This is a genomic window from Halobellus rarus (assembly GCF_024494595.1).
Lineage (GTDB): Archaea > Halobacteriota > Halobacteria > Halobacteriales > Haloferacaceae > Haloquadratum > Haloquadratum rarum.
The window spans coordinates 332,663-443,959 of the sequence record NZ_JANHDI010000001.1; the positions used below are offsets into that span (position 1 = coordinate 332,663).

The 111,297-nt window shown below is 67.4% G+C and carries 112 protein-coding genes and 4 tRNA genes (2 of these 116 only partly in view); 58 read left to right on the top strand and 58 right to left on the bottom strand.

Annotation, left to right across the window (positions count from 1 at the left end):
- Positions 1-129, top strand: partial view of a DUF7562 family protein gene (locus NO876_RS17990; protein ID WP_345780723.1) — the 3' portion only. Its footprint begins 276 nt before the window's first position; only the last 129 of its 405 coding nucleotides appear in the window; the start codon falls outside the window, past its left edge; the stop codon is at positions 127-129.
- 69 nt (positions 130-198) lie between these two features.
- Here NO876_RS17990 and NO876_RS01735 read toward each other — a convergent pair whose 3' ends face one another.
- The 6 genes from NO876_RS01735 to arcS all read right to left on the bottom strand — a co-directional run bounded on the left by NO876_RS01735 (position 199) and on the right by arcS (position 4,471).
- On the bottom strand, positions 199-624 hold the full coding sequence (locus NO876_RS01735) for a DUF8048 family protein (protein WP_256419945.1): 426 nt from the start codon (positions 622-624) through the stop codon (positions 199-201).
- A 1-nt stretch (position 625) separates the two neighbouring features.
- A complete protein-coding gene (locus NO876_RS01740; protein WP_256419946.1) occupies positions 626-895 on the bottom strand; it encodes a MoaD-like domain-containing protein in 270 nt (89 codons plus the stop codon).
- Positions 892-1,185, bottom strand: a complete 294-nt coding sequence (locus NO876_RS01745; RefSeq protein WP_256419947.1) for a ubiquitin-like small modifier protein 1 — start codon at positions 1,183-1,185, stop codon at positions 892-894. Before NO876_RS01745 ends, NO876_RS01740 begins: the two co-directional genes overlap by 4 nt.
- A gap of 92 nt (positions 1,186-1,277) precedes the next feature.
- The gene (locus tag NO876_RS01750) at positions 1,278-1,688 is read right to left on the bottom strand and encodes a DUF7971 family protein (RefSeq protein WP_256419948.1); all 411 of its coding nucleotides are present in this window, start codon (positions 1,686-1,688) and stop codon (positions 1,278-1,280) included.
- A gap of 67 nt (positions 1,689-1,755) precedes the next feature.
- Positions 1,756-2,577, bottom strand: a complete 822-nt coding sequence (locus NO876_RS01755; RefSeq protein ID WP_256419949.1) for a carbon-nitrogen hydrolase family protein — start codon at positions 2,575-2,577, stop codon at positions 1,756-1,758.
- A gap of 67 nt (positions 2,578-2,644) precedes the next feature.
- A complete protein-coding gene (gene arcS, locus NO876_RS01760; protein WP_256419950.1) occupies positions 2,645-4,471 on the bottom strand; it encodes an archaeosine synthase subunit alpha in 1,827 nt (608 codons plus the stop codon).
- 121 nt (positions 4,472-4,592) lie between these two features.
- Between arcS and NO876_RS01765 the strand changes: the two genes are divergently transcribed.
- The gene (locus NO876_RS01765) at positions 4,593-5,177 is read left to right on the top strand and encodes a pyridoxamine 5'-phosphate oxidase family protein (RefSeq protein ID WP_256419951.1); all 585 of its coding nucleotides are present in this window, start codon (positions 4,593-4,595) and stop codon (positions 5,175-5,177) included.
- Between the two features lie 35 nt (positions 5,178-5,212).
- Here NO876_RS01765 and tgtA read toward each other — a convergent pair whose 3' ends face one another.
- On the bottom strand, positions 5,213-6,700 hold the full coding sequence (tgtA, locus tag NO876_RS01770) for a tRNA guanosine(15) transglycosylase TgtA (RefSeq protein ID WP_256419952.1): 1,488 nt from the start codon (positions 6,698-6,700) through the stop codon (positions 5,213-5,215).
- A 152-nt stretch (positions 6,701-6,852) separates the two neighbouring features.
- Here tgtA and NO876_RS01775 point away from each other — a divergent pair, with 152 nt between their 5' ends.
- Both NO876_RS01775 and NO876_RS01780 read left to right on the top strand, forming a co-directional pair.
- The gene (locus NO876_RS01775; RefSeq protein WP_425601463.1) at positions 6,853-7,680 is read left to right on the top strand and encodes a M48 family metallopeptidase; all 828 of its coding nucleotides are present in this window, start codon (positions 6,853-6,855) and stop codon (positions 7,678-7,680) included.
- A gap of 42 nt (positions 7,681-7,722) precedes the next feature.
- Positions 7,723-8,001 (top strand): hypothetical protein, encoded by a 279-nt coding sequence (locus NO876_RS01780; protein ID WP_256419953.1) that lies wholly within the window; start codon positions 7,723-7,725, stop codon positions 7,999-8,001.
- A 39-nt stretch (positions 8,002-8,040) separates the two neighbouring features.
- On the opposite strand, the gene NO876_RS01785 is transcribed toward NO876_RS01780, so the two are convergent.
- The 4 genes from NO876_RS01785 to NO876_RS01800 all read right to left on the bottom strand — a co-directional run bounded on the left by NO876_RS01785 (position 8,041) and on the right by NO876_RS01800 (position 11,627).
- Positions 8,041-8,823, bottom strand: coding sequence for a CPBP family intramembrane glutamic endopeptidase (locus NO876_RS01785; protein ID WP_256420239.1), 783 nt, complete (start codon positions 8,821-8,823; stop codon positions 8,041-8,043).
- 166 nt (positions 8,824-8,989) lie between these two features.
- Positions 8,990-9,556 carry an NUDIX hydrolase gene (locus tag NO876_RS01790; RefSeq protein ID WP_256419954.1) on the bottom strand — a complete coding sequence of 189 codons (567 nt, stop codon included), beginning with the start codon at positions 9,554-9,556 and terminating at the stop codon, positions 8,990-8,992.
- Between the two features lie 288 nt (positions 9,557-9,844).
- Positions 9,845-11,140, bottom strand: a complete 1,296-nt coding sequence (locus tag NO876_RS01795) for an arylsulfotransferase family protein (protein ID WP_256419955.1) — start codon at positions 11,138-11,140, stop codon at positions 9,845-9,847.
- A gap of 85 nt (positions 11,141-11,225) precedes the next feature.
- On the bottom strand, positions 11,226-11,627 hold the full coding sequence (locus tag NO876_RS01800) for a VOC family protein (protein WP_256419956.1): 402 nt from the start codon (positions 11,625-11,627) through the stop codon (positions 11,226-11,228).
- A 166-nt stretch (positions 11,628-11,793) separates the two neighbouring features.
- On the opposite strand from NO876_RS01800, the gene NO876_RS01805 reads away from it, so the two are divergent.
- Both NO876_RS01805 and NO876_RS01810 read left to right on the top strand, forming a co-directional pair.
- Complete coding sequence (locus NO876_RS01805) at positions 11,794-12,891, top strand: metal-dependent hydrolase (protein ID WP_256419957.1); 1,098 nt, start codon at positions 11,794-11,796, stop codon at positions 12,889-12,891.
- Between the two features lie 140 nt (positions 12,892-13,031).
- The gene (locus NO876_RS01810; protein WP_256419958.1) at positions 13,032-13,373 is read left to right on the top strand and encodes a DUF5658 family protein; all 342 of its coding nucleotides are present in this window, start codon (positions 13,032-13,034) and stop codon (positions 13,371-13,373) included.
- A 215-nt stretch (positions 13,374-13,588) separates the two neighbouring features.
- Here the strand turns inward: NO876_RS01810 and NO876_RS01815 are convergent.
- The 7 genes from NO876_RS01815 to NO876_RS01845 form a co-directional block, all read right to left on the bottom strand.
- Positions 13,589-13,661, bottom strand: a tRNA-Pro gene (locus NO876_RS01815).
- Between the two features lie 90 nt (positions 13,662-13,751).
- Positions 13,752-14,183: a CHY zinc finger protein gene (locus NO876_RS01820; RefSeq protein ID WP_256419959.1), complete on the bottom strand. Its 432-nt coding sequence runs from the start codon at positions 14,181-14,183 to the stop codon at positions 13,752-13,754.
- A gap of 4 nt (positions 14,184-14,187) precedes the next feature.
- Positions 14,188-14,784: a tRNA (pseudouridine(54)-N(1))-methyltransferase TrmY gene (gene trmY / locus NO876_RS01825; protein ID WP_256419960.1), complete on the bottom strand. Its 597-nt coding sequence runs from the start codon at positions 14,782-14,784 to the stop codon at positions 14,188-14,190.
- 122 nt (positions 14,785-14,906) lie between these two features.
- A complete protein-coding gene (locus NO876_RS01830) occupies positions 14,907-15,905 on the bottom strand; it encodes a GldG family protein (RefSeq protein ID WP_256419961.1) in 999 nt (332 codons plus the stop codon).
- Entirely contained in the window at positions 15,892-16,797 is a 906-nt protein-coding gene (locus NO876_RS01835) for a S49 family peptidase (RefSeq protein ID WP_256419962.1), read from the bottom strand. The genes NO876_RS01830 and NO876_RS01835 overlap by 14 nt, the downstream gene beginning before the upstream one ends.
- Positions 16,798-16,929: 132 nt before the next feature.
- The gene (locus NO876_RS01840) at positions 16,930-17,697 is read right to left on the bottom strand and encodes an ABC transporter permease (protein WP_256419963.1); all 768 of its coding nucleotides are present in this window, start codon (positions 17,695-17,697) and stop codon (positions 16,930-16,932) included.
- The gene (locus NO876_RS01845) at positions 17,694-18,650 is read right to left on the bottom strand and encodes an ABC transporter ATP-binding protein (RefSeq protein WP_256419964.1); all 957 of its coding nucleotides are present in this window, start codon (positions 18,648-18,650) and stop codon (positions 17,694-17,696) included. Before NO876_RS01845 ends, NO876_RS01840 begins: the two co-directional genes overlap by 4 nt.
- Positions 18,651-18,810: 160 nt before the next feature.
- Between NO876_RS01845 and NO876_RS01850 the strand changes: the two genes are divergently transcribed.
- The 3 genes from NO876_RS01850 to rnhB all read left to right on the top strand — a co-directional run bounded on the left by NO876_RS01850 (position 18,811) and on the right by rnhB (position 21,571).
- On the top strand, positions 18,811-19,380 hold the full coding sequence (locus tag NO876_RS01850) for a DUF4112 domain-containing protein (protein ID WP_256419965.1): 570 nt from the start codon (positions 18,811-18,813) through the stop codon (positions 19,378-19,380).
- Between the two features lie 80 nt (positions 19,381-19,460).
- Positions 19,461-20,876 carry a tRNA pseudouridine(54/55) synthase Pus10 gene (locus NO876_RS01855; protein WP_390277092.1) on the top strand — a complete coding sequence of 472 codons (1,416 nt, stop codon included), beginning with the start codon at positions 19,461-19,463 and terminating at the stop codon, positions 20,874-20,876.
- A complete protein-coding gene (gene rnhB, locus NO876_RS01860) occupies positions 20,876-21,571 on the top strand; it encodes a ribonuclease HII (RefSeq protein ID WP_256419966.1) in 696 nt (231 codons plus the stop codon). The genes NO876_RS01855 and rnhB overlap by 1 nt, the downstream gene beginning before the upstream one ends.
- Before the next feature lie 33 nt (positions 21,572-21,604).
- Here the strand turns inward: rnhB and NO876_RS01865 are convergent, their stop codons facing one another.
- From NO876_RS01865 to NO876_RS01885, 5 genes are all read right to left on the bottom strand, one after another.
- Positions 21,605-21,847, bottom strand: coding sequence for a DUF7511 domain-containing protein (locus tag NO876_RS01865; protein ID WP_256419967.1), 243 nt, complete (start codon positions 21,845-21,847; stop codon positions 21,605-21,607).
- Between the two features lie 149 nt (positions 21,848-21,996).
- Positions 21,997-23,610: a preprotein translocase subunit SecD gene (locus NO876_RS01870; protein WP_256419968.1), complete on the bottom strand. Its 1,614-nt coding sequence runs from the start codon at positions 23,608-23,610 to the stop codon at positions 21,997-21,999.
- Positions 23,610-24,497, bottom strand: a complete 888-nt coding sequence (secF, locus tag NO876_RS01875; RefSeq protein ID WP_256419969.1) for a protein translocase subunit SecF — start codon at positions 24,495-24,497, stop codon at positions 23,610-23,612. The genes NO876_RS01870 and secF overlap by 1 nt, the downstream gene beginning before the upstream one ends.
- A 101-nt stretch (positions 24,498-24,598) precedes the next feature.
- Positions 24,599-25,126 carry a DUF5812 family protein gene (locus NO876_RS01880; RefSeq protein WP_256419970.1) on the bottom strand — a complete coding sequence of 176 codons (528 nt, stop codon included), beginning with the start codon at positions 25,124-25,126 and terminating at the stop codon, positions 24,599-24,601.
- A 111-nt stretch (positions 25,127-25,237) separates the two neighbouring features.
- Positions 25,238-25,771 (bottom strand): DUF8056 family protein, encoded by a 534-nt coding sequence (locus tag NO876_RS01885; protein WP_256419971.1) that lies wholly within the window; start codon positions 25,769-25,771, stop codon positions 25,238-25,240.
- Positions 25,772-25,903: 132 nt separating this feature from the next.
- On the opposite strand from NO876_RS01885, the gene NO876_RS01890 reads away from it, so the two are divergent.
- The 10 genes from NO876_RS01890 to NO876_RS01935 all read left to right on the top strand — a co-directional run bounded on the left by NO876_RS01890 (position 25,904) and on the right by NO876_RS01935 (position 38,156).
- Positions 25,904-27,196, top strand: coding sequence for a glucose-6-phosphate isomerase (locus NO876_RS01890; protein WP_256419972.1), 1,293 nt, complete (start codon positions 25,904-25,906; stop codon positions 27,194-27,196).
- 409 nt (positions 27,197-27,605) lie between these two features.
- A complete protein-coding gene (locus tag NO876_RS01895) occupies positions 27,606-27,833 on the top strand; it encodes a DNA-directed RNA polymerase subunit H (RefSeq protein ID WP_256419973.1) in 228 nt (75 codons plus the stop codon).
- On the top strand, positions 27,830-29,398 hold the full coding sequence (locus NO876_RS01900) for a DNA-directed RNA polymerase subunit B'' (protein ID WP_256419974.1): 1,569 nt from the start codon (positions 27,830-27,832) through the stop codon (positions 29,396-29,398). The genes NO876_RS01895 and NO876_RS01900 overlap by 4 nt, the downstream gene beginning before the upstream one ends.
- A 3-nt stretch (positions 29,399-29,401) precedes the next feature.
- Entirely contained in the window at positions 29,402-31,231 is a 1,830-nt protein-coding gene (gene rpoB, locus NO876_RS01905; RefSeq protein WP_256419975.1) for a DNA-directed RNA polymerase subunit B, read from the top strand.
- 29 nt (positions 31,232-31,260) lie between these two features.
- Positions 31,261-34,188, top strand: coding sequence for a DNA-directed RNA polymerase subunit A' (locus tag NO876_RS01910; RefSeq protein WP_256420240.1), 2,928 nt, complete (start codon positions 31,261-31,263; stop codon positions 34,186-34,188).
- Positions 34,181-35,416, top strand: a complete 1,236-nt coding sequence (rpoA2, locus tag NO876_RS01915; RefSeq protein ID WP_256419976.1) for a DNA-directed RNA polymerase subunit A'' — start codon at positions 34,181-34,183, stop codon at positions 35,414-35,416. The genes NO876_RS01910 and rpoA2 overlap by 8 nt, the downstream gene beginning before the upstream one ends.
- A gap of 3 nt (positions 35,417-35,419) precedes the next feature.
- The gene (locus NO876_RS01920; protein WP_256419977.1) at positions 35,420-35,842 is read left to right on the top strand and encodes a NusA-like transcription termination signal-binding factor; all 423 of its coding nucleotides are present in this window, start codon (positions 35,420-35,422) and stop codon (positions 35,840-35,842) included.
- Positions 35,843-35,995: 153 nt separating this feature from the next.
- On the top strand, positions 35,996-36,925 hold the full coding sequence (locus NO876_RS01925) for a mechanosensitive ion channel family protein (protein ID WP_390277103.1): 930 nt from the start codon (positions 35,996-35,998) through the stop codon (positions 36,923-36,925).
- Positions 36,926-37,111: 186 nt separating this feature from the next.
- Positions 37,112-37,540, top strand: a complete 429-nt coding sequence (locus tag NO876_RS01930; protein ID WP_089768796.1) for a 30S ribosomal protein S12 — start codon at positions 37,112-37,114, stop codon at positions 37,538-37,540.
- A gap of 1 nt (position 37,541) precedes the next feature.
- Complete coding sequence (locus NO876_RS01935) at positions 37,542-38,156, top strand: 30S ribosomal protein S7 (protein ID WP_256419978.1); 615 nt, start codon at positions 37,542-37,544, stop codon at positions 38,154-38,156.
- 106 nt (positions 38,157-38,262) lie between these two features.
- Here NO876_RS01935 and NO876_RS01940 read toward each other — a convergent pair whose 3' ends face one another.
- Positions 38,263-39,027, bottom strand: coding sequence for a DUF5781 family protein (locus NO876_RS01940; RefSeq protein ID WP_256419979.1), 765 nt, complete (start codon positions 39,025-39,027; stop codon positions 38,263-38,265).
- 195 nt (positions 39,028-39,222) lie between these two features.
- On the opposite strand from NO876_RS01940, the gene NO876_RS01945 reads away from it, so the two are divergent.
- From NO876_RS01945 to NO876_RS01985, 9 genes are all read left to right on the top strand, one after another.
- Positions 39,223-41,412, top strand: coding sequence for an elongation factor EF-2 (locus NO876_RS01945; RefSeq protein WP_256419980.1), 2,190 nt, complete (start codon positions 39,223-39,225; stop codon positions 41,410-41,412).
- A gap of 157 nt (positions 41,413-41,569) precedes the next feature.
- Complete coding sequence (locus tag NO876_RS01950; RefSeq protein ID WP_256419981.1) at positions 41,570-42,694, top strand: sensor histidine kinase; 1,125 nt, start codon at positions 41,570-41,572, stop codon at positions 42,692-42,694.
- 240 nt (positions 42,695-42,934) lie between these two features.
- Positions 42,935-43,555, top strand: coding sequence for an amino acid-binding protein (locus NO876_RS01955; RefSeq protein WP_390277107.1), 621 nt, complete (start codon positions 42,935-42,937; stop codon positions 43,553-43,555).
- On the top strand, positions 43,552-44,511 hold the full coding sequence (locus NO876_RS01960; RefSeq protein ID WP_256419982.1) for a homoserine dehydrogenase: 960 nt from the start codon (positions 43,552-43,554) through the stop codon (positions 44,509-44,511). The genes NO876_RS01955 and NO876_RS01960 overlap by 4 nt, the downstream gene beginning before the upstream one ends.
- 162 nt (positions 44,512-44,673) lie before the next feature.
- Positions 44,674-45,939: a translation elongation factor EF-1 subunit alpha gene (gene tuf, locus NO876_RS01965; protein WP_256419983.1), complete on the top strand. Its 1,266-nt coding sequence runs from the start codon at positions 44,674-44,676 to the stop codon at positions 45,937-45,939.
- The gene (gene rpsJ / locus NO876_RS01970) at positions 45,940-46,248 is read left to right on the top strand and encodes a 30S ribosomal protein S10 (protein WP_144904418.1); all 309 of its coding nucleotides are present in this window, start codon (positions 45,940-45,942) and stop codon (positions 46,246-46,248) included. It abuts the gene before it with no gap.
- Between the two features lie 185 nt (positions 46,249-46,433).
- Positions 46,434-46,505, top strand: a tRNA-Ala gene (locus NO876_RS01975).
- 698 nt (positions 46,506-47,203) lie between these two features.
- Entirely contained in the window at positions 47,204-48,361 is a 1,158-nt protein-coding gene (locus NO876_RS17995; protein ID WP_256419984.1) for a right-handed parallel beta-helix repeat-containing protein, read from the top strand.
- A 158-nt stretch (positions 48,362-48,519) separates the two neighbouring features.
- Positions 48,520-48,984, top strand: coding sequence for a hypothetical protein (locus NO876_RS01985; RefSeq protein ID WP_256419985.1), 465 nt, complete (start codon positions 48,520-48,522; stop codon positions 48,982-48,984).
- A 5-nt stretch (positions 48,985-48,989) separates the two neighbouring features.
- Here the strand turns inward: NO876_RS01985 and NO876_RS01990 are convergent, their stop codons facing one another.
- From NO876_RS01990 to NO876_RS02010, 5 genes are all read right to left on the bottom strand, one after another.
- Positions 48,990-49,853: a hypothetical protein gene (locus NO876_RS01990; protein WP_256419986.1), complete on the bottom strand. Its 864-nt coding sequence runs from the start codon at positions 49,851-49,853 to the stop codon at positions 48,990-48,992.
- 147 nt (positions 49,854-50,000) lie between these two features.
- On the bottom strand, positions 50,001-50,294 hold the full coding sequence (gene yciH, locus NO876_RS01995; protein WP_049985144.1) for a stress response translation initiation inhibitor YciH: 294 nt from the start codon (positions 50,292-50,294) through the stop codon (positions 50,001-50,003).
- A gap of 141 nt (positions 50,295-50,435) precedes the next feature.
- Positions 50,436-52,643: a transglutaminase TgpA family protein gene (locus NO876_RS02000; protein WP_256419987.1), complete on the bottom strand. Its 2,208-nt coding sequence runs from the start codon at positions 52,641-52,643 to the stop codon at positions 50,436-50,438.
- Complete coding sequence (locus tag NO876_RS02005) at positions 52,640-53,899, bottom strand: DUF58 domain-containing protein (RefSeq protein ID WP_256419988.1); 1,260 nt, start codon at positions 53,897-53,899, stop codon at positions 52,640-52,642. The genes NO876_RS02000 and NO876_RS02005 overlap by 4 nt, the downstream gene beginning before the upstream one ends.
- A gap of 51 nt (positions 53,900-53,950) precedes the next feature.
- Positions 53,951-54,925, bottom strand: coding sequence for an AAA family ATPase (locus NO876_RS02010; RefSeq protein WP_256419989.1), 975 nt, complete (start codon positions 54,923-54,925; stop codon positions 53,951-53,953).
- Positions 54,926-55,342: 417 nt separating this feature from the next.
- Here NO876_RS02010 and mutS point away from each other — a divergent pair, with 417 nt between their 5' ends.
- Both mutS and mutL read left to right on the top strand, forming a co-directional pair.
- The gene (mutS, locus tag NO876_RS02015; protein WP_256420243.1) at positions 55,343-58,144 is read left to right on the top strand and encodes a DNA mismatch repair protein MutS; all 2,802 of its coding nucleotides are present in this window, start codon (positions 55,343-55,345) and stop codon (positions 58,142-58,144) included.
- Positions 58,137-59,849: a DNA mismatch repair endonuclease MutL gene (mutL, locus tag NO876_RS02020; protein WP_256419990.1), complete on the top strand. Its 1,713-nt coding sequence runs from the start codon at positions 58,137-58,139 to the stop codon at positions 59,847-59,849. The genes mutS and mutL overlap by 8 nt, the downstream gene beginning before the upstream one ends.
- A 36-nt stretch (positions 59,850-59,885) precedes the next feature.
- Here the strand turns inward: mutL and NO876_RS02025 are convergent, their stop codons facing one another.
- Positions 59,886-60,257, bottom strand: coding sequence for a DUF7573 domain-containing protein (locus tag NO876_RS02025; protein ID WP_256419991.1), 372 nt, complete (start codon positions 60,255-60,257; stop codon positions 59,886-59,888).
- A 91-nt stretch (positions 60,258-60,348) separates the two neighbouring features.
- Between NO876_RS02025 and NO876_RS02030 the strand changes: the two genes are divergently transcribed.
- Positions 60,349-60,594, top strand: a complete 246-nt coding sequence (locus tag NO876_RS02030; RefSeq protein ID WP_256419992.1) for a DUF8024 family protein — start codon at positions 60,349-60,351, stop codon at positions 60,592-60,594.
- Between the two features lie 34 nt (positions 60,595-60,628).
- On the opposite strand, the gene NO876_RS02035 is transcribed toward NO876_RS02030, so the two are convergent.
- Positions 60,629-61,381 (bottom strand): coenzyme F420-0:L-glutamate ligase, encoded by a 753-nt coding sequence (locus NO876_RS02035; RefSeq protein ID WP_256419993.1) that lies wholly within the window; start codon positions 61,379-61,381, stop codon positions 60,629-60,631.
- Between the two features lie 213 nt (positions 61,382-61,594).
- Here NO876_RS02035 and NO876_RS02040 point away from each other — a divergent pair, with 213 nt between their 5' ends.
- The gene (locus NO876_RS02040) at positions 61,595-62,101 is read left to right on the top strand and encodes a metal-dependent hydrolase (protein ID WP_256419994.1); all 507 of its coding nucleotides are present in this window, start codon (positions 61,595-61,597) and stop codon (positions 62,099-62,101) included.
- Positions 62,102-62,193: 92 nt separating this feature from the next.
- On the opposite strand, the gene NO876_RS02045 is transcribed toward NO876_RS02040, so the two are convergent.
- Positions 62,194-62,709: a metallophosphoesterase family protein gene (locus NO876_RS02045; RefSeq protein ID WP_256419995.1), complete on the bottom strand. Its 516-nt coding sequence runs from the start codon at positions 62,707-62,709 to the stop codon at positions 62,194-62,196.
- A gap of 58 nt (positions 62,710-62,767) precedes the next feature.
- Between NO876_RS02045 and NO876_RS02050 the strand changes: the two genes are divergently transcribed.
- Positions 62,768-64,093: an eIF2B alpha/beta/delta subunit family protein gene (locus NO876_RS02050; RefSeq protein WP_256419996.1), complete on the top strand. Its 1,326-nt coding sequence runs from the start codon at positions 62,768-62,770 to the stop codon at positions 64,091-64,093.
- A gap of 179 nt (positions 64,094-64,272) precedes the next feature.
- On the opposite strand, the gene engB is transcribed toward NO876_RS02050, so the two are convergent.
- The 6 genes from engB to NO876_RS02080 all read right to left on the bottom strand — a co-directional run bounded on the left by engB (position 64,273) and on the right by NO876_RS02080 (position 69,559).
- The gene (engB, locus tag NO876_RS02055; protein ID WP_256419997.1) at positions 64,273-64,893 is read right to left on the bottom strand and encodes a GTP-binding protein EngB; all 621 of its coding nucleotides are present in this window, start codon (positions 64,891-64,893) and stop codon (positions 64,273-64,275) included.
- Between the two features lie 72 nt (positions 64,894-64,965).
- Positions 64,966-65,529, bottom strand: a complete 564-nt coding sequence (locus NO876_RS02060; RefSeq protein ID WP_256419998.1) for an NUDIX hydrolase — start codon at positions 65,527-65,529, stop codon at positions 64,966-64,968.
- Between the two features lie 36 nt (positions 65,530-65,565).
- Positions 65,566-66,090: a DUF5809 family protein gene (locus NO876_RS02065; protein ID WP_256419999.1), complete on the bottom strand. Its 525-nt coding sequence runs from the start codon at positions 66,088-66,090 to the stop codon at positions 65,566-65,568.
- Positions 66,091-66,351: 261 nt separating this feature from the next.
- Positions 66,352-66,831: a DUF5810 domain-containing protein gene (locus NO876_RS02070; RefSeq protein WP_256420000.1), complete on the bottom strand. Its 480-nt coding sequence runs from the start codon at positions 66,829-66,831 to the stop codon at positions 66,352-66,354.
- A gap of 70 nt (positions 66,832-66,901) precedes the next feature.
- Positions 66,902-67,429 (bottom strand): GNAT family N-acetyltransferase, encoded by a 528-nt coding sequence (locus NO876_RS02075; protein ID WP_256420244.1) that lies wholly within the window; start codon positions 67,427-67,429, stop codon positions 66,902-66,904.
- A 150-nt stretch (positions 67,430-67,579) separates the two neighbouring features.
- Complete coding sequence (locus NO876_RS02080; RefSeq protein WP_256420001.1) at positions 67,580-69,559, bottom strand: aconitate hydratase; 1,980 nt, start codon at positions 69,557-69,559, stop codon at positions 67,580-67,582.
- Positions 69,560-69,840: 281 nt separating this feature from the next.
- On the opposite strand from NO876_RS02080, the gene NO876_RS02085 reads away from it, so the two are divergent.
- The 5 genes from NO876_RS02085 to NO876_RS02105 all read left to right on the top strand — a co-directional run bounded on the left by NO876_RS02085 (position 69,841) and on the right by NO876_RS02105 (position 73,729).
- Complete coding sequence (locus NO876_RS02085; RefSeq protein ID WP_256420002.1) at positions 69,841-70,308, top strand: deoxyuridine 5'-triphosphate nucleotidohydrolase; 468 nt, start codon at positions 69,841-69,843, stop codon at positions 70,306-70,308.
- Between the two features lie 111 nt (positions 70,309-70,419).
- Positions 70,420-71,649, top strand: a complete 1,230-nt coding sequence (gene pan2, locus NO876_RS02090; RefSeq protein WP_256420003.1) for a proteasome-activating nucleotidase Pan2 — start codon at positions 70,420-70,422, stop codon at positions 71,647-71,649.
- A gap of 79 nt (positions 71,650-71,728) precedes the next feature.
- Positions 71,729-72,199, top strand: a complete 471-nt coding sequence (locus NO876_RS02095) for a pyruvoyl-dependent arginine decarboxylase (RefSeq protein WP_256420004.1) — start codon at positions 71,729-71,731, stop codon at positions 72,197-72,199.
- Positions 72,200-72,302: 103 nt separating this feature from the next.
- Complete coding sequence (locus NO876_RS02100; RefSeq protein WP_256420005.1) at positions 72,303-72,683, top strand: DUF5811 family protein; 381 nt, start codon at positions 72,303-72,305, stop codon at positions 72,681-72,683.
- Between the two features lie 149 nt (positions 72,684-72,832).
- Entirely contained in the window at positions 72,833-73,729 is an 897-nt protein-coding gene (locus tag NO876_RS02105) for an alpha/beta fold hydrolase (protein WP_256420006.1), read from the top strand.
- Between the two features lie 40 nt (positions 73,730-73,769).
- Here the strand turns inward: NO876_RS02105 and infB are convergent, their stop codons facing one another.
- The gene (gene infB, locus NO876_RS02110; RefSeq protein WP_256420007.1) at positions 73,770-75,584 is read right to left on the bottom strand and encodes a translation initiation factor IF-2; all 1,815 of its coding nucleotides are present in this window, start codon (positions 75,582-75,584) and stop codon (positions 73,770-73,772) included.
- A 345-nt stretch (positions 75,585-75,929) separates the two neighbouring features.
- Between infB and NO876_RS02115 the strand changes: the two genes are divergently transcribed.
- Positions 75,930-76,187 (top strand): PRC-barrel domain-containing protein, encoded by a 258-nt coding sequence (locus NO876_RS02115; RefSeq protein ID WP_256420008.1) that lies wholly within the window; start codon positions 75,930-75,932, stop codon positions 76,185-76,187.
- Positions 76,188-76,203: 16 nt separating this feature from the next.
- On the top strand, positions 76,204-76,662 hold the full coding sequence (locus NO876_RS02120; RefSeq protein ID WP_256420009.1) for an NOB1 family endonuclease: 459 nt from the start codon (positions 76,204-76,206) through the stop codon (positions 76,660-76,662).
- 39 nt (positions 76,663-76,701) lie between these two features.
- Here the strand turns inward: NO876_RS02120 and NO876_RS02125 are convergent, their stop codons facing one another.
- Positions 76,702-77,448, bottom strand: coding sequence for a CPBP family intramembrane glutamic endopeptidase (locus NO876_RS02125; protein ID WP_256420010.1), 747 nt, complete (start codon positions 77,446-77,448; stop codon positions 76,702-76,704).
- Between the two features lie 125 nt (positions 77,449-77,573).
- Between NO876_RS02125 and NO876_RS02130 the strand changes: the two genes are divergently transcribed.
- On the top strand, positions 77,574-77,975 hold the full coding sequence (locus tag NO876_RS02130) for a DUF6276 family protein (protein WP_256420011.1): 402 nt from the start codon (positions 77,574-77,576) through the stop codon (positions 77,973-77,975).
- Positions 77,976-78,003: 28 nt separating this feature from the next.
- Here the strand turns inward: NO876_RS02130 and prf1 are convergent, their stop codons facing one another.
- Positions 78,004-79,254 (bottom strand): peptide chain release factor aRF-1, encoded by a 1,251-nt coding sequence (prf1, locus tag NO876_RS02135; RefSeq protein WP_256420012.1) that lies wholly within the window; start codon positions 79,252-79,254, stop codon positions 78,004-78,006.
- Between the two features lie 120 nt (positions 79,255-79,374).
- On the opposite strand from prf1, the gene NO876_RS02140 reads away from it, so the two are divergent.
- Complete coding sequence (locus tag NO876_RS02140; RefSeq protein ID WP_256420013.1) at positions 79,375-80,922, top strand: nucleotide-binding protein; 1,548 nt, start codon at positions 79,375-79,377, stop codon at positions 80,920-80,922.
- 53 nt (positions 80,923-80,975) lie between these two features.
- Positions 80,976-81,119 (top strand): hypothetical protein, encoded by a 144-nt coding sequence (locus NO876_RS02145; RefSeq protein WP_256420014.1) that lies wholly within the window; start codon positions 80,976-80,978, stop codon positions 81,117-81,119.
- Positions 81,120-81,157: 38 nt separating this feature from the next.
- On the opposite strand, the gene argS is transcribed toward NO876_RS02145, so the two are convergent.
- A complete protein-coding gene (gene argS / locus NO876_RS02150) occupies positions 81,158-82,912 on the bottom strand; it encodes an arginine--tRNA ligase (RefSeq protein WP_256420015.1) in 1,755 nt (584 codons plus the stop codon).
- A 231-nt stretch (positions 82,913-83,143) separates the two neighbouring features.
- Between argS and NO876_RS02155 the strand changes: the two genes are divergently transcribed.
- Together NO876_RS02155 and ribB are read left to right on the top strand one after the other, a co-directional pair.
- The gene (locus NO876_RS02155; protein WP_256420016.1) at positions 83,144-83,854 is read left to right on the top strand and encodes a CTP-dependent riboflavin kinase; all 711 of its coding nucleotides are present in this window, start codon (positions 83,144-83,146) and stop codon (positions 83,852-83,854) included.
- Positions 83,851-84,600 carry a 3,4-dihydroxy-2-butanone-4-phosphate synthase gene (ribB, locus tag NO876_RS02160; RefSeq protein ID WP_256420017.1) on the top strand — a complete coding sequence of 250 codons (750 nt, stop codon included), beginning with the start codon at positions 83,851-83,853 and terminating at the stop codon, positions 84,598-84,600. Before NO876_RS02155 ends, ribB begins: the two co-directional genes overlap by 4 nt.
- On the opposite strand, the gene NO876_RS02165 is transcribed toward ribB, so the two are convergent.
- Positions 84,601-85,491, bottom strand: coding sequence for an NAD-dependent epimerase/dehydratase family protein (locus tag NO876_RS02165; protein WP_256420018.1), 891 nt, complete (start codon positions 85,489-85,491; stop codon positions 84,601-84,603).
- Between the two features lie 87 nt (positions 85,492-85,578).
- Between NO876_RS02165 and NO876_RS02170 the strand changes: the two genes are divergently transcribed.
- Positions 85,579-86,508 carry a branched-chain amino acid transaminase gene (locus NO876_RS02170; protein ID WP_256420019.1) on the top strand — a complete coding sequence of 310 codons (930 nt, stop codon included), beginning with the start codon at positions 85,579-85,581 and terminating at the stop codon, positions 86,506-86,508.
- 480 nt (positions 86,509-86,988) lie between these two features.
- On the opposite strand, the gene NO876_RS02175 is transcribed toward NO876_RS02170, so the two are convergent.
- Positions 86,989-87,576, bottom strand: coding sequence for a DUF502 domain-containing protein (locus tag NO876_RS02175; protein ID WP_256420020.1), 588 nt, complete (start codon positions 87,574-87,576; stop codon positions 86,989-86,991).
- Between the two features lie 129 nt (positions 87,577-87,705).
- Between NO876_RS02175 and NO876_RS02180 the strand changes: the two genes are divergently transcribed.
- The 7 genes from NO876_RS02180 to NO876_RS02210 all read left to right on the top strand — a co-directional run bounded on the left by NO876_RS02180 (position 87,706) and on the right by NO876_RS02210 (position 93,873).
- Positions 87,706-88,245 (top strand): CDP-2,3-bis-(O-geranylgeranyl)-sn-glycerol synthase, encoded by a 540-nt coding sequence (locus NO876_RS02180; RefSeq protein ID WP_256420021.1) that lies wholly within the window; start codon positions 87,706-87,708, stop codon positions 88,243-88,245.
- 259 nt (positions 88,246-88,504) lie between these two features.
- Positions 88,505-88,810 (top strand): DUF5789 family protein, encoded by a 306-nt coding sequence (locus NO876_RS02185; protein ID WP_256420022.1) that lies wholly within the window; start codon positions 88,505-88,507, stop codon positions 88,808-88,810.
- A 280-nt stretch (positions 88,811-89,090) separates the two neighbouring features.
- Positions 89,091-89,621: an orotate phosphoribosyltransferase gene (pyrE, locus tag NO876_RS02190; RefSeq protein WP_256420023.1), complete on the top strand. Its 531-nt coding sequence runs from the start codon at positions 89,091-89,093 to the stop codon at positions 89,619-89,621.
- A gap of 158 nt (positions 89,622-89,779) precedes the next feature.
- On the top strand, positions 89,780-90,499 hold the full coding sequence (locus tag NO876_RS02195) for a phosphoribosyltransferase family protein (RefSeq protein ID WP_256420024.1): 720 nt from the start codon (positions 89,780-89,782) through the stop codon (positions 90,497-90,499).
- Positions 90,500-90,596: 97 nt separating this feature from the next.
- The gene (locus NO876_RS02200) at positions 90,597-92,009 is read left to right on the top strand and encodes an NCS2 family permease (RefSeq protein WP_256420025.1); all 1,413 of its coding nucleotides are present in this window, start codon (positions 90,597-90,599) and stop codon (positions 92,007-92,009) included.
- A gap of 98 nt (positions 92,010-92,107) precedes the next feature.
- Positions 92,108-93,523, top strand: coding sequence for an aryl-sulfate sulfotransferase (locus NO876_RS02205; RefSeq protein WP_256420026.1), 1,416 nt, complete (start codon positions 92,108-92,110; stop codon positions 93,521-93,523).
- A 92-nt stretch (positions 93,524-93,615) separates the two neighbouring features.
- Positions 93,616-93,873: a glutathione S-transferase N-terminal domain-containing protein gene (locus tag NO876_RS02210; protein ID WP_256420027.1), complete on the top strand. Its 258-nt coding sequence runs from the start codon at positions 93,616-93,618 to the stop codon at positions 93,871-93,873.
- A 127-nt stretch (positions 93,874-94,000) separates the two neighbouring features.
- Here the strand turns inward: NO876_RS02210 and NO876_RS02215 are convergent, their stop codons facing one another.
- On the bottom strand, positions 94,001-94,978 hold the full coding sequence (locus NO876_RS02215; RefSeq protein WP_256420028.1) for a transcriptional regulator: 978 nt from the start codon (positions 94,976-94,978) through the stop codon (positions 94,001-94,003).
- 125 nt (positions 94,979-95,103) lie between these two features.
- Here NO876_RS02215 and NO876_RS02220 point away from each other — a divergent pair, with 125 nt between their 5' ends.
- Positions 95,104-96,381 (top strand): tRNA(Ile)(2)-agmatinylcytidine synthase, encoded by a 1,278-nt coding sequence (locus NO876_RS02220; protein ID WP_256420245.1) that lies wholly within the window; start codon positions 95,104-95,106, stop codon positions 96,379-96,381.
- Positions 96,382-96,489: 108 nt separating this feature from the next.
- On the opposite strand, the gene NO876_RS02225 is transcribed toward NO876_RS02220, so the two are convergent.
- A complete protein-coding gene (locus NO876_RS02225) occupies positions 96,490-96,942 on the bottom strand; it encodes a DUF7382 domain-containing protein (RefSeq protein ID WP_256420029.1) in 453 nt (150 codons plus the stop codon).
- A gap of 75 nt (positions 96,943-97,017) precedes the next feature.
- Here NO876_RS02225 and NO876_RS02230 point away from each other — a divergent pair, with 75 nt between their 5' ends.
- The 3 genes from NO876_RS02230 to NO876_RS02240 are packed head-to-tail and all read left to right on the top strand — an operon-like array spanning position 97,018 to position 98,903.
- Positions 97,018-98,166: an ATP-binding protein gene (locus NO876_RS02230; protein ID WP_256420030.1), complete on the top strand. Its 1,149-nt coding sequence runs from the start codon at positions 97,018-97,020 to the stop codon at positions 98,164-98,166.
- Between the two features lie 21 nt (positions 98,167-98,187).
- On the top strand, positions 98,188-98,529 hold the full coding sequence (locus NO876_RS02235) for a fluoride efflux transporter FluC (protein ID WP_256420031.1): 342 nt from the start codon (positions 98,188-98,190) through the stop codon (positions 98,527-98,529).
- Positions 98,526-98,903 (top strand): fluoride efflux transporter FluC, encoded by a 378-nt coding sequence (locus tag NO876_RS02240; RefSeq protein ID WP_256420032.1) that lies wholly within the window; start codon positions 98,526-98,528, stop codon positions 98,901-98,903. Before NO876_RS02235 ends, NO876_RS02240 begins: the two co-directional genes overlap by 4 nt.
- A gap of 510 nt (positions 98,904-99,413) precedes the next feature.
- Here the strand turns inward: NO876_RS02240 and NO876_RS02245 are convergent.
- The 8 genes from NO876_RS02245 to NO876_RS02280 form a co-directional block, all read right to left on the bottom strand.
- A tRNA-Asp gene (locus NO876_RS02245) sits at positions 99,414-99,486 on the bottom strand.
- A 20-nt stretch (positions 99,487-99,506) separates the two neighbouring features.
- A tRNA-Asp gene (locus tag NO876_RS02250) sits at positions 99,507-99,579 on the bottom strand.
- Positions 99,580-99,816: 237 nt separating this feature from the next.
- A complete protein-coding gene (locus NO876_RS02255; RefSeq protein ID WP_256420033.1) occupies positions 99,817-100,500 on the bottom strand; it encodes a V-type ATP synthase subunit D in 684 nt (227 codons plus the stop codon).
- A 36-nt stretch (positions 100,501-100,536) separates the two neighbouring features.
- Complete coding sequence (locus NO876_RS02260; RefSeq protein ID WP_256420034.1) at positions 100,537-101,709, bottom strand: Brp/Blh family beta-carotene 15,15'-dioxygenase; 1,173 nt, start codon at positions 101,707-101,709, stop codon at positions 100,537-100,539.
- 4 nt (positions 101,710-101,713) lie between these two features.
- A complete protein-coding gene (locus NO876_RS02265; protein ID WP_256420035.1) occupies positions 101,714-102,532 on the bottom strand; it encodes a lycopene cyclase domain-containing protein in 819 nt (272 codons plus the stop codon).
- Positions 102,533-102,673: 141 nt separating this feature from the next.
- Complete coding sequence (locus NO876_RS02270) at positions 102,674-102,805, bottom strand: hypothetical protein (protein WP_256420036.1); 132 nt, start codon at positions 102,803-102,805, stop codon at positions 102,674-102,676.
- 42 nt (positions 102,806-102,847) lie between these two features.
- Positions 102,848-103,546, bottom strand: coding sequence for a DUF7345 domain-containing protein (locus tag NO876_RS02275; protein WP_256420037.1), 699 nt, complete (start codon positions 103,544-103,546; stop codon positions 102,848-102,850).
- Entirely contained in the window at positions 103,543-105,600 is a 2,058-nt protein-coding gene (locus NO876_RS02280) for a DUF4198 domain-containing protein (protein ID WP_256420038.1), read from the bottom strand. The genes NO876_RS02275 and NO876_RS02280 overlap by 4 nt, the downstream gene beginning before the upstream one ends.
- 159 nt (positions 105,601-105,759) lie before the next feature.
- Here NO876_RS02280 and NO876_RS02285 point away from each other — a divergent pair, with 159 nt between their 5' ends.
- Complete coding sequence (locus NO876_RS02285; protein WP_256420039.1) at positions 105,760-107,001, top strand: helix-turn-helix transcriptional regulator; 1,242 nt, start codon at positions 105,760-105,762, stop codon at positions 106,999-107,001.
- Between the two features lie 148 nt (positions 107,002-107,149).
- Here NO876_RS02285 and NO876_RS02290 read toward each other — a convergent pair whose 3' ends face one another.
- The 4 genes in view from NO876_RS02290 to NO876_RS02305 are tightly spaced (at most 3 nt apart) and all read right to left on the bottom strand, a layout consistent with a single transcriptional unit that may run on beyond the window.
- A complete protein-coding gene (locus tag NO876_RS02290; RefSeq protein ID WP_256420040.1) occupies positions 107,150-108,583 on the bottom strand; it encodes an ATP synthase subunit B in 1,434 nt (477 codons plus the stop codon).
- Between the two features lies 1 nt (position 108,584).
- Positions 108,585-110,354 (bottom strand): ATP synthase subunit A, encoded by a 1,770-nt coding sequence (locus NO876_RS02295; RefSeq protein ID WP_256420041.1) that lies wholly within the window; start codon positions 110,352-110,354, stop codon positions 108,585-108,587.
- 3 nt (positions 110,355-110,357) lie between these two features.
- Entirely contained in the window at positions 110,358-110,684 is a 327-nt protein-coding gene (locus NO876_RS02300; RefSeq protein ID WP_256420042.1) for a V-type ATP synthase subunit F, read from the bottom strand.
- Positions 110,681-111,297 carry the 3' portion of a V-type ATP synthase subunit C gene (locus tag NO876_RS02305; protein WP_256420043.1) on the bottom strand. It continues 430 nt past the right edge of the window, so 617 of the gene's 1,047 nt are visible here — the last part of the coding sequence; the start codon falls outside the window, past its right edge; its stop codon occupies positions 110,681-110,683. The genes NO876_RS02300 and NO876_RS02305 overlap by 4 nt, the downstream gene beginning before the upstream one ends.

Genomic DNA, 111,297 nt, shown 5'->3' on the forward strand with positions numbered 1-111,297 from the left:
GCGCCGACGGGTGACTCCGAGACCGGGACCGACCGGGATCTGGAATCACAGGCGGCGTTCCTCTCGCAGTACGCCCGGATGGTCGAGGAGCGCTACGGACCGGCGGACGAATCCGATCGGGACCCCTGACTCACGGGACTCGGAACCGTCGCGGCCGCCGGCGACCACCGCGCTCGGTATTCCGCTTCGCCGACGGTCTCAGTGCCCGACGACGACCGCCTCGCGGATCTCCAGGGCGGTCTCCAGTTCCTCGCGCCTGTCTGTCCGCGTGCCGATCCGTCTGAGCTGCTGGGCGTGCGCCCGTCGTGAGGCGTCCACCTCGCGCTCTGGAAGACCGAGTTCGGCACCGAGATCGTCCCAGTGATCGTCCGGCACCAGAAAGACGTCGCGCTCCTCGTCGGCATAGACGCGTTCGTAGGCGCGGCGGTACGTCTCGGACTGCGGCCCCAGAAACGCCTGCACCTCACGCAGCAACGGCGCGAGCCGGTCCGGCGCGACGCTGGCGGTCGCGCCCGTGTACATGAGCACGTCGCCGTCGAGCGGGAGCGCGGGAGCGTCCCGCGACTCGTCGACGGTTTCGCTTTCGTTCCCGTTCTCGCCGACCGTCTCGCGTCCGTCGCTCACGTCACCCACCGGCGCGCATCGCCTTCTGTGAGAACCGATCGACCAGCGCATCGAGGGTGTTCGGATCGCCCTCGAAGACCACGGTCACCTCCGTGAGCTTCAGCGTCGGACCGATCGACACCTTCTCCGCCGACAGCGAGACCGTCCAGCCGTCGCCCTCGACGCGCTCGTCGTCGACGGCGTCCCCGCCGAGCTTTTCGAGGTAGTGGCGGGCCAGTCTGAGCGAGATCCCGCGGAACGACTTCTCTCTGGTCACCCACGTGTCGCTCACGACTCCCCACCCAGTGCCCCGCCAGCGACCGGCGGAAAGATGCTCAGCGTGTCGTCGGGTTCGATCGGGGTCTCGATCCCCTGCTCGTGTTCGACGTCGCGGCCGTTCAGGAGGACGTTCACCTGCGGTCGCACCGCGCCATCTTCGAGAATCTCGCCGGTCAGCCCCTCGAACTCGTCTTCGAGGGCGACGAGGACGTCACCGACGGTCTCGGCGTCGTACTCGCGGGTGATCGTCTTCGTCCCCACCGCCTCCCGGAAGGTGGCGAAGAACCGCAGTTGCACAGACATACTCGACCCTGGGGCGCAGCGGGCAAAAAAGGTGCGCGCCCGTGCGGCGCGACTACCGTCCGCCAAAACGCTTCTTTCGCCGCTGGATCGACTCAGCGATCCCCGAACCGGATTCCGTCCTCGACCAGGCGGTAGTTCCGCTCGCGGTCGATGTGGGCGGCGAGCCACTCGTGCTCGTAGATCTGTGCGATCAGCTCCGCGTAGAGGTTCCGCCAGGCGATGGCGTAGATCGGCGACTGCCCCCACGCCCGGAGCTCGGGCACGAACCCGTCGTAGGTCTCCATCCGGTCCTCGAGGTGTTCGACGACGTCGACCGCGTAACTCGCCGCCTCCGACTCGGAGTCGGCGGATTCGATCGCGTCTTCGAGGCTGCCTTCCAGCCCCGCGACGGCCTGCTTCATATCCGCGGCGGCGTTGTCGCCGTCTTCGGGCAGCGATTCGAGGACGCCCCTGGGGACGCCGAGCGAGAGTTCGCGGTCGGTCTCCGACGCGTCGTCTGTCATACCTCGACCGAAGAGACCCGGCGTAAAAAAGTCGCCGTCGGCGGGCCGTCGTCCCGGCGGTCGCGGCTCACTCATCGTCCGGCCGTCGAGACGGCGTCCGAGACTCACCGTCGTAGATGCCGACGAGGTCCCGCTGTGCGGCGAGGGTCTCCGAATCCAGTTCGGCGACGAGGTCGTCCTCCCGGCGGTCGAGCGCGGCGTGAACCCCGCCGTCCGGTCGCGCGACGAGCGAGCGCCCGGCGTAGGTGACGGACCTGGCTCCGGGGAGATCGCGACGCCCCGTCCGCCCCGCGCCGACGACCCAGCGGACGCCGTCCAGCGCCCGCGCGCGGAGGAGCAGGGTCCAGTTCTCGCTGTAGGCACCGGGCCACGCGCCGACCACGAACAGCGCGTCCACCCCCTCGCGGGTGAACGCGGCGCTCTCTTCGACGAAGTTGAGGTCGTAACAGGTGAGTATCCCCGCGCTCCCGACGGGCGTGTCGACGACGACCCGTTCGGTCCCTGCTTCGAGTAGCTCGCGCTCGCCCTCCCACAGGTGTCGCTTTCGGTAGAACGCCCGCGTCCCGCCGGGGGCGACGTAGGCCGTCGCGTTGTAGAGGGTCTCCTCTTCGGCGTCGCCGTCGGCCGCGCGCTCGACGAACCCGACGACCAGCGCCGTCCCCGAGTCGCGTGCGAGCCGCGCGACGCGGTCGATCTCGGGGCCATCGCGGGCGAGCGCGACGTCTGCCGCGCGCCCGTCGGCGACGAACCCGGTGAGCGCGTACTCGGGAAACAGCGCGACCGCGACGTCCTCGGAGAGCTCCCGGACCCGCGACTCGACGGCCGAGAGGTTCGCCTCGACGTCGAGGTCGGCGAGCGCGAGCTGGCAGGCGGCGACGGTCCTCGACATACCCGGATGGATCGGCGACAGCACAAAAATCGTCCGCCGTCGTCCGTGGCCTCGCGGTCGAACGGGGCTACAGTTCCTCGACGTGCCGCACCTGCACCGCCTCGCCGCGGGTCGACCCGACCATCTCCGAGCCGAACATCTGCGCGCGGCCGACGGCGAAGGCCTTCGGCCCCTCGACGACGACCTCGTCGCCGACGCGGATGTCCTCGTCGGCGTCGACGACGCCGGGGGCGAGCACGCTGCCGTGCGGGACGAACTCGTCGATCTCGACGCGCTTCGTCGGCGCGTCCGACTCCGCCCAGACGCGCGCGCCGGCGAGCGTGAAGGAGAGCACGCCGTACTGCGGGACCATCGTCGCGAGCTGTTCGCCGGGGCCGCCGTCGTCGCCCTCGCCGTCGCCGTCTCTCACTTGCAGCTTGGGGTAGCGGCTCGTCGTCTGCAGGTCGACGTCCGCGAAGAGCGCGTCGCCGGCGTCGGGGCCGAACTGGTAGTCCGCGAGCGCCTTGATCGTGTTGTGCTGGCGCTTGCGTTTCCCGTACTTCAGCTCGCCGTCGAGCGTCGACATCAGGTTCGCGATCGACTCCGTCGCCGTCGGGTGGTCGGCCACGGTGTACTCGAAGTCGAGCTCGACGTCGCGCTCGACGCGCTCGACGATGTCGCGGTACCCGCCGTCGGGGACGTGCGCGATCACCCGCGGGTACTCGTTGCGTTCGAGGTAGCGCCGGAGCACGTCCGCGACGAAGGCCTTCTCGTCCTCGGACCACCGTCCCGTCACGACCGAGTCGTAGTGCTGGGCGGGGTAGGTGAGCTCCAGCTCCATCGGGACGACGCCGATGGGCGAGGTCATCGAGACCTGGTGGCCGCGGTACTGGATCGCGTCGTGGAACTGCGCGTGGCTCTGGGACTCGCTGTAGGGCTTCGTCGCCGAGCACGGCACGAGCACGAGCGGGTTCTCGAACCGGTTGCGGTAGCGCCCAGTCACCCGCTCGGCGAAGCGCTGGATCTCGACGCGCCGCAGCGTGTCCTCCGTCGCCGCGGCGAGTTCGGCGTCGCGGACGACTGGCGTCCGCTCCTCGACGTAGCCGTACTGCTGGTCGAACTCCCGGAACGCCGCGGTGAGCCACTGGTCGTGTCGCGCCTGCCCCTCGACGTAGTCGCGCAGACGACCGTCGCGGATCCGCCGGCGGACGGTCGCCAGTTCGGACTCGAGCGCGTACTCGTTGTGGTCGGCGCAGTCCTCGCGGTCGAACGCGGCGGCGCGTGCGGCGTTCGAGTCGGCCTTCTCCGGGTCGACGTCGAGGCGCTTGCCCTGACACGCCGGGCAGGAACACGGCAGCTCGTCTAAGTCTTCGAGGAAGTACTCGCCCTCAGAGGTGAGGTAGAACCCCTGGTGGCCGCGGACCCGAGCCCGTTTCGCGTCGAGGAGGTCGACCCCGGCGTAGACGAGCGTCGCGGCGTTTCTCGGCGTCGCGACGCCCGAGAGATACAGCGCCGTGTCGGCCGGGAGCGCCTCTCTCGCGGCGATGATCTCCTCGCGGAACGCCGAGGCGTGGCCGACGAAGCCCTGCGCGTCCGAGAGGATGTAGGCGTCTGCGCCGTAGTCGGCGGCGGTTTCGGCGGTCACGACCGCCGCGCTCGGGTAGTCGACGTCGGGATAGTCGACCGCGAACGTCTCCTGAACGCGCTCGTCGGTCCCGGCCGGGAACGACCGGTGGGGCAGCACCGTCAGGATCTCCCGATACCCCTTGGGGACCTCCCGCTCTCCCGTCCAGAGGCTGCCCGCGTCGTCGACGCTATCGTCGACGAGCGCGGGCGTCGTCAGCGGGTCCGAGAGGCGGAGTTCCCCGAGCCGGGCGGCCCCGTCGCGCCCGTGGATCTCGAAGTAGTCGGTCATACACCCGTATGTGCCGTCGACCGTGAATTATCTGTCTGTTCGCGCGCCCGCTCTCGGTGCCCACCGCGATCCTGACTGCTTCGGCCCGCGCGCTTTTGCCCTCGGCCTCCGGAGCGGGAGTATGCACGTCACCGGTCCGTGGTCCGCCGAGGAGGCGGGCGCGTTCCTCGACGAGACCCGCGTTCCCGTTCGGCTCGGGTGTCACACGCCCAGCGGCCACCTCTGGATGCTCTCGCTGTGGTTCGCGTGGGTCGAGGCCGAGCAGGGAGGGGACGCGGAACCGGCTCCGACGGCCACGGGAGCGGCCTCGGCGGACGCGGGGGCGACCCCGGCGGACGCGGAGAGCGGAGCGAGCGCGGGCGACGCCACTTCGACGCCCGAACTCCGCTGTGCGACGAGCGCGGACGCGGCGGTCGTCGAGTACCTCCGGCACGACTCGGAAGTCGCGTTCGAGGTCTCGACGAACCACCCGCCGTACAAGGGCGTCCGCGGCCGCGGGACCGCGTCGATCGAACCCGACACCGACAAGCGGCTCTTACGGTCGCTCTTCGAGCGCTATCTCGGCGGCACCGACAACGACCTCGGCGACTTCCTCCTCGACCCCGACCGCGAGGAGGTCCGGATCCGTATCACACCGGAGCGACTACACTCCTGGGACTTCACCGAGCGGATGGCGGACGTGTCGGCGGTCGACGACGACGAGTGACGGGTAGCGCGGTCGCGACCCACCTCACCGACGCGTCACTCGAACTGCTCGTCGCTCCGGAGGTTCTCCAGTTCGATGCCGGCCGACAGGCGCTCCAGCGCCGATTCCGGCCAGTCCTCGTGGGCGAGGACGAACCACGAGTCGGGGTTCGCGTCGACGACCCGCGAGACGCCGTCGGCGGCCGCCTCGTAGGCCGCGCGGTCGAGCCGATCCGGCACCTCAGCGGTGAGCGGATACGTCTCCGAGAGCGCCCGCGGGAACGGCCCGAACGGCGGCACCACGCGCCAGGCCGCGTCGTAGGCGTCGCCGGAAGGTTTGCCGCCCTCCGTGAGTAGGACTCGCTCGCCGGCGTCGACCCGCCCGATGCGCTCGTGGTGTCTGAGGACTTCCGGCCGCCGCGCGGCGTCCTCGGAGAGGTAGAAGAACGAGCCCTTCGAGACGGGGTCCTCGCGTTCGAGTTGGTCGGCGTGGTCCAGCAGCGCGCGGTAGCCGTCGAGCATCGCCGGGTGCGAGCGCGCCCGCGACTCCACCAGTTCGAGGAGGTTCCCCGAGCGGATCGCCTGCTTGATCCGCCGGATCTCCGCGAAGGAGACGTGGAGGTTGTGCTCGGCGAGGAGGCGCTCGCGCTCCTCGTCCTCCCGTTCCCGGAGGCCGTCGGGACCGTGCGCCGAACAGACCGCGCACGAGCAGGGGAAGTACTCGAGGTCTTCGAGGTGCTCCGTCCCGCGGACGGTCAGATAGCGGTCGTCGCGGGCGTAGATGGCGTACGCCGCCGAGTCGAAGAGGTCGCAGCCGGCGGCGACCGCCAGCGCGAACATCATCGGGTGCCCCGCGCCGAACAGGTGGACCGGGGCGTCGCGGCCGAGACCGCGCTTCGCGCCGGCGACGGCGTCGATCATCTCCGCGTAGCGGTAGCTGTTCATCAGCGGGACGACCGCGCCGACGGGGAAGACGTCGAGGTCGGTGGCGTAGGCGCGTCGTCCGGCCGCCTCGCGGAGGTCCGGGTACGTCGATCCCTGGACCGGCGCGTTCACGAGCATCTCGCCGGTGTCGACGGCTTCGGCGTCCGCCAGTGCCGCTTCGGTCGTGGCGAGTTCCTTCTCGGCCCGCGCTCTGGAGACGTCCGGCGGCGTCGGGATGTCGACCGGCGTGCCGACGTCTGATCCGATGTCGCGCTGGAACTGAAGGATCTCGCGGGTCGTCACCTCGATGTCGCCGTACTCGGCGAGCTGAAACGACCCCGAGTCGGTGACGATCGCTCCGTCGAAATCGAGCATCTCGTGGAGGCCGACGTCGAGGGCCGCCTCTCGGAGGTCCTCGTTCGTGTGGATGATGTAGGAGTTCGTGATCAGGATCTCCGCGCCGAACTCCGATTCGAGACGGGCGGGAGCGACCGTGCGGATGTTGGGATTGATCACCGGCATCAACGCCGGCGTCTCGACTGTCACCCCCGCACGGGGGACCGAGAGCTCGCCGATGCGGCCGGCGACGTCCCCGTCGCGGAGTTCGAAGTGATCGCGCATACCGATGGTTTCGGGGCCTTGTTGGTAAGTACCGTCGGATCTCCGGCGGCTTCGGGGGAAGAGACGCGGTGACGCTGCCGCCCGCGGAGCGGTCCACCGGAGTCGTTCCAACCCGCCGAGTATTTGTGTCCGAACGGACAACGGATTCGCGTATGCGACACCTCGGACTGAAAGCGCGAATGGCGATCGTCGGATCGATCCTGTTCGCATTCTACGCCGTCGCGGCCGTCGTCCTGATGGCGATGTTCGGCGAGGGGCTGCTGCCGCTCATCCTCGTCGGGAGCGTCGCCTTCGTCGGCGTCCAGTACAAGGTCGGCAAGTGGATGGCGCTGCGGAGCGTCGGCGCGGAAGACCTCCCGGAGGACCGGTACGCCGACATCCACCGCCGCGTCGAATCGCTCTCGCGCTCGATGGGCATCGACAAACCGCGGCTGATGATCGCGCGGATGGGCGTCCCCAACGCCTTCGCCGTCGGTCGGAAGGGCGCGGGGACGGTCGTGGTGAGCGAGGAGCTGCTCGCTCGCCTCGACCCCGACGAGGTCGAGGGCGTGCTCGCGCACGAACTCGCGCACATCCGCAACCGCGACGTGGTGATGATGGTCCTCGGTCAGGGCGTCGCCTCGATCGTCGCCATCGTCGCCCAGTGGGCCGTGCTCCTCACCGGCGACAACGACATCGCGGATTTCTTCCTCGCGATCGTCGTCGGCCAGATCACCCAGATGCTCGTGATGCTCTTCGTCTTCGCCATCTCCAGATATAGGGAATACGTCGCCGACGGCGACGCCGCCGAGGCGATCGGCGGCGGCGAACCGCTGGCGCGCGCCCTCGAAAAGATCAGCCGCGGGAACGAGCGCAGCCAGGACTCCGCGGTCGACTCGCAGGTGAACGCGCTCTGCATCTTCGGCGAGGAGCGCGGCCTCGCACGGCTGTTCGCGACGCACCCGCCGATGGAGAAGCGCATCGAGCGGCTCCGGAACTGAGGCGCGGACGTTCCAACCGATGACTGAACCACGTCACGCCCGATGATCGACGTTCGAACCCTCGCGGCCGCCGTCCTCGGCGTCGCGCTCGGAATCCTGTTCGTCGCCGCACCCGAAACGATCGTCCAGGTGCAGACGGCCGGTCGGCTCCCCCAGGACCGGCGGGGTCGATACGGCGAGGACGGGGTCTCCGGCGGTGACTCCGACGCCGAAAGCGGGGGAGCGGATTCGACAACTCCCTCGAAGTGGCGGCGACTCGTGCAGGCCGTCGGCGTCGCGCTGATTTTCGGCGGCCTGTACTTCGCGTGGACGCTTTTCTGAGACTCAGAAGGGAACACGGTTCAAACGGGCAACAGCGGTTCAGAACGGCAGCGCCGCGCTCGCGACGAACTGCGGCAACTCCTCCATCCCGGCGAACCGGATCGTGAGATACAGCAGCGAGAACAGCGTCGCGTTGTACGCCCCGTGGATCAGCGCCGGCACGACGATGTTCTCCGTGAGTTCGTACATCGTCCCGAACACGAGCGTCGGCAGGACGAGCACCGAGATACTGATCAGCCGCGCCTGGGGCGCGCCCGACAGCGAGAAGAAGTGGATCGACGCGAAGATGAGGCTCGCGAGGAAGATGGCCACGGCCGCGGGCAGCGTCTCACCCAGCCGGTTCTGGACTACGCCGCGGTACAGCAGTTCCTCGCCCGGGCCGATCAGAAGGAACGACGCCGGAATCAAGAGGAGGAGGATTTCGGGGTTCTCCATCCCCATTTCGGCGGTGGTGTTCGGAGCGGGCTCCGCGCCGACGGTCGAGATGACGACCGACGCCAGCACGAGCAGCGCGAGCGACGCGACGTAGCCGCCGACGACGAACGCGATATCGCGCAGCGACGGCACGGCGATGCCGACGTAGTCGATCCCGAGGTCGCGGTAGCGGAGGTATCCCAGCGCGACGCCGCCGAAGCCCACGCCGGTCGCGAGCGCCAGCGAGATGACGATGCTCAAAAGCGGGGTGATCCCCACGCCGGTGAAGAGCAACGTGAGGACGACCGCGCCGACGAGGATCCCACCGACGCCGATACCGACGACGGCGAGGAGGATCGCGACGACGAGCGCGCGGAGGACGTCGACGAGCGGGCCCGACGAGGAGATCGGGCCGTCGGTCCCGTCGGTGAGTTCTGATTCGGAGGACACAGCGCACGTACGTGCTCGGGAGTCAAAGTCCTTCGTCTCTCTCGCCGGTCCTCTCGTGATCCGACTCGCTCGCCGTCTGTCGGGGTTCAACCCCGCTGTCGCCTGCCGAATCCGGGCGCCACCGTCAGCGCCACCGGTCGGCGAGCTCGTACCGGGTGATCCCCGTGACGGTCCGACCGTCGCGGACGTCGCCGTCGAGGACGGCGTCGAGCAGGTCGTCGTAGTCGGCGACGTCGACGCTGATGCTCTCGTTGAAATCGAGGTTCTGTTCGCCGGACGGCTCGCAGTCGCGTGCGACGAAGTAGTGGTGGACGCTGTTCAACAACCCGTTGGCGGGTTCGGCGGCGAACAGGTGTTCGACCGCCTCCGCCTCGTATCCCGTCTCCTCCCCCAGCTCCCGGCGGGCGACCGCGGCGAGGTCGTCGTCGTCGGGTTCGGCGCTCCCGGCCGGTAGTCCACGGTTGACCCGCCCGACGGCCTGTCGCCACTCCTCGATGACGACGACGTCGCCGTCCGGCGTGAACGGGAGGACGACGACCGCCGGCGGCTCGTCGACGTAGTGGAAGCCCGTCTCGGTGCCGTCCGGGAGGACCACGTCGTCGCGGCGGACGTCGAACCCCGGACAGGCGTAGTCGAGCTCGCTATCGGTCGTCCGCCACCGCAACTCCGCTTCGGACGCGTCGTCGGTCATATCGGATCATCCGTCCGGACCGGCAAGAAATCGGGGGGTATCCCGGTCGCGGAGTTTTATATACCATCGAGCGGCCAGGACCCGCGTGACGTAGATACTGTCCCGCGTCGGGCACGGGTTGTTCGGCACGTCGACGCGGGATTGAGGCGACGAATCGGCTGTCGACCGCCGCGAGGGGACGGCGACGTCGCGGCCGCGGTCGTCGCGAGCGGGTGCCGACTGTTCGCCACGGGACGGGAGCGTCGCTTTCGGGTCGGGGGCGTCCCCCCGAACTCCGGCAAGCGACGGCTATCGCCGGCGAAGCCGGTCGCGGACGACGAGACCGCCGCCGCCGAGGACGGAGAGCAGCGAGACGATCGTCACGGCGACGTGCACCTCGGTGAACCAGAACGGCGTCTGCAGCCCGGTCTGGAAGAGCACGAGGAGGAACGACAGCACCGGGACGCTCTGGCCGTCGCCGATCGACGTCGGCTCGTCGCTGCCGTCTGCGTAGGAGACGCCGCCGACGGTCTCGCCCGCGGGCAGTCGCTCGGCCTCGTAGGGGACCTGCGGCGTCCCGTAGCTCCAGACGGTCGAACCGTTCCGATCCACCTCGACGACTCGCTGGTTCAGCGAGTCGGTGATCAGCGTGTTGCCGTTGGGGAGCCGATCGGCGTCGCGCGGCCAATTGAAATTGACGCCCTCGGCCGCGTAGATCTCCCAGGCGACCTCCCAGTCGCCGTCCTCGGCCCGTTCGAGTTCGACGATCCGGTCGTTGTGGCTGTCGGCGACGAGGACGTTGCCGTCGCCGAGCCACTGCGGGTTGTGCTGCTGGCGGAGCAGCGTCGGGTCGCCCTCGGTGGTCGCCTCGTCGCCGTTGATCACCTCGACGACGCCCTCGCCGCGCTCGACGATCACCAACTGGTGGGCGTTGCGGACGGAGACGAGGTAGCGATCCTCGCCGATGACGTCGACGTCGTTGATGTGGAGCCAGTCGGTCCGCGTGGGGTCGTCGGGGGCGTCGTAGCGCGAACTGGCGTTCCACTGCCAGGTGATCTCGCCGTTCTTCACCGTGAATATCCGCTCGTGCTCCATATCGCTCACGAGGAACTCGCCGGAGTCGAGCAGTTCGACGTCGTGTACCTCGCTGTTGGCGCGGGACCGGACCGGGAACGAGTACTCGTGCTCGATCTCGGGAGCGGCCGCGCTGTCGGCGTTCGGATCGATGATCCGGAATCCGGTGTGGGTACACGGCGACTCGTAGGGCCCGCAGTCCTCGTAGCCGTCGTCCATGAAGCCGGCCATCACGCTGCCGTTGTCCAGCATCGTGACGTCGAAGTAGCTGTCAGTGTCGCCCGCACGCCACGCCGTCTCGCGACCGTCGAGCAGGTAGACGGATCCGTGGTCGTGGAGCCCGGGTCCACCGCCCTGTGACCCGACGAGCGTCTGCCGGGTCTCGCCGTCTTCGGCGGATCCGACCTCCGGCGCGAGCGCGGCACCGAGGAGGAGCGAAGTGACGAGGAGGAACACGCCGAACGCGACGAGTGCGGCCCCCGTCCGTCGTCCGGAGCGGGAGCCGTCACCCGAGGGAATCAGGGCACGCATCGATTGGGTAGGTCAAGCACGACCGACGAGAAAAACGGTTCGATGTCGGGGTTGCGGAGGCGTCGAACACTCGATCCTGCCACGCTCACTCGCGTTCGGCCTTCAGTTCGAGTCGATAACCGAACGGATCGGTGACGTACACTGCCGGGGCGACACCGGTCGCTCCGAGGGGATCGAGCCGCCGGTCGACGTCGACGCCGGCGTCGTCTAGCGTCGATTCGATTCCATCGATAGTGTCGTCGACGCGGACGGCGACGTGATCGTATCCGGAGCGGTCCGACCCCGGTCGCTCGCTCGTCGTCTCCGGTTGGAGATGGATCACGGCACCAGGAGCGAACCGCACCGAAAAGAACGGCTTCTCGTCCGCTTCGTACAGATCCATTCCATCGATGCCGAAACCGAGCGCGTCGCGGTAGAACGCGATTGCGGTCTCGACGCCGTCTTCAGGTATCCGGAGTTTGATATGGTCGATCGCGGTTCCGTTCACAGCCGTCGTTCGAACCGAGAGGACAAAAATACGCGTGGCGGGGGTCGGCTCCTCTGTGGATCTCGGGACGGGCCGTCGTTGGATTCCTCCCTGTACACGCCTCGGACCGCCGGACGCGCTATATCCGAAGACCTATTCTTTTCGACGGGCAGGTCCGACGTGATCGATGTTCGTCGGCCACGAGTTCCTCGCGTTCGCCCTCGCCGGGTGGGGGGCTCGATTGACTGGTGCCGACCGGGGGACCGCGTTGCGTCTCGGCGGGATCGCCGCGCTCGCTGCGCTGCTACCGGATCTCGACGTTGTCTACGCTTCGGCGACGTACGCAGTTGCCGTCTGGGCCGGCGCTCCCTTCGGATGGGAGGCGTTCTGGGGCGTCGCCAACGGCGTCCACCGTGTGGTGACGCATCCGCTCCCCGTCGGTGTCGTCGCCGCGCTGGTCTTCACCGCTGCCGCTGCGCTCGTCAGGGGTGACGCGCAGGCCGTTCGAGGACACGCGGCGTCCTCGCGCCTCCCCCGGGTCCACGCGCGAAACGCCCTCGGAACGGTGTTCGTCGCCCTGATCGCTGCGGTCGGCATCGCGGCTCTGCTCCTGGTCTTCTGGGGAGGTGTCAGCCAGACTGCTGCGACGGTGGCCGCCGCGTACCTCTCGGTCGTCGGTGTCGCCGGCGCTCTGGTCAGCCGTCGGGCGAACGCTACGGCCGCGTCGCTGGCCGCAGCGGCCGGTGTCGGGTTTCTCACGCACCCGTTCGGCGATATCTTCCTGGCGGCCCCCCCGCCGCTGCTCTCGCCATTCGGCCCGCCGTTGCTCACCGAACGCATCAGCCTCGCAACTGATCCGACGGTCGAGATCCTCGCGATTCTGTTCGTCGAACTCGCGACCGTTTGGCTCGGCATCGCCGTCGCGTCACGAGTGGGCGCGGGAGAATTCGTCGGCATTGATCAGGGACTGAGTGGCCTGCGGGACGTGATCGGCATCCGATCAGCGGCGGGTGTCGCCTACGGGGCTGCGGTGTTCGTCCTCCCGAGACCGACGATCACCGACGCTCACCTGCTTGGATTCACGATCGTGCCGTTGGCGGTCGCTGTCGGTCTCTGGGCTGGACGTTCAAACGACCGGCCTCCCTCCGCGCCGGGACCCTCGTCTCCGGCCCCGCTGGGTGTCGGTCGACGCCGTGCCGGAGCCACCATCGGGGCTCTGACCGGCCTGACGGCGCTCACCCTCGCCGCCCTCGCGTACCTCGTGGTGTATCTCCTCTCGTCGTAGCCGCCCTCGATTCTCAGCTCCGGTAACCAATCCAAATGCTTAGTATACGTCGCTGAGAATACACTTCCACCGCCGGGTGGTAGTGACCGCTTTCACCCGGACCCAGACCGACAGCCCCCGAAAGACGACTCTCCTGGACTATGCTCTCGGACTTTGATTCGTCCGTCGAAATTCTCGAAGCACACACTCGGCTGTGGTGGTACGGTGCCATCGCGTTCTTTCTCGTTGGTGATACTGTTACGACGCTCGTCGGACTCCAACTACAGACGATCGTAGAGGCCAGTCCGGTCGCTGCCTGGCTCATCAACGCTCACGGACTCGTGTTGATTGTCCCCCTCAAGCTGGCGGTCGTCTGTGGGTTCTACGGGTTCTATCGGATCGTTCCCGAACCCCACAACATCGGGATCCCGCTCGGATTGTGTTCGCTCGGATTCGTGATCACGGTCTGGAACGGGGCCGTGATCGTCGCCGCGCTGCTCTGATCGCCGTCGGGTTCTGGATGCGGCCGATCCGCTGCTTGACGGTGAATTGTGCAAAAGTGGGGCTGGTATCGACGTCGAACGACGCCCAAGACGAAGTACGCCCGAGAACCTCCCCTTCGCGCGGAATCGCGATCCGATTCGAATCCGCTTGACGACATCCGCCCGCGTTTCAGACTGCTCGCTTCGCTCGCAGTAGCGTGAAGTGCGGGAGAAAGTGGGCCGGCGCAGATTCGAACTGCGGTTACGGCCACCCGAAGGCCGAAGGATACCAAGCTACCCCACCGGCCCGCATCTCGACAGTCGCCGTTCGTTCTTTTAACGCTTCCGAACCGAATTTGGCCGCTGTCGTCGCGGCTCCGGTGACTCGCACGAGCGCCTCTACTCTTCGAAGTACCGATCTCGGTGTCGCCGACAACCCGGATTGAACGCCGCCCCGCACTCCGGACACGCGTCGCTGCTGTCGAGGTACGTCCGCGCCGGCAGTGTCGCACCGCAGACGCCGCACAGGACCGCAGCTTCGTCGAATCTCGTTCGGGGCCACGGCTCGGGGTCGTGATCGACCGTTTCGGCGTGACAGACACGACACGGCGAGAAGTGCCCACAGCAGCCGAATCGAAGCGCGACGACGTCAACGTCGTCGTCCCAGTGGGCACATCGCGTCTCGGGATCGACAGCGACGCCGCGAAGCGGGACCGAAAAGCGGTCGTCGACAGCGGGGGCGTGCGTCGTTCGACGGAGACGGGTCTCGTTTTCCTCCGTTCGTCGGCGCTCTCCGGAGTCTCTCGCTTTGCCCGGCTGCTCTCCGTCCATCGTCTCAGTACGCGGTGAAGCCCTCGGTGTCGAGGTAGTTGTGAGCGACGGTGATCGTGTGGTCAGCGTGGAGAACCTCCGGGCCGACCCTGACCCGTTCGTCGGCCTCTGCCCCGAGGAGCGCACGCTCGTGCTCGGCGAACTCGTGGTGGTCCGACAGCACGAACAGCGGATCGCTCGGCGGCTCGACGTCCGCGATCGGCTCGCCGTCCTCGTGGAGTTCGACGACGGTCGTCTCTCCGGCGACGTCGTCGAACGTCGCCTCGAAGCCCATCCGACGGATCGAGACGCCGGGCGTGCTCTCGGCCGGTATGTGTCCGATCGCGTCCTCACGGTGTTCTAAGGCCTGCCGGACGAGCGCCGCGGTGCTCCGCTCGTCGGGGTTGAGCCGACGGAGTTCGGACCCCTCGAATCGAACGGTGAACTCGTCGCCGAGCACGAGGTGGACACGCACGTCCTCTCGGATCGAGTGGGAGAGGAAGAACGCGCTGTTGACGCACCGGCAGAGAACGTCGAGCCGTCCCGCGCCCCCGGCGAGGTCGTCGAGCGAGAACTCGGGCGTCGTCGGGACGTCGTGGCCGACGATCAGGAACTGTCGCATACACCGTCTCGCGGCTCGATCACTATGAGTCGACCGTTCGCAGTCGGATCACTACGAGTCGACCGTTCACAGTCAGTGCGGACCGCAGTCAAAAATGAGTTTTCGAGGGGATCCGAGTCGAGCTACGCGGTCGGTACCGGTCGCGACGGTGCCGACGGTGCGCTCTCGCCCTGTGCGGGCGACGGCGGCGACGGCGCGTTCGACGTCTTCTGTCCGCTCACGAGGAAGTCCGCGAGGTTGCCGACGAACGCCTCGTTGTCGGCGACGTACGCGTTCGTCGGCGCGAGGAAGTCGGTGTCGCCGACGATGGCGGCGTCACCGGACTGCGCCGCGACGGCGTAGGTGTCGGCGCGGCGCGTCGTCGACAGGCGGGTCCGTTCGATCGCCGAGAGCGCGGTCTGTCCGCGATCGCTCGTGACGGCGCGCGCGTCGTGGAAGACGACCCGGTCGACGCCCTGCGAGAGCGAGCCGCTGCCGCTCGTCGCGTAGACGCTCTCGAAGTTGTGCTGGTACTCGTGCATGTTGAACAGGTAGCCCGAGCGTGCCGCGACGCCGAGCGAGGAACTCAGCCCGGGACCGCCGCTGGCGGGCTGTTGGACGCTCAGTCCCAGCAGGCTCGTCACCGCGCTCGCACCAGACGAGGACGCCGGGTCCGAGAGCAGCACGACGCGTCCGCCGGCCTCGTTGAACTCGCGGACGCCGGCGAGTTGCTCGGGGGTGTACGGCTGTCCCGGGTTCGCGACGAGGAGCGCGTCGGCGTTCCGGAGCGACTGGTTCCACGCCCCACCGCGGGCCTGCTCCTGCGTCACGAACCGGACCTCGTGACCGTTCTCGACCAGCGTCGCCGTGAGCGTCGAGAGCTTCTCTTCGGAGAGCTGGTTTCCGTGCGCCCGATCGACGAGGATCGTCTTGCTCGACGCGTCGCTGTCCATCGAGATTTCGCCGCTCTCCTCGGCGGGATCGACGCGGACCGCGTCGAGGTCGGTCTGCCGCTCGGCGAGGTTCGTCACCTCTGGTGTGTCGCCGCCAGTGACGAGTGGCATCACCGCTGCACCGCCGACGACGACGGCGACGATCACGACGAACGCGATCGCGGGGCCGGTCAGATCACGCGCTTGCATTGGCGGTCACCCCCGGGTCGTGGTGGGCGATTTCGTCCACCATCAGCGGTTCCGTGACGGGGACGAGGCCGTTCGTCTGAGCGCTCTGCTTGTAGATCTTCGTTCCATTGTCGGTCTGGCTGGCCAAGAAGATGAGGCCGAGCGAACTCGGCGGCTCCTGTCTGGCAACGTCGTAATTCTCCATCCCGGCCAGCTCCGCGGCGTGATCGATCGCCGTCGGGAGCGCGCCGATCCGGTCGGCGTAGCCGTTCTGGACGGCCTCCGGCCCGAGGTAGGTCCTCGCGTAGGCGACCTCCTCGCGCGAGAGGGTGATGTTCTCGCCGCGGTGCTCCATCACGCGGCCGACGAACTGCCGCTTGAGCGACTCGACCGTCCGCTCCCGCTGATCCGTCGTCGGCTGTGCCTTGTCGGGGCCGGTTCGGATCACCGAATCCGGATAGGGTACGCTGCCGCCGGAGCCGATCACGCCGACGCTGCCGATCTGCGTCGAGGAGAGAACGAATATCTCGTCGGCCGGGAGCATTCCGTAGTACGCGCCCGACGCGCCGGTGCCCTGCACCGAGGCGACGACGGGCATCTGTTCTGCCGTTCGCAACACTTCGAGGTACAATCGCTCGCTGGGAGCGACGGCACCGCCACCGCTGTCGACCTTCAGGACGACCGCCTTCACGGACTCGTTGGTCCGGGCTTCGCGGAGGTCCTCGGAGATACCGTCCACCGTCGTCGCGGAGACGGTGCCGGAGATCGTGATCACCGACACCGTCCCGTCGGACTGCGCGGAGGAACCGTAGTCGTAGGCAACGGGGGCGAGCACCGCACTCACCAGGACGGCCGCGGCGAGAGCGACGACGAACAGCGCCTTCGCCGACGCCGCGGATGGTTTGCGTTTCATACTGCATCACGGCGGTGTCGGTCGATTCCTAAAGACGTTCCTGTGACGAAAATTCGGATTTCACTCACGGACGATAGTTACATCTCTGCTGACTACTCCGGACCGCTCGCGACACGCCGAATGATCACGCGATCACTCGGAGAGGCCGTACCCCCGCCGAAAGAGGACAATGTCGAGGCCGACCACCGCGATGGCGAGCCCCGAGAGCACCGCGAGCGACGCGTTGGGATCGACCTCGCTGACGCCGAGGAAGCCGTACCGGACGCCGTTGACCATGTATATCATCGGATTCAGAAGCGACACCTGCTGGACCGTCCCCGGCAACTCGTTCAGCGAGTAGAAGACGCCGCCGAAGAAGACCAGCGGTCGGAGGATGAACTGATTGAGCATCGTCAGGTCGTCGAAGTCGTCGGCCCACAGGCCGGCGACGACGCCCAGTCCCGCGAACAGGACCGTGATGACGGCGCCGAAGACGACGAGATACAGCGGCCGGACGACGCCGACCGAGGTGAAGAACGCGCCGATGAGCGCGATGAGGGTGCCGACGATCGCGCCGCGGATCGCCGCCGCGAGGACGTACGCGCCGACCATCGTCCGGTACGACAGCGGCGAGGTGAGCACCTCCTCGATGTAGCGGTTCCAGCGGCCGTGGAAGATGTTGAACGAGGTGTTCTCGAAGGCGTTCGAGATGGCGCCGAGCACGACGAGTCCGGGGAGGATGAACAGGATGTACGGCACGCCGGCGATCTGGTCGATGCGCTCGCCGAGGATGACGCCGAAGACCGAGAAGTACAGGACGTTGGTGATGAACGGCGGCAGGAAGGTGTTCCGCGGCCGACGGAGGAAGCGGAGGATCTCCCGACGCAACAGCGAGCGAAAGCCCGTGGTGTCGAAGCTCACGGCGAGGACACCTCCGGCGTCGCTCGTCCCTCGCCGGCTCTCGTCATCTCGACGAACACTTCCTCCAGGGAGGTGCGCTGGATCTCCAGATCGACGATCTCGTGACCCGCCTCGTCGAGTCGAGTTACGATGTCCGGCGTGATGAGCCCACCCTGTCGCGCGGTGACGACGAGCCGCGTCCCGTCCAGTTCGACCGACTCCACCCGGTCGTCGAGCGCCGCGAAGTCCGGGACGGCAGTCGGCTCCTCTCGCAGTTGGACGACGACGTCGTCGGTGCCGCGGTCCATCAGCTCCTCGGGGCTCGCGACGTCGAGGACGCGGCCCGAATCGAGGATCGCGACCTCGTCGCAGAGCCGTTCGGCCTCCTCGATGTAGTGGGTCGTGAGCAGGATCGTCGTCCCCCGCTGGTTCAGGTCGATGATGGTCTCCCACAGTTCGTGACGGAGCTGCACGTCGACGCCGGCGGTCGGTTCGTCGAGAATCAGGAGGTCCGGCTCCGTGATGAGCGCCCGCGCGAGCATGAATCGGCGCTTCATCCCGCCGGAGAGCCAGTCGAATCGCGTGTCGCGCTTGTCGTAGATGCCGACGCGCTTGAGGACCTCCTCGGTCCGCTCGCGGGCGCGCTCTCTCGGGATCCCGTGGTAGCCGGCCTTGTGTTCGAGCACCTCGTGGATCGGGAAGAAACGGTCGACGTTGAATTCCTGGGGAGCGAGACCGATCCGGTCGCGGACCTCGCGGTAGTCGTCCTCGACGTCGTAGCCGAACACCCGCGCGTCGCCGTCGGTCTTGCGGACGAGACCGACGAGGATGTTGATGAACGTGGTCTTGCCCGCGCCGTTCGGCCCCAGAAGACCGAAGAACGAACCCTCCGGAACCGTGAGATCAACGCCGTCGAGCGCCTGTACGTCGCCGTAGGACTTCCGCAGATCGCGTATCTCGATCGCAGACTCCATTCACTCGTCGTCGGTTCCGCGTGGACCTAAGGACCACGAAGTCGGACGCTGTCTCCTCTTTCGGTTCCGTCTCCCGTCCGTTCGATCCGCGCCCGCTCCGCACGGGTGCCGTCGCCCGCGACGGCGAAACACCGATACCCGCCGGCCGCGACGATCCACCGTGGACCCGTCGAACCGCCCCGATACGGAGGACGCGTCGGATCGCCACGAGACGGCGGTACCGACGACTCGGCCAGACGCCGCGGAACCGTCGAATCGCCCCGACGCCGTGGACTCGGAGCGACTGGCTCGACTCCGGCGGGTGAGCAGCCTGCTCGACAGCGCGGTCGAGATTCCCGTGATCAACGTCAGAATCGGCCTCGACCCACTCCTGGGGCTTCTTCCGGGAGTCGGGGACGCGACCACGACCGCCGCCTCGGCGTACGTCGTCGCGGAGGCGGCCGCGCTCGGCGCGCCGCGGGCGACGATCGCGCGGATGTGTCTGAACCTCCTCGTCGACGCGCTCTTCGGGTCGATCCCGCTCGTCGGCGACGCGTTCGACGTCGTCTGGCGGGCGAACGACCGGAACGTCCGCCTGCTGGAAGCGCGACTGTCGGATCCGAGCGCCGAGCGGCGGGACAGGCGCGTCGTGGTCGTGCTGGGAATCGCCGTGTTCGTCGGCGTCCTCGCCGTCAGCGCGATCGTATTGGCGACGCTGTGGTGGCTTCTCGGCGTCGCGGGCGTCGTGTAATCGCCGCTGCTCCTCTCCTCGATTCGCCGCCCTCAACCTGAAAGGACAAGACAGAAGCGAGCGCCGTCTCTGGTACTCGTATGAGCATTCTCGCCGACGCCCGCGCGCTCGACGCGCAGGACCCCGTCTGTGACGCCTGTCTCGGGCGGGCCTTCGCGGATCGGAGTCACGGACTGACGAACGACGAACGCGGCCGGAGCCTCCGCATCGCGGCCGCGCTGGACGACGACGAGCCGTACGAGCAGGTAGAAACCGGCGACTGCTGGGTGTGTGAGGGCCTCTGTGACACGTTCGACGAGTGGGCCGAGCGCTGCGCGGCCGAAGTCGAGGACGTCGAGTTCGAGACCTACCAGGTCGGCACGCGCACGCCGCCGCTGATCGAGGAGAACGAGATTATGCTGCGGGAGGGTGCCGGACTCGACGAGGAAGCGGGCGAACTGTTCAAATCGGAGTTCAACCGCGAGGTGGGCAAGCGTGTCGGTCGACTCACCGACACGGCCGTCGACTTCGGGCGGCCGGACGTCCAGTTCACGCTCGATCTCGAAGCCGACACGGTCGAGGTCGACGTCCACTCGGCGTTCGTCTACGGCCGCTACCGAAAGCTCGAACGCGACATCCCGCAGACCGAGTGGCCCTGCAACGACTGCCAGGGATCCGGGTACATCGGCAAACAGCCCTGCGAGAAGTGCGACGGGACGGGCTACCTCTATCGGGACAGCGTCGAGGGGCTGACTGCGCCGGTCGTCCGAGACGTGATGGACGGGACCGACACGAAGTTCCACGGCGCAGGCAGAGAGGACGTCGACGCGCGGATGCTCGGGACGGGTCGACCGTTCGTCATCGAGGTGATGGAGCCGCGTCGCCGCCGCGTCGACGTCGAGCGCTTGGAGGGCGACATCAACGCCTTCGCCGAGGGCCGCGTCGAGGTCGAGGGCCTCCGCCTCGCCGACTACGAGATGGTCGAGCGCGTCAAAGGTCTCGACGCCTCCAAGCGCTACCGCGCGGCGGTCGAGTTCGGCGACGCCGTCGACACCGCCGCGCTCGCCGCCGCGCTCGACGAACTCGAAGGCGCGACGATCGAGCAGTACACGCCCCACCGCGTCGACCATCGCCGGGCGAGCCTGACTCGGACCCGTGAGGTCTACGCGGCCGACGGCGAACTCGACGACGACACCCACGCCACCGTCGAGATTCACGGCGCGGGCGGCCTCTACATCAAGGAACTGATCTCCGGCGACGAGGGACGGACGAACCCGAGCCTCGCGGGCCTGCTCGACGTCGACGCCGAAGTGACCGCCCTGGACGTCGTCGGCGTCTACGGCGAGGCGGAGTCCTTCGAGGACGAGTCGTTCTTCCGCGACGAGAGGGGCGAGTCCGCGAGCGACGTCGGGGCGTCCGAGTCGTCGGGCGCTACCGACACCGTCGACGACGCCTCGATGGACGACTCTGACCCCGTCGACGACGCCTCGATGAACGACGGCGTCGATACCGAGTGATGGCGGACGATCCCGTCGTCGGCAGCGACGAGGCCGGCAAAGGTCCCGTCCTCGGGCCGATGGTCGCCGCCGCGGTGCGCGCACCGTCGGAATCCATTCCCGACGGCGTCGACGACTCCAAACGGCTTTCGCCCGCCAAACGGGAATCGATCGCGGAGGTGCTCAGAGAGCACGAGGCGGTCGCCGTCGGCGTCGCGGTCGTCTCGACCGACCGGATCGACGACCCCGAGACGGATATGAACACGCTGACTGTCGAGGCGCACGCCGAAGCCGTCGCCGGGGTCGCCCGCAGGGACGACGCGGTCGTCGCCGACGCCGGCGACGTCAGCGAGTCGCGGTTCGCGCGTCGCGTTCGCGAGGGCGTCGAGCGACGCGTCGGGGCGGACGACTCGCCGTCTGCGTCCCCGACGCTCGACGTCCACGCCGAACACGGCGCTGACGGATCGTATCCGCTCGTCGCCGCGGCCTCGGTCGTCGCGAAGGTAGAGCGGGACGCCCGGATCGACGCGCTCGCGGACGACTACGCCGAGTACGCTCCGCTCGGGAGCGGCTATCCGAGCGACCGGACGACGCGGGACTTCCTCCGCAAGTACGTCGAACGGACGGGGGAACTCCCCGACTGCGCGCGGGCGTCGTGGTCGACGTCGGCGGACGTGCTCGCCGCCGCCGAGCAGTCCGGGCTCTCGGAGTTCTGACCGGGAGATGACGGAACCGGGGTCGAACGTCGATCAGCGCATCTCGTCCAGCGAGACGAACGACCCCTCCTCGGCGGAGACCCACGTCGTCGGGAGTTCCGTCGCCGTCGCGTTCGCCGGGTAGATCGTGCACTCGTCGGGGTCGTCGTCGTACTCTTCGACCCGCGCGAGGAGGACCTGCTCGCGGTGGGTCGGCTGGGTGTCGCCGACGTGAGGCGAATCGGTACGCTCGTCGGCGTGCGGGGCGTCGGTGGGGAGGTCAGTGTCAGTGGCCATCGTGAGTCTCGTCGTCCGCCGTTTTCCGACGGCGGTGCGGCGTCAGTCGTCTCCCAGTACACCTCGACGTTGTCCCGGTTCCGCATTTAAACAATCGCCTATTCTTGTCGGCTGGGATTCGACTGCGAGGAGAGTTCGTCGCCGAGCTTTCAGCGATCGACCGTCGTCAGCGCTCGGAGGATGTCGCCGTACGCCGGGCGGGTGATGAGCACGCCGACCAGGACGCCGAGGATGGTGAAGATGGCGAAGCCCTGTAGATCCCCGAGCGAGAGGATCGCCAGCGGCGACATCGCGATGATCGTCGTCGCCGCCGCCGCACCGATCACCCAGAACGCCTTCCGGAAGCGCGACTGGAAGACGCGTCTGGAGTCGATCTGCCCCTCGGCCATCACCTCGTCGGCGATGATGATGAGGTCGTCCACGCCGGTCCCGATGACGGCGATGAAGCCGGCGATGACCGATAGATCGAGCGGGTAGCCGATCCCGGCCGCGAACCCGAGGAGGATGATGACCTCCGAGAGCGCGGTCACGATCATCGGCGCGGCGACGCGGACGTCCCTGTAGCGCGCGAAGACCGTCCCGCTGACCGCGAGGACGGCGATGATGCCGGTGAGAAGCGAGTTGACTCGGAAGTCAGCTCCCTGCGTGGGAGAGATGTAGGAGGTCGTCCCGCCGCTGTCCTGCGAGAAGTCCAGTTGCGCCGGGAGCGCACCGGCGCGGAGGTTGATCGAGACCTCCTGAGCCTCGGAGACGTTCGTCGTCTGCAGTTGGAAGACGGGGTTGCCCGCCCACTCGCCGCTCCGCATACTGTCTGCCAGTCCGGGGCTCATCCCGAAGGCGTTCGTCACCTCGCCGTTGACGACGAGGAGGAGACACGCTTCGGTGCTGCTAGCGTCGGCCTGGTACGTACACCGCGTCCCGCCGGATTGTGCGAGCCCGGTGTCCTGCATCGCCGTCTGGAACTCCGGCGCGACGGACTCCGAGACCGTCACGGGGACGTACGCACCGCCACCGTCGCCCTCCTGTGCGGTCCCGATACTCTGGAAGTCATCCTGCTGGAGGACGACGTCGCGGGCGTAGTCGCTCCCGTTTTCCGTGGGGTAGTACGCCTCGATCACGACGGTCCCGCGTTCGCTGACGATATCACGGACCGAAGAGGCGTCTTGGTTCGGCACTTCGACGAGGACGTAGTTGTCGCCCTGGGCGGTCGTCACCTGCTGGACCGTCCCGCCGGAGAGCCCGGCCTCGTTGATCTTGTTCTGGAGGATCCGGACGACCTCCTGTCGCGTCGTCTCCGTGACGCCCTCACGTAGGCCGTCAGCCTCGTACGCGTATCCCGCGGCGTCGAGGCCGGCAGCGAGGTCGTCGGTCGTTACCCCTTCGGCGGTCACCTCGACGGTGTTACTGGGTTCCGACTGAGGCTGTGCGGTCGACTGTTGTTCGGGTTGTCCCCCCGAGCGGGCGATGACATCCGCTGGACTGGCGTTTTCGAGTTCGGCAGCGACGTTCTGCTCGACCGTGCGCGTGTCGTCGCCGCCGAAGTCGACCCCCTCGGCCGTGACGCCGACGAGCGGTGCTCTGACGCGCGTCCCGCCGGAGAGCTCCAGCCCGTACTGGAGGTTCGTCACGTTGCTACCGCCTGCGACGTTGCCGCCCTCGCCGCCGTCGTCCGCCGCTAACGTCGGCGAGAAGAGCGCGAACGCCGATATCAGGAGGAAGACAACGAGCAGGGCCACCCGCCAGTTGTCGCGAATATCGATCATCAGCGGTTCACCCCCTCGAACTTGTACCAGCGAAGCAGACTCAGGTTCAGCATGTACGTGTTCATCAGGTCAGTCGCGAGTCCGAAGACCAGCACCGTCCCGATCGCCGCCAGCAACTGAATGCCGAACAGCGTCGCCGTGATCGTCATCACGACCATCGCGACGATCGACGTCAGCGTCATCGTCACGCCGGTCCGCATCGCCCGGTACGTCGACTCGTAGAAGTCACCCGAACGTCGGAGGATGTGATTGTTCAGGAGGATGTCCGAGTCGACGGAGTACCCGATGAGCATCAGGAGTGCCGCGACGGTCCCGAGCGAGAGTTCGATCCCGAGGACGTTCATCAGCGCCAGCGGGATCATAATGTCGGAGAACGCCGAGATGACGACGGCGATAGAGGGGACGAACACGCGGAACATCGCGAAGACGAGCACGCTCATCCCGAGGAACGCGACCGCGAGACCGCCGAGCGCGAGCGTCTGTGTGTCACCCCCGAAGCTCGCCGAGACGGTGGATATCGACCGGACGTCGAGCCCGGCGTCGTCAGCCTGCCGCTCTAACTCGGTCGCCCCGACCGATTCCGACCCCGGTTCGGACTGGAACGTCACCACGTAGACGCTCTGTGCCGGCACCGACCTGATAGATTCGGGTTCAGCGGAGAACGCCGATCTGATCTGTTGTTCGGCTTCCGACTGGGGTCCGTCGATAGCGACCTGTACCTCCGTCCCGCCGGTGAACGCGATGCCCTGGTTCACTGGTGAACCAGTCATCACGTACCAGCCCGCGATGATGAGGAGCGCAACCACCAGCACGGCGAGCGGGATCGCCGCCAACTGGCGGTTCGTGTACCGGGTGTAGTCGATCTCCGGTACCGTAAACTCGACCATAGATTCCGGTGGAGAGCCGCGCCGAATAAGCCTTCTTATGCTCGGCTACGCGTGATGCGCCCACGAGAAGGACCCACACGTACGGTCGTCACCCATCCGTGCTAGGGCATATATCGAACCGAGAGCACGCCCGGTGACGAGCGAACCTCCACCCGGTCGACGCCGAGTCGTGCGGCCCGCGAGCGCAACTGCTCTTCGTCCTCGAGGACGTCGTCGACGGCCGCCTCGGTGTCGTCTTCGGGGACCGTGATCACGTGGATTTCGCCCGTCCCGGCGCGTTCCTCGCGGGTGAGGTCTCCCACGTCCTGCTCCGCAGCGAGCTCCTTCGAGTGGGCCGTCGGCGGCTCGTCGCTCCGCTCGACCGGCAGCGTACGGCGCGACGACGTCTCTACTAGCTGGTACGAGACGTCCAGCGGCGGGTCGAGAGAGACGACGCCTTCGATAACGTCGTCGCACTCGACGCCGGGATTCGACGAAAGCGCGTGTACCTGACCGCTCTCGACGTCTTTGAGGACCGCCGAATCCGCTTCGGCGGCGGTCACGAGGAACGTTCCCTCGATTCGCTCTCCCCCGTCGGTCGCAGCGCTCGACTCGCTCGATCCGTCGACGTCGTGATCGGCGTCGGTCATTGGGGCGATATAGTCGGCCAGCGCACTTGCGGGTTTCGTCGTCGAACGCGTCGCTCACGAACCCATCGGTTCACCGGTTCGGGACTCTCGGTTCGCCGGCTCGCGAATCCGTCAGCGGAAGAGGCGGTGCGCGAGGCCGACCAGCAGCGCTCCGGCTAACGGCACGGTCCACGAGAATACGGACGGAATCGCGTACAGCCCCGCGATCAGCGGCGCGAAGAGGCCGCTCGGCTGCGGGCGCGTCACCGTCTCGCCGTCGAGCGCGAACGTCTCCGGCATCGAGGCGACGAGGCCGAGATACAGCGAGAGGAGAAAGACGAAGCCAGTCGCCGCGAGCGCCGCCTCGTGACGCGGCGAGGACGTCTCCGTTTTCCGTCGGCGACGCGCCACGATCAGGACCGGTGCGATCGCCGGCAGGACGACGAGCAGTCCGACGACGACGTAGAACGATCGAGAAAGCGTGAGCTGACCTCCCTGCACTGCGGCCGTCTGTCCGATCAGCACGACGACCGCGATGCCGACGAACAGGGTGATGAGCCCGATGACGAGCGCGCTCGCGATCACGTACAGTTTGAACAGTCGCGACTCGCTGGAGCGGAACGCGTAGGGGAACGCGCCGAAGACGCCGTCGTAGCCGGATGCCATCGCTCGGTGTTGGGAGCGAGACGGTTTGAACGGACCGGTCGGTCGTCGACGTCCGTTCCCCGGCCGCTCGGTTCTCCGAACCGCCGTCTCCAGACCGACCGCTTTTTCGTCTGCGGCGGTCCTTGGCGAGGTATGCACGTCGATCTCGGCAGTTCTCTCGACGCGACGCCAGGCGTCTCACGGGAGTCGCTGGAACGACTGGACGGACAGGTGGCGACGGCTCACGAACGGATCGAGACCGGGCGCGACAATCACGAACACGGGTACGAGGCTTTGAACCTCCCCTCGACGGTGGACCTGGATGCGATCCGAACAGCGGTCGCGCCGTTCGACGACGCAGCGGCGGTCCTCACCGTCGGAATCGGTGGGAGCGCCCTCGGCGCGGCGACCTTCGCGGACGCGCTTGCCGGCCCGAACGATCCGGACGCGTACTTCCTCGACAACGTCGACCCCGAGCACGTCTCGCGACTGCTCGACGCGCTCCCGCTCGACCGGACGGTCGTCAACGTCGTCTCCCGGTCGGGGACGACGGCGGAGACGCTCGCGAACTTCCTCGTCGTCCGCGACGCGATGGCCGACGCTGACGTCGACTGGACCGATCGGACGTTCGTGACGACCGGCGAGTCCGGGAACCTCCGGTCGCTCGCCGAAAAGCACGACCTCCCCTCGCTGTCGGTCCCCGACGGCGTTCCCGGTCGGTTTTCGGCGCTCTCGACGGTCGGCCTCGCCGTCGCGGCAATCCAGGGCCACGACTTGGAGGCGATCCGGGCGGGCGCGGCGGACGCCGCCGACGGCCTCTCCGGGTCGCTGTTCGAGACGCCCGCGTACGCCTACGGCGCGACGACGTACGCGCTCGCGGGCCGCGGCGCGGTGACGAACGCGGTGATGCCGTACGCCGAGCGCCTGGAGACCTTCGCCGAGTGGTTCGCACAGCTCTGGGCCGAGAGCCTCGGGAAGGACGGCCTCGGACAGACGCCGGCGCGGGCGCTCGGCGCGACCGATCAGCACTCGCAGCTCCAACTGTACCGCGCCGGCCCCCGCGACAAGCTCGTGACCCTCGTCCGGCCGCGTGACTACGCGGATCGGACGATTCCCGAGACCGACCTCGACGGGCTGTCGTACCTCGGCGGCTCCTCGCTCGGGGACCTGCTCGACGCCGAGTTCGAGGCGACGGAGGCGAGCCTCGTCGAGTCGGGCGTTCCGGCGGTCCGCGTCGAGATCGACGCCGTCGACGAGCGGAGCCTCGGCTCGCTGCTCTACGAGATGGAGGCGGCGTGCGTCCTCTACGGCGAGCTCGCGGCGGTATCGACGTTCACGCAGCCGGCCGTCGAGTGGGGGAAGAACGCGGCTCGCGGCCTGCTGGGCGGCGGCGACTTCGAGGAGGCGGACGCGGTCGACGAGCGGACGAGCCTCGTCGTCGAATAGCGGGCAGACGGCGAACGAGCGGACGACGTCGGCACTGGTGTCCCGCGATTTGGCGAACAGTCGGCACCCGCGTTGACGACGCCCCCGTCGCAGCGTCGTCGCTCTCGACCTCGCGCCGCTGTGCCGAACAACCGCGACACGACGCGGGGCGACTCTCAGATCACGGGGGTGCTGGCCCCGTCCTGGATTGTAAACCCTCGTCGAAATCGGGGGCCGATCGCCCCGACCGCCGCAACACCTTTATCTGGGACTCGCGTGTGTCAACGCAACACGAGTGCTGGGGGTACTCGTGATGGTGAGCCGCGCTTATCCGACCCGGAGTTGGCAAGGGTTAAATGGCTTCCATCCGAACGGGCCTGTAGTATCCCGTGACAACTTCTTCCCTACTCAACACCCAGCACACCCAGACATGGTAGACGTAAGCCAACACGAACTCGTCCCAGAGCACACGCTCGTCGACGAGGATGAGGTCGAATCGATGCTGACGGAGTACGAGGTCAAGCGCGCGGAGCTTCCGAAGATCAAGCGGAAAGATCCCGCGCTCCCCGACGACGCCGAGGTCGGCGACGTCGTCAAGATCGTCCGCGACTCCCGAACCACAGACAAAGCGGTATCGTACCGACTGGTGATCGAATGAACCGACAGGACCGACGCGCCGTCTCGCGAGAGTACTTTTCGGAGGAACGGCTCGCAGAGCACCACTTCCGCTCGTTCAACAACTTCCTCGAGCGGGGGATGCAGGACGTCGTCACCGAGAAGGAACGGATCGAGACCGACATCGGCGACAAGGAGGGCGAAGAGCCCGTCTTCGTCGAACTCGGCGACGTCCGCATCGAGACTCCCCGAGTCCGCGAGGCCGACGGCTCCGAGGAACTGCTGTTCCCGCAGGAGGCCCGCCTCCGGAACATCACCTACGCCGCGCCGGTGTTCATGGAGATGTCCATCGTCCGCGGCGGCGAGGAGGAAGAGGAGATGGTCGTCGACACGACCGAGACGAAAGTGGGCCGGATGCCCATCATGGTCGGTTCCTCGAAGTGTAACATCGACGGCCTCTCCGAGGAGGACCTCGTCGAGATCGGCGAGGACCCCGTCGACCCCGGCGGCTACTTCATCGTCAACGGCTCCGAGCGGGTGCTGATGACGAGCGAGGACCTCGCGCCGAACAAGATCCTCGCGGAGTACGACTCGAAGTACGGCGACGAGATCCAGGTCGCGAAGACGTTCTCCCAGCGGCGTGGCTACCGCGCGCTCGTCCTCTGTGAGCGCAACCGCGAGGGGCTGTTAGAAGTCTCGTTCCCCTCGGTCTCCGGCAGCGTCAACTTCGTGACGCTCGTCCGCGCGCTCGGGCTCGAATCCGACGAGGAGATCGTCCACCGAGTGAGCGACGACCCCGAGATCGTGAAATTCATGCTCGAAAATCTGGAGGAGGCCGACGTCCAGACCGAGCAGGAGGCGATCGAGACGCTCGGCGAGCGCGTCGCCGGCGGCCAGGGTAAGAACTACCAGCTGAAACGGGCGAACTACGTCATCGACCGCTACCTGCTGCCGCACCTCCACGAGGACGGCGTCGAGGACGAGGACGTCCGCATCAACAAGGCGTACTACCTCTGCCGGATGGCCGAGGCGTGCTTCGAGCTCGCCCTGAACCGCCGCGAGTCCGACGACAAGGACCACTACGCCAACAAGCGGCTGAAGGTCTCCGGCGACCTGATGAAGGACCTGTTCCGGACCGCGCTGAACAAGCTCGCGCGCGACGTGAAGTACCAGCTCGAACGGGCGAATATGCGGAACCGCGACCTCACCGTCAGCACCGTGGTCCGCTCCGACGTCCTCACCGAGCGGCTCGAACACCCGATCGCGACGGGGAACTGGGTCGGCGGCCGGTCCGGCGTCTCACAGCTCGTCGACCGGACCGACTACATGGGCGTGCTCTCGCACCTGCGGCGACTCCGCAGTCCGCTCTCGCGGAGTCAGCCACACTTCGAGGCGCGCGACCTGCACGCGACCCAGTGGGGTCGCATCTGTCCCTCCGAGACCCCCGAGGGACCGAACTGCGGACTCGTGAAGAACTTCGCGCAGGCGATGGAGCTCTCACAGAACGTCGAGGACGAACAGTCGCTCAAGCGCGAACTGGCGTCGATGGGCGTGGAAGGAATCCCCGGTATCGAGGGACCGACAGCCGGTACACCCGCGGACGACTAAACGATGGCTCAGGCACAACGAGAGGCGAAAGTCTACGTCAACGGCAGTCTGGTCGGCACGCACCCCGACCCCGAACAGCTCGCAGAACAGATCCGAGAGGCCCGCCGCCGCGGCGACGTCAGCGAGATGGTCAACGTCTCGGTGAAAGAGCGCACCCGCGAGGTCATCGTCAACGCGGATTCGGGTCGCGCTCGCCGACCGCTCATCGTCGTCGAGGACGGCGAACCGCTCCTCGGCGACGACGAGATCGAGGCGGTCAAGGAGGGCAGCGTCGAGTTCGAGGACCTCGTCGAACGCGGCTACGTCGAGTTCATCGACGCCGAGGAGGAAGAGGACATCTACGTCGCCGTCGACGAGGACGAGATCGACGAGGATCACACGCACCTCGAGATCGACCCGCAGCTCATCTTCGGCATCGGCGCGGGGATGATTCCGTACCCCGAGCACAACGCGTCACCGCGCATCACGTTGGGCGCGGGGATGATGAAGCAGTCGCTGGGGCTCCCTGCGGCGAACTACCGCATCCGCCCCGACACGCGACAGCACCTCCTGCACTACCCGCAGCTGTCGATGGTCAAGACCCAGACCACAGAACAGATCGGGTTCGACGAGCGGCCGGCGGCGCAGAACTTCGTCGTCGCCGTGATGTCGTATGAGGGGTTCAACATCGAGGACGCGCTCGTGATGAACCAGGGGTCGGTCGACCGGGCGATGGCCCGCTCGCACTTCTTCCGGACCTACGAGGGCGAGGAACGACGCTACCCCGGCGGTCAGGAGGACCGCTTCGAGGTCCCGAGCCAGGACGTCCGCGGTGCGCGCGGGGAAGACGCGTACACGCACCTGGACGAGGACGGCCTCGTCAATCCCGAAACTCGAGTCGACGAGAACTCCGTGCTCCTCGGGAAGACGTCGCCGCCGCGGTTCCTCGAAGAGCCCGACGATATGGGCGGGCTCTCCCCGCAGAAACGACGCGAGACCTCGGTCACGATGCGCTCGGGCGAATCGGGCGTCGTCGACACGGTCACGCTGATGGAGGGCGAAGACGGCTCGAAACTCGCGAAGGTCTCCGTCCGCGACCAGCGGATCCCCGAACTCGGCGACAAGTTCGCGTCCCGACACGGACAGAAGGGCGTCGTCGGCCACCTCGCGCCCCAGGAGGACATGCCCTTCACCGAGGAGGGCGTCGTCCCCGACCTCGTGTTGAACCCGCACGCGCTGCCGTCGCGGATGACGGTCGGCCACGTGCTGGAGATGCTCGGTGGAAAGGTCGGCTCGCTCGAAGGACGGCGCGTCGACGGGACCGCCTTCCAGGGCGAGTCCGAGGACGAACTCCGCGGCGCACTCGAAGATCACGGCTTCAAATCCTCCGGGAAGGAGGTCATGTACTCCGGCGTCACCGGCGAACAGATCGAGGCCGATATCTTCGTGGGGACGATCTTCTACCACAAGCTCTACCACATGGTGAGTAACAAACTGCACGCCCGCTCGCGCGGGCCGGTGCAGGTGCTCACCCGCCAGCCCACCGAGGGGCGCGCCCGCGAGGGCGGCCTCCGACTGGGCGAGATGGAGCGCGACACCGTCATCGGCCACGGCGCGGCGATGGTGTTGCAGGAGCGGCTTCTCGACTCCTCCGACAAGGAGACGGTGTACATCTCCGCCGACACCGGGATGGTCGCCGTCGAGGACCGCGGCCAGCGCCGCATCTACGACCCCGTCACCGGCGACGAGGACGACATCCACGAGATCGAGATCAGCTACGCGTTCAAGCTGCTCCTCGACGAGATGATCGCGCTCGGCATCCGACCACGCCTGGACCTCGAAGACGCGGTCTGACCACTCACACACCCACCCACACAATGTCAATGCAGACACCCAAAGAGATCGGTGCCATCCAGTTCGGGCTGATGGACCCGGAGACGTACCGAGACATGTCCGCGACGAAGATCATCACCGCGGACACGTACGACGACGACGGTTACCCAATCGACATGGGGCTGATGGACCCCCGCCTCGGGGTCATCGACCCCGGCCTCGAGTGTCGGACCTGCGGCTCGCACTCGGGCTCCTGTAACGGGCACTTCGGCCACATCGAACTGGCCGCGCCCGTCATCCACGTCGGCTTCACCAAACTGATCCGACGCCTGCTCCGCTCGACCTGCCGGGACTGCGGTCGCCTCTCGCTGACGGCCGAGGAGCAAGACGAGTTCCGCGAGGGCCTCCAGCGCAACGAGGAACTCGGCGAGGACTGGACGGACGTCCTCAAGGCCGCGGTTCGGCAGGCCCGGAAGGCCAGCCGTTGCCCGCACTGCGGCGCGCCGCAGCACGACATCAAACACGAGAAGCCGACCACCTACTACGAGGTCCAGGACGTCCTCGCGGGCGACTACTCCGAGCGCATCGCCTCGGCGATGCAGCCCGACCCCGACGAGGACGAGGGCGGAATGTCGCCCAGCGAACTCGCCGAGGCGTCGGGACTCGACCTCAGTCGAGTCAACGACATTCTCTCCGGCGAGTTCCGCCCCGTCGGCGAAGATAGGAAAAAACTCGAGAAGGCCCTCGACGTCGACCTCACCGAGGAGGACATGAACAAGCTCATGCCCTCGGACATCCGCGACTGGTTCGAGGACATCCCCGACGAGGACATCGAAACCCTGGGAATCGACCCCTCGCGGTCGCGACCCGAGTGGATGATCCTCACCGTGCTTCCGGTACCGCCGGTCACCGCGCGGCCGTCGATCACGCTGGACAACGGCCAGCGATCGGAGGACGACCTGACGCACAAGCTCGTCGACATCATCCGCATCAACCAGCGGTTCATGGAGAACCGCGAGGCGGGCGCGCCGCAGCTGATCATCGAGGACCTCTGGGAACTGCTGCAGTACCACGTCACCACGTTCGTCGACAACGAGATCTCCGGCACGCCGCCGGCGCGACACCGCTCCGGTCGCCCGCTGAAGACGCTCTCTCAGCGTCTGAAGGGCAAAGAGGGTCGATTCCGTGGTTCCCTCTCCGGCAAGCGCGTGAACTTCTCCGCGCGGACCGTCATCTCGCCGGACCCGACGCTCTCGCTCAACGAGGTCGGCGTCCCCGAGCGCGTCGCCCGCGAGATGACCCAGACGATGAACGTCTCCGAGCGGAACCTCGACCGGGCCAGGCAGTACGTCCAGAACGGTCCCGAGGGCCACCCCGGCGCGAACTACGTCAAGCGCCCCGACGGGCGTCGGCTGAAGGTGACCGAGAAGAACTGCGAGGAGCTCGCAGAGAAGATCGACGCCGGTTGGGAGGTCAACCGACACCTCATCGACGGCGACATCGTGATCTTCAACCGCCAGCCGTCGCTGCACCGGATGTCGATTATGGCCCACGAGGTCGTCGTGATGCCGTACAAGACGTTCCGGCTGAACACCGTCGTCTGTCCGCCGTACAACGCCGACTTCGACGGCGACGAGATGAACATGCACGCGCTGCAGACCGAGGAGTCGCGGGCGGAGGCCCGCGTGCTGATGCGCGTGCAGGAGCAGATGCTGAGCCCCCGCTTCGGCGAGAACATCATCGGCGCGATCCAGGACCACATCTCGGGGACCTACCTCCTCACGAACGGCAACCCCGAGTTCTCCGAGACGCAGGCGCTGGACCTGCTCCGGGCGACGAGCATCGACACCCTGCCCGACCCTGCCGGTGAAGACGACACCGGCCAGCCCTACTGGACCGGCCGACAGCTCTTCAGCGAACTCCTGCCGGACGATCTGAACCTCGACTTCACGTCGTCTGCAGGCGACAACGTCGTCATCGAGAACGGACAGCTCATCTCGGGTACCATCGACGAGGACGCCGTCGGGGCGTTCGGCGGCGAGGTCGTCGACACGCTGGCGAAGAAGCACTCGAAGACGCGAGCGCGCGTGTTCGTCAACGAGGTCGCGTCGCTGGCGATGCGCGCGATCATGCACTTCGGGTTCTCGATCGGGATCGACGACGAGTCGATCCCCCCCGAGGCCAACGAGCAGGTCGACGAGGCGATCGACAACGCCTACGACCGCGTCCAGGAGCTCATCGAGATCTACGAGGCCGGCGAGCTCGAGTCGCTGCCGGGTCGGACGGTCGACGAGACCCTGGAGATGAAGATCATGCAGCAGCTCGGGAAGGCCCGTGACTCCGCCGGCGAGATCGCGGAGGACCACTTCCGCGACGACAACCCGGCGGTCGTGATGGCCCGATCCGGCGCGCGTGGGTCGATGCTGAACCTCACGCAGATGGCCGGCTCCGTCGGCCAACAGGCGGTTCGCGGCGAGCGGATCAACCGCGGCTACGAGGGGCGAACCCTCAGCCACTACCAGAAGGGCGACCTCTCGGCGGACGCGCACGGTTTCGTCGAGAACAGCTACCGCGGCGGGCTCACCCCGCGGGAGTTCTTCTTCCACGCGATGGGCGGCCGCGAGGGCCTGGTCGACACCGCCGTCCGGACGTCGAAGTCCGGGTACCTGCAGCGTCGCCTGATCAACGCCCTCTCCGAACTGGAGGCGCAGTACGACGGCACCGTCCGCGACACCTCGGGGACGGTCGTTCAGTTCGAGTTCGGCGAGGACGGCACCTCGCCCGTGAAGGTCTCCTCCTCGGAGGACAACCCGATCGACGTCGAGAACGTCGCCGACCGAATCATCGAGGCCGAGTTCGATTCGGCCGAAGAGAAAGAGCTGTTCCTCGGCCGACAGGAACAGCCGACGAACATCTCCGAGTACGCCGGTCCCGGCCTGGACAAGGCGCGGAACCTGGGGGTGGAATCAGATGACTGACGAGTACGAGTACGTCGACGACGACATCGAGGCCATCGTGCGGGACCACAACCTGCCCGAGAGCCTCCGGCACCGGATTTACGAGACGATCGAGGACCGCGGCGGCGTCGAGCTCGAACAGGCCGAGGAGATCGCACAGGCGATCTCGTCGCGCTACGAGGACAACCGCGTCGAGGCGCACGACCCCGTCGGGACCGTCTCCGCGCAGTCGATCGGCGAACCCGGAACGCAGATGACGATGAACACGTTCCACTACGCGGGCGTCGCCGAAATCGACGTCACGCAGGGGCTGCCGCGCCTCATCGAACTTGTCGACGCGCGAAAGACGCCCGACACGCCGATGATGACGGTCCACCTCGAAGACGAGTACGCCGAGAACCGCGAGCGCGCCCACGAGGTCGTCTGGCAAATGGAGGCGACGAAGATCCTCGCGCTCGGCGACATCTCGACGAACGTGGCGGACATGGTCGTGCAGGTCGACCTCAACGAGGAGACGCTCGAGGAGCGGTGGCCGACCGTCGACAGCATCGACACCGTCGCCCAGGAGATCGCCGAGACCATCGAGGACTCCCTCGGCGTCAGCACGCGGCGCTCGGAGACGCTCATCGAGTTCGGCCCCGACGAGCCGAGCTACCGCCGGCTGCTCCAGCTCGTCGAGGAACTGCGAGAGATCGTGTTCAAGGGACTGGAGGACATCTCCCGGGTCGTCATCCGCAAGGAGGACAACGAGCGGACCGACGGCGAGGAGTTCGTCCTCTACACCGAGGGATCGGCCTTCGGCGACGTCCTCACGATCGAGGGCGTCGACGCGACCCGGTCGACGAGTAACAACATCCACGAGGTCTACCGTAACCTCGGCGTCGAGGCCGCCCGCGAGACCATCATCAACGAGACGATGGAGACGCTGCGCGAACAGGGTCTCGACGACGTGAACATCCGGCACCTGATGCTCGTCGCGGACATCATGACGAACCGCGGCGAGATCGAATCGATCGGCCGCCACGGCATCTCGGGCTCGAAGGACTCCGTCCTCGCCCGCGCCGCCTTCGAGGTGACCGTCAACCACCTGCTCGACGCGGCGGTCCACGGCGAAGAGGACGACCTCGACGGCGTCATCGAGAACGTCATCGTCGGCAAGCCGGTCTCGATCGGGACCGGCGACGTCGACCTCCGGATGGGGTCGATCGAGGCCGACGGCGGCGTCGAACTCGATCCCGCGGACGACTGACCGATGCGGGTCACGCTGTCGGACGACGCGCGCCAGTTCATCGCCCGCTTCGAGGACGAGACGGGGGCGACCGCCCGCGACTGCTTAGTCTACGACGATCGGGTCGTCATCCTCGTCGCGGCCGGCGAGATGGGCACGGCGATCGGCCCCGGCGGCGAGCACGTCCGCGCGGTCGAGGAATCGATCGGCCGCGACGTCGAACTCGTCGAGGACGCCGACACGCCGGTCGCGTTCGTCGAGAGCGCGCTCGCGCCCGCGGCCGTCCGACACGTGACGCTCTCCGAACAGGGCGGCGAGCGCGTCGCCTACGCCGAAGTCCCCGACGCCGACCGCGGCGTCGCTATCGGCGCGGAGGGAAAGAACATCGAGACGGCGCGGACGCTCGCAGAGCGGCACCACGAGATCGACGACATCCAGTTGACGTAGTCGGCGATATCCCGTTGACGTAGTCGACGACATCCAGTTGACGTAGTCGGCGATATCCCGTTGACGTAGCCGCGTTCGACCGCTGCCGCCGACCGGGATCCGGCTACCCGATTTCACCCCACACTTTTTGTCTCGGTCTCCGTCTGTCCGGCCGTGCTCTCCGAACTGTTCGGGCCGGCGCTCGCGGGGCCGACCCAGATCGTCCCGCCCGGACTGTTCGACGGGATCGTCACCGAGTCGTACGCCGACCTGGCTCGCGGGATGCTCGGATTCGCCGTCGCCGCGACGGTGGCGTACTCGCTCGGCCGCCTCGTCGTCATCCCGATCGCCGTCCGCGTCGTCGTCGCGCGGAACCGGAACAACCCCACGATCGCGACGGCGACGCGGACGTACGCCCACGCTCTCATCGTCGCGATCGCAACGCTCGTCGGCATCGCGGGTGCGGGTCTGTGGTCGCTCCTCACGAACCTCTCGATCGTCGTCGCCGCCCTGACCCTCGTCGTCGGCGCGGCGAGCCAGCACGTCGTCGGCTCGCTCACGAGCGGGCTCTTTCTGGTCGCCGATCCCGACTTCAACGTCGGTGACTGGATCGCCTGGCCGGGCGGCGAGGGCTTCGTCGAGGAGATCGACTTCCGCGTGACGAGAGTCCGAACGCTGAACAACGAGACGATCACCGTGCCGAACACCGAACTGACGGCGAACGCGCTCACGCGACCGTACGGGCGCGATCGGTACCGCGTCGTCGAGTCCTTCGAGATCGGGTACGGCGACGACGTCGAACTGGCGCTGCGCGAGTTGGTCGAGGTCGCCCGCGGCGACGACCGCGTGCTCGAGGGACCGGACCCGACCGCGACGCTCGCCGAGTTGGGTCCGGGCTCGGTTCGGATTCGCGCGGAGTTTTGGGTCGACGACCCGATGGACGTGAACCTCGTGACGCTCAGGTCCGATTTCCGACGAAGAGTGAAATCCAGATTCGACGAGGTCGACGTGACGCTCGGGCCGCCCTCGTCCCGCGAACTCACCGGCTCGGTGTCCGTCGACGTCGAGAAGCGGGATGCGACCGACGAACCCGACGATCCGTGAGTTCGGGGTGTCGAAACGACCCGCTCTCAGCGCCGTTCGGGGGCTCTCCTCCGCGGAGTGACCGTAACCTGCGACCGAAGAGACGCCCTCAGATTCGTCCTTAGGGGTCGCTAATCCGACCTGCGTCCGTTTCGTGGAATCCGAAAAGGGAGGCTTAAGTAGCTCCGCCGGGAACTCAGGGTCACTATGGCGAACGGCAAATACGCCGCGCGGAAACTCAAGCAGGACCGGCAGAAGCGACGCTGGTCCGACTCGGAGTACGCGCGACGCGAACGCGGTCTCGGTGCAAAGTCCGACCCCCTCGAGGGGGCCCCGCAGGGACGCGGGATCGTCCTCGAGAAGGTCGGGATCGAAGCGAAACAGCCCAACTCGGCCATCCGAAAGTGCGTCCGAGTGCAGCTCATCAAGAACGGGAAGCAGGTCACCGCATTCTGTCCCGGTGACGGCGCGATCTCCTTCATCGACGAGCACGACGAGGTCACGATCGCCGGGATCGGCGGCGCGAAGGGTCGCGCGATGGGCGACCTCTCCGGCGTGAACTACAAGGTCGAGAAGGTCAACGGCGTCTCGATGATCGAACTGGTCCGCGGCAACGCCGAAAAGCCGGTGCGCTAAGATGTCCGAAAGCGAAGCCCCCGAGCCGGACTCCCCGGCCGACAGCGAGGAAGCGGAGACGAACGCGCAGCTATTCGGCGTCTGGGACGTCACCGAGATCGAGTACTCGGACCCCTCGACGGAGCGTTACATCAACGTCACGCCCATCGCGCACACGATGGGTCGTCACGCCGGAAAGCAGTTCCAGAAGTCCGAGATCAGCGTCGTCGAGCGCCTCGTCAACCGCCTGATGCAGACCGAGGAGAACACGGGCCACAAGCAGAAGACGATGAACATCGTCAAGGACGCCTTCGAGACCGTCCACGAGCGCACCGAGGAGAACCCGGTGCAGGTGCTCGTCCGCGCGGTCGAGAACGCCGCCCCCCGAGAGGAGACCGTCCGCCTGAAGTACGGCGGCATCTCGGTCCCGCAGGCCGTCGACGTCGCGCCCCAGCGCCGCGTCGACCAGGCGCTGAAGTTCATCGCCGAGGGCACCCAGCGCGGTTCCTACAAGAGCCCCCAGAGCGCCGACGAGGCGCTCGCGCAGGTCCTCATCGGCGCGGCCGACTACGACGTCCAGTCGTACGCCATCGGCCAGAAAGAGGAGTCCGAGCGCGTCGCCGAAGCGGCACGGTAGACCGTTCGCACCCGACGTTCGGTTTCTTTTCCGGTCTTCTTCCCGTTTTTCGCACACCGCTTCTCAGCCCGCAGCGACGCCGTCCTCGGTTTTTTACGCGCCCCGCTCAGTCGGCGGCGACGTCCCCGGTGGCGTCGCCGACGACGTACGCCCGCGTGGCGTCGACCAGCGCTTTCCGGTAGTCGCTCGCGGAGGGATCCTCGCCGAGCGAGCGGAACCGCCGCTTGAACGCGTCGAGGTCGACGCCCGGTGCGTCGTCGGCGGCGGCGTGTGCCAGGTCGTAGATGCGGTGGTCGCGATCGACGACATCGTGTCGCTCGACGAGGCCGAGCGCGAACGCGGCGTTGACGGCCGTGATCTCGGGGTCCGATCCGGCCGTGACGCGGCGGGAGTCGGGCCACGGCGAGGGGTCCGGGCGCGTCGCGACCGCACGCGCGAGTTCGGATTCGAGAAAGGAGACCAGTTTCGCCGGCGGCATCACCGAGAGCGTGATGTCGTCGGCGTAGATGTCCTTCATGTGGTTCGCGATCTGATAGCAGTGGGCGACTTTCCGGCGTTCGACCGACTCCCCCGACAGCGCCAGAAAGAGCGCCTCCTCGGTCTTCATGTGGTGAGAGGCGTGCCCCTCCTCGTTGCGGGCCATGTGCGCGAGCTCGTGGACCACCAGTTCGCGGGCCATCGCGCTCGTCGCCGCCTGCCGCGAGATGTTCAGCACGTGATGATCGTCGTAGTGCGCCGCCCAGGTCCGCTCGTCGGGGTCCGTCCGGACGTCGACGTACACCGGCAGTTCGAGGTCGTACTCGGTCTCGAACAGGTCGCCCGCGCCGAGAAACGGGTCGGCCGGGACGTCGCCGCGTACTCGAAGGTCCATGTGTATCTCTCTCAGGGGGTGATCGAACAAGACTCTTGCCCCGACGTCGTGACCGCGTCGGTCGGCGCTCGGATCGGCCGAACGCCGAACGTGTGTCAAAACGAGTCATACCTCCGCAGCGACGGTCGTATCCGTCGATTTGGCGGCCGACAAAACACTACCCTTTTGACCCTCCTGCCGGTACTGGGTCGTATAATGGGCCGACGAAAGAAGATCGTACAAGAGTGTGAGCAGTTGATGGATCAACCGGAGCATATCCGGAACATCGCCATCGCGGCTCACGTCGACCACGGGAAGACTACGCTGACGGACAACCTCCTCGCCGGGGCGGGGATGATCGCCGACGAGGGCGAGGCGACCCGGTTGATGATGGACACGGAGGAGGACGAGCAGGAACGCGGGATCACTATCGACGCGGCGAACGTCTCGATGACCCACGAGTACCAGGAGGACAACCACCTGATCAACCTCATCGACACGCCCGGCCACGTCGACTTCGGTGGCGACGTCACGCGGGCGATGCGCGCGGTCGACGGGGCGCTCGTCGTCGTCGACGCCGTCGAGGGCGCGATGCCGCAGACCGAGACGGTCGTCCGGCAGGCGCTGCGCGAGGGCGTCAAGCCCGCGCTGTTCATCAACAAGGTCGATCGCCTCATAAGCGAGCTCCAGGAGGGTCCCGAGGAGATGCAGGAGCGGCTGATGGACGTCATCGGCGACGTCAACGAACTCATCCGCGGGATGACCGAGAACCGAGACGACATCGACGACTGGACCGTCTCCGTCGAGGGCGGCACCGTCGCGTTCGGATCGGCGCTCTACAAGTGGGGCGTCTCCGCGCCGTCGATGGCCCGGACCGGGATCGGCTTCCCCGAGATCATCGAGATGGAGCGCGACGACAAGCGGCTCGAACTGCACGAGCAGTCGCCGCTGTCGGACGTCGTGCTCGACATGGTCGCCGAGCACTTCCCCAACCCGCTCGACGCCCAGCCCCGTCGTATCCCGCGCGTCTGGCGCGGCGACGACGAGTCCGAACTCGCACGGCAGATGCGCGAGGTCGACGACGACGGCGAGGTCGTCTTCATGGTGACGGACATCTCGATGGACCCCCACGCCGGCGAGATCGCCACCGGACGGCTGTTCAGCGGGACGATCAAGCAGGGCCAGGAGCTGTACGTCTCCGGTACCGTGGGCAAGAACCGCGTCCAGTCGGTCGGGATCTTCATGGGCGGCGAACGCGAGGAGCTCGACCGCGGCGTCCCGGCGGGGAACATCGCGGCCGTCACCGGCCTGCGGGACGCCATCGCCGGCTCTACGGTGTCCTCCATCGAGATGACGCCGTTCGAGTCGATCGAGCACATCTCCGAGCCGGTCATCACGAAGTCCGTCGAGGCGAAGAGTATGGACGACCTGCCGAAGCTCATCGAGACGCTCCAGCAGGTCGCGAAGGAGGACCCGACCATCAGGGTGGAGATCAACGAGGACACGGGCGAGCACCTCATCAGCGGGCAGGGCGAGCTCCACCTCGAGGTCATCACCCAGCGCATTCAGAAGAACCAGGGAATTCCGGTTCAGACCGGTGAGCCGATCGTCGTCTTCCGGGAGGCTCCCCAGAAGGAATCCCGCGAGGTCGAGGGCGTCTCGCCGAACCGACACAACAAGTTCTACATCACCGTCGAACCCCTCTCGGAGGACGTCGTCGACGCGATCCAGCGCGGCGAGGTCTCGATGGACATGCCGGAACTGGAGCGCCGCGAGGCGCTGCAGGAGGCCGGAATGGGCAAGGACACGTCCCAGGAGGTCGAGCACATCCACGGGACGAACATCCTCATCGACGACACGAAGGGTATCCAGCACCTCAACGAGACGATGGAACTCGTCATCGAGGGGCTCGACGAGGCCCTCGACGACGGTCCGCTGGCCAACGAGCCCGTCCAGGGGTCGCTCCTCCGCCTGCACGACGCGAAACTGCACGAGGACACGATCCACCGCGGCCCGGCGCAGGTCATCCCGGCCGTCCGCAACGCCGTCCACCGCGCGCTCATCGACGCCGACATCAAGCTGCTCGAACCGATCCAGAACGTCCGAATCGACGTTCCGTCCGAGCACATGGGATCGGCCTCCGGCGAGATCCAGGGCCGCCGCGGCCGCGTCGACGACATGTACCAGGAGGGCGACCTGATGGTCATCGAGGGCATCGCGCCCGTCGAGGAGATGATCGGGTTCTCCTCTGACATTCGGTCTGCGACCGAGGGCCGCGCCTCGTGGAACACCGAGAACGCCGGCTTCCGCGTGCTCTCCGATAACCTCCAGCGCGAGAAGATCATGGAGATCCGCGAGCGCAAGGGAATGAAGCTCGAACTGCCGCAGTCCGTCGATCAGTTCTAGGCCGCGCTCCGCATCGAGTTCTCGGGCGCGCCCCGAATCGACGGCTGCGACCGTCGGCCCGCCGACATCGCCGTTCCGCTGCCGCGTTCGGACGACGGTTCTCCGTATCGATACTCGGACCAGTACTTTCAAACGATTCTCCCGCCTGAGCGCGGGTATGCGCACTCGGATCGTCTCTCTCCTCGACCGGGTTGGATTCGCATCACCGCCCGAGTCGATCACTCCGAGCGACCCGTCAACCCCCCGCGTCGCCGCCAGCGCGGTCGTCTCCCTGACCGGTCTCGCGCTGCTCGTTCCGAACCTCTTTCCGATACTCGACGGCGGAGGCCCGTTCGCGATCGCGCTCGGTCTCGTGGGCACGGTGGTTTCGATCGGCCTCGTCGCCGTGGGCGGGTTGCTGTACTACAGCGGGTTCAGCGACCGCAACGCGGTCCGGATCGCCGTCTGGAACCTGCTCGGCGTCGTCGTCCTCGGGGGCGTGATGCTCGCTCACGCGTACGCGCAGAACCGCCTGTCGGGGGGCATCGCCCCGTCGATGTTCACCGTCGGGAACCTCCTCGCCGTCGGCGCGGCCGCACACGTCATCATCGGCGTTTACGACGCGCGTCGGGTCCGCGCCGAACAACTCGCCCGGGAGCGACGACGGACGGCGGTCCTGAATCGGGTGCTCCGGCACAACCTCCGGAACGAGGCGCAGGTGCTCGCCGGTCACGCGGACATCGTCGCGACGGTCCCCGACGAGGATCGGATCCGGCAGTCGGCGGCCGTGCTGAAACGCAGCGCCGAGACCGTCGGCAGCCTCGCGGAGGGCGCGAAGACGATCTCCCGCGAGCGCGACAGAGGGCCCGAGGAGTACGAACCGACCGACCCGGCGGCGGTTCTGGAGGCGGCTGTCGAGCACGCGCGCGATCGGTTCCCCCAGGCGTCGTTCGAGGTCGACGCGCCCGACGCCCTCGACGGGACCGTCCGAGCCAGCGACGGCCTCCGGACGGCCCTGGACGAACTGCTGGAAAACGCGGCTGAACACGGCGATCCGCCGATCGAGGTGTCTGTGCGAGTCCTCCCGGACATCGTGGAACTGTCTGTCACAGACCACGGCGACGGGATCCCAGACCACGAGCGAGCGGTCGTCGCCGGCGAGACCGACATCACTCAGTTGACGCACGGGAGCGGGCTCGGCCTGTGGGTCGCGAAGACGGTCGCGGGCACGCACCGGGGGTCGCTGTCGTTCTCGGAGAGCGACGATACGACGACGGTGACGTTGTCGGTCCCGAGAGCGTAGGCCGATGGCTCGGTGATCGCCCGACGGCCTTTCGCCGCCGGCAATGCGTGCCATCGACGAAGGCTTATATCGGTCCGGGAGTTGACGTTGGGGTATGTGTACGGAAACGATCTCTCGGCCCCGACCCGCCTTCGGCGGGGGTCCGGGAGCCGCTGTCTCTCGACGCGTATCGTCCCGAGATACCGTCGGAAACGCCAATCCGAACGACGAGGGCCCGAATGCCAAGGGAGTGACCCACCCGTGACGTCCGCGCTCGGATCCGACGCCGAATCGGACACGGAGTCCGACGACGCGGAGCGGGCGTCCCGGTCCCGCGGCGGGATCGACGATGCCGGCGACGGCGACCGCGATCCCCAACCCCACACGATCCGCCTCGAACTCGCGGACGAACCGGGACAGTTGCTCGCCGCCCTCGAACCGATCTCGGAGAACGGCGGCAACCTCCTGTCGATCTTCCACGAGCGGGGCAACGTCACGCCGCGGGGTCGCATCCCCGTGGAAGTCGACGTCGAGGCCACGCCGGACCGCTTCGACGCGATCGTCGCGGCCCTCCGCGAGGAGGGCGTCAACGTCGTGCAGGCGGGCGCGGAACACTACGCCGAGGAGGTCGCCGTGCTGCTCGTGGGTCACCTCGTCGACACCGATCTCTCCGACACGCTCCGCCGGATCGAGTCGAACCCGGCGACCTCGATCGCGGACTTCTCGCTGAACGCGCCGGAGGGGCGGAGCGACACGTCGAGCGCGCGCCTCCGGATGGCGACCCGGGCCGGCGAGACGGCGGCGGCGCTGGGTCTCGTCCGCGAGATCGCCGACGAGAAGGAACTCCACGTCGTCGAGCCGCTCGCGGGGGGTGCGGTATGAGCGACGGGAAGCGACTCGCCGTCCTCGGTGCGGGCGCGGTCGGCAGTTCCGTCGTCGACCTCGCCGTCGAGTACGGCCACTCCGTCGTCGCGTTCGCGGACTCCTCCTCGGCGGTGACGGCCGCCGACGGCATCGACGCCGACTCGGCGCTGGACCGGAAGTCGAGCGACGGCGTCGTCGGCGACGACGACCCCGACGCGGCGCTTTCAGCGGACTACGACGTCCTCGTCGAGGCGACGCCGACGACGCTCGGCGACGCCGAGCCCGGCTTCTCGCACCTCGAAACGGCTCTGGAGCGCGACCGCCACGTCGTCCTCGCGAACAAGGGGCCGGTCGCCGAACGGTACGCCGACGTCCGCGAACTGGAGCGCGAGAGCGCCGGCGAGGTCCGGTTCGAGGCGACGGTCGGCGGCGCGATTCCGATCATCTCGACGGTCGAGGACCTCTCTCCGTCTCACGTGACCGCCGCTCGCGGCGTTCTCAACGGCACGGCGAACTTCATCCTCTCGCGGATGGCCGCCGAGGGAATCGACTACGAGCACGTCCTCGCGGAGGCGCAGGACCTCGGCGTCGCGGAGGCAGACCCGACGTTCGACGTCGAGGGGACCGACGCCGCGCTGAAGTGCGTCATCCTCGCGAACGTGCTCTCGGAGGGCGAGCGGGAGTTCACGCTCTCGGACGCGGACGTCGAGGGAATCACGAACGTCCCCGGCAGCGCGCTCGAACTCGCCGCGGAGGACGGCCGAACGATCAGGCTCGTCGGCGAGGCGACGCGCGACGGTATCCGCGTCGGTCCACGGCTGGTTCCGCAAAATGCCGCCCTCGCGGTGACGGGAACTCGGAACATCGTGCAACTGGAGACGACGCACGCGGGACAGCTGAACCTCAGCGGACGGGGGGCTGGCGGGCCGGAGACGGCTTCTGCGGTCCTCGGTGACGTCGGCCGACTCGACTGATCGGCGGGCGTTGACCCCCCGTTTCAGATCCCGGCTCGCCCGTGGTAGATGCTCCCACAAACCGCGATACGGCGGCGTTTCGGCCGTCTACGTATCGAAATGGTTTTAGGGCTTTCTGGCTAAAGAAGCCGGTACAGAGCGCCTTAGCGCGTGACCCACACTATGAGTGACAAACCGCACCAGAACTTGGCCATCATCGGCCACGTCGACCACGGGAAGAGTACGCTGGTCGGACGACTCCTGTACGAGACAGGATCCGTCCCCGAGCACGTAATCGAGCAGCACCGAGAGGAAGCCGAAGAGAAGGGCAAGGGCGGATTCGAGTTCGCCTACGTCATGGACAACCTCGCCGAGGAGCGCGAGCGTGGTGTCACCATCGACATCGCCCACCAGGAGTTCGACACCGACGAGTACTACTTCACCATCGTCGACTGTCCGGGCCACCGTGACTTCGTGAAGAACATGATCACGGGTGCCTCGCAGGCCGACAACGCGGTGCTCGTCGTCGCGGCCGACGACGGCGTCGCGCCCCAGACCCGAGAGCACGTGTTCCTCGCCCGCACCCTGGGCATCAACGAGCTCATCATCGGCATCAACAAGATGGACCTCGTCGACTACAGCGAGGACTCCTACAAGCAGGTCACCGAGGAGGTTCAGCAGCTCCTCAACCAGGTCCAGTTCAACTCCGAGGACGCGACGTTCATCCCGATCTCCGCGTTCGAGGGCGACAACGTCGCCGAAGACTCCGACAACACGTCGTGGTACGACGGCCCGACCCTGCTCGAAGCGCTCAACTCACTGCCGGAACCGCAGCCGCCGACGGACGCGCCGCTGCGCCTGCCGATCCAGGACGTCTACACCATCTCCGGCATCGGGACGGTCCCGGTCGGCCGCATCGAGACGGGGACGATGAGCCCCGGCGACAACGTCTCCTTCCAGCCGTCGGACGTCGGCGGCGAGGTCAAGACCGTCGAGATGCACCACGAGGAAGTGCCGCAGGCCGGCCCCGGTGACAACGTCGGGTTCAACGTCCGCGGCATCGGCAAGGACGACATCCGCCGCGGTGACGTCTGTGGCCCCGCCGACGACCCGCCGTCGGTCGCCGAGACGTTCACGGCCCAGATCGTCGTGATGCAGCACCCCTCGGTCATCACCGCCGGCTACACGCCGGTCTTCCACGCCCACACGGCGCAGGTCGCCTGTACGATCGAATCGATCGATCAGAAGCTCGACCCCGCCTCGGGTGAGGTCGCCGAAGAGAACCCCGACTTCATCCAGTCCGGCGACGCTGCAGTCGTCACCGTGCGACCGCAGAAGCCGCTCAGCATCGAGCCGTCGGGCGAGATTCCGGAACTCGGTTCCTTCGCAGTCCGCGACATGGGTCAGACCATCGCGGCCGGGAAGGTCCTCGAGGTCAACGAGCGATAGATGCAGCAGGCACGCGTCCGTCTCGCCGGAACGAGCCCGGACGACCTCGACGACATCTGCGACGATGTCCGCGAGATCGCGAACAAGACGGGGGTCAACCTCAGCGGACCGATTCCGCTGCCGACGAAGACGCTCGAAGTGCCCTCGCGGAAGTCCCCCGACGGCGAGGGGACGGCCACCTGGGAGCACTGGGAGATGCGCGTCCACAAGCGTCTCATCGACATCGACGCCGACGAACGCGCGCTCCGTCAGCTGATGCGGATTCAGGTGCCGAACGACGTCAGCATCGAGATCGTCCTCGAAGACTGACCGGTCGGACCCACCGACGACACGACGCCCCCTTTCGACCCGACGTCGCGGTCTCGCGACGGCACAGGGTGTGGCGCTAAGGCGTCGACGTCACTTCGTGACGTCTCTTCGCCGTGGTGTGATCAGTACCCACGCGAGAGACGAAACAGAAGGTACAAATGACGCGCCGCCTTCGAACGTAATGCGGGCTCGTAGATCAGCGGTAGATCGCTTCCTTCGCAAGGAAGAGGCCCTGGGTTCAAATCCCAGCGAGTCCATCTAACTTTTCCGTCATTTCGAGTTCGTAGGTATTCCTGTCCCTTAGCCGCTGCACGCGGTATTTGCAGTAACGTATCATTTGCAAGTAACCTTGTTTCTAATCGAATTCCTAACGATCAGGAATCCATCCCACCGCTGTCTCCTGATTTGATAGAAGGAAACCGGGGGTGGCTCCGGTGAGAGCCAAACACCTGGCTAATGGTCTCATTCGTTACAATTTCCGGAGCTGTCGGGACGGCTGCGTCAATCATCGCACAAAATCCTGTACTCGGTATCTAGAATGTGAGGACTGCCACTCGGCTCCTGTCCTTGATCGAGGTGAACCCATTGATCGAGTTCATTTCGACCTCCTCTGGGCAATTCACGCGCTGCTTAGTGATCTCAATCTGTCACCGCACGCGGCAGAGCGCCCTCAACACACCGACACTCCGGAAGCCGTCTTCCACTAACGAGTGCAGGGGCCTCGATTTCGGGTGGATGTAACACATCCCCCCATCAGGGACTACCTTCTCGATGAACTCGAATCGGTAGCCGTTTGAAAGGAAATAACATAATAAATCATATGTTTACTATGCGGTTCGAGCGTTTTCCGCAAGACGCAATGTCGAAACAGCCACATCGCCGTCAGACGGGGCGCAGAACGATTCTCAAGGGTATCGGTGCGAGTGGCCTGAGTATCGTCGGGTTCGGGGGAACTGTGAGCGCACGACCCGGCCAGGGGAAATCAGAAGCGAAACGGTGTGACGTCGTCGTTCCGGACGACGAATCAACCATCCAGGATGGCGTCGACGCCGCCGATCCCGGCGATACGGTCTGTGTCGAGGGGTCAGAGAGCCCCTACACGGAGCAAGTGATCGTGAACAAGGATCTGAACCTGAAGGGGGTAAACGACCCGACGATTCAGGCCGTATCGCCGGAATCGTCGGCGACATTCACCGTTCCGGAGAGTGGGCCGAACTGGGAGCCGATCGTCTTTGCCTTTGGCGGAACCGAATCGGGCGGTAACGTCTCCGGCTCTGGGGTCGTCGACGTCGACGTTTCCGGATTCACCATCGACGGAAATGGTTCACAACCCAGCGCCAGGCGAAAACCCGCTATCCTCTTCCGGAACGTCGACGGTTCCATCTCGGACAACACGATGACGAACATAGGTGTCGGTGGAAAAGAGACGTTCGGCATTCTCGCCTACGGCGACTCCGACGTCAACGTTTCGAGCAACACCGTGCGTGAATACGAACGCGGTGGCATCGGTATCATCGGGGATGGTGGTGCCCATCCGTCCCCGACCGCCGATATTCGAGATAATATGGTGACGGGGTCCACCGGCATCGGTGAAGCGTGGGGTCCCAACGGGATTCAGATCGGATACGGCGCAACGGGGAATATTATCGGAAACGAAGTCAGCGACAACCGGTACGCTGAGGACGCGTTCACCGCGTCCGGAATCATCGTCTTCGAGAGCGACGGTGTTCAGATACGCGGAAACACCGTTACGAACAGCGACGTCGGTATCGCGTGTGGATCTTGGGGATGGTTCCGACCGACAGCAGAGAACACCCAAGTCGTGAAGAACGAAGTTCGAGAGGCAAATGCCGGCGTTCTGCTCCGTGCGGTCACGTACGATGGATACACCAACTACGATTCTTCCGTGAGCAACACCAAGGTCATCAATAACACGATCAGCGACCCGGACCCCGACGACGGCACCGGTGTCGCCGTCGAAGCGCTCGATCACGACCCTGATTACGACTCGACCGTCGACAACAACAAAGTCATCCGGAATTCGATCACGGGATTCGACAATCAGATCCTCGAAGGTGGAACCGGAACGAAAATTCAGGCCATCGAACCGTAGCGACGCGCTCTACGCATCCAAACCGCTTTCTCAACACATATCGTCTTCTTTTCGGCTCGGTTTCGTCGACCGTAGATTCGCTTTTGTGCCACTCCCGTTGACGGCCCGAAACGCTCTCCTCCAGTAGATTTTTCATACCGTTATCGAATCACGATACTATGGCTGTCCTCGTGTTCGGGGTGTGGCTGCTCCTGTGGGGTTTCGTCGGCGCGTCGCTCGTGATCGCCACGACGACGCCGCCGCCGACGTCTGTAATCGACTTCCTGTTGCAGGGACCGGGACAGGTCTACCTGGAGGGGGTTCTCGCGCTCCGGCAGTTCGCCCTCCTGACGACGATTTCCGCCCGGTTGACCGACTTCGGCTACGCCGTCGTGGCGATGGTGCCGTTGACCATCCACTTTTTGCTGGTCGGCCTCGCCGCCGACTGGGCGTCGGGGACGTCCTCCCGCGGTACCGGATTCGTCGAGATGATCTTCGTGATCGGGGTACCCCTCGCGATCCTCGCGTTGTTCGGCGCGGCCGCGCTCGAACTCGGCGCGCAGCTGCTCGTCGTCTCGATCATCGCTCTGGGCGTCGGATTCCTCACGCAGTTCTTCGCACGGGGGATCGCGGTACTCGGGTGATCCGTTCACGGGCGGCCGACCCGGTGGTGTCGCTGCCAGAGGTAATAGCCGCCCGCGGGGACCGACACCAGCCACAGGAGCGGTAGCAGGACGTTGAGCACGTGAACGACGGCGACGGCCGTCCACACCCGACGGTCGGGATGCCAATCGACGTCGCTCTCGTCGACGGCGCGCGCGTCGAGGTACAGCGAGAGGCTGAACACCGGAATGAGGAGGACGCCGAGGACTAACGCGAGCACGAGGGCGAACGGGAGCAGCGCGGCCAGCGCCGGAACCGTCTCATAGAGGAACGCCGCGTTCTCTTGGACGCCGATCGACGCGCCGACGATCGGAGCCGACACGAGCACCACGGCGTAGGCCGCGATCGTGAGCGCGACGCCGTAGTACCACCGCGAGACGCGCCCGGGTCGCCGCGATCCCGTCTCGTGGGTGGCGTCTGCCTCGCGGGAGGTGTCCTCGCCGTCGGTATCGTACCACCCGTCACCGTCGTAGACGTCGCTCGCGACATCGCCGGACGTATCGGTGGAGCGCCACCGTCGCAACAGGTACGCCGAGCCGACGAGGAGGAGCAGCGGCGAATCGACGAGGGCGAGTTCCGCGATGGGGACCACGACACCGACGGCGCCCCAGAGCCGATAGTTCGGCGACCACGACTCCGCGCTCCGGGCGACAGCGCGGGCGTCGAAAAACAGCGACGCCGCGAACACGGGGAGCAACAGCATACTCACCAGGACGAACACCGCGGGGACGAAATCGAACGCCGTCGGCGATCCGCCCGATTCCGGGAACAGCAGCTCGAGACCGAGCCAGCCGAGAACTTCGAGCAGCGGGGGGAGGGCGACGCCGACCCACCAGTCCGAGTCGACCATACGAGTGACGCGGACGCGATCGGCAGAACGCTTTCGGTCTCGCTTTTCGCCGGCCGTTCAGTCGTCGGAGACGGAACTGCCGCTCGTCAGATGAGAGGTGTGAGAAATCGCCCGACGCGCGGAGCGCAGGTAGCGGTCAGGTACCGATCACGCGACGTTGAAGCCCTTGTCGCGGAGGAAGTCCTCGACGCGACCGGTGTGGTTCCCCTGGAGTTCGATCGACCCGTCCTCGACGGTGCCGCCGCAGGCGAACTTCGACTTCAGATCCGAGGACAGGCTGTCCATGTCTACGTCCTTGGGGTCGAACCCTTCGATGACCGTTACCTCTTTTCCGTAGCGGCGCTCGTCGATGCGGATGGTGATCTCCTGGGACTCTTTGGCGACGTCCTCGCAGACGCAAAGTTCCTCAGGGAGTCCGCACGTCGAGCAGACTTCCGACATTACAGTCCGAAACTACAAGATGGGGATATTAAACAGTATCGGGACCCCGCGGCGGTCACGCGTCACCGCTGCGCTCGCTGCTCGGCCACGTGACGCCCTTCGCCGGCGGGACGGACGCCGAAGCGAACCGGGGCGAACGATTCATCGAAGCCATCGAACGATCGGCGTCGACGCGCGAACCAGCCGGTCTACCGTCGAAACCGCCTCGTCGGCGTCGCTCTCTGTGACGCCGTCGCCGTATCGCGCTCGTTCGTACAGTTCGACGACCCGCCTGATCTCCGCTTCCGAACGCGACTCGCTCGGCGGCAACGATCCGACGTAGGCCCGCGGCGTCTCCCCCGGACGACGCGCTCGGTATTCCCGTTCGAGGAGGACGCTCAGTCGGTCGTAGGCGCGACGAACGTCGGATTCGGGATCGCGGCGACGCTGGAACTGGACGGAGAGCAGCCCGATCGCCCGCTCCGCCACAGTGGTTCGGCGTGCCCCCGCAACGACGCCGACGAGTCCGATCAGCGCGACCACGAGCGTCCGCCGCGTTGGCATCGTCGAGAAGGGGCTCTCCCCGCGGTCCGATGGGCCCGCGGTCGGCACACCGGCAGAGGGCACGTCGGCGGGGGCCTGCGTCCCGTTCGTCGGGTTCGCGGTCGTGATCTCGCCCGGCGTCGCCGGGGTCTCTTCTCCGGTGCCGTTCGCGGTTTCGGCGTCGTCGACCGTCATCGGGGTCGTTCCGTTCGGCTCGCCGTACTCGATGTTCTCGACGCCGCTCTGCTGTGCCTCGGCGATCCGGGCGTCCTCCGCGGTCTGTCGCGGCCCCGACGGCGTCGGGTCGAACCGGACCCACCCGGTGTCGGGGAAGTAGACCTCGACCCACGCGTGGGAGTCGAGGCCGCGGACGACGTGCGTGCCGTTGCCGACGTCCTCGCCCGGAGTGTACCCGGTCACGAAGCGCGCCGGCACGCCCTGCGAGCGGAGCATCACGACCATCGTCGTCGCGTAGTAGGTGCAGTAGCCGGCGTCCATCTCGAAGAGGAACGCGTCGGCGACGTCACCGGTCGGCCGCGGGACGCTGAGCGAGTACTCCTTGTTCTCCTCCAGATACGACTCGATCGCGACGGCCTTGTCGTAGGGCGTTTCCTCCTCACCGGCGACCGTCTCGGCCCGCTCGCGGACGCGGTCGGTCGTGCTCTCGGGCAACTGGAGGTACGACGCGGTCACCCGGTCGGGGTAGTCGGTCCCCGCCGCTCGGAGCCGATCGGTCGTCGCGTTCGGCACGCGGCTGGTGACCGTGTAGTTCTCGCCGGGCAGCAGCGTCGTCTCCGGGCGGACCCCGCCCTGGGGAGTGACGACCGCCTCGGACGCCACCGCGCCCTCGACCTCGACGGGTTTCCACGCCGCCGGTAGGATCGATATCGGTGCCTCCGCGGTGACGGTCTGCTCGAGTTCCCGGTCCGGTCCAGGTGGGCCCTGAAGCGGGCCCTCGTACGGTCGCACGTCGCCCGTCCGGATCCAACCGTCGCCCGTGTAGCGGTCGTACGCGGCCGTCTGCCAGTACTCGGACCGGGCGCTCTCGACGGTGAACCGCACGTCCGGGGAGAGCCGGATGCTCCCGACGATGTCGACGTCGTCCTCGGCGTCGACGATACTTCCCTCGACGGTCGGCGCGCCGCGGTCCGGCAGGAGCGGCGCCCCCGCCGCCCCCGGCACGACCGAGAACGTCGCCGAGACGACGATCATCGCCGCGAGAAGCGCCGTCAACACGTCCGCCTGCGCCAGGCCGCTGCCGTGGCGTTCGAACGTCGACGCCGCGACCGTCGCCGTCGCACCGAGCACCCCGACGACGGTCGTGAGGGCGTCGGCGTCGCCGGTCAACACGACGAGCGCGAGCGCGAGGCTCCCGGCGACCACCGCCGAGACGTACCGCCGCCTCACCGCGAGGTACCACGAGAGGAAGACCGGACCGGGGACGACGGCGATCGCCCACACCCCCGCACCGACGAGTCGGAGGACCGAAAGCCCCGTCAGCAGGGCCAGGGTATCGTTGAGCACGCGCTCGGGCGTCAGCAACGCCACCTGGCTCTGCGGCAGCGTGACGAGGTACGCCAGAAGCCCCAGAAACAGGAGTCCCGAGGTGACACCCAGCGCGACGCGGACGCCGACGTACCGCCCCACGAGCGTCGCGAGCGCCAGCGACGCGGCAACGACGGCGACGAACTCCGCGCTCCCGCCGACGACGTCCGTGACGCGCCACAGGACGCTCGCGTAGGCCCCGGTCAGCGCTGTCAGGCCGACGAACGCGAGGGCCCGTGCGCCGTCGACGTGTCGCAGCCGGCCGTCCGGAACCGAACTCATCTGTACACCTCCCGGGAGCCGCGTTCATCTGCACGCCCTCGACCCCCGAAGGTGGACGTCGTTTCCTGACCTACGGCGGATCCAGTGGCTCTCTCTTCGGGCTCGGCAGATTCAGTGACTCCCTCGTCGGACTCGGCGGACCCGGAAGCCCGCTCCCCGGCGGCGTCGCCTCCGTCGACCAGCGTCTCGAAATCGTGTCTCCGGCCGTCGAACCGGACGGCCGTCGAATCGGTTCCGGCGACGATTTCGACGTCGGCAGGCCCCGCGGGAACTGCGCCGCCTTCGACGACGGCGAGGTGGTCGAGCAGTTCACGGTGTCGGCCGGCGGTCGCCTCCACCGTTCCGGACGGAGTCACCAATGTGACGCCCGCCCCGTCGCGAACGAGCGCGAGACACACCGACGCGGCCGCCTCTGCCATCGCGTCGGCTGCGCCGTCGTTTTCCGTCCGCTCACCGCCGTTTTCCGTCCGCTCATCGTCGCCTCTCGCCCGATCCGTGACGGTTCCGGCGGCGACGGTGACGTGCTCGGGATCGGCGTCGGCGGTGAACTCCCTGACCACGAGGTCGTCGCGCTTCGCCGAGGACTTCCAGTGGACGTCTCTGAGCGCGTCGCCCCGAACGTACTCACGCAGGCCGTCGAACTCGTCGCGCCCCGCCGCCGAGCGGGACCGAGACACCGCCCTGAGATCCGCCCGGACGGCGCCCGACAGCGACCGAACGCGCGGGAAGGCGACCAGCCCGTCACGCGTCTCGACCTCGTGGGTCCGCTCGACGAGTCCGAGGACGTCCGTCGCGACGACCGACGCGGGACCGATCTCGTGTTCGCCGCGGCGCTTCGGAGTGACCCCGTAGGCGACGGCGTCGCCGCCGACAGTCGCTTCGATCACCGCCTCCCGACCGCCAGCGGTCGTCGTTTCGTCGCCGACCGTCGCCGTTTCGCCGTCGGCGTCTCTCGCTTCGTTCCGAACGCCGGTCGGGAGACGGTCTCTGACCGTAGCTGGGTAGGGATCCGGTGCGTCGAGGACCAATTCGACGACGCCAGTCGTTCCGACCTCGTCTGCGGGCGGGAGGCGTCTCTCGATCGACGGTTTCGGCGTTCGCCAGACCTGGACGACCGCCGCGACCAGCGCGACCGCGATCGGGAGTACGACGGCGTCGAGCGTCCGCGGCCCGAACGCTGCACCGGCGGCGAGCGCACCGGTCCCTACGGCGAGGATCGCGTACCCCCGTCGCGTCGGCCTGAGGTTCGGCGTCATTTCGTTTCGCTCCGATTCGTTGGATTCCGATTCTCCACTCGCGCCTCTCGTTCACTCGACGGCGACGTCTTCGAGCGCTCGCTCGACGATCTCCCCGCCGTCGACCGCCGAGTCCGTCCGGATCCGGTGGCTCAACACCGTCGGTGCCTCCGTCTTGACGTCGTCGGGGAGGACGTAGCCGCGGCCCTCGAACATCGCACGGGCCTGCGACGCGCGGACGAGCGCGATCGCCCCGCGCGGACTCGCACCCAGACGGGCGTGTTCCCGGGTGTACCCCGCCAGCCGCGAGACGTACGCGCGGACCGGCTCGCGCACGGTGATACCGGCGACGGTCTCGCGGGCGCGGCGGACGTCCCCGACGGTGGCCACCGCACCGAGCGACTCGATGGGGTGCTCGCCGGCGACCCGCCCGAGCAACTCCGTCTCCTCGGCCTCGGTCGGATAGCCGAGGCGGATCTTCTTCGTGAAGCGATCGACCTCGGCGACCGGCAGTTCGTAGGTCCGGCCGGGCTCGACGTCGTTCTGCGTCGCGATGACGGTGAAGGGATCGGGCACGGGGTGAGTCTCGCCGTCGACGGTCACCTGCCCCTCGGCCATCACCTCCAGCAGCGCCGCCTGGGTCTTCGGCGGCGCGCGGTTGATCTCGTCCCCGAGGACGACGTTCGCGAACACCGGGCCGGGCTGGAACTCGAACTCGCGGGTCTTCTCGTTGAACACGCTCACGCCGGTCACGTCGGAGGGGAGGAGGTCGGGCGTGAACTGTACGCGGTTGAACGAGCAGTCCAGCGAGGTCGCCACCGACCGCGCGAGCATCGTCTTGCCGACGCCGGGGACGTCTTCGAGCAGGAGGTTGCCGCGGGCGAAGAGCGTGATCAGGATGTGTTCGATGGCGTCGCGGTGACCGACGATGACGCGCTCGACGTTGTCGACGATTCGGGTCGTCAGTGCGGTCGCTTCGTCGATGTCGAGCGGTGAGACCGAACTCGATCGCGGTTCGGAGTCTGGGACGGCGTCTGCGTCAGTCATGGATAGGGCCAACGTGCGTGCGTCGGGGCCGCGCTCTCCGATCCGCCCCGTCACGCTGTCGTGGGTCCCTAACGTCCGCGTACAGGTAACTCTGCTGGGCGTCACGGACCGATTCGACCGTCCCATCCGGGGGCCCGGTACCGCTCTCGTCGCGACCCCGCCGCCCACGTTTCGCGGTCGGCTTCCCGTCCGCTTTTGGTGTTCGACCGCCGTCCGATAGGTATGGAACGGGCGGAGTCCGGCACGGACTGCGAGACGGACGAGCACGTCGGCAGCGACGACGTCGATTCCGACGGAGCCACGGGACCTGACGGGACCGCTGGAGCCGACGGAGCCGGCGGGGCATCGGAGGCCGACGCGTCGGCGACGCCCGACGCGGACGAGGAGTCGCCCCGCCCCGAGGGACCGCCCGAGAAGATGCTCGCGCGGCGGGAGGAACTCACGCCGATGCTCTCGCAGTACCTCGATCTCTGTGTGGCCCACCCGGACGCGCTCGTGCTCTTTCAGGTGGGCGACTTCTACGAGGCGTTCTGCGAGGCCGCCGAGACGGTCGCCCGGGTCTGCGAAGTGACGCTCACCCAGCGGGAGGACTCGACGGGCACGTACCCGATGGCGGGGATCCCGATCGACAACGCGGCGTCGTACCTCCAGTCGCTGCTCGACGCGGACTTCCGCGTCGCGATCGCCGATCAGGTCGAGGACGCCGAGGAGGCCTCGGGGCTGGTCGACCGGGCGGTGACGAACGTCGTCACCCCCGGCACCGTCGTCGACGACGAACTGCTCGACCGCGCGAGCGCGACGTACCTCGGCGCGTTCGTCGGCGGCGAGAGCAGAGGCGAGGACGGGCCGGAAACGACCGACAGCGACGCGGCCGCACTCGCGACGCTCGACGTCTCGACCGGCGAGTGCCAGGTGACGAGCGCCTCCGACGACCGGATCCGTGACGAACTCGAACGCCTCGCGCCGGCGGAACTCCTCGTCTCCCCGACGACCGACGTCGATCCCGCGGCGCTCGGATTCGAGACGATGGTGACCGACCACGAGGCGGCGGCATTCGACCTCGATGGCGCGGACGAGACGCTCTCGGCGTACGTCGCGGAGCCGACGGCCGTGCTCGACTCGACGGCCGAACGCCGCGCCGTCGGCGCGCTCTTGGCGTACGCGGAGTACACCCAGGGCGGCGACGGCGCGCTCTCGTACGTCTCGCGGGTCCGGCGGTACGACCTGCGGCGGTCGCTCCGCCTCGACGCCAACGCGATGCGCAGCCTCGAACTGTTCGAGTCGCGCCACCCCGGTCGCGGCGAGACGCTGCTCGACACGCTCGATCGAACCGCGTGTGCGCCCGGCCGCCGGAAACTGGAGACGTGGCTCCGTCGGCCGCTGATCGACCGGGGAGAAATCGAGCGCCGACACGACGCCGTCGGAGAACTGCTCGACCGACCGCTCGCGCGGGAGACGGTTCGCGACCACCTCGCGGGGGTGTACGACCTCGAACGCCTGGCCGCGCGGGTCTCTCGCGAGCGAGCGAACGCCCGCGACCTCCGCTCGCTGCAGGCGACGCTCGACGTCGTCCCGGAAATAAAGGCCGCGCTCGACGAGGCCGAGTCGGCGGCGCTCTGTGACCTCCGCGAGTCGCTCGACGAGCTTCGCGAGGTCCGCGACCTGATCGACCGGGCGATCGTCTCCGATCCGCCGCAGGAGATCACCGAGGGCGGGGTGATCCGCGAAGGATTCGACGACGAACTCGACGAGATCCGCGCGACCGAGCGCGACGGCCGCGACTGGGTCTCCGCGCTGGAGGAACGCGAGCGCGAGCGGACTGGGATCGACTCTCTCGAAGTCGGGTACAACCAGGTCCACGGCTACTACATCGAGGTGACGAACCCGAACCTGGACCGCGTCCCCGACGACTACACCCGGCGGCAGACGCTGAAGAACGCCGAGCGGTTCTACACGCCCGAGTTAAAACGCCGCGAGGACGAGATCCTCTCGGCGGCCGAGCGCGCCGACGCCCTGGAGTACGAGGTGTTCTGCGAGGTGCGCGCCCGGGTCGCCGAGGCGACCGACAGACTCCAGTCGCTCGCGGAGGCGCTCGCTCGGCTCGACGTCCTGGCCGCTTTCGCCGCCGTCGCCGCGAGCGAGCACTACGCCCGCCCCGAGATGGGCGCGGAGACGCTGCGGATCGAGGAGGGTCGGCACCCGGTCGTCGAGCGGACGCAGGCGGAGTTCGTCCCCAACGGCGTCGACTTCTCCGCCGGCCACGTCGCCGTCGTCACGGGCCCGAACATGAGCGGGAAATCGACGTATATGCGTCAGGTCGCGCTCATCGCGCTGCTCGCGCAGGCCGGGTCGTTCGTCCCCGCGACGTCGGCGGAACTCCCCGTCCTCGATCGCATCTTCACCCGGGTCGGCGCGTCCGACGACATCGCCGGCGGCCAGTCGACGTTTATGCGCGAGATGTCGGAGCTGACCGACATCCTCCACGACGCCACCGAGGACTCGCTGGTCCTCCTCGACGAGGTCGGCCGCGGCACCTCGACGGCCGACGGCCTCGCCATCGCCCGCGCGACGACGGAGTTCGTCCACGACGAGGTGGGCGCGACGACCCTGTTCGCGACGCACTACCACGATCTGACCGGGCTGGCCGAGGAGTTGCCGAACGCGTTCAACCTCCACTTCACCGTGAGCAAGCGCGGTGAGGGGCGGGAGTCGGCGACGGCTGACGCGGGTCCCGATTCCGCGACCGACTCGGACGTCACCTTCCTCCACCGCGTCGCCGAGGGGCCGTCGTCGTCGTCGTACGGCGTCGAGGTCGCGAAGCTCGCCGGGGTTCCCGATCGAGTGGTCGAACGGGCCAGAGCGTACGTTCGGGAGTCGTCGCCGGGGAGCCAACCGGAGCCGCGGGAATCCGAGCCGCCGAGCGCGTTGCCGACGGAAGCGGAGTCGACGAGAGCAGAGTCGACGGAAGCAGAGTCGACGGAGGTGCACGCGACGGATACGGCGTCGAACGGCCGGGACGACACGCTCGCCGCCTACGTCGACGGGATCGACGAGTCCGGAGACGCCCGGCGACGCGATGGGACCGATTCCGAGCGCGCCGGACCCACCGACGCCGAGCGCGCCGTCCTCGAGGAACTCCGCGACGTCGACGTCGCCCGGACGACGCCGCTCGAAGCGCTCAACACGCTGGAGGACCTACGACGCAGACTGGATGAGTGACGATTCGCCGGGGTCGGCGGCCGCCGATCGCCCCGTTCGACGCCTCGACGACGCCACGGTCGCGAGCGTCGCCGCCGGCGAGGTGATCACCCGGCCGGCCGACGTCGTCGTCGAACTGGTCGAGAACGCGCTGGACGCGGGCGCGACCCGGATCGACGTCGACGTCGCGGGCGACGGCACCGAGCGGATCCGCGTGAGCGACGACGGCCGCGGGATGAGCCGACGGGACGCCGAACTCGCGGTCGAGCGCCACACCACGAGCAAACTCGCCCCCGACGCCGCGGTCTCCGCGGTCGACACGCTCGGCTTCCGGGGCGAGGCGCTCGCGAGCGTCGCGACGGTCGCGCGCCTCGAACTCCGGACGAACGACGGCGGCCCGCGCGGGACCCGCGTCGTCGCCGAGTTCGCGCCCGACGCGGCGAAGACGGAGCCCGTCGGTCGAGGGCGGGGGACGACGGTCACCGTCAGAGATCTGTTCGCCGAGACGCCCGCCCGTCGGGAGTCGCTGGGAGCCTCGCGCACCGAGTTCGCGCGCGTGAGCGACGCCCTCTCCCGGTACGCCCTCGTCCGTCCGGACGTCGCGCTCTCGCTGACTCACGACGGCTCGCCGGTGTTCTCGACACCCGGCACGGGCGAGTACGACGACGCGCTCCTCGGTGTCTACGACCGCGAGGTCGCCGGACGGGCGTCCGAGTTCGACGCCGCGCGGCGCGTCGATTCGGAAGTGGTCGACGCGGCCGAATGCGGCGAGATCAGACTCACCGGGTCGTTGGTGCCGCCGTCGATCACCCGCGCGCGCCGGGATCACGTCTACGTCGCCGTCGACGGCCGGCCCGTTCGCGACGAGCGACTGCAGCGCGCCGTCGCCGCGGGGTACGGGGACCTGCTACCGGACGACCGCGCGCCGATCGCCGTCGTCTCGGTCTCGCTGCCGGAGTCGTGGGCGGATCACAACGTCCACCCTCGAAAGCGGCACGTCCGACTCCGCGATCCCGACGCGGTCGAGGACGCGGTCGAATCGGCCGTCCGCGACGCGCTCTCGACGGTCGACCGTCGGCGGAGCGAGGACCTCGCGATGGACCTCGGCGACTCGCTGGAACCGCTTTCGGACGCCGAGTCCGCCTTCGGGGACGTCTCCGTCATCGGGCGGTTCCGAGACCTCTACCTCCTCTGTGAGCGCGAGGACGACCTCCTCGTCGTCGACCAGCACGCGGCCCACGAACGGATCAACTACGAGCGGCTCCGCGCTGCCGTCGACGGCGAGACGCCGACCGCGACGGTCGATCCGCCGGCGCGCGTCGAACTGACGCCGGCGCAGTACGCGACGGTCCAGTCCTCGAACGCCGAACTGGCCGCGCTCGGCTACGACCTCGACCCGTTCGGCGAGACGACGGTGCGCGTCCGGTCGGTCCCCGCGCCGATGGGACGGGCGGCCGCCCCCGAGAGCGTCCGCGACGCCGCCGACGCGATCCGCGGGGGGACGACGCCGGACACCGGCCGCGAGGAGCTGTTGAAGGATCTCGCGTGCCACCCGTCGCTGAAGGCCGGCGACGGACTCACCGACGAGCGGGCCGCGGCGCTCGTCGAGCGCCTCGGCGCGTGTGAGAACCCCTACGCCTGCCCGCACGGTCGCCCGACCGTGCTCGCCGTCGAGGAGGCGACGCTCGTGCGCGGGTTCGGGAGGCGGGGGACGCGGCTGGAGTGACCCAGGTCCGGGAACGCACTCAGAGCCCGACGCCCCTCACCACTCCTTGCAGTCCGCACAGACGCGCTTGTCGCCCTGTATCCACACGCGATCGACGGGTCGGCCGCAGTCGGGGCACTCGACGCCCTCGGGATCCCACTGGTACGTCGCCGTCGCGGGTTCGACCTCGGTGTCCCCGGTCGAAGCGGCCGATCTGTCGCCCCCGACGTCGGTCGATTTCTCGGCCGGATCCTGGGTCTCTTTGTCGGTCGGTTCCTGGGCCTGTTCGTCATCTGACCCGTCTGTTTTGTCCCCGCTGTCCCCTGAATTACCGTTCTCGTCCGCTGTCGACGCTTGGTCCGCCGCGTCACTTGCTGCGTCGCTCGCCGCGTCGACCGCGAACTCGTCCAGCGAGCGATCTCGCGCCATATCCGACCGAAGCGACGGCAGCGGCTTAGCGGTGGCGACTCCGCGAGGCGGCGTTCCGTACACACATATACGATGAGGTTCAATTCCGGATATGGTCACGGTCATCGACTTCGTCGTGCAGTTGCTCACGAGCGTCGTCAGCCTCGTCGAGATATTCCTCACCGACGTCCTCCTCGGCGTCGACCCGATCACCGCGCTCTCCTTCCTGATCGGGGCCGGCCTGACGACCGCCGCGGTCGTCTTTTTCGCGTATCTCGCGCTGGGCGCGCTGGTGAATCAGCTGACCGGTCTGGGGTCGAGTGCGCGCGAGTCGGCCCCCGAGCGCGCCGCGCGGTAACCGCGGTTCGCCTCGCGTCACCCCTTGGCTCCTCTCATTCGCTGGACCACGCGCGGATCGCCCGCCGGACCACGTCGGTCTCGACCTCGCGGAAGTGCGCGTCGTGCTCGCCGTGGTCTCCCCACTCGAAGTCGCGGACGACCACCACGGGCGTTCCGCCGTCGCCCTCGCCGGCGAGGAGGTTCGCCGCCGCGGCGAGTTCGTCGACGACGTTCTCGACGGCGACTGAGAGTTCGCGGCCGCCGCGGTCGGTCTCGCCGCGCCAGTCGCGGCCGGGGGCGAGGCCGGCCCAGCCGATCCCCACGCCGCGCTGCCCCTCCCGGAACGGCCGCCCGCAGGTGTCGGTGACGATCACCCGATCGGCGGGGAGTCCCTCGCGGATCCGTGCGGCGCTCTCGGACGGTCGTTCCGGCAGCAACAGCAGATCGCCGTCCGACAGGTTCGAACGATCGATCCCGGCGTTGACGCCGATGTGTCCGAAGCGCGTCTCCGTCAGGAGGAACGGGGTTTCTAAGAGCACCTCGACGCTCTCCTCGAGGACGGCCTGTGCGAACCGGGGATCCGTCTTCTCGCCGGTGCGTTCTTCGAGATTCGCGGCGATCTCTCGCGCCCGCGGGCCGGCCGGAAACTCAGCGAGGTCGGCGCTCCGACCCTCGGACTTCGAGACCACCGTCGAGGCGACGCAGACGACGTCGTCAGGGCCGAGGTCGGCGCGCTCGCGGATCAGCGCCGCGAGGTCGTGCCCCGGGCGCACCTCGGGGAGGTCGGGGACGGCGAACAGTTCCATACGGCGAAGAGCGCGTCGGCCGACAAAAAGCGAACAGGTGCGGGCCAGCGTCGCCGGTATGTCACGCCGATTGCCGCGACGCTACCGTCTGCCCACAGTCGCGCGTTTGCCGACCGCTGGCAGTATCGATCCGCTGCACGCGGACCGCCGATTGGATGGCCGGTCCGTCCGTGCGAAACTGTTTACCTCCTCTCGATCCGAGATGCGCCAGATATGTTCCCGTTAGAGCACTTCGTCGTCGCCGCTCTCCCCGTGCTGGCGTACGTGTTGCTACGGGACAGACGACTACCCACGCCCCGCGTCGTGGCACTGGTCTTCGTCGGCAGCCAGTTTCCGGACCTGATCGACAAGCCGCTGGCCCATCAGTTCGGTCTCATCCCCTCCGGACGGGTGTTTATGCACTCGCTGCCCGTCGCGATCCCGTTTCTCCTGGTCGTCGCTCTCTACGGGTGGAAAACCGACCGAACCAGGCTGAGTTCGACGTTCGCGTTCGCACACCTGTCGCATCTACTTGCGGATAATTACAAACCAATGCTAGGCCCGAACCCGACGATCTCACCCGATCTCCTGTGGCCGTTCAGCCAGCCGGTGACGCGCTCGGCGGTTCCCCACTGGGCGGGTGCGGGCGGCATCAACGTCCGCCTCTGGGCGCTCTTCTCGGTCGTCGTGCTCTCCATCCTGACGTACGTCGTGATCGCCGACGTCAGAGAACAGTTCTGAGCCCGCGATAGTTCCCCTCGAAACGGTGCCCCGATCGATCTCTCCGACCACTCCGATTTGCTCTCCAGTGCGATGGAGCCGTGGAACGCCCGCTACTCGCCCTCGTCGCTGTGCAGCGTCACCGACACCGATGCGCCGTCGACCGTCGCGACGTACATCGTCGCCTCCGACCCGGGCGGTGCGCCCGTCGCGGTGCCGGGATTGAGCAGTCGAACCCCGTCGACGACCTCGTCGAGGGTCTCGTGGGTGTGTCCCGAGACCCCGAGCGCCTCCGGGCCCGCTTCCTCCCGAACCGTCCCGGCGACCCGAGATCGGTAGCCACGTCGAGGGCCCGCTCCGTGCGTGACGACGAACGTGGCGTCCTCCACGCGGAGCCTCTCGACGACCGGCAGGTCGAACGAGCCGGGGTCGATGTTGCCGACGACGGCCGTGAGCGACTTCTCGCCGCCGGCCAGTTCGACGATCCGGTCGTACGCCTCCGCGCTGTCGAAGTCGCCGGCGTGGACGACGTGGTCTGCGGCGCGGATTCGGTCTTGGACCCACGTCGGAATCGCGTCGGCGCGGGACGGCACGTGCGTGTCGCTGACGAGCGCGAGTTCGACGGCCATACCGGGTACAGGGAATCGACCGAAAAGACGTTTCGGCCCGAGCGCCAACGGGGGGGAAATGGCTCACGTGGTCACGTGCTTCGTCCGGGAGCGGGGGAAGGTGCTTCTCACCCGCCGGAGCGACGCAGTCGGCACGTATCGAGGTCGTTGGGCTGGCGTCTCGGGATACGTCGAAGCTGACCCCACCGAGGCCGAGGACGACGCCCGCCGCGAACTCCGCGAGGAGGTCGGCCTGACGGACGGCGACCTCGAACTCGTCCGGACGGGCGAGACAGTCGCCGTCGAAGACGAGGGGGGCTCCTTCGTCGTGCATCCGTTCCTCTTCGAGAGCGACACCCGCGAGGTGACGACGAACGAGGAACTCGCCGCGGTCGAGTGGGTCGATCCGACCGCGATGCTGGAGAGAGAGACGGTGCCGCGCCTCTGGGAAACGTGGCGGCGGGTCGCGCCGACCGTCGAGACAGTCCGGGAAGATCGAACCCACGGGTCCGCGTGGATCTCCGCCCGCGCGCTCGAAGCCCTCCGCGACGCGGCCGCGGAGGCGGATGGGGCGGATTCGGACGGTGCACCCGCCCGAGTGGACGTCCTCGACACCGCGCGCGACCTCCGCGACGCTCGTCCGGAGATGGCAGCCGTCGCGAACCGCGTGAACCGCGTCGTCGCCGAGGGAGCCGGACAGGACGCCGGCCCCGACTGCCTCGTTCGACGAGCGATCGAGGCGATCGAGGCGGCGTTCGAGGCCGACGCCGAGGCCGCGAGGACAGCGGCGACGCGACTCCGAGAAGCGGAAGCGACGGCGGTCGCGACGCTCTCGCGTTCGGGGACGGTCCGACAGGCGATCGCGGGGCTGACCGCCGCCGACTCGGCCGTCTCCGAACTCCTCGTCGCCGAGTCGCGCCCCGAGTGCGAGGGCGTCGCCGTCGCGGAGTGGGCCGCCCGCGAGACGAACGCCGGCGTGACGCTGACGACCGAGGCCGCGCTCCCGACGGCACTTCTCGCCCCCGAGGTCGACGCAGTCCTCGTCGGTGCCGACTCGATCCTCCCGAACGGCGACGTGGTGAACAAGACCGGAACGCGCGTGCTCGCGCTCGTGGCCCGGGACCTCGGCGTTCCGGTGTACGCGGTCGCCTCGAAGGACAAGGTGCGGCCGGCGGGTGCGAGTGACGGTGAGAACGACGACGCGCAAGCGTCCGCTCCGGACGTCGAGTCGCCCCCAGAGCGGGTATACGACGGCGACGCCGACGTCTCGGTCCACGCGCCCACCTTCGAGGTGACGCCCGCGGCGCTCGTCGATGGCGTCGCGACCGAGGCGGGCCTACTGGACGGCGAGGAGGTTCGATCGATCGCGGCTGAACACGCGGGGAACGCGACTTGGGAGGCGTGATTCGCGCGAGAGATATGGTCGGTGCCACCCGTGAAGGCCCGAAGCGAGGGATACTTCACTCGTGCGCACCGATTCGAACGCGGTGGCGATGACGAGGGTTACCCCCACTCAGCCCCTTGTGATGACACCTTCTCACCGAGCCACCGTTCATCGACCGACGACGCGGTGCGTCGCCCGGTTCAACTGACGAACTTCAACAGGTCGTCGCGCTTCTGCTCGTGAAACTGCGTCCGCAGCGCCTCGTTCAGCGCGCCGATGTCGCCGCGCTTCGCGCTGATCGGCGCGATGGTCTCGCGCCACTGCTTCCACGGCGGATGGAGGCCGAGGCGATCGCAGAGGGCGTCCAGCCGCTCGTCGCGGTCGTCGACCTTGTCCATCTTGTTGACGGCGACGATTGTCGGGACCTCCAGGTCCCACAGGAAGTGAAACAGTTCGACGTCGTGAGGGATCTCGTCGGGACCGGAGTGCCGATCGATGATGTCGATCACGCTCTTGCCGTCGACGACGAGGACGGCCGCGAGGATGTCGTCGGCGTTCGACTCGATGTAGCGAACCAGGTCGGTCTTGATCTGCTCGCGGTGTTCCTCCTCGACGCCGGACATGAAGCCGAAGCCGGGGAGGTCGGTGAACATGAAGCTCTCCGAGGTCCAATCGAAGTGATTCGGCGACCGCGTCACCCCGGGCTTCTGGCCGGTCGTGAACTTCGAGTGGCCGGTCAGCTCCCGCATCAGCGTCGACTTCCCGACGTTCGACCGGCCGAGGAGGACGACCTCCTCGCGGTCCGGGCGATCTTCGAACATAGCGGATGGAGGCCGCGGTCGCGGTTAACGGTGACGTTCACTCGGACGTCCGTACGGCTCCGCTCGACGACGCTACAACAGTCCCTCTTCGCGCGCCAACAGCACGCCTTCGAGCGTCGCGTCGTTCATCGACGACGAGCGCGCGACGTCGAGCGCTTCCGAGACCGGGACCGAGTGCACCGAGAGGAACTCGTTCTCGTCGAGGTCGCGTTCGACGGGCTCGAGATCCGTCGCGAAGACGATCCCGCGGCGGTGTCTGAGCACGCCGGTCGAACACCAGAAGTCCTCCAGGAGCGCCGTACTTCCGGCCTCGAAACCGGTCTCTTCGCGGAGTTCCCGCGCCGCGGCCGTGGTGAACGACTCGCCCGCCTCGACGATTCCGGCCGGGAGCTCCAGTTGCGCCTCCCGGATCGTCGGTCGGTACTGCTCGACGAACACCAGCGAGTCGTCCTCGACGGCGACGACGACCACCGCGGTGGCGAGTTCGGCCCAGTAGTAGCGCTTCGTCGACCCGTTCGGCTGCTCGACGAGGTCGTAGCCGCCGGTGTACCAGCCCGTCTCGTACTCCGTCTCGGACTCGCGGACGGGCCACTTCGGCTCGGGCAACGGTTCGTGTCTGCGTCCGTCGTCGGTCATACGCGTCCCTCCGGAGGGACGGGGCTTAAACCGTGGTTACTCTCCGGCTTCCGATCCAGCCGAATCCCCGTCCTCGCTCTTCGAGTTGTCGTTCTCGCGGTCCGACGTCCCGTCCTCGCTGTCCGTCTCGTCCCCGTCCACCTCCTCGAACCGCGGCCGGTAGACCCGGGCGAAGGCCTGCCGACGGAGCGTTCCGACGGCCGCCTCGCGTTCGTTCTGGTAGGTCGCGGCGACGACCGTCTCGGCGAACGGCGCTGCGTGCCAGACGACGCGGTCGACGTCCTCGCTGCCGAGTTCGATGACGTCGTAGTCGGGGTGGGAGTCCACCCACTCGTCGAACTCCTCGCGGGTCCCGACGGAGACGGCCAGACGATCCGCGAAGACGACGTTTCGCGCCCGCTCGACGACCTCGCTAGTCACGCGCTCGCGGTACTCCTCCCGGTCGAACTCCATCGCCTTCGCCGCCTCGCGGACGACCTGCTGTGCGGTCGGACCGGCGGCCTCGAAGGCCTCCGTCGCCGCCGCGACCGACTCCGGCGACAGCGTTCCCTCGGTTTCCATACGCCCTCGTCGACGACTCGCACACAAACGCTTTCGGTCTCGCCTTTGCGCCTTCGACGCCCGGAGATCGACGGGTTCCCTCGGTCAGGATCCGTCGCGAGGGTTTATCTGCGATAACGGGACCACGCACCACGTGATCTGAAAGCGATCCCGCGCCGCTCAGCGGTTGTTCGGCACGTCGGTGCGGGAACGGTTGGCCGAGCGCCAGCCACGGTGTGCCGACTGTTCGCCAGTATCCGTCGGAAAACCCGTCCGCGGTCGTCACTCGTTCGCGTCGCCGCCGTCGCTCGAACTCCCGTCGGCCTCGCCGCCGTCGTTCGCGCTTCCGTCGGTCTCGTCCCCGTCGGAGGCGAGCATCTCGGCGGTCATCGCCCGCGCCTCTTCGAGCACGGCCCTCGTCTCCTCGTCGAGTGCTCCCCCACCGGTCGCCGCCGCAGCCTCCGGATCGATGCCGGCGGGCTGGCTTCCCTCGACTCCCGCCTGCCGGTGCCCGTGGTCGTGGCCGCCGTGACCGTGTGCGTGTGCGGTATCCTCGAACACCTGCTCGTAGTCCGCCTCGTCGGCGAACTCGGCGACCTTCGGGGCGAGTTCCTCCTCACCGTGGGACGACCAGTCGGGGACGTGCTCGTCGAGCCACGCCTCGTGTTCGTCGCCGTGGACCATCGCGGTGAACGCGATGTGGTTCGCGAGGTGCGTCGCGTCCTGCTGTGGAGTCTCACAGACGGGACAGGCGAAACCCATAGCCGCGGGTACGTCGCGGGCGTACAAGTGCGTGTGGTTCCCGGCTCGATCCGTCGACCGCGCGTCCATCTCACTCCGAGGCGCGCCACGCTTCGACGTCGACGACGAGTATCAGGGCGTCCTCGCCGTCGCCGTAGTACCTCGGCACGCGCCGCGTCGGCTCGAAGCCCTCCTCGCGGTACAGCGACCGCGCGGCGTCGTTGCCCTCGCGGACTTCGAGTTTCACCACCGCCGCCCCGGCGAGCGCGAGGCCGAAGAGCGCCTCGCGGAGGAGCCGACGACCGACTCCCTGTCCGCGAGCGTCCGGGCGGACGGCGAGGTCCTTGACGTGGCCGATGTCCCGGCCGTGGTTGGGCATCACGTCGCCGACGACGTAGCCCAGCAGGGTGTCGTCGCCGTCGACGCCCGGCCCGACGGCGACCAGGAACGCCGGCGCGTCGAGCACCGACTCGAACGCGGCGTACGGCCACGGGTCCGAGAAGGAGTTCCGCTCGATCCGGAGCACGTCGAGTAAGTCGGCGCGGTCGGCGGGTCGGACGGTGACGGCCGGGGTCGAACCGAGACGGGGTTCCGCGTCCCCAGAGGGGTCATCACTCACCTCCTCGTCGGCGGACGGTTCGCTCACGTCCCGGAGTAGGTGGCTGTGCGGCAAAAGTCCGCTGGCTTCCCGTCGCCGAGCGCGGCCGCTCGGAAGCGACGTCGAAAGAATGGAGAATTCGTCGGGAGCGCCTGGTGCGGCGGAGTCCGCTCAGTCGTCGGCGGGCGTCGCGCCGCCGCGTCCCTCGTCGGCGTACTGCTCCTTCGTGAGGCGGAGCTTGCCGCCGGCTTCGAGGATGCCGCGCTCGCGCTCGGAGGCGTCGAGTTCGGCGGTGGCCTCCCAGTCGTCGTTCACGCGGATGGTGAACTCGGTCTCGCCGGAGGCGACTGCCTCGGCGACGTCGGTGACGATCTGGACGTCGTCGCCCTGGTCGATCCGCTCGTAGGTCTCCTCGTCGATCGCCAGCGGGACGATTCCGAAGTTGAACAGGTTCGCCTTGTGGATGCGGGCGAACGACTGCGCGAGGACCGCCTCGATACCCAGGAACTGCGGGCACATCGCGGCGTGCTCGCGAGAGGAGCCCTGCCCGTAGTTCTCGCCGGCGACGAGGACGCCACCGGGGGAGTCGAGCGCGCGCTGTGCGAACGTGTCGTCGACGCGCGAGAGCGTGAACTCCGAGAGCTTCTCGATGTTCGAGCGGTACTTGAGGATGTCCGAGGTGGCCGGGATGATGTGGTCCGTCGTGATGTTGTCTCCCATCTTCAGGAGCACTTCACCCTGGATGTCGGCCTCAAGCGGCTCGCCGATCGGCGCGGAGCCGATGTTCGGGCCCTTGACGAGTCCGTCGTCGACGGCTTCCTCGGGCTCGATGATGTCGGTCTTCGAGCCGTCGTACTTCTCGGGGAGCTCGAATCCGGGAGCTTCGAGGTCGCCGAGTTCCTCGGCGAGATCTCGTGGGTCGACGAGTTCGCCTTTGATCGCCGCGGCGGCGGCGACCTCCGGCGAGGAGAGGAAGACGGAGTCGTCCTCGATGCCCGAGCGGCCCTCGAAGTTGCGGTTGAACGTCCGCACGGAGACGGAGTCCGAAGAGGGGACGTGGCCGATGCCGATACAGGCACCGCAGGTCGCCTCCGAGAAGTTGACGCCGGCCGCCATCATCTCGGCGGTCCAGCCCTGACGGGCGAGGATCTCCGAGGCCTGCTTCGATCCGGGCGCGACGATCATCTCGGTCTTCATATCGATCTCGCGGCCCTTCAGCATCTTCGCGGCCGGGAGGATGTCCTCGTAGCCCCCGTTCGTACAGGAACCGACCATCACCTGCTCGACGGACTCGCCCGCGACTTCGCGGACGGGCACGACGTTGTCAGGCATCGACGGCGTCGCGACGAGCGGCTCGATGTCGGAGAGGTCGATGACGATCTCGTCGGCGTACTCGGCGTCCTCGTCCGGCGAGAGTTCGACGTACTCGTCCTCGCGACCCTGTCGGGCGAGGTAGTCTTTCGTCTTCTCGTCGGTCGGGAAGATCGAGGAGGTCGCACCGAGCTCCGTCCCCATATTGGTGATCGTCGTCCGCTCCGGTACGGAGAGCGTCTCGACGCCGGGGCCGGTGTACTCGAAGACCTTGCCGACGCCGCCCTTCACGGAGAGGCGTCGGAGCATCTCGAGGATGACGTCCTTCGCGGTGGACCACTCGGGGAGTTCGCCTTCCAGTCGAACGTTGACGACTTCCGGCATCTCGACGAAGTACGCGCCGCCGCCCATCGCGACGGAGATGTCGAGGCCGCCCGCGCCGATCGCGAGCTGGCCGAGGCCGCCGGGCGTCGGCGTGTGGGAGTCCGAGCCGAGCAGCGTCTTGCCGGGCGCGGCGAAGTTCTCCTTGTGGACGTTGTGGCAGATGCCGTTGCCCGGACGGGAGAAGTACGCGCCGTACGTACCGGCCGCAGACCGCAGGAAGCGGTGGTCGTCGGTGTTCTTGAAGTCGAACTGGTAGGTCTGGTGGTCGCAGTACTGCGCCGCCAGCTCCGTCTGGACTTCGTCGAGCTCCAGCGCCTCGAACTGCAGCCACACCATCGTTCCGGTCGTGTCCTGTGCGAGAACCTGGTCGATCTCGATCCCGATCTCCTCTCCGGGTTCGAGGTCGCCCTCGACGAGGTGGTCGTCGAGGATTTGTTCCGTAAGCGTCTGTCCCATAACACCCGAGAATCGACCGTCTACGATTATAAATCCCGCGTGTTTGAGGTCGGAGATATGTTCCTTATACACATAGTGGGTCCTAATTCGATACGAACAGACACCGTCGCCGTCGGTCGACTTTCCGCCCCTAGACACGGAAAGAGGGATCCTGGCGTGCAGGCTCGCCCTGCCTCGATCTGCCGGGTGAATGCTGTCACCGTGAAATACTGTTCCGACTCCGACGGGAGCAATCGACGAGAGAGCGATACGGTTTTGCGCGCGGGATCCGCGCTTCCGCTATGTTCCGCTCCGGTCAGTTCGTCGCCTCGCACATCGAATCGGTCACCGACGAGCAGGTACAGCCGAACGGCGTCGACCTCACCCTCGGCGACGTCCTCGAACAGGTCGAACCCGGCCGCGTCGGGGTCGACGGAAAGTCGGTTGGCGACCGCGAACCCGTGGACGTCGCCGGCGACGTCTTCGACCTCGATCCGGGCGGGTACATCCTTCAGTACGCGGAGACGATTTCGATCCCCGACGATCACGTCGGGTTCCTCTACCCCCGATCGACCCTGATGCGGAACTCCTGTATGCTCAACACGGCCGTCTGGGACGCCGGTTACGAAGGCAAAGGCGAGGGGCTCCTGCAGGTCCACCACCCGATCAGGCTCGAACGGGGGGCACGCGTCGCCCAACTCGTGCTGGCTGAGGCCGCCCACGCCGACGTCTACGACGGGACGTATCAGGGCGAGCGGACCGACGAGTGACGCGACCGTCGCAGATCGCGCTCGGGAGATCGGCGGACGCGTCCCGACTCCCACAAGCGACCGGGGTTACCCAAAGGCACATTTACGACCGACCCCAAGAGCGAGCAACTGATGTCTCGTAGCCCGTCCCTTCCAGATCGTCCGCGTCTGGATCTCGACCCGGAGATGTCGGACGCCGAACGCCTCGCGGCGATCCGCCAGCACTACGAACGACTCCTCACCGTCAACGACGAACTCGACGAACGGCTCTCGACGGCGACCGACCGCCAGGAGGAACTGCGGGAGGAGGTCGAACAGCTTAAACGCCGCAACGAGACGCTGAAGACCTCCTCGCTCTACCTCGCGACGGTCGAAGAGCTGACCGACGACGGGATCGTCATCAAGCAGCACGGGAACAACCAGGAGGTGCTGACCGAGGCGTCGCCGCACCTCGACAGCGAACTCGAAGCGGGCGATCGGGTCGCGATCAACGACTCCTTCGCCATCCAGCAACTGCTGGACGACGAGACCGACTCCCGCGCGCAGGCGATGGAGATCGACGCCTCGCCGACGGTCTCCTACGAGGACATCGGCGGTATCGACGAGCAGGTCCGGGAGGTTCGCGAGGCCGTCGAGGACCCGCTCACGAACCCGGAGATGTTCGAGAAGGTCGGGATCCAGCCGCCGTCGGGCGTGCTGCTCTACGGACCGCCGGGAACGGGGAAGACGATGCTCGCGAAGGCCGTCGCCAACGAGACCGACGCCACCTTCATCAAGATGGCCGGCTCCGAGCTCGTTCGGAAGTTCATCGGTGAGGGCTCCCGACTCGTTCGCGACCTCTTCGACCTCGCCGGGGAGCGCGAACCCGCGGTGATATTCATCGACGAGATCGACGCCGTCGCTGCCAAACGGACGGACTCGAAGACCTCCGGGGACGCCGAGGTCCAGCGGACGATGATGCAACTGCTCTCGGAGATGGACGGCTTCGACGACCGCGGCGACGTCCGGATTATGGCCGCGACGAACCGCTTCGACATGCTCGACGAGGCGATCCTCCGTCCCGGCCGCTTCGACCGCCTCATCGAGGTCCCCAAACCCGCCCCCGAGGGACGCGAAAAGATCCTGGAGATCCACACCCGCGACATGAACGTCGCCTCCGACGTCGACTTCGGCGACCTCGCGGAGCAGTTGGAGGACTACTCCGGGGCCGAGATCGCCGCACTGGCGACGGAAGCCGGGATGTTCGCGATCCGCGACGGCCGCACCGAGGTCCGCCGCCAGGACTTCGACGACGCCTACGAGAAAGTCGAGGACGCCGAGGAGCAGACGACGATCCCCGGGCCGACGACCTACCAGTACTGAGACGCGCTGTCTGGGCTTTCTCTCGGTTCGCGTCGATCCGATCCGTAACCGCTTATTCGCCGCGGCGCCGTTGTCCGGTATGAGCACCATCCGGATCGTTCGCGGCGTCGGAGACGCGCCGACGAAGATGGCATCCTACGACGCGGCGCTCGCCGACGCGAACGTCCACAACTACAACCTGGTCCCCGTCTCCTCGGTGATCCCCGCCGACGCGACCGTCGAGGACGTCGGAACCGCCCCCGACCTCGGCCCGGCGGGGAACCGTCTCACGGTCGTCGAGGCGCGGGCGACGACCGGCGGCGTCGGCACCGTCTCGGCCGGTCTCGGCTGGACGGTCGGGCCCGGGCCGGGGCTGTTCTACGAGGCCGCCGGCGAGGATCCCGGCGCAGTCCGGCGGAGCGTCGAGGTCGGCCTCGCCGCGGGTCGCGACCTCCGCGAGTGGACGTTCGACGACGAGCACGTCACGGTCACGACCGCGGAGGCGGACGGCGAGGGATACACGACGGCGGTCGCACTCGCCGTTTACGGTGAGAGCGAATCGATTTTCTGATCCCGTCAGGTCCGAGACGGCTCTCTTCGCCGTCTCAGACGCAGTTTTGTCCCCGGCGACGCCTTTATGAGGCGTCTTCCCCTACTGGCAACGACACTCCCTAATGAACGGAAACAACCCTTACGCGGGCGCTCCCGGCGTCGTGGACGCGGGCCGTCCCGAGGACGTCGACCTCTCGGTGGCACAGGTACGAGAACTCCGTACTGCTGTTGCCGGCATCGTCTCTCGGACGCAGGCGTATCTCCCGGAGGGCTACGCCGTCGGCTCGGAACTCTCCTACGGGGCCAACGGCCCGCAGGCGACCGTCGCGGTCCGTCCGCCGGCCGGCCGCCCGGTCAGCGCCGGGTTCACGCCGGACGAAGAGGACCTCGAATCGGGGCTCACCGACGAGGACCGCGACGAGGTGGCCCGCGGTCTCGCCGCGAGCGCGGCGCTTCAGGTGATGAACACCGTCGGCGACGGCCTCACGCCGACCGCGCGGTAACTCGTTCTCGGATCCGACCGCGGACGCGCTCGGTACGAAGGCGTCTTCGGCTCCCATTTTCCTCACGCGGCATCCGAGGTCCCGGACGCACGTATCGCGAGCCGCCGACCCAACGACTATCACCGTCGCATACGACGGATCGGCACGGAATGGATCCACACGCCTCGCCGAACGCGCCGCTCCCCGACGTCCCCTCGGCCGAACGGACGTTCCGCGAGGCGGGCGACGTCAGCCTCCACGTCGTCGCCGCGGGCGACCCCGCGGACCCGCTCGTCGTCCTCCTGCACGGCTTTCCGGAGTTCTGGTACGAATGGCGCGCGCACGTCGAACCGATCGTCGACGCCGGCTACCGCGTGCTCGTCCCCGACCAGCGCGGATACAACCGCAGCGATAAGCCGTCGGATCTCTCCGCCTACCGGATGGGCCGGCTCTCGGCCGACGTCGTCGACCTCGTCGAGAGCGAGGACCGCGAGGCCGCGCACGTTGTCGGCCACGACTGGGGCGCTGCGGTCGCGTGGGATACCGCGCTCCGGTACCCGGAGGTAGTCGACCAGCTGGGAATCGTTAACGTCCCACACCCGACGGTCTTCGAGCGGTTTCTCAAAACGAGGCCGAGGCAGGTGGTCAAAAGCTGGTATATGTTCTATTTCCAGTTGCCGAAGATCCCCGAGTGGAACGCGAGCCGCAACGGCTACGCGCTTATGACGGCCGCGATGCGTAAGGGGGCCCGTCCGGGGACGTTCTCGGCGACGGACTTCGAGCGGTACCGCGCCGCGTGGGCCGAGGAGGGAGCGCTCACGGCGATGGTCGACTGGTACCGAGCCGTCTTTCGTCGGCGAGATCCCCCGCCGCGCGAGCGCGTCGCGGCCCCGACGCTGGTGCTGTGGGGCGAGGACGACCAGGCGCTCGTCCCCGAAATGGCCGCAGAGAGCGTCGCCTACTGCGATGACGGCCGACTCGAACGGTTTCCCGACGCCACCCACTGGCTCCCGCACGAGGAACCCGAGCGCGTCGCGGACCTGCTGGTCGAGCATCTCGACGGGTGACTCGCTGACGCGACGGCGGTTGGCGGCGGTTGTCGCGGCCCTACTTCCCCCAGAACGGATCTCGCTTTCTGTGCTTGTCGAGGTAGCTCGTCAGCGCCTCCAGTTCGTCGGCCGGGATGTCGTCGGAGAGCTCCTGCTCGAGGATCTTCGCGTGCTTCTCGGGCAGGTGGATCCACAGTTCGTCGCCCTCCTCGATCTGTCTTCCCACCGTGGGACCGTCGATGGCGACCGACACGCGCGTTCCCGCGCGCGCCTCCGAGACGTCCTCGCCCTGCTCTTGGATTCCCGAGAGCTGTCCGACGCGGGTCGTCTCGTTGCCCTCCCACTTCACGACGTTCTGGTTGTTCTTCAGCGTTCCAGACAGGACTTCGACGCCGACGACGGCGGGATCGGACTGCCGGAACACGTGGTCTTCGAGGATGCGGAAGCGACACGGCCGGACGATCTTGTCGAGCACGGTCTCCTGCTGTGCGCGCTCGATCTCGTCGACGTACTCCTCGTATCCCTCGACGAGCTGATAGATGACGTCATCGTCGAACAGCCTGACCTCGCTCTCGTCGAGTTCGGTCTCGGCGTTCGATAGCACGTCCACGTTGAATCCGAGGATGACGCGGTGTTTCTCCTCGTTGGCGGTCGAGGCCACCGCGACGTCCCGCGGAGCGACGTCGCCGACCTCCGCGCGGAGGATCGGCACCTCCGCCTCCCGCAGGGCGTTGGCCATCGCCTCGAGACTCCCCAGCGTGTCGGCCTTGACGACGACCCCCTCCTCCTCCGTGGAGACCTGGATCTCGGCGAGTTCGGACTCGACCTCCTCGATGACGTCGTCGAGGTCGCGGTCGCGGACGACGCGGATCGGCGCGCCGGCCATCGCGTCGTCGAGTTCGGGGGCGGCGATCTTGATCCCCGCGGCCGCCCGGACCTCGTCGACCTTGTCGAAGCGCTTCTCGACTCTGATCTCCGCGTTGGGACGCGGCTGCAGGAGCGCGCGCACCTCGGTCACGATCGGACCGTCGATCCCGCCGACGACGATCCGGTCGTCCGCGCGGACGCTCCCGTCGTAGAGGACGACGTCGACGGTCGCGCCGAACCCCCGCTCGTCCTTGACTTCGAGCACCGTCCCCGCCCCCGGACCGGTGACGTCGACGGCCATCTGTTCCTTCATGTAGCGCTGGGAGAGACCCATCAGGACGGCGAGGAGGTCGGGGACCCCCTCGTTCGTGATCGCCGAGAGGGGGACGACGCCGACGTTCTTGGTGAAGTTCTGGACGCGCCAGTACAGATCGGCAGAAAAGCCCTCGTCGGAGAGGTCGCCGATGATCTCATAGAGGTTCTCGTCGAGTCTGCTCTTGGCGTTTTGCGACTGTTTCTCGTAGGTCTCTTGGATCGGTCGCCCGTCGTTGGGGTTCCACCCCGGCGTGGTGTCGATCTTGTTGGCGGCGACGACGAACGGCGTCCCCGTCCGCTGGAGGATCTCCAGCGCCTCGATGGTCTGCGGCTGGAAGCCGTCGTTGACGTCGACGACGACGACCGCGATGTCGGCTAACGCGCCGCCGCGAGAGCGGAGCGTCGTGAACGAGTGGTGGCCGGGCGTGTCGATGAACAGCAGCCCTGGCAGATCGAAGTCCGTCGGGTCGACGAGGTCGCCGGCCATCTCCGAGACCGTCTCTAAGGGGACCGCGGTCGCGCCGATGTGCTGGGTGATCGCGCCCGCCTCGCCCTCGCTCACCGCGGAGCCGCGGATCGTATCGAGCAGGGTCGTCTTGCCGTGGTCGACGTGGCCGAGAACGGCGACGATCGGTGTCCGTAGCGCGTTCGATTCGGCTGTCGAGGCGGCGTCGGCGTCGGTGTCAGACATAGAGAATCACCCCGGAGAAATTCCTTACCGTAACTCACTGCTGGACTGTAGTTAAGTCCATCGTCATCCGTGGACGGCGGCGATCACGTCCGTTGCGGCTTCCGAGAAGCGCGTTCGGATCCACCGCGACTGTCTCTCGGGCCGGACCCGTTCGCTTCCCTCACGCCGTCGACGACTTCCCGCTCGCTTCGCCGCCGGTGCTACGTGCCGGTTTCCAGCGGGAAAGGCGATCGTGCCCGGGTCGTGAACGCCCCGTCGAGTCTGATAGACGGTCCAGGGTCTGTTGGACCGTCCGTTTCCGCGCCGCCCGTGGCGTTTATGTAACAGTACGAAGTAGCGTGAGGTATGCCGGACGAACTCGCGGAGGACCTCTCCGGGAAGGGCGTGATGGGGGCGGACGGAGCCCAACTCGGAGCGCTGTACAACGTCGAGATGAACGTCAAGACCGGGACGATCGGTGACCTGCTCGTCTCGCCGTACGAGGACGTCAACCCGAGCGCACTCGGGTTCGAGACGGAGATCGACGAGGAGAACGAGACGATCGTTCGCGTCCCCGTCTCCCGCGTACAGGACGTCAAAGACTACATCGTCGTGCAACCATAACTGAAGGCGACGTCCGATGCAGGTTCTCGATTCTTCGGCGTTCATCCACGAGTACCACACCACAGACGACATCGCCTCGGTCCCGATGGTCCGCGAGGAACTCGAGGGCGAGGCGTCGTACCGCTACGACGCCGACGAGGGCTCCGGGATGCACGTCCACATCCCCGCCGCCGGAACCGTCGAGAAGATCCAGCGCGCGGCCCGAGAGACGGGGGATTCCGAGACGCTCTCGGAGACCGACGTCAGACTGCTGGCGGCGGCGTTCGAGCTCGACGCCGTCCTCGTCACCGACGACTACGCGATGCAGAACGTCGCCGACCACGTCGACGTCGAGGTGAAGATCATCGCCCGCGAGGGCATCTCCGAGACGCGCGAGTGGACGTTCCAGTGTCAGGGCTGCGGGCGGGAGTTCGACGAGCACCGCGATCGGTGTCCGATCTGCGGGACGGAGCTGGCGCGGAAGAACCCGGCCTGACGGGCATAAAAACGCCGACCCCGTTTCTTCGCCACTTCGTCAGCCGACCAGCCCCGTCGTCGTCGCGTAGACGGCGACGAACTGAACCGTGTTGAAGAGGCCGTGGACGACGGCCGGAACGACGAGATTTTCGCTCTTCTCGTAGACGATTCCGAGGACGCCACCCAGGATGAGCACGGTCCCGAGCGTCGCGAGCAGGCCGTCGCCGCTGTACGAAGACAGGTGCACCGCGGCGAAGACGGCGCTCGCGGCGGCGACGGCGACGGGGGTCCCGTACGCCCGTCGGAACTGGCCCTGGACGATCCCACGGAAGATCAGTTCCTCCGTCGGCCCGACGAGCAGGATCGTCACCGGGATCAGATACAGGAAGTAGATCGGCTGGCCGCTCCCTTGGTCGACGATGGCGCTGTCGGCCCCCTGGATGCCCATCGCACTGAGAACCGCGGTCGCGCCGACGTACAGCGCCAGCAGGCCGGCGAACCCGCCGACGAGCCACTTCAGGTCGCGGCGGGTCGGGGAGCGGACCGGAACGAGATCCGTCTGATCGGTCACGACGAGGTAGCCGACGCCGGCGACGCCGAAGCCGACGAACTGGAACGCGCTCCGCAGCGCCAGTCCGAGCGCGCTCTCGCGGCCGACCCCGGCGGCGTCGAGGAGGGGATAGCCCAGCGAGACCGCGATCGATGCCACCAGGACGACGAGCACGACGACGGCGAGCGCGCCGCCGATCGCGCGGAGGTGCGTTCGCGGGTCGTCGAGCGGGACCGAGCGGGCGTCCGAAGCCATTGATCGCCTCGACGTACGGCGTCGTCGCGAATAGGGATACCGGTCCGCGCCGGGACAGTGACCCGAGAGTGAGAGTCCGCTGCCGCGTCGGGACGTCTTTCCCCGTCGTCGCTGTACTGGCTCTTATGCCGACTCACTGTGAACACTGCGACCGCTCGCTCGTTCTCGTCGACGTCCCGTCGGATCTCCGCGAGTACGCTCCGGAGAATGCTGGGACCGTCGGGAGTTGCCCGCGTTGTCTCCGAACGTATCCGGTTTCGGACGGCGACGGTGCGGACTCGGGGAGAGCGGACGATCTCCCGGCGGCGATCCCGGACGGCGAGGGCGGCGTCGCGCTGCTGCTCGCGCTCGGTCTCCTCGATTCGCTGGCGACGAACCGCGCGGCGATTCAGTCGCTCATAGAGCACGCCGAGGCGGCGGGAGCGGACGTCTTCCTGACGCTGGATCGCCTCGCGGCCGACGAGTCGGTCGAGGCGCACGTCGACTTGGAGCGTCGCCGCCGACAACTGGAGTCGCTCCTGGAATGACAGCCGAACGCGCTCGCGACGAACCGCCCTATACGCCGGTCGAGTACCGCAGAATGCCGGCGATGCCGCCGAAGGCGTCGTGGAGTTGCTCGCCCTTCTCGAAGTCGGTGGAGATGAACTTCGTCTCGGTGCCGCGCTGTTCGGCGATCGACATCAGGTGGTCGATCACGTCGTCGCGGTCGACCTTCTCTGCCTCCTCGCCGCACTCGCTGCAGACGTGGTCGGGGTCGCCGTGACGGCTGTCGACGACCTCGTACTCCTCGTGGCCGTTCGGACACTCGTAGATCACGACGTCCGAACGCAGGTCCTCCGAGAGGAGGAGCCGGTCGACCGAGCCCATCATCAGGTTCTTGCGGGTCGGCCCGAAGCCGTAGGTCGCCTCCTCGCCGGTGTGGAGGTTCTCGAAGAACTCCTCCATCTCGGCTTTGTCCTTCATCACCTCCTGGTCGGCGAGGACTTCTTGAGCGGAGTCGACGAGGTCGTGCAGACCGGACTCGTCGGTGTAGGAGACGTCGAACTTCCCGACGACGAGGTCCCCGAGTTCGTGGTGGAGGTAGTCGCCGTCGAGGAACTCGTCTTTCGTCGGCGAGGGCCCGCCGACGAGGATGCCGTCCATCTCGTGACGCTTCGGGACGAACAGGTCGTCGGCCATCCCGGCGATCTCCTGATAGAAGTTGTCGATCGCTTCGAGCCGCAGGCGGGCGAACCGCTGGGCCGACTGACCACCTTTCCGCTGCTTGCCGGGGACCAGCGACGACGCCGACTTCACCGGTTCGACGCGCTTGCCCTTCAGCCAGCCGACGTTCGCCTCCCGGCGGTCGAGGACGATCAGGCCGAAGAGACCCTTGTCGGTCAGCATGTCCTCTAACGGCTGGGTGAGGAAGTTCGAGTCGCAGTGGTAGCGGAACGACTGGATCGGCTCCGGCGGGCTCTCTAGGGTCCGCGTCACCATGTCCGTCTGGCCGCCGCCGGCGTCGACCGCGCCCGAGAAGATGACGATCCCGTTATCCGGGGGAAACGTGTCGAAGTAGCGGAGCCGGTCCTTGATCGACGTCAGCGCGTCCTGAACGTTCGTCCGGGTCTGCTTGGACTTGATGTTGGACGCCTCCGAGTGCTCCTGGGTGACGTGGGCGACGACGTCGGATATCTGCTTGTCAGGGGGGATGTAGATGGTGACGAGCTGCGTGCCGGAACCCTCGTACTCCTTGAGTTCCTCGATGACCTTCCGGAACTCGTACTTCCGGCGGTCCTCGCTCATCTCTTCGGCGTCGGTACTCATTGTGAGGTATTGGCCCTCCAGTGGGTAAGTAACCTACGACTGGACACCGTCGACCGTCGCCCTCTCCTCGATTTCCCGGACAGATTTATAAGCTCGACGCGGGAGTCACGGAACGAACCTATGGGACGTGTGTACGCAGTCGTCAGTGCGAAGGGGGGTGTCGGCAAGACGACGACGGCGGCGAACCTCGCCGCCACGTTGGCTGCCGCGGGGGAGCGCGTCGCCGTCGTCGACGGCGACCTGGGGATGGCGAACCTCGCGAGCGCGCTCGGCGTCTCCGTCGGGGACGTGACGCTTCACGACGTGCTCGCCGGCGACAGCGAGGCGGGGAGCGCCTCCGGCAGCCGGGCGGGATCCAGCGAAAGCGGCGTCGACAAGGCGATCCACGAGGGGCCGCACGGGATGGCCGTCATCCCCGGCTCGCCCGACCTCGACGCGTTCTCGCGCGCGGATCCGGAGCGGATCGAAGGCGTCCTCGACGAACTCCGGGACGACTACGAGTACGTCATCCTCGATACGGGTGCCGGACTCAGTAACGACACCGTGGTCCCGCTCACCCACGTCGACGAGGCGCTCCTCGTCTCGACACCGGCGCGGGACGCGCTCGGCGACACCGACAAGACCCGACAGGTGGCCGATCGTCTCGGCGTGGCCGTGGCCGGTGCCGTGATCACGCGCGCCGATCCGGACGAGGTAGACCACGAACGGATCAGCGACCTGCTCGACGCCGAGGTGCTAGAGATGATCCCCGACGCGGCCGTCATCGCCGAGGCGTCGGACGCGGGGGAATCGGTGACCACGTTCGCGCCGGGGAGCGCCGCTGCGACGGCGTACCGCGCGCTCGCCGAGGCCATCACGGGGCTGGACCTCGCCGAGGAGGGGATCGGAGCCGACGCCGGCGGTTCGAACGCGGCCGGTGCGACCGAGGATTCGGACGAGGATGCGAGCGCTTCAGACGACGCTTCTGACATCGCAGAGAGCGGTGACGGTCCCGAGGCCGAAGAGCGGACGGAACCCGATGGTGACGTGCGCGCGGACTCCGATGCCGAGGCGAGCGACGCCGAACCATCGTCGGCCGCTGATCGGTCCGACGAGGACATCCTCGTCGCCGGCTCACACGAGGCTGACCGGCCGCCGGAGGGCGTCGAAGTCTCCGATGACAGCGACGCAGACGCCGACATCGCCCCGGGCGACGAACTCGCGCCCGATAGCGACCTCGACCCCGACGACGAGCTCGCGCCCTACGAACCCAGCGTCGAGACCGGTGATCAAGCGGTTGAAACAGCCGATTCGGTGGCTAAAAACACCGGTACCGCTTCCGAGGACGAGGAACCTCCGGAGGAAACTGAACCGCTCGTGGAACCGGCCACGCCCGAAGAGATCGATGCCGCCGAACCGGACGCCGGATCCGATCCGGACGACGGCGTCTACACGACGTCGCTGGAGGAGGAAACCGCGGAGGAGGCCAGCGACGAGAGGAGCGATACGGCACCGCTCGGCGTGGACTCGGCGTCTGCCGGGGACGCATCGGACGACGCCGAACGCGAGGCGGACGGTGACGCCGGCGACGACCGGACGGAGTCACCGGACGCCGACGCTCCCAGCGGGGAAGAGGCCACGTCCGACGGCGACGAAAAAAAGGGCCTCTTCGGGCGGTTCTTCGGCTGACCGTCCGCGCCGAAGCGGGAGCTTCTTTTATGCGGGTGTGGTGAGTCGTCGATATGGCAGAGAAAGATTCGCGCGTCCCCTTTTGGTGGGTCGTCGTGTTCCTACTGTTAGCTCTCGGAGCGGGCGTCGCGACGGTGTTCGCCGTCGGCGGCGAACTTATGGGGATGATCGCGCCGTTCGCGCTCCTCGCGCTGTAATCAGTTCCAGCAAGCGCTACGACGACCGATCCCGGCGCTCACATCGAATCCGGCGCTTCGATTCCGAGGACGTCGAGCGCGTTCGCGACGGTGTGTCTCGACGCCTCGACGAGTCCGAGTCGCGCGGCGGCGACGGCGTCCTCGTCGGCGTTGAGCACCGAACACTCCCGGTAGAAGGTGTTGAACGTCTCGGCGAACTCGCGGGCGAACGTCGCGACGACGTGGGGTTCGAGGTCGGCCGCGGCTTCTTCGATGACGGCCGGGAAGCGCGCGATGTCGCGGAGCAGCGCGCGTTCGGCGTCGGTGTCGAGGACGGAGACGTCGGTCGAGGCTTCGATCCCCGCGTCGGACGCCTCGGACTCGATGCCGCGGCAGCGCGCGTGGACGTACTGGACGTACGGGGCGGACTGCGCCTCGAAGTCCAGCGCGCGCTCCCACTCGAAGGTGATACCCTTCGTGGGCTGCTTCGAGACGATGTCGTAGCGGACGGCCCCGATCCCGACCTGCCGAGCGATCCGGTCGATATCCGCTTCGCTCAGTTCGTCGTTTCTGATCCGCGAACCGAGACGCTCCTCGACCTCCTCGCGAGCGCGCTGAATGGACTCGTCGAGTAAGTCGTCGAGGTCGACGCCGGTTCCCTCGCGGGTCGACATCCCGCCCTCCGGGAGGTTGACCCACGAGTAGAAGGTCTGTCGAAGTTGGTCGGTGTCGTTGCCCAGGATTTCGAGGGCGGCTTCGAGCTGTTCGGCCTGGAGTTTGTGGTCCTCGCCGAGGACGGTCACCGCCTCGTCGTAGTTCTCGAACTTCCACTCGTGATGGGCGAGGTCGCGCGTCGTGTACAGCGTGGTGTCGTCAGAGCGGAGAAAGACGAGGTTCTTCTCCAGATCGAACGCCGAGAGGTCCAGTTGCCAGGCGTCCTCCTCGTAGACGGCGTGCTCGGAGTCTTTCAGCCGTTCGACGACGTCGTCGGCGTCGCCGTTCCGGATGAACTGCGTCTCCTTCACGAAGCGGTCGAACTCCGCGGGGAGGCGTTCGAGCGACGCCCGCATCCCGCCGAGCACCTGATCGACGACGGCGGCGACGCGCTCGTAGGTCTCCCCGTCGCCCGCTTCGAGCCCCTGCATTATCTCGGCGATCTCGGCCTCGGCCTCCTCGACGACGTCCTCGTCCTCGTTCTCCAAGAACTCGTTTCCCTTCCGGTAGTAGCGGACGAGGCCGTAGTCCGCGCGGTCGCGTTCGGGTTCGGGGAGGTCCGACTCGTCGAACGTCTCGTAGGCCCACGTGAACACGGCGACCTGGCGGCCGGCGTCGTTGACGTAGTAGTGCCGCTCGACGTCGTTGCCCGCGTAATCGAGCACGCGGGCGACGGCGTCACCGAAGATCGGGTTACGCGCGCGCCCGACGTGGACGGGCCCCGTCGGGTTCGCGCTCGTGTGCTCGACGACGACCGACTTACCGGTCGCGGGGAGTTCGCCGTACCCCTCCTCGCGGCCGGCGGCGAGCGTGTCGGCGTAGTAGGCGTCGGCGACGTAGAAGTTCACGTACGGGCCCTGCGTATCGACCCGGGCGACGTACTCGCAGCCGTCGAGGTCGATCGCGTCGGCGACGTCCGCCGCGACCGACGGCGGTGCGGCACCGACTACACCCGCGAGGCGGAAGGCGACGCTCGACGCGAGCGTCGCCGGCACGTCCTCCGGGGGTTCCTCGACTCCGAGGTCGTCGGTCGGGAGGTCGAGCGCCTCGAGGGCCGCCTCGACCGCGTCCTCGACCTCCGAACGGAAGGCTCTGAACATACTCGCCGTTCAGCAACCGCGGCTAAAGGCCTTTCCGAACGGCCTCGGCCGGTCGCCGCGCGTTGCTCGGGAACGCCGATTCGATACCGCTATCGACGCATTTAGGCACTGCCGTGACCAATCTTGGAACGTCACTCGGGAACGTGATTGTCGCCCCCGACCTACCGTTCCATTTCTGTTACACATCTCATAGCCGTTATCCTTAACACGGCGGCCTCCCAACTCGAAGTAATGTCAGAATCGGTAGTCTCCGCCGTCGGGCACGACGAGTTGGCGGCGCTGAAGTTCGTCGCCCTCGCGGGTGCGCGGGCCGGTCCCGTGAAGATCTCCTGTTCGGATCTCGCCGGTCGTCTCGACGCGTCCAACCAGACCGCGTCGAGGCGGCTCCAGCGTCTCGAAGAGGTGGGCCACGTCGACCGCGACGTCGTCGCCGACGGGCAGTGGGTGTCGCTGACCGAGTCGGGCGAGGCGGCACTGCACCGAGAGTACTCCCACTACCGGCGCATCTTCGAGGGAACGGATCCCTCGACGGTCGAACTCGACGGCGTCATCACGAGCGGGATGGGCGAGGGGCGACACTACATCTCCCTGTCCGGTTATATGGAGCAGTTCGAGGAGCGACTCGGTTACGAGCCGTTCCCCGGGACGCTCAATGTCGACCTCGACGAGGAGAGCGTCCGTTCGCGCTCCGCGGTCTCGTCGCTCTCGGGCATTCCCATCGACGGCTGGGAAGACGAGGAACGGACGTTTGGTCCGGCAACGTGTTACGCGGCGACCGTCGAGTACGGGGGCGACGCCGCGGAGACGGCGCACATCATCGTCCCCGAGCGGACCCATCACGACGAGACCCAACTGGAGGTCATCGCGCCGGTCCGCCTCCGCGACGCGCTCGGACTGGAGGACGGCGACGTCGTCACTGTCAGCGTGGAGGCGGTTCGATGACCCGGACGACGACGGACGTTGCGCCCGACAGCACCGGGGAGACCGAGGCCGAACCGGCGACCGAGGCCGAACCGGCGACCGAGAGCGCCGTCGACCGAGCGATCGCCGCGTTTCAGCGTGGCGAACCGGTTCTCGTTCACGACGCCGCCGACCGGGAGGGAGAGACGGACATCGTTTACCCGGCTGGCGCCGTCGACGCCGACGCCGTGGTCCGACTTCGGAGCGACGCCGGGGGACTGGTCTGTACGGCCGTCTCCGACGACGTCGCCGACGCGCTCGGCCTTCCCTTCCTCGAAGACGAACTCGATCACCCGGCGGCCGCGGATCACGATCTCGGGTACGACGACCGCTCGTCGTTCTCCCTGCCCGTGAACCACCGCGAGACGTTCACCGGGATCACCGACGACGACCGCGCGCTCACGATTCGTCGCCTCTCGGCAGCCGCCGAGACGGCCCGACTCTCCGACGCCGACTACGACGCCTCGGACTTCGCGGCCGACTTCCGGACGCCGGGTCACGTCCACGTCCTCCGCGGTGCGCCGGAGCTACTCGCCGACCGCCGCGGCCACACCGAATTGGGTCTCGCGCTGGCCGAGGCGGCGGATCTCCCGCCCGCGGTCGTGGTCTGTGAGATGCTCGACGCGGAATCTGGGGGCGCTCGGACGCCGGCCGAGGCGCTCGAGTACGCCCGACGGAACGACCTCGTCTACGTCGAAGGCGCGGACGTCATCGAGCGACTGGCATAGTCAGCCGTCCAGCTCCCGCCAGCTTCGCTCGGGCTCCCAGCCGACCAGTCGCTCGGCCTTCGTCGTCGAGATCAGCGACTCGTGGTCCTCGAACGACCGGTTCGCGTCCGCGTCCGGGTACACCGCCTCGACCAGTTCGGCCGTCGGCGTCGACGTGGTCGTGTCGGCTGCGGCGGCCCAGAAGCGCTCGTGGCCCGAAAACGACGCCTCGGCGCAGTCTCGGATCAGCGCCGCGGCGTCAGCGCGGTGTAAGTACGAAAACAGCGTGTTGCGCGCGACGTGGAAGTCGCCGCGATCGCGGATGGCCGACACCGTACGGTCGGGCTCGACGAACTCGGCCCGCATCTCCGACTCGCTGGGCATCCACGGGAACCGCAGCGAGGCGATCGTTTCCGGCGCGTCGGCGCGGCGGGCGAATCCGTCGGCAACGATTTCGAGCGTCTGCTTGCCGATGCCGTACGGGTTCGACGGCGTGAGCCGGTGGGACTCCTCAACCGGCAGGGTGTCGATCCGCGCCGGACCGGGCTCGAACCCGCCGCCGATCACCGAGAGGCTCGACGCGAGAACGACGGTGTCGATGCCGAGCGCCTCCGCGGCTTCGAGGACGACGTAGGTGCTCGCGGCGTTGCTCTCGAAGACGACGTGGTCGGGATCGCCGCCGGGCTCCGACAGCATCCCGAGGTGGACGACGGCGTCGGCACGGGCGGTTGCGAGCGCGCCGTAGAGGTCGCCCGCGTCTGTCGCGTCCGCCCGGACGTTGCGGTCGGCGACCTCGGAACTGCCGCTCCGTGAGACGTTGACGACCTCGTATCCCGTTTCCTGGAGCGTTTCGACGGCGGTCGGCCCGATTCGCCCGGTCCCGCCCGTGACTGCGACAGTCGGATGGTCCATCCCGTTCGCCTACGCCCCCTCTCGCGTAAGAAGTTCGGGAATCCGGTTCGCCTACTGTTTTATACCCTAGGGTGCAACGCAGCACGTATGGGATTCGACGAGATGGACGTCGGCACGATCTGGCAGGACGGCTCGTTCGTCGACTGGGACGACGCGACGGTTCACGTCCTCACGCACGGCCTCCACTACGGGACTGGCGTCTTCGAGGGCGTCCGCTGTTACGACACCGAGAACGGCCCGGCGATCTTCCGCTGGGAGGAACACCTCGATCGCTTCTACCAGTCGACGCAGCCGTACGATATGGAGTTGCCCTACACCCGCGAGGAACTCACCGAGGCGACGCTCGAACTGCTCCGACGCGAGGGACTGGAGTCCTGTTACATCCGTCCGGTCGCCTTCTACGGCTACGGCTCGCTCGGCGTCGGTCCGAAGGACAACCCGGTCAACGTCGCCATCGCGGCGTGGCCGTGGGGCGCGTACCTCGGCGAGGAGGCGCTCGAACAGGGCGTCGACGTGATGATCTCCTCGTGGCGCAAGTACGCCTCCAGTCAGATGCCGACGAACGCGAAGACGACCGGCCTGTACGTCAACTCGCTCCTCGCTGGAGAGGAGGCCCGCCGGAACGGGTACACCGAGGCGATCGTCCTCAACAAGGAGGGCAACGTCGCCGAGGGCCCCGGCGAGAACATCTTCCTCGTTCGCGACGGCGAGATCTACACGCCCGGCCTCGCCGAGGGCATCCTCGACGGCATCACGCGCAACACCGTGATCGAACTCGCCCGCGAGCGCGGCTACACCGTCCACGACCAGGCGACCATCTCCCGCGGCGAACTCAACACCGCCGACGAGCTGTTCTTCTCCGGCACTGCGGCGGAGGTCACTCCGATCCGGAAGGTCGACAACGTCGTCATCGGCGACGGCTCCCGCGGCCCCGTGACCGAGGAACTCCAGCAGGCGTTCTTCGACCTCGTCGAGCGGCGCGACGACGCCCACGACGAGTGGTTCACGTACGTCTAAACATCCACCTTTTTGCGCCTCGGGTGCGCCTACGGCGCACCACCCGGCGCAAAAACCTGGAGGGAAAAGGACCCGCTCGCTCGGCCTGCGGCTTCGCTCGCGGTACTACTGCTCGACAGCGATAGTAGCGTTTGCAACGATTTCTCATCCGATCGCACGACAGCGTGCGATCGCGTGAGTGAAGACTTGCAAACGCTACTATACCTGCATATTCTTCATCGGCATCGAGGTCGTAGGGGCTGCCAGCGTCGACGACGAGGGGAGAGCCTCATCTCGATCGATTGATAGAGCAACTCTCAGTTGATGAGAGAGCAGACCTCTCTCGTCGCAGTGAGGTCGGTTACGCTCTCAAGCTCTCGTACCGCGAGCGAGGCCGCAGGCCGAGCGAGCGGGTCTTTTTCCCTCCAGGTTTTTGCGCGATGGGTTCCCGCAGCGGCGCGAAGCGCCGCGAGGAAACCCATCGTGGAAAAAGGTGGGTGTTTAGTCCTCCGTTCGCGCGTCGATGTCGATCGGTGCCGTCCGTTCCTCCTCGCCGAATCCGGCCGACAGCACGCGCGTCAGCGCCTCCTCGACGCTCTCGTCGACCTCGGAGATGTTCTCCGGTTCGACCTCCATCACGAATCCGGTCGTGATGTTCGGCGCGGTCGGCATGAACAGGACGACCCGACCGTCGGTCGTCGTCTTCCCGGTCTTGAACGCCGTCATCCGCATTCCCTGCCAGGGTTCCACCTTCACCGGCTTCTGGAGGTCGTCGGTGCCGGATACCGCGGTCTCGACCGCGAGCTTCGACGCGTTGTAGAGGACCCGAATGAGCGGGACGCGGTTCATCGCCCCGTCGAGGTACGTCTCGAACAGCCGGCCGACCGTCGTCCGCATCAGGTAGCCGATCGAGAGCACGAGCATCACGAAGACGACGACGGCGACGACGAAGCCGAGCGGTTCGTCCAGTCGCCTGATGACGGGGAGATCGACGATCCTGGAGTACAGGTAGTTGAGGACGAGCAGAATGACGAGGACCGGCGTCAGAACGATCAATCCGCTTGCGAAGTCTCGCCTCCAAGAGGACATCTGTCGGGAGGTACGTCTCACTGAAGGCTTAAAGTGACTGGTGTCGTCCCATTCTCCACCCGGCCGACCCTCCCGGTCCGATGCGACGAATCGGGGACACTTTTGTCCCCGCCGCCGGACTCGACACCTATGCTCGACCTCGTCGCCGTCGCGTTCTGGGCGATGCTCCCCGCGTACGTGCCGAACAACGCCGCCGTCCTCGCCGGCGGGGGCGCGCCGATCGACGGCGGCCGAACGCTGGGCGGCCGCCGGCTCCTCGGCGACGGCAAGACCTGGCGCGGCACGGCGGTCGGAACGCTCGTCGGCGTCCTCCTCGCTCAGGCGCTGAACCTCCTCGCTCCGGCCGTCGCTCGGGCGGTCGGCGTCGACCTCCCGACGTTTCCGCTCGCCGCGGCCGTCGGCCTCGCGCTCGGCGCGATGCTCGGCGATATCGGCGCGTCCTTTCTCAAACGCCGAACGGGTCGCGAACGCGGTGCCGCCTTCCCCGTCGTCGACCAGCTCGACTTCGTCGCCGGCGCGCTCGTCTGCACCGCCGTCCTCGACTTCGCGTGGTTCACCGGTACCTTCACGCTCCCGGTCGTCGGGGTCGTCGTCGTTCTCACGCCCGTGCTCCACGTCGCGACTAACGGCGTCGCGTACGTCCTCGGCCTGAAGGACGAGCCCTACTAACGAACCACCTTTCTGACGCGGTGGGTTTCCTCGCTCACTGCGTTCGCTGTGGGCCCCCCCAACCCCGTCTTGCTGAGCGAGCCTCGCGGTACGGACCAGTGAAACAAAACCCGCCCGTGTTCTTTGACCCGTTCAGTCCAGCCCGGAAATCGAGCACTTTGTGCGCCGGTCTACGACACTAACTCAGTTAATCAAAAATAGCGCGGTTGGTAAAATGCTGTCAGTTGAAACTGTCGGGGAACGTTAGTCAGGGTATCCTATGAAAATAAGTAATCTGCTCGCGTCCCTCGAAGACGAACTCACGTTTCCGATCGATCAGGATTCAGTCATCAAGCAGGTCGGCGCAGCCGAAATCCAGGCTCCCGACGCTCAGGAAACTGAAACGGTCTCTACGATCATCGGCCCCCTCGGGCAGGAAACGTACGATTCGGCCGACGAGTTGTACACGACCATCATCGGTAACGTAAGCGAGGAGTACATCGGACGCAAATTCTACGACGACCGTGGTGGTAATCTCTCCGAAGCGACGGCAGGACCAACGGACGAAGTCAACGTTTCGTTCTGAGGAGTGCGTCGTCGCTGGCACGGTGGGTACCCGTTGCCGACCGCGTCGGGTCGTACCCTCCTCTTATTGACGCTTCTGTGAGAACTATACATCAATATATTGAATAATATCAATAAGTCCGCCGCTCGATTCGCAACCCAGATCTCACAGGTAATTCGATTTCACAGGCGTGAAAAATCATTTTGAATGATTCTATGATACTCCTCCTGCTTTCTTTCTCTCCCGTCGCCTCCGCTCGGAATCGTCCCGTTTAAGCGACTCCCCCGCGGTTTCACACGCAATGACGAACGACGAACTCATCGCGGCGCTGCGCGACGCCGACGCGGTCAAGTTCGGGGAGTTCGAGCTCTCCCACGGCGGCACCTCCGAGTACTACGTCGACAAGTACCTCTTCGAGACCGACCCCCACTGTCTCCGGTTGATCGCCGAGGCGTTCGCCGAGGAACTCTGCGGCGAGAAACTCGCGGGCGTCGCCCTCGGTGCGGTCCCGCTCGTCGCCGTCACGAGCGTCGAGACCGACACGCCGTACGTCATCGCCCGAAAACAGGCCAAGGAGTACGGGACGGGCAACCGCATCGAGGGCCGCCTCGCCGAGGGCGAGGAGGTCGTCGTCCTCGAAGATATCGCGACGACAGGGAAAAGCGCGCTCGACGCCGTCGAGGCCCTCCGCGACGCCGGTGCGGTAGTCGACCGCGTGCTCGTCGTCGTCGACCGCCAGGAGGGCGCGCGGGAGCGACTCGCGGAGGCCGACGTCGAACTCGACGCGCTCGTGACCGCGGACGACCTCCTCGACGACGAACACGCTTCCTGACGGCCCCCGCTCCGTCCGCTCCCACCCCTTTCACTTCCGCGCGTCACTGTCACGAGCGTCGAAGGCCCGTCCTCACCGAACCTAATCCACGTTTGTGGTCTTTTTCGAGAGAATTCGTATCGATATATTCATACTTGCGAAACCTCGCAGGTCAGTATATGAACAGAGCGGAGAAAGCGGCCCTCCAGTTACAGTCGGTTGCGGTTCTGCGGATGCTCAAGGAGACCCGGACGTACGACGAACTCGCCGATCTCACGGGCCTGCCGGCGGGTGACCTCAACCGCTACGTCAACGGCCACGTCCTCCCCGGCGCGGAACGGGCGCGGGAAGTCGTCGACGGCGTCGGCCGCGACGCGTTGGCGACGGAACTGCGCGCCCGCGTCGAGTTCGACGACGGCGGCTACGTCGACAACTCCGGGGTCGTCTTCGATCAGTCCTTCCTCGACCTCGTCGCCCCCGTCGCCGCCAACGCGCTCGGCTTCGAGCGGCCGGACGTCGTCCTGACGGCCGCCACCGACGGCATCACGCTGGGCGCGGCGATGGCGAGTTACTTCGACGCCCGCGTCGCGTACGCGAAGAAGTCGAAGGAGACGGCCGTCGAGGAGTTCATCGAGTCGCGACAGCGACTCGCCTCCGGCATCGAACTCACCTACTACCTCCCCGAACGGGCGCTCTCCGGCGGGGAGAACGTCCTAATCGTCGACGACCTCATCCGCTCGGGCGAGACCCAGGAGCTCTTGCTCGACATCGCGACGCAGGCCGACGCCGACGTCACCGGCGTCTTCACGCTCATCGCGGTCGGCCAAGAGGGGATCGACCGCGCCCGCGAACTCACCGACGCCCCGGTCGGCGCGCTCACGACGTTCGACGCCGAGTGAGTCGGCGGCGGTCGCTCGACCGGTTGTAGGGAGGGGTTCTCGAATCGACGATGAAAACGCTTATCGAGTGGTTTCTGGTTATGCTCAGACGTGCATTATGGGACTCGCTGAATCCGTCGCAGGCTACTTCGATGTACAAGAACACGGATCGTCCGTCCGGACCGAACTCCTCGCCGGGCTGACAACCTTCCTGACGATGTCGTACATTATCGTGGTCAATCCCGCGATAATGACCGACAATCCGAACACGGAGCTGGTGGAAGGGATCGTCATCGAGGGCTTCTCGACGGGCGAAATCCAGTCGATGCTCGCTATTGTCACGATCCTCGCGGCGGCCACGGCGACGTTCGTGATGGCCGTCTACGCGAATCGACCGTTCGCGCAGGCCCCGGGGCTCGGGCTCAACGCGTTCTTCGCGATCACTGTCGTCGGGATCCTCGGCGTCCCGTGGCAGACCGCACTCGCCGCCGTCGTCGTCGAGGGGATTATCTTCATCATTCTCACGGCGATCGGCGCGCGCGAGTACGTCATCAATCTGTTTCCGAAACCCGTGAAATTCGCGGTCGGGACCGGTATCGGACTGTTTCTCGCGCTGATCGGCCTGCAGGCGATGGGAATCGTCGTCGACGACCCGGGCACGATGGTTGGCCTGGGATCGATCGCCTCCGACCCCGTGGCTATCGTCTCCGTGCTCGGGCTGTTCTTCACGCTCGCACTCTACGCTCGTGGGGTCCCCGGATCGATCATCATCGGCATCGTGGTAACGACGATCGTCGGCTGGGCTGCGACCGCGTTCGGGCCGGTCGCGGCCGACGCCGGTCTCGTGGCCGGTTCGACGTCGGCCACGTACGACATCACGCCGCTCGCGGGCGCGTTCGTCTCCGGCTTCGGTAACGTCGAGGCGTTCTCCTTCGCACTCATCGTCTTCACCTTCTTCTTCGTCGACTTCTTCGACACCGCCGGCACGCTCGTCGGTGTCGGACAGGCGGGGGACTTCCTCGACGAGAACGGGGACCTCCCCGACATCGACAAGCCGCTGATGGCCGACGCCGTCGGGACGACCGTCGGCGGGATGCTCGGCACCTCGACGGTAACGACGTTCATCGAATCCGCAACGGGCGTCGAGGAGGGCGGTCGAACCGGCCTGACAGCGCTCACCGTCGCCGCGCTGTTCGTCGCCTCCTTGGCGATCGTCCCGCTTGCGACCTCCATCCCGCAGTACGCCTCACACATCGCGCTCGTCGTGATCGGCGTCGTGATGATCCAGAACGTCGTCGACATCGACTGGAGCGAGTTGACGAACGTGATCCCGGCCGGCCTGACGATCCTGGTGATGCCGTTCACCTACTCGATCGCGTACGGCATCGCCGCGGGCATCGCCTCGTATCCGATCGTCAAATTCGCTGCGGGCGAGAGCGAGGACGTCCGAGTCGGACACTGGGTGCTCGCCGCGGCGTTCGTCGTCTACTTCGTCGTCCGGACGGGTGGCGTCCTCGCCGCGCAGGTGTAACAGGCGAACGACCGGTGGGTCGGCGTGCCCCGCCGCTCTGCCGCTGCTCACCACTGTGGACCGCAAGAGATTCATCCTCCACCGCCGCACCCACATATGTGAATCTGCCCTCGATTTCCCGAGCGAACGCCGCTCGACTCGTCGCCCTCCTCGTGGTCGTCTCCCTCCTCGCGCCGTCGGCCGTTTCGGCGCTGGCGTACGATCCCGCCGAGGAGACGGACCTAGAGCGCGGCAACATCACGAGTCCGGCGAACAACTCGACCGTCATCAGCGTTCAGGGATTCACCTTCCGGGGCAATACGAACGCGAAGAAGCCCGCCAGACTCGTCTCCGTCGACGAACGGGGGAACCTCGAGTGGACCCACGACGACAACGTCGGCGGCAACGCCTGGTTCTTCGACGTCGACCCGCTCCCGAACGGGAACCTGCTCGTCTCCTCGCCGCGCGCGGGCGATACGGTCCTCTTCGAGTTGGATCCCGACACCCGCGAGCGCGTCTGGCAGGAACGCTTCAATATGACGGACACCCACGACGTCGCGTACCTCGGTGACGACCGCATCGCCATCGCGAACATGCGACAGTGGAACGAGTCCGCGGGCAGAAGCGACGACCGGGTCGTGGTCTACAACCGCTCCTCCGGGGAGTTCACCTGGGAGTGGTACTTCCGGAACCACTACCCCGAGAGCACCGACGGCGGCTACAGCAGCGACTGGACGCACGTCAACGACGTCGACAAGGTCGGCGAGGACCGTCTGCTGCTCTCTCCGCGCAACTTCGATCAGGCGATCGTCGTCGATATGGAATCCAAGGAGATCGTCGAGCGCCTCGGCAGCGACGACGACTACTCAGTGATGCGCGAACAGCACAACCCCGACTGGCTGCTGAGCGAGGACGGGAACCCGACGATCCTCGTCGCCGACAGCGAGAACAACCGCGTCGTCGAGTACGCGAAGGAAGACGGCGAGTGGGTCCGGACCTGGGAGGTCGGCTCGAACACGCTCACGTGGCCGCGGGACGCCGATCGGCTCCCCAACGGCAACACGCTCGTCACCGACACCCTCAACCACCGCGTGATGGAGATCACGCCCACCGGTGAGGTCGTCTGGGAGTACTACGCGACCTGGGGCCCCTACGACGCCGAACGGATGGGAACCGGCCCCGAGTCGTCCGGGCCGACGATCCGCGATATGAACGCCAGCGGCACGTACCCGATCACCGGGAGCGCGAACCTCACCGCCGGCGGCAACGACAGCGTCGGCTTCGACGGTCGGATCCGGGCCACCTTCGCTGGCACGCCCATCGAGGGCCCGATGAACGAGTTCGCGACCCGCTGGGCGCACGTGACGCCGTGGCTCCGCCCCGTCTGGATGTCCGGGTGGGACTTCGTGTGGACGATTACCGCCGCCCTCGTCGGCGCCGTGTGGGTGAGCGGTGAACTGATCGCGGGGCGTCGAAAGATCGTCGCGGGCGCTCGTCGGCTCGCCGCAGCGGTACGGCAACTCGTCGATCGGTAATCGCTTTTCCATCCACCGGTCCGTCGACTATCGTGCGTTTCTCGCGCACTCGACCACGTGACTCTTTAGGACTCCTGCGCTAGCTGACGGTGATGTCAGATCTCGTCCTGTACGAAACCGCGGGCTGCCCGTACTGCGCGAAGGTGACGGACAAACTGAACGAACTCGGTTTGGAGTACGAGTCGGTGATGGTCCCCTCCGCGCACAGCGAACGGACCGAGGTAGAAGCGATCAGCGGCCAGACCGGCGTCCCGGTCCTCGTCGACGAGGCCAACGGCGTCGAGGGAATGTCCGAGAGCGACGACATCGTCGAGTACCTCGAAGAGACGTACGGCGAGGCGGCGAACTGAGAACGCGGCGACGACACGGCGGAACGCGTCCGAACGGATCGCAATCGATCGCCGATGGTGGGGTCGCTCTTCTATTCGACTACCGTTCACCGAGGGGACCGACTCGACAGCCGTTCTGAGGAATTCCCTACGCTTCGGACGGTTCCTGTGACCGATCGCGGATGAGGTCGCGGATCTCGTCGGGGTCGTTGATGTCGGCGAGTTCCTCACAACTGACGAGGGCGGTACCCTCGACGGACTCGCGCTTCGACTGGTCCTCGGTGAAGTAGACCGAGCGCGTCTGCGTGACCTCGCCGAGCGATGACATAATCCGCGCGCGCTTCTCCGCGCTGCGGGTGAACGCGGAGTGGCCGGTGAGCATCGGCGTGAAGTCCCGCCGGCGCTCGTCGTCCTCGCTGACCGCCTTGAAGGGCGCGCGGGCGGTCGGGTGGACGGTGAACCCCGCCCGCGTCAGGACGTGGACGACGTGTTCGTCGTCGGATTCGGGATCGGGGTCGTCGGGCGTCGGCTCGGCGTCGCGGACGTCCTCGGCCCCGTCCATCACCTCGACGGGGCTCGAGAACGGCTGATCGAACATCTCCTCGAGTTGGATCGCCACCTCGATGCTCGCGTTCATTCCGTCCTCGTACTTCGAGACGGTCCGCCGCGAGACGCCGAGTTCCGTCGCTAACTGGCCGAGACTCCACCCGCGTTCGCGGCGCTCGTCCGACAGGAGATCACCGTCGATATTGACGTAGAGGCCGCCCGGCGCGGCGTAGATGAGCGGCGGCACACCTTCGATGAACAGGTCCATCGCCGTGTCGGGGTTGAACACCGGCACGCCGTGTCGGAAGTACACGACGCCCGGCTTCAGATCCTCGTCGCGCGTCCGCAGCCCGACGACCATCGGCGTCGCGTCGAGGTAGGTGCCCAGCCGTCGCATCTCCTCGCCGGTCGTCCCGTCGAACGCGTCGATGTTGCCGAGTATCTTCAGGAGCACAAGGTCCTCGCCTCGCCTCGCGGCGATGTCGAAACTCTTCGGTCGGATCGCACAGCGCTCGCTGACGAGGAATCCGGCGTCCTCGAGCATCGCCGTGACGTTTCCGACTAGCGCGGACCGTGACATAAAGGGGTATAGGCGATTCAGCGCATATATGCGTTGTGCCGTCCATCCGCTACAGCGACGTCCAGTCGGGCGATTCTGACGCGCTCCCGAAAGTCGTTAGCCGTCGCGTCGACTACGTCCGATCGATGACGATCATCGGCCTCGACGACACCGACTCCCGCGAGCGTGGGATGTGCACGACGTACCTCGCGACGCGGCTGGCCGAGGCCATCGACGAGGCGGGCGGTGCGGTCGACAGACGGCTCTTGATCCGGCTCAACCCCGCGGTCGAACACAAGACCCGCGGCAACGCCGCGCTCGCGATCCACACCGACATCGACTCCGAGCGGGCGCTCGACCTCGCCGTCGCCGAACTGGAACCCCTCGCCGAGGTCGACGACCCACGGACGAGTCCCGGCGTCGTCGTCGCCGACGACGAACCCGCGGCAGTTCCGGACGCCGTCGCCGAGTTCACCCGACGGGCGATCCGAGAGCTCCTCGATCCGACGGACGCGCTCGAACTCCTCGACGAAGCGGGCTACCGCCACCGCGGGTGGGCCGGCGGCCGCGGCCGGATCGGCGCGCTCGCCGCCGTCGGCTCGTGGGCCGCCCTCGACCAGTGGACCTACGAGCACATCGCCTACCGGGAGTTCGACCGCTGTGGAACGCCCCGAGACGTCGACGAGGACTCCGTCTTCGAGGCCGCAGAGTGCGCCTATCCCGACGCGTGGGACACGGTCGACCGCGTCGAGGCGCAGGCCGTCTGCGTCCCGAACGCGCCGGGGCCGATCATCTACGGGATCCGCGGCGACGACGCCCGCGTCGTCTCGGATCTGGCCGGTCGGATCGAGAGCGAACCCGTCGAGCGAACGGCGACGTTCCTGACGAACCAGGGTACCGACGTGCACCTGCGAGACGGCGCGCTGGGTGACCTCCGCGACGGCCGCGCCTACCGAGTCGACGGCACCGTCGCGAGCGACCCGGAGACCCGTCGCGGCGGTCACGTCTTCTTCCAGCTCCGCGACCCGAACGCGGTCGACACCCACATCGACTGCGTCGCCTTCGAACCGACGAAGCGCTTCCGGGACCGCGTCCGAGCACTCCGTGTCGGCGACGACCTCACCGTCTGCGGCGAGGTGGGAAGCGGCACGCTCAAACTGGAGAAGTTCGCCGTTCGATCGCTGCGACGGACCGAGGAGACGAACCCGACCTGCCCGGAGTGCGGCCGCTCGATGGCGAGCGCCGGTCGGGATCAGGGCTACCGCTGCCGAGACTGCGGGACGTCGCGGTCGAGTCCCGAAACCGTCGACCTCGACCGTGACCTCGAGACCGGCTGGTACGAGGTCCCGCCGTGTGCGCGCCGCCACATCGCGAAACCGCTGATCCGGGGCGGCTTCGACGCGCCGGTCCATCCCGAGCGGTGAGTCACTCAGACTCCGATCTCCTGATCTCGGCGCGGTGAGTCGATGAGAGTTCCGATCTCCTGATCCCGGATCGGTGAGTCGATCAGTGGCGTGCGGGGTCCCGCAGTCTCACTCCTCGACCACCAGAATCTCCGTGTTCGCCCGGCGGTCGACGTACTGGCTCCCGGACGGCGGCTTCACGTCGACGACGAGCGTTCCGGTCTCCTGATTCGCCCGGGTGTCGGGATCGACGGTGACGCTCGCGACCCCGTTCGCGTCCGATTTCGCGGTCACCACGCCGTCCATCTCGGCGCTGCCGTCCTTGACGACCACCGTCGCGCCCTCGACGCCGTCGCCGTCGTCGTCGACCACGACGAGTTCGAGTTCCTGCTCGCCGGGCTCCACCACGTCGGGTGTGGGACGAACGTCGAGCTCGGAGACGGCGAGTCCCTGCACCCCCGAGAGCATATTCAGCATCACGCTCATCGTGGCGACGCCGACCACGAGGGCGATCACGAGTCTGATCGGCAGTCCTTCGATCGCGCGGTCGTCGCCGGCGAACCGTCGGAGTTCGTCGAACATACCGGCCGTGGTCCCGTCCCCGCATATAAACGCTCGCCCGAGGGTTCAAGTCGGGGAACGGGACCACTCCTGCCGATGCACACCGAAGTCCTCGGCCGATCCGACGACGGAACGAGCGCGGCCGCCGAAACGAGTGCCGACCGCGTCGCAGTCGGGGCCGACGCGGCGGCCTTCGCCGGCACGCTCGGCCACCACCGCGCCCGGGACGGGAGTCGCGGCGCCCCCGTGGCGATCGACTTCGACCGCCCGCACGCCGCGCTCGTGGTCGGCAAGCGCGGCTACGGGAAGTCCTACACGCTCGGCGTCCTGGTCGAGGAGGCGACGCGGACGCCGGGCGTCGCGCCCGTCGTGATCGACCCGATGGGCGTCTTTCGGGGACTTGCGGCCGACGCCGCGGGCGATCTCGTCCCGGCGCGCGTGATCGACGATCCGACGATCCGCGCCGACGCCATCCCGCCGGCGCGGTGGCCCGCGCTCGTCGGGACCGATCCCGACCGTCCCGTCGGCGCGCTCGTCTGGCACGCCGCAGAGACGGCCCCGACGCTCGACGGGATGCGCGAGACCGTCGCCGACTCCGACGCCGGCGGCGACGTCCGGCGCGCGGCAGCCAACCGACTCCGCCGGGCTGCGGAATGGAACGTTTTCGACCCGGCGGGCCCCGACGCCCGCGCGCTGGCCGACGGCGCGGCGACCGTTCTCGACTGTTCCGGTCTCGACGACGCGCCGTCGAACGCCGTCGCTGCTGGCGTCGCGGCCGCGCTGTACGACGCTCGCCTCGGCCGACCCTCGACTGGGGAGACCGACACACCGGGCATCGACCGGCTGCCGTGGCTCTTTATCGACGAGGCGCACGTCTTCTTCCAGGGCGTCGCGAGCGCGTCGCTCCGGGCGATCCTCACCCGGGGCCGTGCGCCCGGCGTCTCGCTCGTCGCCGCGACGCAGCGTCCGAGCGCGCTTCCCGAGGTCGCCGTTTCGCAGTCGGATCTCCGCGTCGTCCACCGTTTGACCGCCGGCTCCGACGTCCGCGCGCTCGCCGCTGCCGACCCGTCGTACCTCGACGCCGACCTCGCCGAGTCGATGCCGACGGCCCCCGGCGAGGCGCTCGTCGTCGACGACACTGCGGAGGCGACCCGGACAGTCGCCGTTCGGACGCGAGACACGCCGCACGGCGGATCGAGCCCGCGTGCCTCTGCTGCGGCACGCGCGATCGAAACTGCTGAGTGAACGCCCGCGGGAGTGTCGGCGATGGCAGACCGTCTGGTCCCGGTGCTCGTCGCGCTCGGCGGATTCCTGGGAGCGACGTCGCGGTATCTCCTCGGGACGGTCGTCGCCGGATCCGAGGGGACGCTCCTCGCCAACGTCCTCGGGAGTTTCGTGTTGGCACTCGCAATCGGTGTCGTTCGGTCGACTCGGCTCCGCTTCTTCCTGATGACCGGGCTCCTCTCCTCGTTCACGACCTACAGCACCTTCGCCGCCGAGACGGCTTCGCTCGGACCGGCACTCGGAGCCGCGAACGTCGCCGCCAACTACGCGCTCGGGTTCGCCGCCGCGTTCGTCGGACTGGTGGCCGGGAGGCGGTGGACGTGACGGGGAGTTTCGCGGTCCTCGTCGGATCGCTTCCGCTTCCACTCCTTGTCGGTCTCGGCGGCGCGCTCGGCGCGCTCGGTCGCTACGCGGCCGACGCGGCGCTCGGCGGCGGTCGACGGAGCACCGTCGCCGTCAACGTCATCGGGAGCGTCGCGCTCGGCGCGCTCGTCGCCTCGTCGCCGTCTGACGCGACGCTCGCGCTCGCTGGAACCGGCTTCTGTGGTGCGTTCACGACGTTCTCGTCGTTCGCCGTGAACGTCGTCCGGGCGGCCGACACGGGGGACTACCGACTCGCCGCCGCCGACGCCCTCGGCACGCTCGCGACGGCGCTCCTCGGCGTCGGGATCGGCTGGTGGCTCGCAGGGTTTTGGTAGTTCGACGGGGTCGCTCGGCGACGAGACGCCTCGCTGGAGGTCGAAAATCAACGCGCCCGCGGCGGGATTTGAACCCCGTCCAGACGTTCCTGCTCGCTCACTGCGTTCGCTGTGCGGGCGTGCGACTGCTGGTGTTCAAATCCCGCGTTCGTCGCACACCGATATCACGAGTGAGTCGCGGAGATGAAACTCCGCGACGCGTGAAATCGAAGAAGCGCCCGAGGCGGGATTTGAACCCCGGTCGTCCCGCTTCGCTCCACTCCCTGGTTCAAATCCCTTGGAGTCGTTTTGCCGACGCTGGACTCACTCGTCGCTTCGCTCCTCGTTCGTATTCACGTCGGCAAAAAGCGCCCGAGGCGGGATTTGAACCCTGCCCAGACGTTCCTGCTCGCTCACTGCGTTCGCTGCGCGGGCCTGCGACTGCTGGTGTTCAAATCTCGCGTTCGTCGCACACCGATTTCACGAGTGGGTCGCGGAGATAAAACTCCGCGACGTGTGAAATCGAAGAAGCGCCCGAGGCGGGATTTGAACCCGCGTCACGACCGTGACAGGGTCGTATGATGGGCCACTACACCACCCGGGCACACATCGGAGCAAAACCAACGCCCGAGGCGGGATTTGAACCCGCGTCACGACCGTGACAGGGTCGTATGATGGGCCACTACACCACCCGGGCTTGCTCCACTTCCCCGTAACCCGGTAGTCTAATTAAGACTTATCATCTGACGGCGGCGTGGGAGCGATCACCGAAGACCGATCGCAACGTCCCGCGACGGTCGACGTAGGTATCACGGTACTCGGCCACGTCGACTGACCGTCCGGCAGTCGCGTCGGCGTCGTGTCGACGCGACAGAAAGATCGGCCGAAGAAGTCGTTTCGGAACCCGATGGCTGTCGAGAGTCGAGGACTCCGCTCAGTCGTCCGCGGGAGCGGCGGCGGCCGCTTCCTCTGCCTCTCGCTCTTCTTTCTCCTCTTTCTCTTTCTTGTTCTTGATCTTCTTCAGGCGGAATATCTCCTCGCGCTCCTGCTCTTCGAGCTTCTGCTCGATGTACTCCTTGTTCTCGTTGAGTTCGGGGAGCAGTTTGAATTCGAGGGCGTTCACCCGACGCTTGGTCGTCTCGATCTCTTTGAGCATCTTCTTCATCGCCGTCTCGACCTCCGCGGCGAGGATGATCGTTTCGAGGAGTTCCTCGTAGGCGTCGGCGGCTTCGTCGATCCGCGCCGAAGAGCCGAGCAGCCCGTACCCGCGCTGATCGAGGCTCTTTCTGACGCGCGAGGACTCGATCTGCGGGACGACGACGCCCATAATGTTCTTCGACTGGGTCGTGATCTCGGGGTGCTCTTTGAGCGCCGCGGCGGCCCCGCGGACGGCGACGTCGCCCTCCATCGCCCGCGCCATATTGATCTTCTTCTGGGCGGTCTCGTAGTTCCCGTCAAGCTCCGAGCGGACGTCCTGTGCCTGATCCAGGATGTCCATAAACTCCATAATGAGGCCGTCGCGCTTCTGTTCGAGCGTGTCGTGGCCCCGCTCGGACAGTTCGATGCGATCCTCGATCGCCATCAGGTTCTTGCGGGTCGGTTTGACGTCTTTGGCCATCTTGTAGGAGGCTAGTGAACCGAGCGTGTTAACCTTTTACTGTTCGTCCACGAGACGGGCGAGACCGGCGTTCTCCGCCCAGTCCATCCACGTCACGATCGCGACGTGCGGGAGCGTCAGAACGGAAATAAAAACCAGATAGAGCGCCGCGGCCGCCCGGAGATCCGTCTGCGTCCCGACCGCCACGTCGGCCGCGACGACGCCTCCCGGGAGTGCGACGTCGCCCGCAACTGCGATAGCCAGAAGCAGCAGGACGGCGACGGCCGTCAGCGGGAGCGCGTCGCGTCCCACCCGCATCAGTGCCGGGACGGGTCCTCTCTCGGCGAACGTCGTCCGGGCGGTCGGATCGACCGCGATCAGCCTGGCGATGTGACGGAGCGAGTGCCACACGCAGAAGTACACGCCGACGGCGAAGAGCGGCGGGACGAGGAGGAAGAAGCCCCACAGGAGGGCCGTCTCGCCCGCATCGAGGTACCAGACGCGGCCCCCGCTTCGCCGCCGCCCCGCGAGCAGCGTCGCGACGGTCAGCAGTGCGAACCCGCCGCCCAGCGTTCCTCGAACCGTCGGCGACAGGAGCCACGCGGCGTCCAGTTCGGAACCGAACAGCGCGACCCACGCCCCGACGACGACCCGGTACTCCGCCGGGTGGGCCAGAAGCGGAACCAGCATCGGGAGTCCACCCCGCACGAGCAACGTTCCGACCCGGACGCCGCGGCCGTCGAGGTGGCTCGCGCCGATCGCATCGAGCGCGTAGACGTCGCCCTGCCCCCAGTGGAACCACGTCAGTGCCACGAACAGCGCGGCCGACGCGACCGGGAGGGCCCACCACAGGAGTCCGTAGGCGCTCCCGAGAACGAGATACAGGACCCCGACCGCGAGGATCGACGCAGCCGTGGGTCGACGGCCGGCGGCCCGCGCCGGTGCCAGGTGGTCGACCGCGCCGTGCGGCAGGCCGAAGACCGCCAGGCTCACCGCCAGCGGGCCGTATCGGAGCCACCGCGGGAGCGTCTGCGATCCGGTGAACGCGGTCGCGATCGCCCAGACAAGCGTGATCCCCCCGATGACGACCCAGGCCGGCCGGACGCCGACGCGCCGCATCACTGACGCGGCGATCGAGCCGCGGCTCCCCGGGGTTTCGACGGCGCGTGACGGCATCGACTCGCCGCGTCCGACCGACCCGTTCTCGCCGTGTCCGGTCGGCTCGTCCATTTTCTCAGTCGCCGCGGTCGACTGTCGCTTCGGATCTGTTCGTCGATCGATGACTCGCCGTCGAATCGCCGTCGAGCCGGGTCACCACCAGTCGGTAGAGCACGAGCCCCTGCACGACGAAGAGGTTCGTCACGAGGAAGAACGTCGCCTCCTCGACCGGGAGGCCGGCGACGGTGATCCCGGTCGTGTACTGCCCCGAGAGCACCCAGATGCCGTACTCGATGGCGATCCGGTCGACGACACACAGATACAGTGTCGGGAGCAGCGTCCCGAGGGCGACCGTCCGCCGTCGCGCCCACAACTGCGGCGCGCCGACGACCCACTGCAGCGCCAACACCGGCGCGGCCCACGCGAGTATCGCGCCGAGGTAGAACGTCCCGTCGGCACCGAGTGACTGCCACCCGACGAGGCCGAGCACCGCCGCGACCACCAGCGCACCCCCTCGCCACGCGACGGGCCTCGAAGCCTTGGGCCACCCCGTCGGGAAGTCGAGGTGTGCGAGCCACAGCGCCGTGATCCACGGCTGTACCAAGATGAACAGGTACTCCTCGATCGGGGCGTGTCCCAGCGTCAGGAGCGTCGTTCCGTCGCCGTACCACCACACGCCGCGGGCGATGAGGTAGTTGTCCCACGGCGTCGTGTACGCCAGCGCGACGACTGTGATGATTACTACTCCCGCCCAGTAATTCCGCCATCCCTCGCCGAGCGCCGCGCTGCTCTCCGCGACCCGCGTCCGACTCACGAAGCCCGTCGCACACAGAAACAGCACGGCGGGGAGCAGGAACGCGAGGTGGAACTGTAGGTACGTGAACTGGATAGTCATCGGTTGTCTCCGCGGAGTCGCCCGGTCCCGTGCTCCGGATACGATACCGGCAGTCTCCGTGCCGTTCGTCGAGCGCGGCTCGCGCCGTGCCGTTTCGGGTAGGTCCGAACGCTCCGATCAAAGAGGTTGCGGCCGCGACGATCAGTCGGTCGGTTCCGGATCGGGACTCACCGAGCCGGCGGCGTCGAGCACTTCGCGGCTCGACAGCAGGATGATACCGAATCCGACCTTCGCGACCAGGTTCAGTATCTTAAACCCCGGCCGTCTCGACACACTGCAGGACGATCTGCCGTCACAAAACGCGTGTGCCTCCTCTCACAACCGTCGCCACCCGGCGTAGCCGAGGAGAGCGACGAGCCCCGTCGCGAGCACCGACGCGAGCGGCGTGGGGAGCGACCCGCTCGTGGTCGCCCCGCCGACCGCCTCGCTCGGCGCGAGCGTGGCGGAGAACCCCGTCAGATCCGTGCCGACGCCCCACTCGGCGACGGCACCCTCCGTGCTGTCGGCCGGGATCGCCGTGTCGGCCAACGCGTAGCCGTCGGGCGCGACGAGCACGAACGGGCGATCGGGTCGGAAGCCGCTCGCGAACGGTTCCTCGACGACGAGGCGGTCGCCGTCGACAATCGCGAGGTTCGACCACGACGCCGACAGCGTGACGACGCCGACGCCGTCGGCCGTCGTGACCTCGGCGTCGGCGTCGGAGACGGACATCTCACGGCCGATCTCGCTCGCCGTTCGATTCGCGACCCGGGACAGCCGCTCGTCGAACCGCTCGGTCACGTTCCCCGTCTCCCCGCGGAGTCGGTCGAACGCGGCCTGGTCGCTCTCGTCTTCGAGGTCGTAGGTGAGCGAGAGCGACACCGTCGCGTCGCCGTCGTTCTCCAGTTCGACGACGAACGCAGACCGATCCTCGGCGACCGCGTCCTGCGCGCCGACCGCGGCCGGCACGACGGCCGTTCCGATCAGCAGCGCCGCGACGACGCCCGCGACGAGTCGTCCCCGTTCGGCGATCACTCGTCTCCCTCCCGGTCGTCGTCTTCGTCAGCCTCCTCGCTGTCGTCCGATTCGTCACCGTCGGTTTCCTCGGAGCCGTCGTCCGCGTCGCTCTCGTCGAACTCGAACTCCAGTTCGCCCTCGCGGTCACCGTCTTCGACAACGATCTCGACCTCGTCGGCGTCGGGCAGGGTCACCGTGAGCTGCCCGTCCACGTCGGTCGATCCGACACCCTCGTCGTCGATCTCGACGTCGGCCCCGGCGACGGCACCGTCGCCGTCGGTCACTTCGAGCGTCACCGTCGCGCCCGGGGCGAGATTACCGGAGACGACGTCGATGCCGAGCGTCTCTTCCCCGTCCTCGACGCCGTCGGTGTCGTCAGCGTCGTCTTCCGCATCGTCGGCGTCTTCCGCATCATCGCCGTCTTCTGCATCACCTTCCGCATCGCCGGTGTCGTCAGCGTCGTCCTCCGCATCGCCGGTGTCGTCAGCGTCGTCCTCCGCATCGCCGCCGTCTTCCGCATCATCTTCTTCGTCGTCCTCCCGCTCCCGGTCGTCGACGTCACGCTCCTCGACGTCGACCTCATCGAGTGCGAGTGCACCGTCCGCACCGACCTCGAACTCCAGTTCAGCCTCGAACGCGCCCTTCACGAGGGTCACGTCCAGTTCGTCGTCGCCGGTCGACGGCGCGGCGAACGACAGCGTCCCGTTCTCGCCGGTAGTGCCGACTCGCTCGCCGCCGGCCAACACCGTCACGTCGGCGACGCCCTCGCCGTCGTAACCGACTGACACGGTGACGGTTCCGTTATCGACGGACCCGTCCACGGTGAGTCGTTCACGGATCTCCGCGTCCGCCCGTTCCTCGGCGGAGATCGAACGGAGTCGCAGTTCCAGTTCGCCCTCGCGCTCTCCGTCCTCAATCTCGATCTCGACCTCCTCGTCGTCCGGCAGCGTTACCGTGATCCGGCCGTCCGCGTCGGTCGTCCCGACGGTCCGGTCGCCGAGTTCGACCGTCGCGCCTTCGACCGGTTCGCCGGCGGCGGTCACCGCGAGCGTCACGTTCGCGCCTGGCTCGGCCGCCCCGTCGACGATACCGATCGAGAGCGGTGTCTCGTCGGCTTCGTCGTCTTCATCGTCGTCACGCTCGCGGGGCTCCAGTTCCTCCTCGAGTTCGAACACCTCGCCGGTCTCTCCGTCGACGCTCACCTCGGCCTCGCCGGTCGTCTCGTTGCCGACGAAGGCGAACTCGAACTCGAAGTAGCCGTCGTCCTCGTCGCGGTCGACGGAGCGGAGCGTCCACTCCCCGTCGACGTCAGTCGAGAGCGACGCGGTCGCCGCCGCGAGCGCGTCGCTCTGATTCACCAGGAACGTCCCGTCGCCGGGCTGGTCGCGCTCGAACTCGCGTGAGCGCTCGCCGTCCTCGTTCTCGACTTCGATCGAGAGCCCGTTCTCGGTTTCGAGCGTGAACTCGCCGCGCTGCACGCCGGAGTACTGGGCGAGCAGCGCGCTGGCACCGACGCTCGTCAGGTCGGCCAGTCGGTCGCGGGCGGCCTCGTTACCGCTCCGGTCGTAGCCGACCGCTCGAAGTTCCAACGCGGAGACGTCCACGGCGCGATCGTCGAGCCACTCGAAGCCGCGGTCGATCGTGTTCGCCCGCGAGGAGAGCACGGCGAGCCGCTGTGCGTACGCCGTGCGCGAGAGGTCTCCCGCGTCGTAGGCGGCCGTCGCTTCGCGCTGTGCCGTCACGGTCTCGTTCGCCTGCTCGCGGAGCGAGGCGGCCCGCTCGGCGAGCAACTCGGCGCGCTCGGACTCGTTGGCGTCCTCGAACGCCGCCTCCAGCGAGGCGGCCTCGACGTCACCGCTCACCTCGTCGTCGGTGATCTCGATGATCGTCGCGAGCTGTTGGCCCGTCGTCGCCGATCCGTTCGACGTCGCCGATTCGTTTCCGTCCGCCTGTGCGACTACGCCCGCCCCGCCGCCGAGGTCCGCCGCCCCGACGGCGAGTGCCGCGCCCGGAACCGAACCCACGGCGAGTCCGACCGCCACGAGTATGGCGAGTAGCTGTGTCCGTTTCATCGATTGTCGGAAGGATCGCCTGGGGGATATAGGAGGCAGATCGTGGCGGTGTGTTGCGGTCGATTGCAGCCGTTTCCGGGACCGTTTCGGACCGTTGCAGCGAGTTTCACGCGGCGGGATGTGTGGATTTAATCCCCTCGAGGGGAGACCCCCCACGTAATGCGACCGAGGCTCCTGGCGGCGCTCCTGCTCGCTCTCGTACTCGTCGCGCCCGCGGGCTCGAATCTCGCCGCCGGTGCGAACGGAGTGGTGACCGACGCGAACGAGGCCGTGACCAATTCGGACGCCGCCGTGACCGATACGGACGCCGCCGTGACCGATACGGACGCCGCCGTGACCGATACGGACGCGGCCGATCCCCGACCACAGGTCGGCGGACTCGCGCTGGTGCAGGGCCAACCCGACCCCGACAACACGATCACTCGGATCGACCTCGCTGCCGACGGCGCCGCGACGTGGGAACTCACGCTCCGCACGCGCCTCGAAACCGACGCTGATCTCGAAGAGTACGAGCGGTTTCAGGCGTCGTTTCGCTCGAACACCAGCCGGTATCTCGACCCCTTCGCCGAACGGATGAGCGGCGTGGTCGCCCGCGCGAACGAATCGTACGACCGCGAGATGCGCGCGGGTGACTTCACGGCGACCACGACGATCCAGGAGGTCCCCCGCCGCTGGGGCGTCGTGACGTTCCGGTTCTCCTGGACGGGCTTCGCCGCCGTCGACGGCGAAACCGTCGTCGTCGGCGACGTCTTCGACGGCGGGTTCTACATCGGCGAGGACGACGTCCTCGAAATCGCAGCTCCTGACGGGTTCGTCCTCAGCGAGACGGACCCGGCGCCGGACGGCACTGCCGAGGGCGTCGCCGAGTGGCGCGGCCGCGAGGACTTCGACGACGGCCGCCCGCGCGTCGTCGCGACGCCCGCGAGCGACGGGGCGGCGAGTCCGGCCGGTGACGGCACCCTCGGGGGCGGCGGCACGCTCGCCGCGCTCGCGGGAGTGCTCGTGATTGTGGCCCTGGTCGCCGCCTACGCGGTCAGAACGGGACGGATCGCTGCCTTCGGATCAGGCGACGACCTCGCGGTGTCGGCAGTCGACAGGGGATCGGCACCTCCCGACGAAGCGTCTGCGGACGTCGGTTCGAGCGCGGACGGGGGTGCCGCTACCGACGCCGCGGCCGGTTCCGCCGGAACTGCGCCACCGATCCTGACCGACGAGGACCGCGTCCGCCGGGCGCTCCGGGAGCGCGGCGGCCGAATGAAGCAGTCCGTCGTCGCCGAGGAACTCGGCTGGTCGAAGTCGAAGACCTCCCGCGTGCTTTCGGGGATGGCCGACGAGGGAACCGTCGAGAAACTCCGCATCGGCCGCGAGAACGTGATCGACCTGATCGAAGACGACGACTGACGATCTGAGCGAACGGCGCTTCGCAGTCTCGGCTCCGAGGAGACTCTCGCACAGGCCAGCCTACAGAAACGAACCGGTTGCGACGAGACCCACACGGCGCTATGCGTTCGGTGTCACCGACAAAAAAGTCGCCGTCTGCGGTGACCGATCAGTCGGCCGTCGCTTCCGTCTCGGCCTCGTCGGCGTCGGCGGAGACGTCCTCGCGGTAGTACTTCTCGATGAACTCCTCGTCGACGCGGTTGAGCTCCTCCGTCGGCAGCATCGAGAGGAGGTCCCAGCCGATGTCGAGGGTCTCTTCGAGGCCGCGGTTCGTGTCGAAGCCCTGGTCGATGAACTCCTCTTCGAACCGGTCGGCGAAGTCGAGGTACTTGTTGTCGCGCTCCGACAGCGCCTCGCGACCGACGATGTTCACGAGGTCGCGCAGGTCCTCACCCTCGGCGTACGCCGCGTACATCTGGTCGGAGACGTCGGCGTGGTCCTCGCGGGTGAGCCCCTCGCCGATGCCGTCGTCCATCAGCCGAGACAGGCTCGGCAGGACGTTCACCGGTGGTTCCAGCCCCTGGCTGTTGAGGTCGGGGTCGACGTAGATCTGCCCCTCGGTGATGTAGCCGGTCAGGTCCGGGATCGGGTGAGTGTCGTCGTCGCCGGGCATCGTGAGGATCGGGATCTGCGTGACCGATCCCTCACGGCCCTGAATCCGGCCGGCGCGCTCGTAGAGCTGCGCCAGGTCGGTGTACATATATCCGGGGTAGCCCCGTCGGCCCGGGACCTCCTCGCGGGCGGCACCGATCTCGCGGAGCGCCTCGCAGTAGTTGGTCATGTCCGTCAGGATGACGAGGACGTGGTAGTCCTTCTCGAAGGCCAGGTACTCGGCCGTCGTGAGGACCATCCGCGGGGTGACCGTCCGCTCGACGGCGGGGTCGTCCGCGAGGTTCATGAAGACCACGGAGCGCTCCAGCGCACCGGTGCGCTCGAAGTCCTCCATGAACTCGTTGGCCTCCTCGGCCGTGATCCCCATCGCGCCGAAGATGACGGCGAACTCGGATCCTTCGTCGTCCTCTCCCGCTTCCTCCTCGGGGACGGACGCCTGGCGGGCGATCTGCATCGCCAGTTCGCTGTGCGGCTGCCCCGAACTCGAGAAGATCGGGAGCTTCTGGCCGCGCACGAGCGTGTTCATCCCGTCGATGGCGGAGACGCCCGTCTCGATGAACTCCTCGGGATACTCCCGGGAGTAGGGGTTGATCGCCGCGCCGACGATGTCCTGTCGCTCCTCGGGGACGATGTCCGGGCCGCCGTCGATCGGCCGGCCGGAACCGTCGAGCACCCGTCCGAGCAGATCCTCGGTGACGGGCATCTTCATCGTCTCGCCGAGGAAGCGGACCGATGCCTTCTGGTCGATACCGCTGGTGCCCTCGAACACTTGGATGGCGACCACGCCCTCCGAGGATTCGAGCACCTGGCCGCGCAGGGTCTCGCCCTGGGCCGTCTCGATCTCGACGATCTCGTCGTACCCGATGGCCTCGTCGACCTCGGCGAACACCAGCGGACCGCTGATCTCGGTGATGGTTTGGTACTCTTTCATATTAGTAGAGACTCCGGAGTTCCTCTGTGATCTCCGATTTGAGTTCGTCGACGTACTCCTCGTAGTCCTCCTGGACGCCGATCCGGTTGATCTTCGGCGCGGAGTCGATGTCGATGATCTCCTCGATCGGGACGCCGGCTTCGAGCGCGTCGAACGCCTCGTCGTTGAGCGTCTCGATCGTCGTCAGCATCAGGTACGTCTTCGCCGGCGGACAGTAGGTGTCGACCGGGTGGAACGCGTTCTGCTGGAGGTACGCCTCGCGCAGGTAGCGCGCGACCTCGAGGGTCAGCTGCTGGTCCTCGGGCAGCGCGTCCTTGCCGACGAGCTGAACGATCTCCTGTAACTCGGTCTCCTCGTCGAGGACGTCGACCGCCCACTGGCGCTTCTCGGGCCAGTCGTCGGCGACCTCCTCCTGGAACCAGGGATCGAGCTGATCCTTGTAGAGGGAGTACGACTCGTTCCAGTTGATCGAGGGGAAGTGCCGACGCTCGGCGAGGTCGGCGTCGAGCGCCCAGAACGTCTTCACGATGCGCAGCGTGTTCTGGGTGACCGGCTCCGAGAAGTCGCCGCCGGGCGGGCTGACCGCGCCGATCGCGGAAACGGATCCCTCCGTGCCGTTGATGTTGTCGAAGTAGCCGGCGCGCTCGTAGAACTGCGAGAGCCGCGCGGCGAGGTAGGCCGGGTAGCCCTCCTCGCCGGGCATCTCCTCCAGTCGGGAGGAGATCTCTCGCATCGCCTCGGCCCACCGCGAGGTGGAGTCGGCCATCAGCGCGACGTCGTAGCCCATGTCGCGGTAGAACTCCGCGATGGTGATCCCCGTGTAGACGCACGACTCGCGCGCGGCGACGGGCATGTTCGACGTGTTCGCGATGAGCGACGTCCGGGCCATCAGCGGGTTCCCGGTCGCGGGGTCTTCGAGCTCCGGGAAGTCGTCGATGACCTCGGTCATCTCGTTCCCGCGCTCGCCGCAGCCGACGTAGATGATGATGTCGGCGTCGGCGTACTTCGCGAGCTGGTGCTGGGTGACCGTCTTCCCGGAGCCGAACGGCCCCGGAATCGCGGCCGTCCCGCCCTTCGCGATCGGGAACAGGCCGTCGAGGATCCGCTGCCCCGAGACGAGCGGCGTCCGCGGGGTCTTCTTCTCGACGGTGGGACGGGCCTCGCGGACCGGCCACTCCTGTCGCATCCGGATCTCGACGCCGGTGTCGAGTTCGGCCACCGTCTCCTCGACGGTGAACGAACCGGATTTGACGTCGACGACCTCCGCGGTCTCGCCCTCGTCGAGGGCGTCCGGCGGGACCATGACCTTGTGGTCGATGGTGACCGTCTCCTCGACGACGCCGACGACGTCGCCGCGGCCGACCTCGTCGCCCTCCTCGACGGCGGGCTCGAACTCCCATTTCTTGTCGAGTTCGATCCCCGGCGCGTCGACGCCGCGGTCGAGGTAGGGGCTGCCCATCTTGTCCTCGAGGACGTCCAGCGGGCGCTGGACGCCGTCGTAGATGGTGTCCAGTAACCCCGGACCGAGGTCGACGCTCAGGGGTTCGCCCGTGTTCTCGACGGGTTCCCCGGGGCTGATCCCCGAGGTCTCTTCGTACACTTGAATCGTCGTCGTGTCGTCCTCGATCTCGATGACTTCGCCCATCAGGCCTTCCTCGCCCACGTAGACGACGTCGTTCATTCGGGCGTCGAGATTGCGGGCGACCACGACGGGACCACTCACGCTCGCGATGACACCGTCCTCGCGGACGGTCTGTGCTGTCTGACTCATGTATTAGTTGTCCTCCTCCATCAGGTCGATTCCGATGGCTCGTTTGATCTGGTCGCGGAGGCCGCCCGCGCCCGCGCCGCCGCCGAGGGTGACCAGCGTCGGTTCGATGCTGGTCTCGACGGCCTCGCGGACCGATCGGGAGAGGTGATCGAGGTCGTCGTCGTGCATCACTACGATGCCGACGTCCTCGTCTTCGAGCACCTCGGTGACGGCCTCGTCGAGCTGTTCGTCCTTCTGTTCGTCGGCGACGGTCTCGAACTTCCGGACGCCCGCGAGGCGGAACCCGGTGGTGAAGTCCGAACTGCCGACGACGGCGATCTCCTGGCTCATAGGATCACCAGCTCCTGTTCGATCTGCTCCTCGGAGAGCCCCGCTTCGCGCCCCCGGGCGATCGCCCGGATGTTGTCGACCTCCCGTTCCTTCGCGAGGATGTAGGAGGCGATCGGCGTGATCGAGAGCGGGAACACGTGTCCGAGCGCGTCCGTGTACTCCAAGAGCGCGATGTCGAGCGCGCGCTCGAAGTTGATCAGGCTCTCCGCGGTTTCGAGTTCGTCGAGCGCCGCCGAGAGGTCGTCGCCGTACTTCGACTCCCGGATCGCCGTCACGAGCTCGTCGCGGTTCTGCGCCAGGGTCGCCAGTTCGCTCGCCGAGAACAGCGAACCGCCGTCGATGTAGTACTCGGCGGGGTCGATGTCCGCGCCGCTCTGTGCGAGCCGCAGCGCGTTCCGGGCGTTACGGAAGTCGATCTCGGCCTCCAGGAACTCGCGGTACTGCTGGGTGGCCTCGTCGACGACGAGGTCCTCCAGCAAGTGCTCGTAGTACGTCCTGTCGATGGCGTTTTCCAGGGGGACGAGCACGCCGGTCTCCTCGTAGTCGTCGTAGGCGTCCTCCAGACCGGGACCGAAGATCGTCCCCGAGAGGCGGTCGACGACGTCCTCGATGC

Excerpts from the sequence above, each read along its gene's own strand:
- NO876_RS01745 (WP_256419947.1), bottom strand. The coding sequence starts at position 1,185 with ATGTCTGTGCAACTGCGGTTCTTCGCCACCTTCCGGGAGGCGGTGGGG.
- NO876_RS01750 (WP_256419948.1), bottom strand. The coding sequence starts at position 1,688 with ATGACAGACGACGCGTCGGAGACCGACCGCGAACTCTCGCTCGGCGTC.
- NO876_RS01755 (WP_256419949.1), bottom strand. The coding sequence starts at position 2,577 with ATGTCGAGGACCGTCGCCGCCTGCCAGCTCGCGCTCGCCGACCTCGAC.
- arcS (WP_256419950.1), bottom strand. The coding sequence starts at position 4,471 with ATGACCGACTACTTCGAGATCCACGGGCGCGACGGGGCCGCCCGGCTC.
- NO876_RS01765 (WP_256419951.1), top strand. The coding sequence starts at position 4,593 with ATGCACGTCACCGGTCCGTGGTCCGCCGAGGAGGCGGGCGCGTTCCTC.
- tgtA (WP_256419952.1), bottom strand. The coding sequence starts at position 6,700 with ATGCGCGATCACTTCGAACTCCGCGACGGGGACGTCGCCGGCCGCATC.
- NO876_RS01775 (WP_425601463.1), top strand. The coding sequence starts at position 6,853 with ATGCGACACCTCGGACTGAAAGCGCGAATGGCGATCGTCGGATCGATC.
- NO876_RS01780 (WP_256419953.1), top strand. The coding sequence starts at position 7,723 with ATGATCGACGTTCGAACCCTCGCGGCCGCCGTCCTCGGCGTCGCGCTC.
- NO876_RS01790 (WP_256419954.1), bottom strand. The coding sequence starts at position 9,556 with ATGACCGACGACGCGTCCGAAGCGGAGTTGCGGTGGCGGACGACCGAT.
- NO876_RS01795 (WP_256419955.1), bottom strand. The coding sequence starts at position 11,140 with ATGCGTGCCCTGATTCCCTCGGGTGACGGCTCCCGCTCCGGACGACGG.
- NO876_RS01805 (WP_256419957.1), top strand. The coding sequence starts at position 11,794 with ATGTTCGTCGGCCACGAGTTCCTCGCGTTCGCCCTCGCCGGGTGGGGG.
- NO876_RS01810 (WP_256419958.1), top strand. The coding sequence starts at position 13,032 with ATGCTCTCGGACTTTGATTCGTCCGTCGAAATTCTCGAAGCACACACT.
- NO876_RS01820 (WP_256419959.1), bottom strand. The coding sequence starts at position 14,183 with ATGGACGGAGAGCAGCCGGGCAAAGCGAGAGACTCCGGAGAGCGCCGA.
- trmY (WP_256419960.1), bottom strand. The coding sequence starts at position 14,784 with ATGCGACAGTTCCTGATCGTCGGCCACGACGTCCCGACGACGCCCGAG.
- NO876_RS01830 (WP_256419961.1), bottom strand. The coding sequence starts at position 15,905 with ATGCAAGCGCGTGATCTGACCGGCCCCGCGATCGCGTTCGTCGTGATC.
- NO876_RS01835 (WP_256419962.1), bottom strand. The coding sequence starts at position 16,797 with ATGAAACGCAAACCATCCGCGGCGTCGGCGAAGGCGCTGTTCGTCGTC.
- NO876_RS01845 (WP_256419964.1), bottom strand. The coding sequence starts at position 18,650 with ATGGAGTCTGCGATCGAGATACGCGATCTGCGGAAGTCCTACGGCGAC.
- NO876_RS01855 (WP_390277092.1), top strand. The coding sequence starts at position 19,461 with ATGAGCATTCTCGCCGACGCCCGCGCGCTCGACGCGCAGGACCCCGTC.
- rnhB (WP_256419966.1), top strand. The coding sequence starts at position 20,876 with ATGGCGGACGATCCCGTCGTCGGCAGCGACGAGGCCGGCAAAGGTCCC.
- NO876_RS01865 (WP_256419967.1), bottom strand. The coding sequence starts at position 21,847 with ATGGCCACTGACACTGACCTCCCCACCGACGCCCCGCACGCCGACGAG.
- NO876_RS01870 (WP_256419968.1), bottom strand. The coding sequence starts at position 23,610 with ATGATCGATATTCGCGACAACTGGCGGGTGGCCCTGCTCGTTGTCTTC.
- secF (WP_256419969.1), bottom strand. The coding sequence starts at position 24,497 with ATGGTCGAGTTTACGGTACCGGAGATCGACTACACCCGGTACACGAAC.
- NO876_RS01880 (WP_256419970.1), bottom strand. The coding sequence starts at position 25,126 with ATGACCGACGCCGATCACGACGTCGACGGATCGAGCGAGTCGAGCGCT.
- NO876_RS01885 (WP_256419971.1), bottom strand. The coding sequence starts at position 25,771 with ATGGCATCCGGCTACGACGGCGTCTTCGGCGCGTTCCCCTACGCGTTC.
- NO876_RS01890 (WP_256419972.1), top strand. The coding sequence starts at position 25,904 with ATGCACGTCGATCTCGGCAGTTCTCTCGACGCGACGCCAGGCGTCTCA.
- NO876_RS01895 (WP_256419973.1), top strand. The coding sequence starts at position 27,606 with ATGGTAGACGTAAGCCAACACGAACTCGTCCCAGAGCACACGCTCGTC.
- NO876_RS01900 (WP_256419974.1), top strand. The coding sequence starts at position 27,830 with ATGAACCGACAGGACCGACGCGCCGTCTCGCGAGAGTACTTTTCGGAG.
- rpoB (WP_256419975.1), top strand. The coding sequence starts at position 29,402 with ATGGCTCAGGCACAACGAGAGGCGAAAGTCTACGTCAACGGCAGTCTG.
- NO876_RS01910 (WP_256420240.1), top strand. The coding sequence starts at position 31,261 with ATGCAGACACCCAAAGAGATCGGTGCCATCCAGTTCGGGCTGATGGAC.
- rpoA2 (WP_256419976.1), top strand. The coding sequence starts at position 34,181 with ATGACTGACGAGTACGAGTACGTCGACGACGACATCGAGGCCATCGTG.
- NO876_RS01920 (WP_256419977.1), top strand. The coding sequence starts at position 35,420 with ATGCGGGTCACGCTGTCGGACGACGCGCGCCAGTTCATCGCCCGCTTC.
- NO876_RS01930 (WP_089768796.1), top strand. The coding sequence starts at position 37,112 with ATGGCGAACGGCAAATACGCCGCGCGGAAACTCAAGCAGGACCGGCAG.
- NO876_RS01935 (WP_256419978.1), top strand. The coding sequence starts at position 37,542 with ATGTCCGAAAGCGAAGCCCCCGAGCCGGACTCCCCGGCCGACAGCGAG.
- NO876_RS01940 (WP_256419979.1), bottom strand. The coding sequence starts at position 39,027 with ATGGACCTTCGAGTACGCGGCGACGTCCCGGCCGACCCGTTTCTCGGC.
- NO876_RS01945 (WP_256419980.1), top strand. The coding sequence starts at position 39,223 with ATGGGCCGACGAAAGAAGATCGTACAAGAGTGTGAGCAGTTGATGGAT.
- NO876_RS01950 (WP_256419981.1), top strand. The coding sequence starts at position 41,570 with ATGCGCACTCGGATCGTCTCTCTCCTCGACCGGGTTGGATTCGCATCA.
- NO876_RS01960 (WP_256419982.1), top strand. The coding sequence starts at position 43,552 with ATGAGCGACGGGAAGCGACTCGCCGTCCTCGGTGCGGGCGCGGTCGGC.
- tuf (WP_256419983.1), top strand. The coding sequence starts at position 44,674 with ATGAGTGACAAACCGCACCAGAACTTGGCCATCATCGGCCACGTCGAC.
- rpsJ (WP_144904418.1), top strand. The coding sequence starts at position 45,940 with ATGCAGCAGGCACGCGTCCGTCTCGCCGGAACGAGCCCGGACGACCTC.
- NO876_RS01985 (WP_256419985.1), top strand. The coding sequence starts at position 48,520 with ATGGCTGTCCTCGTGTTCGGGGTGTGGCTGCTCCTGTGGGGTTTCGTC.
- NO876_RS01990 (WP_256419986.1), bottom strand. The coding sequence starts at position 49,853 with ATGGTCGACTCGGACTGGTGGGTCGGCGTCGCCCTCCCCCCGCTGCTC.
- yciH (WP_049985144.1), bottom strand. The coding sequence starts at position 50,294 with ATGTCGGAAGTCTGCTCGACGTGCGGACTCCCTGAGGAACTTTGCGTC.
- NO876_RS02000 (WP_256419987.1), bottom strand. The coding sequence starts at position 52,643 with ATGAGTTCGGTTCCGGACGGCCGGCTGCGACACGTCGACGGCGCACGG.
- NO876_RS02005 (WP_256419988.1), bottom strand. The coding sequence starts at position 53,899 with ATGACGCCGAACCTCAGGCCGACGCGACGGGGGTACGCGATCCTCGCC.
- NO876_RS02010 (WP_256419989.1), bottom strand. The coding sequence starts at position 54,925 with ATGACTGACGCAGACGCCGTCCCAGACTCCGAACCGCGATCGAGTTCG.
- mutS (WP_256420243.1), top strand. The coding sequence starts at position 55,343 with ATGCTCGCGCGGCGGGAGGAACTCACGCCGATGCTCTCGCAGTACCTC.
- mutL (WP_256419990.1), top strand. The coding sequence starts at position 58,137 with ATGAGTGACGATTCGCCGGGGTCGGCGGCCGCCGATCGCCCCGTTCGA.
- NO876_RS02025 (WP_256419991.1), bottom strand. The coding sequence starts at position 60,257 with ATGGCGCGAGATCGCTCGCTGGACGAGTTCGCGGTCGACGCGGCGAGC.
- NO876_RS02030 (WP_256419992.1), top strand. The coding sequence starts at position 60,349 with ATGGTCACGGTCATCGACTTCGTCGTGCAGTTGCTCACGAGCGTCGTC.
- NO876_RS02035 (WP_256419993.1), bottom strand. The coding sequence starts at position 61,381 with ATGGAACTGTTCGCCGTCCCCGACCTCCCCGAGGTGCGCCCGGGGCAC.
- NO876_RS02040 (WP_256419994.1), top strand. The coding sequence starts at position 61,595 with ATGTTCCCGTTAGAGCACTTCGTCGTCGCCGCTCTCCCCGTGCTGGCG.
- NO876_RS02045 (WP_256419995.1), bottom strand. The coding sequence starts at position 62,709 with ATGGCCGTCGAACTCGCGCTCGTCAGCGACACGCACGTGCCGTCCCGC.
- NO876_RS02050 (WP_256419996.1), top strand. The coding sequence starts at position 62,768 with ATGGCTCACGTGGTCACGTGCTTCGTCCGGGAGCGGGGGAAGGTGCTT.
- engB (WP_256419997.1), bottom strand. The coding sequence starts at position 64,893 with ATGTTCGAAGATCGCCCGGACCGCGAGGAGGTCGTCCTCCTCGGCCGG.
- NO876_RS02060 (WP_256419998.1), bottom strand. The coding sequence starts at position 65,529 with ATGACCGACGACGGACGCAGACACGAACCGTTGCCCGAGCCGAAGTGG.
- NO876_RS02065 (WP_256419999.1), bottom strand. The coding sequence starts at position 66,090 with ATGGAAACCGAGGGAACGCTGTCGCCGGAGTCGGTCGCGGCGGCGACG.
- NO876_RS02070 (WP_256420000.1), bottom strand. The coding sequence starts at position 66,831 with ATGGGTTTCGCCTGTCCCGTCTGTGAGACTCCACAGCAGGACGCGACG.
- NO876_RS02080 (WP_256420001.1), bottom strand. The coding sequence starts at position 69,559 with ATGGGACAGACGCTTACGGAACAAATCCTCGACGACCACCTCGTCGAG.
- NO876_RS02085 (WP_256420002.1), top strand. The coding sequence starts at position 69,841 with ATGTTCCGCTCCGGTCAGTTCGTCGCCTCGCACATCGAATCGGTCACC.
- pan2 (WP_256420003.1), top strand. The coding sequence starts at position 70,420 with ATGTCTCGTAGCCCGTCCCTTCCAGATCGTCCGCGTCTGGATCTCGAC.
- NO876_RS02095 (WP_256420004.1), top strand. The coding sequence starts at position 71,729 with ATGAGCACCATCCGGATCGTTCGCGGCGTCGGAGACGCGCCGACGAAG.
- NO876_RS02100 (WP_256420005.1), top strand. The coding sequence starts at position 72,303 with ATGAACGGAAACAACCCTTACGCGGGCGCTCCCGGCGTCGTGGACGCG.
- NO876_RS02105 (WP_256420006.1), top strand. The coding sequence starts at position 72,833 with ATGGATCCACACGCCTCGCCGAACGCGCCGCTCCCCGACGTCCCCTCG.
- infB (WP_256420007.1), bottom strand. The coding sequence starts at position 75,584 with ATGTCTGACACCGACGCCGACGCCGCCTCGACAGCCGAATCGAACGCG.
- NO876_RS02115 (WP_256420008.1), top strand. The coding sequence starts at position 75,930 with ATGCCGGACGAACTCGCGGAGGACCTCTCCGGGAAGGGCGTGATGGGG.
- NO876_RS02120 (WP_256420009.1), top strand. The coding sequence starts at position 76,204 with ATGCAGGTTCTCGATTCTTCGGCGTTCATCCACGAGTACCACACCACA.
- NO876_RS02125 (WP_256420010.1), bottom strand. The coding sequence starts at position 77,448 with ATGGCTTCGGACGCCCGCTCGGTCCCGCTCGACGACCCGCGAACGCAC.
- NO876_RS02130 (WP_256420011.1), top strand. The coding sequence starts at position 77,574 with ATGCCGACTCACTGTGAACACTGCGACCGCTCGCTCGTTCTCGTCGAC.
- prf1 (WP_256420012.1), bottom strand. The coding sequence starts at position 79,254 with ATGAGTACCGACGCCGAAGAGATGAGCGAGGACCGCCGGAAGTACGAG.
- NO876_RS02140 (WP_256420013.1), top strand. The coding sequence starts at position 79,375 with ATGGGACGTGTGTACGCAGTCGTCAGTGCGAAGGGGGGTGTCGGCAAG.
- NO876_RS02145 (WP_256420014.1), top strand. The coding sequence starts at position 80,976 with ATGGCAGAGAAAGATTCGCGCGTCCCCTTTTGGTGGGTCGTCGTGTTC.
- argS (WP_256420015.1), bottom strand. The coding sequence starts at position 82,912 with ATGTTCAGAGCCTTCCGTTCGGAGGTCGAGGACGCGGTCGAGGCGGCC.
- NO876_RS02155 (WP_256420016.1), top strand. The coding sequence starts at position 83,144 with ATGTCAGAATCGGTAGTCTCCGCCGTCGGGCACGACGAGTTGGCGGCG.
- ribB (WP_256420017.1), top strand. The coding sequence starts at position 83,851 with ATGACCCGGACGACGACGGACGTTGCGCCCGACAGCACCGGGGAGACC.
- NO876_RS02165 (WP_256420018.1), bottom strand. The coding sequence starts at position 85,491 with ATGGACCATCCGACTGTCGCAGTCACGGGCGGGACCGGGCGAATCGGG.
- NO876_RS02170 (WP_256420019.1), top strand. The coding sequence starts at position 85,579 with ATGGGATTCGACGAGATGGACGTCGGCACGATCTGGCAGGACGGCTCG.
- NO876_RS02175 (WP_256420020.1), bottom strand. The coding sequence starts at position 87,576 with ATGTCCTCTTGGAGGCGAGACTTCGCAAGCGGATTGATCGTTCTGACG.
- NO876_RS02180 (WP_256420021.1), top strand. The coding sequence starts at position 87,706 with ATGCTCGACCTCGTCGCCGTCGCGTTCTGGGCGATGCTCCCCGCGTAC.
- NO876_RS02185 (WP_256420022.1), top strand. The coding sequence starts at position 88,505 with ATGAAAATAAGTAATCTGCTCGCGTCCCTCGAAGACGAACTCACGTTT.
- pyrE (WP_256420023.1), top strand. The coding sequence starts at position 89,091 with ATGACGAACGACGAACTCATCGCGGCGCTGCGCGACGCCGACGCGGTC.
- NO876_RS02195 (WP_256420024.1), top strand. The coding sequence starts at position 89,780 with ATGAACAGAGCGGAGAAAGCGGCCCTCCAGTTACAGTCGGTTGCGGTT.
- NO876_RS02200 (WP_256420025.1), top strand. The coding sequence starts at position 90,597 with ATGGGACTCGCTGAATCCGTCGCAGGCTACTTCGATGTACAAGAACAC.
- NO876_RS02210 (WP_256420027.1), top strand. The coding sequence starts at position 93,616 with ATGTCAGATCTCGTCCTGTACGAAACCGCGGGCTGCCCGTACTGCGCG.
- NO876_RS02215 (WP_256420028.1), bottom strand. The coding sequence starts at position 94,978 with ATGTCACGGTCCGCGCTAGTCGGAAACGTCACGGCGATGCTCGAGGAC.
- NO876_RS02220 (WP_256420245.1), top strand. The coding sequence starts at position 95,104 with ATGACGATCATCGGCCTCGACGACACCGACTCCCGCGAGCGTGGGATG.
- NO876_RS02225 (WP_256420029.1), bottom strand. The coding sequence starts at position 96,942 with ATGTTCGACGAACTCCGACGGTTCGCCGGCGACGACCGCGCGATCGAA.
- NO876_RS02230 (WP_256420030.1), top strand. The coding sequence starts at position 97,018 with ATGCACACCGAAGTCCTCGGCCGATCCGACGACGGAACGAGCGCGGCC.
- NO876_RS02235 (WP_256420031.1), top strand. The coding sequence starts at position 98,188 with ATGGCAGACCGTCTGGTCCCGGTGCTCGTCGCGCTCGGCGGATTCCTG.
- NO876_RS02255 (WP_256420033.1), bottom strand. The coding sequence starts at position 100,500 with ATGGCCAAAGACGTCAAACCGACCCGCAAGAACCTGATGGCGATCGAG.
- NO876_RS02260 (WP_256420034.1), bottom strand. The coding sequence starts at position 101,709 with ATGGACGAGCCGACCGGACACGGCGAGAACGGGTCGGTCGGACGCGGC.
- NO876_RS02265 (WP_256420035.1), bottom strand. The coding sequence starts at position 102,532 with ATGACTATCCAGTTCACGTACCTACAGTTCCACCTCGCGTTCCTGCTC.
- NO876_RS02280 (WP_256420038.1), bottom strand. The coding sequence starts at position 105,600 with ATGAAACGGACACAGCTACTCGCCATACTCGTGGCGGTCGGACTCGCC.
- NO876_RS02285 (WP_256420039.1), top strand. The coding sequence starts at position 105,760 with ATGCGACCGAGGCTCCTGGCGGCGCTCCTGCTCGCTCTCGTACTCGTC.
- NO876_RS02290 (WP_256420040.1), bottom strand. The coding sequence starts at position 108,583 with ATGAAAGAGTACCAAACCATCACCGAGATCAGCGGTCCGCTGGTGTTC.
- NO876_RS02295 (WP_256420041.1), bottom strand. The coding sequence starts at position 110,354 with ATGAGTCAGACAGCACAGACCGTCCGCGAGGACGGTGTCATCGCGAGC.
- NO876_RS02300 (WP_256420042.1), bottom strand. The coding sequence starts at position 110,684 with ATGAGCCAGGAGATCGCCGTCGTCGGCAGTTCGGACTTCACCACCGGG.